The following is a 115,343-nucleotide window of genomic DNA, read 5'->3' as shown; positions in this document are numbered from 1 at the left end:
TCGTTAAGTTCACTTCCTGCTTTAATTGTTTGATGACCCGGCTGATATCCTGGATCACGGACGGCTGTATCCCTTCGGTTGGTTCATCGAGGATAAGTAATTTGGGCTTAGACACTAGGGCCCGGGCAATAGCCAGTTGCTGCTGCTGCCCTCCGCTTAAGTCTCCCCCTTTTCTTTTAAGCATGGCCTTCAAAACCGGAAACAATTCATAGATCTTTTCATCGATACTTCCATTACCTCCGAATACCTCAAGGCCAAGTAAAAGGTTTTCATGGACGGTTAATTGAGGGAAGATATCCCTACCTTGCGGAACATAACTAATCCCTTGCCTAGCCCTAAAATAGGTGGGCTTCGTAATGATTTCCTTGCCGTTAAACGTAATACTTCCTTTAGGGGTACGAACCAATCCCATAATACTTTTTAAGAAAGTTGTCTTTCCTACCCCGTTTCGGCCGAGAATGCAGACAACTTGCCCTTCGGGTACACGCAAATTGATATTGTTTAGAATAATACTTTCTCCATAGTAGGCCTTAAGGTTTGTTACATCAAGCATCGCGTTCCCCACCCCGTCCAAGGTACACATCGATTACCTTTTGATTATTCTGAACGTCATATACACTGCCTTCATCCAATATTGCCCCTTCATGGAGGACCGTAACCTTACTTGCATAATCCCTTACAAATTCCATATCATGTTCGACAACGATAATGGTACAATTTTGAGCTATCTTCTTCAAAAGTTCCCCGGTCTTATCAGTTTCAGACCGGCCCATTCCGGCAACAGGTTCATCCAACAGCATGAGTTTAGGCTCTTGGGCGAGCAGCATACCGATTTCAAGCCATTGCTTTTCACCATGAGATAATGCTGTCGGAGTGTTAAAACGTTTATCATACAGACCAATCGTGACTAAGATATCTTCAATTCTCTCGTTCTGTTCCTTTTTCAGTTTATGAAACATGGAAGTATACAACGAACGATCCTTCACGACAGCAAGTTCCATGTTTTCGTAAACGGTCATGTTAGTAAATACGGAGGGTACCTGAAACTTCCTTCCTATTCCTATATTTACAATCTCATGCTCTGAATACCGGGTAACGTCTACAGTGCCAGAAAAGATAATTTGTCCTGACCGAGGCTTAACCCGCCCGCAAATAGCATCAAGCAAAGTTGTTTTTCCAGCACCGTTCGGTCCGATAAAAAAATGAATTTCGCCTTTCTCAATCCCGGTATTCACATTATTAACTGCCTTAAATCCATTAAAACTTACAGTTAGATTATCAATCTGCAATATCGAATCCATACCCCCACCGCCTTTCAAATTATCGACTAAAAAATAGCCTTTGTGCTGGTTTAATTTGTTGATTAAGCCGCTTTATCAGTACTCTTCCGCTGATTGTCGTTCAGTACTTGATTGCTAAATTTCGCTGCTATTTTCTTGACCAGTCCGACAATACCGTTGGGCATAAACAATACTACAAAAATAAAGGCTAACCCAATAAAGTAAGACCATATATCGGGGAAACTTTCACTGATGCCGCTTTTCAAGGCATTCACAAGTATCGCCCCAATCACAGCGCCTATCAATGTTCCGCGCCCACCAATTGCCACCCAAATAATCATTTCAATCGATGGCACTATACCCATTGCAGCCGGGGAAATAATACCGACCTGGGGCACAAAGATTGCTCCGGCAAGCCCTGCTAAGGCTGCAGATAGACAATAAACAAAAATCTTATAAGTTGTAGGATTATAACCCGAGAACCTGACTCGATTTTCTCCGTCCCGGATGGCGACAAGAATCCTACCTATTCTTCGTTTAACCAAAACGTTGCAAAAGGCATAGGTCAAAACGAGAAGGCCGATCGAGATATAATATAAAACGAGCTTTGTTGAGTCATTCGATAATGAAAAGCCCATGATGCTTTTATAGTTTGTCAGGCCGTTTGTTCCACCGGTATAGGCCTGTTGCCCTACAAACAGAACAACAAAAATCATGGATAGGGCTTGGGATAAGATGGAGAAATAGACTCCCCGGATACGATTCTTAAAGGTGAAAAACCCAATTAAGAACGCCAATACGGTTGGAATCAGGATTGCCATTGCGATTGCAAAAGCACTGTTGATAAAGGGTTTCCAAAACCACGGAAGGACTTCCCGCCCGCTCCAAGACATAAAATCCGGTAGTTTTCCGTGGGCAGCTTCTAACTTAAGGTACATTGCCATACAGTATGCTCCAAGTCCGAAAAACACACCGTGCCCAAGACTTAAAATCCCTGTAAATCCCCATATCAAATCTAATCCAATTGCCAAAATAGCATAGGCAATAAATTTTCCAAGTAAATTCACTCTAAATATGGATAGAAATAATGGAGCGAGTACTAAAATTAAGATGATTATTGAGAACACGAATTCTTCTTTTGATTTCTTACCTTTAAAAATAGTCAATATCATATCCCCCTTTCCGTAATAATTTATTTTATTCGTCTAAAGAACGGCTACTGATATTAAACAGTCCTTTGGGCCTCCATTGTAAGAATGAAATAATTAAGATAAAGACAAGGACCTTACCCAGCGATGTATTCGTGAAAAATTCAAGCGTAGTGTTCGCTGTCCCAATTAATAGTCCACCGGCAGCAGTTCCCATGAGCGTTCCTACTCCGCCAAGAACGACAACCATAAACGTATCGACAATATAATTAGTCCCTAAGGTGGACCCGATCGAACCGAGTAAGGTTAAAGCACACCCGGCAATTCCAGCAAACCCTGAGCCTATAGCAAAAGTATAAGCATCCACCCTTCGGGTATTTATCCCCATACTCTCTGCCATTTCCCGATTCTGCATGACCGCTCGAATTCGTCGTCCAGTTTTACTTTTATAAAGCAGTACAAACATACCAACGAGACAAGCAATAACTAAAGCGATAATAAACAGTCGCTTATAGGGTAATTGTAGCCCTTGGCGTATAACAAGTCCGCCCTCCAACCAACTTGGGCTTTTCACATCGACATTAGGCGCTCCAAATATATTTCTTGCAAGTTGCTGTAGCACTAAACTAACACCCCAAGTTGCCAGGATGCTATCCAATGGTCTATTGTAAAGGTGGCGTATCACTGTACCTTCTAGAATAAATCCTATAAGACCGGAAACAATAAACGAAGCTGGAATAGCAAAAATGAAGTATAGTCCAAAAAGGCTCTTATCCAAATGCGCCATGAATTGATTTTGAATGAGATAAGTTACATAGGCACCGATCATGATGAACTCACCGTGAGCCATATTGATGACTTTCATCAAACCAAAAGTAATAGCAAGTCCTAGAGCGGCTAATATAAGAATCGAGCTAACACTGATTCCATTAAATATTTGAAGGATATAGGTATTCATTCTTCCACTACCTTTTAAATAAAGTATTGGTTTAACGGTGCAGGTCAATAAACCTACACCGTTAAACCACAGTCCACTGAGTTTATCTACTAATTGCTGAGTCCCTTGGCCCAATCGTATGATTTTAGGTACGGATCCGGTTTTACTGCCTTGTCAGTGCTCCAGATCTCTTTAATCAAGCCATCTTCGGTTACCTCGCCAATTCTTACAGGTTTCCAAAGATGTTGATTTTCACCCTCAATTTTAACCAGACCTTCAGGTGCTTTAAATTCAATTCCTTTAGCAGCTTCCTTAACCTTGTTCACATCCGTTGTACCTGCTTTTTTAACAGCTGCTGCCCATAAGTACACTGCATCATAAGCCGCTTCGATCGGATCATCGGTTACACGGTCAGCACCATATTTTGCTTTGTATTTCTTAACGAATTCTTTATTCTCAGGTGTATCGGTGGTTTGATAGTAGTTCCATGATACCAGATGACCCTTCATGTTTTCGGCGCCAATACCGCGAACTTCTTCCTCAGCGACACTTACTGAAAGGGTTATCAGATCTTTGGAAGTTATTCCTGCATCCTTAAGCTGCTTGAAGAAGGCAACGTTACTGTCACCATTCAACGTGTTGAACACGACATCAGGCTTGGAGGCTTTGATCTTATTGATAATGGTACTATAGTCGGTATGTCCAAGGGGTGTGTACTCTTCGGCAATCACTTCGCCGCCTAGCGCTTTGACTTGAGCTTTAATAATCTTATTAGCGGTTCTTGGGAACACATAATCAGATCCTAGCAGGAAGAATTTCTTTCCTTTATTCTTAAATAACCACTCTACCGCCGGAACGATCTGCTGATTAGGAGCAGCCCCAGTGTAGAAAATATTGGGTGATGCTTCCATGCCTTCATATTGAACGGGGTACCAGAGTAAACCGTTGTTCTCTTCGAATACAGGCAGCATTGCCTTACGGCTAGCTGAAGTCCAGCCGCCAAATACGGTTGCTACCTTATCTTGTTGTAACAGTTTCTTGGCCTTTTCTGCAAAGGTAGGCCAGTCTGAAGCACCATCTTCGATAATTGGCTCGATTTTTTTCCCTAATACACCGCCAGATGCGTTGATCTCTTCAATGGCCATCATTTCTGCATCCTTGACCGATACTTCACTGATTGCCATCGTTCCACTTAATGAATGTAAGATACCGACTTTAATTGTATCTCCTGAACTCGTGGTTTCTGTTGGTTTGCCTGTCTGACTGGATGCACATCCGGTCACCAGTAATCCTGCAATAAGCGTTAATGAGATTGCTCCCGTTATTTGTTTTTTCATTTTTGATGTAAAAAAGTTTCTCATAAACTGCCACCCTCCTTGCTTTCATTTAGCAACAACCTAAGTGATTCTGCGATGGATTGTCCCATTTATTGAGGAATTAGCAAAACTATCTTAGAATCCTTGGTTATTAATCCGAAAATTTATGAATGAATTTCTAGGCCTTTCCGCAGGACATCACCTTCTTTAATTTGGATTTTCTCATAATTGCTTTTTTATAAAAAAAAGAGAGAAACACCTATCCTTTCAGATAAGGGCTCTCTCTATCACTATTACGCTCCAAACCCAGGTTTGGTGCCCACTCATATGAAGTGGCCTTGGCCACAAATTGCACTCGACTTTGAACTCTAAATCTCTAAAAAACTCTAAATCTCTTAATCTCTCAGTAAAAAATAAGCGCCATATAATTATCCAGGTAGACCCAGATAACTATATGGCGCCATTGCCATACTATAGTATCCCAACACATCAATATCTCTTCGTTGTTTGATGAAGTCATTATAGCGCAAACTTGAGAATCTGGCTAGTCGTTTTAGTGAATAACATTGTATACTTGACACCCCGTCAGTTCCTTATAGAGATTTCCTCACCTCTTGAGTAATCCTACACTATTTCCGCCAGTCATGTAACTGTTCTAATTGGATATCCCCTATTATAATGAGGCTTTCAGCTTCTGCAAGAGGAAAAAGCCAAATCGTCTAAAGTCTAAATATTATACAAAAAAGTAGGGACATCCCTACTTTTTGTTCATGTTAAATTTGAACTTAAAAGCTCTGATAGACAGCTTTACGCTGCTGATTCCGTGCAAAAACAGATAAGGCATAGTTTAAGACAAAATACGTTAAAGCAATCATTCCGAACAGGGTAAACACCTGCGCTGTTGATCCGAACTGCCCCATGATGATTAAACCTTTACCTGTCAATTCTTCCACTCCTACAGCCCAGACAAAAGAAGTATCCTTCAACACCGTAATAAACTGGGAAACGAGTGGGGGGATCATTTTACGTAATGCTTGAGGCAAGATAATATGAACCAGAGTCTGTACATACGAAAAACCTTGTGACTTAGCCGCTTCCCACTGCCCTCTATCGACAGATTTCAATCCGCCCCGCACGATTTCAGCAATAATAGCTGAGGTAAAAATTGTCATCGCAAGAATCCCTGAATTAATCGGCTTTAACGTCGTCGCAAAGCGCATCACTAAGATAAACAAAAGTAAGGGAATGTTACGCACGATCTCAATATAGACAGCGGGAATCTGAGAAAGGATTGTTTTTTGAGAATAACGAGCAATCCCCAGGATTGTTCCAAAAACATAACTCAGTATAATCGTCATGATAGCTAAGTAGAGAGTCGTAACTAGCCCTTGACCCAAAAAGCGGAAGACATACGGCTGAAATACCTCCTGCATTACATCGACACCTCCGTCTTACGCTCCAGATATCGAGCGAATTGGGCTAAGGGGAAGCATAACGCAAGATAAAGCAATCCCACCGTAACATAAGCTGGACCGTAATAAATGTTATCTGCAGACCAGGAATCTGCACGATACATGAGATCTCCACCAGCAACCATGGCTAAGACGGAGGTATTCTTGATCAAACTGACGGCTTGATTCGTCAGAGGGGGTAAAACGACCCGAGCCGCTTGAGGTAGAATGACATACCGCATCGCTTCCCAAAACGAGAACCCCTGAGATAAAGCGGCTTCCATCTGCCCACGATGAATTGACTGAATGCCAGCCCTCACCACTTCCGCAATATAGGCTCCGTGATAAATTCCTACACTTAATATCCCAACGGTTAAAACAGGAATCATGATTCCCAAATGGGGCAATCCGTTATAGATAAAGAACACCTGAATAACCAGAGGGGTATTTTGAATAAATTCGACGTAGACGCGGTTTACTGCCTTGAAAGGCTTATTATGCGTCGTTCCCAACACCCCAAACACGATGCCTAAAGCTAAAGCCAAGGCTAAGGCTAGCGCTAGGACGGATGCCAATATTGTATTTCCAAAACCCTCTGCAAAAACACGCCAATCTTGGAAGAGTGCTTGCCATTTAAACCAGGCAAATGGTCCAACCACTTTTACAGACCCCACTTCTTAATGAGTTTATCTAGCTCACCGGATTTTTTGAGTTCACCCACCGTATCATTCACTAATTTAGCGAGTCCGTCATTTCCTTTTTTGGTCGCAACACCATATTCTTGTGGGCTAAATATATCCGGTAACATGGCCGTTGAATCGTCTAAATAACCAAATAAAATCGAGCGGTCAACCGAGAAAGCATCTACCCGCCCGGAATCCAAAGCTGCCTTAATTTCCGGATAGGTCGCAAATTCTTGGAACGTAACTTTAATCCCTAATTTATCCGCTTCATCTTGGACCGCCTTTTTACTGGTTGCGCTCTGAGCTACCCCAATCTTCTTCCCGTTTAGATCTTTCAAACTTTGGTATCCGGGAGCTTTTTTAACGAGTAAACCTACACCGTCTGTATAGTAGGGATCGGTAAAATCATAGCTTTTTTTACGTTCTTCCGTAATCGTAAACGTCGAAATATCCATATCAACATTTCCATTGTCCAGTAGAGGGCCCCGGGTATAACTTTAACTACCAAACTTCCAACAAGCAGAGCGCTCACCATTAAAATCCCAAACTTTCTCATAAAAAATCCTCCTCCGTCTTTCTTTTTTTGCGTCGTTACGAACGCAGAATTCAACTCAGAAACTGTTTAGTCCGTTCATGGGTTGGGTTTGAAAAGAAATGTTCGGGGGTTCCTTGTTCTAAGATCTGTCCTTCATCCATAAACACCACGCGGTCAGCGACTTGCCGAGTAAATCCCATTTCATGAGTAACTACGACCATTGTGATTCCTTCATGAGCCAAGTCAACCATTACATCCAGAACTTCTTGAATCATTTCCGGATCCAAAGCAGAAGTTGGCTCATCAAAAAGCATAATTTTCGGGCGCATATTCAGCGCTCTGGCAATCGCGACCCGTTGTTGCTGCCCACCGGAAAGTTGAGCAGGATAGGCATTCGCTTTCTGCTTCAATACGACTCGATCCAAAAAGGCCAGCCCTGATTCCTCTGCCTCAGCCTTTGGAACTTTTTTAATTAAAATAGGAGCAAGGGTCAGATTTTCTAAAATCGTTTTATGAGGATAGAGATTAAATTGTTGAAAAACCATAGCCACGGATTGACGAACTTTAGCCACTTGAGCTTTGTGCGCCGTGATTTCTACGCCATCAACGGTTACTTTACCTGAACTCGGCTTTTCTAAGAGATTCATACAGCGGATAAGGGTACTCTTGCCTGAACCACTGGGGCCGATCACCACTAATTTTTCACACGATCCAACCTTAAGATTGATCCCCTTTAGAACATGCAACTCGAAGAAATGCTTATGCATTTCTTCGAGTTGTATCACTAGTCCATCCTCCTACTCTAGTTCGCTGGTGTAGCTTCTCACCTAAAATGACGGCATTACTGTCACCGCCAATGGCGGAACAATCATACTGACAATATGCCAAAGGCCGAAGAATTTCACCGTCAATCATTATCTCACGCGCCACATGCCAGCCAATGTTGAAAATGTGGATATGGATAGTCCCCACTATGCACATGCCAATCCATGTGTATAGTGGGGACAGTGTGGATATGCTAAATAACTATGCCTCGTTGCCGTTCGCTATCGGCTAAAACAGGGGTAGCAAGGTTTGCCTGACCCGAAGCTTATGGGATCTTCGTTCCACAGGCTGCGACGCTGGGGACACTTCCGGTGTCCTCGCCTTAACTGGTTTGGATTTAGACTTAACCCGTTCATGGATACTGCGACTCATGTCCAAGGGCCGGGCATCTGGCAGTCGGTTTTCTTCATGCCAAACTTGCATAACCTTGAGATCATAGGGGTCAAAGCGGATGGTAACCGCTTGACCATCCAGGGAATCCGCCACCTCGTAGGTATTGCCGAAGACGCTGACACAGCCGGTCTTATCTACTTTACGATCTTCTTCCCACAGAAATATTTCGTTTAGTTCAACCATCGGTACCTGGCGCATGGTCCGCTTCAGGCCCGCCGCCCTCTCCCGGGGAGACTGGCCGGTGCTGCCGTGTTTGCGTAAGTGGTAATACCCATCCAGCCAGGCAGTAAAGGCCTCATTCAACTGTTTTAACGTCGTGAGGCTGCCGTTTTCAATTTGCACATGGGCTTCAGGCCGAAAACTTGTGTCGACAAACCTAAATAACGTTCAATTTTGCCTCGGTTATGTGAAGTTTCACATAACCGAGGCCTTGTGGGCGGTATGGTCGGGAATGAGAGAGGCGAATTTTTAATCTTGCACAGATCCGAACGAGGTGATGGGAAGAAAAAACGCTGCCATTATCACAGTAAAACTGCTCGGGCACCCCGTGCCGTAATATGGCTTTCTTAAGCGCATCCTCTAAGCGCGGTAGCTTCTCATCCCAATAGAACTCGCCGTGCACAATCAGGCGGGAGTAATCGTCGATGATGGCAAACAGCATCGCTAGGCTGGCGGGCCGATGATGTTTCCTCTTTCTCATTTATCCTTTCTTCTTAATTGGCATGTGCTTATGTTAGTCCACATGTCAATCATTATCTACTATCACCGACATATTGGGCAAGAAAAAAGCGCTCCTTTCTCGCTGCCCCGAGTACGGTTGGCTTGCCCCGATGAAGCCACTCCACAATCATCCAGGACAAGGCGGCTGCCGCAGCCGAGGTGTTGGTTGTGACAAGCACTACACCCGCTAAGCCATTGGCACCTAATGCACTTCCCGCATTAAGGCCGAACCAACCGAACCACAGTAATCCTGCCCCTAATACCGTCATGGGGATCTGATGGGGGGCCATCGGTTCTTTCCCAAACCCTTTGCGTTTACCCAGCACCAGCGCGGCTACTAAGCCGGAAACCCCGGAACTAATATGCACGACCGTTCCGCCTGCAAAATCAAGCGCCCCCATGGTGCGTAAAAATCCGCCGACACCCCAAACCCAGTGAGCCAAGGGAGCATAGACAGCTGTCATCCACAATAAAACAAAGGCGAGAAAAGCAGGAAACCTCATGCGTTCGGCAATCGAGCCGGTAAGCAAGGCCGGTGTGATTATCGCAAACATCAATTGAAAAGCCATAAAGACTAAAGCCGGAATGGTTGCCGCGTAATCCGGATTGGGATCTATGCCAACCCCGGCAAGTCCAAGCCAGTTCAGGCCTCCGATCAGACCGGCATGATCCGGACCAAAGGCTAAGCTGTACCCGATCAATATCCACTGAATTGAAGCCACAGCCATGATGATGAAACTATGCATAATCGTACTGAGTACATTCTTTTTCCGTACCATTCCCCCATAGAAAAGTACTAATCCCGGAGTCATCAAAAACACTAAGGCTGCTGAAAAGATGATAAAACTGGTATCGCCGGTATCGATAGCCGGGGTATCTGCCGCCATTACCGTTGCGGGAAGGGCTAACATGCTTATAAGTGCAATAATTAAGAACCATAATCTCTTCATAGTTTTTTCCTCCTGTCTAATCAAATTTTCAAGTAAAGGTTAACAGACATAAATTTTTCTTTAATCCCCCCTCGTAGCATCGGCAACAAAAAATACCCGTCTATCAGCTACCTACCGGCATTGGGTTAAACGTATGGGCAAAAAGAAAGCATTAATTGCTCTAGGTCATCTAATTTTACGGATTGCCTATAAGATATTGCTCACTCGAAAACCCTATCAGGAATTTGGCCCAGAATACTTGGTCAACCGAGAGAAAGAACGGGAACAGCGTATAATTCGTTCACTTCAGTTGAAAGGATATCAAGTCTCAAAGATTTCTGAACTATAGTCAAATCGATATCACCTAGGGTAATAACATTACCGGGCATCCTATTGCCCATTTTTGAATAGGTACAATAGAACGCCCGGTAAATAGAGCTTACTTCAATACATTTTCGTAAGAAAAGAAGAGAGAACCCCTACGTTGCTTGAATAAGGGCTCTCTCTTTAACACTAATACACTCCAAATCCACCGGATTTGGCACCCGTAAAATATGTTATGGTCTTAGCCATAAGTTTGTACAAAACGACTAAATCCCTCTGTTACTCTCTAAAGGAATGCTTGACTTGTGCAAAGCCTCAGGCGCAAGCGCAAGCTTTAGCTACAAATGCATATACCCAAGACCTACCCGGCAATGTTCTGACAGTGCGTGCAAAGACGCGCGTCCAAACATAGCGATGGCAATCCACTTCCTGTCTGTGATCATCCCGATCTTGAGCGCAAAACTGGCATTGCTGTTGGTATGAATAAAGATACCATTGCTGGCTTCCAAAGCCGCATGAACCACCGCATGAATTTCTCTGGCATCTTTTTTGATCACACCTGTATTAATAGCTGCAGCTATGATGGAGTGAGTCAGTTTGCCTGTCGGTTGCAGCGTTGCCACCGTGCCTCCAATTTCCGTAACCGCACAATACAAGCTTTGAGAAATTAATAACTGTTTTAACTCTTCCTCTTTTTCCCTACTATCTGTTAAAGCTAAGGCAAGGGCAGTACGTTCCAATGAAGGTTTATCACCGTTACCTAGAATCTCTTGCATACAAGCCCTCCCCCCCCTCAAAAAAATAAAGTGCCGTCAATGACCTGAGAGTCCAGATCATTGCACGGCACCGTTGCCTCTTTTCGATAAAGTTATTATACTCCGCTCTACGGAGAAACGCCAGTAGTATTTGTCAAGAACATTGTATACTTCTAGTGCGATTAATTCAGGAAAACACTGTTTTAAGGATAACCGTAAGCATTTCTGCTAACGCCCAAAGATAATCAACGAGGTTCCGATGATCATTAACACTGTATCCATAACAAGAACTTTAGTGATCTTCCCTTCGACATCTAACAGCAGCGGGCTTATAGCAATCGCAAACCATACTCTCGTGTTGTAGAGAACGTTCACAATCACTATCGGGGACCGTGCTAAAGCTGAATTTAAGAAAATTATCGCCAATCCGCCAGTTAGACCGGAAGCACAAAAATTAAGCACCGTTCGTCGGTTAAACTTTCTGATCTCATGCTTCCCAACATCGATACAAGCGTGACGGTCTCCCCTAACAAGAGTACGCTAAATAGGAAAGCGACCAAAGTCTGACTTAAAGATAACGAAATCGACCTAGCTGCGCCTATCCTTCGCACAGCCTGGTAATTCAGAGTCCGGCCCAGCACGTTACCCATGAGGCCGCCACCGACCGCATACAACACACCTTCCAAATTCAAAGTATGAAGCCCCTCAAGCTGAGAGGTAAGCACCAGGAAAAACGCAAACAGCAAGTTGTTAAAGAACAAATTAATAGTAACCCCAGCGGAGGCTGAGGCTTTCCTCATTCCCCGCTGGGCTATCCCTGGCCTGTTTATCTTCGTTGCTTAGAGCCAGACGGGAAAGTCCCCCCTGCTCTGTTGCACCGAAACGCGCTAAAGAGTTAAAACGATCCTGCATTCTAGCTAGATTAATTTTCATGGTTGCTCCTCCTCACCTAATTGCTCAGGTAACAATTGCAAAATTCCAGGGAATTTATACTGAAGCAAACATTACTGCTTGGCTCTCACTGCTATCGCACTAGGTCCCACTTCCAATCCAGGAACTCCGCTTTTGCGTCCAGCATGGCTAAGCTGGATTCCCGCATTAGCTCCAAACTGATGAATCACATCCACAATTCTCTTAAGGCCTGGAATAAATTTGTCATCCCAAATTCCTAAACAAGCTTCAGTAATACGCCCATTGAATTGGACACCTGTAGCTTCCACTATTATCAGACCAACACCGCCTACAGCGCGGGTGGCATAGTGAACCCTGTAGCTACCTGAAGAAATATTAATAATTCTCCCGCCCTTAGACGTTTTGACCATCTCTTTGCCAGCTGCTTGGCACATTAAAAATGCTCCCTTTAGATTAACGTCAATTACACGGTCCCATTCCTCCTCGCTCATCTCTAATAGGAGAGAATTTGGATAGATGCCAGCATTGTTAACAATAATATCTAGGCTGTTAAACCTTTCTATAAATGAGTATATCATGGGATTCTACTTGAGTTTGGAGGTAATATCAGCTGAATAAATATTCGCACGCTCTTGTAAATCTCCAAGCTCTACCCAAACCTTTTCTAACTGAAGCTGGTCTAAATCATTAAGCATAACGCACGCATCATCTTGCAGAAAGCTTTTGGCAATCGCCAGTCCGATTCCCCTACTAGCTCCAGTTACCAAAACGATTTTTCCGGAAAACATAACTTCACCTCCGTGCTTTAATTAAGATTATGTTTAGATTATCGCCGATAACAACGGGAGAACTGTTTGGATTAATAAAGAAAGTACAAAAAGATTGGGCAAACCTATGTCCGAAATTATAGGTCGTAACGTTAGGGATTTAGAAGAGGAAAAGCTTTAGCACCCTTCCGGTATACGTATGGTTTTGGAAACGGTCCAACCAACTAGCGTTGTTCAATCTATAGACACTGGAAGTAAGTTTTTAGTTACGTCCAATATCCTGTATGATGCGCGTGGAGATACTTATGCGTAGGTTCATAAGATATGGAATCAGCCCCCAATCGTAGTAGGACTTTTGGTACAAAAAGTCCCACGCATTCACTCAGATTGGATATTCCGGTATCTCAGACCTAATATACGACTTTTCGCACCGATTTCTTTGACTAATATTCTGACAATTCGTACAATGTAAGGAAAGACACGGATTATGGAGGTTGGTAGGATGGTGCATAAGAAAACTATTATCGCTGCAGCCATTGCAGAGATCCGTGGTAACAAGACTGATAAAGAATTTGCCGAAGCCTTGGGGGAATTCACACAAGGAGAACTTCACCCAAGCCCCACAACTATTCAGAAATATCGTACCGGCCAGCGCCAGCCAAGTTATGCTGATTTTAGCCGCATTCTTGATTACGGGCGTAAAAACGATTTGATCTCCCCTATTACCGGACAAAGACTAGCTGACTTCTTTCATTTAACCGAATTACGTGGGGATTTTGTAAAACTGCAGCAAGAGCTGTTTGTTCTACAGGCCCAATTAGCTGAAAGTCAGGAACAAGCCGTTAGTAGCGAGGATAAATATCTTGAAGACAGCCTGCCAAAGAATAATATCTCTGGCAACAGCGCAACCCTAGGCAAAGACAATCCTTCCGCGCATGCTCCTGCGTCCAAATCCAAGCTATGTAAGCAGTTGGGAGACGTTTTGAATATCCCGATTTTGGTTGAGATCCCCTTTACCTATCCACATAAAATTGATGAAAACTGTGAAGGGTATGTCACAATGCCCCGGAGCATGCTCTCAGGCTCTGATTATTTCTTCCTCAAGATTTTTGGGGATGCCATGAACAATGCGGGGATTAATGATGGTGACTTAGTCTTGGTTCGCAGAACTGAAAGCGCAGAAGACGGTCAAACAGTAATCGCCCGTCTTAACGGTGTAGAACTATGCAAAAAATACTTCCGCACCGGCGTTGGGATTATTCTTCTACCTGCTGATCACAACTTTGAGCCTGTCCAGTCCGGCAATTTTCAGCTGATAGGGGTTGTGGAGAAAGTAACGCGAAACCTATAAGCCAAGCATAACCCATCACGCTCCTGTCTCCCTCATCGCGCCCTCTAGCTCCCCCCTCCCGTAGTTTCCCCCTCGCCAGCACTCCTGTTGCACCTCCTCCCGTACTTTTCATCCTTGGGAACATGGCTAACCCATATTGTCTGGTTCTCGCCTTGCTGCTATAATTATTATAATTATAGGACAAGCTCAGCGGTAAAATCTGAAAGGAGATTATAAGATGCTTGAGTACTTCAAACAATTGGTCCCTTTGCTCGATCAAGCCACCTTTGGCAAGGGCTCCATTGGCCTGTATGACCGCGAACAATACCTGGTCGTGACACAAGGCAGCAAACTTCAGATACCCCTAAAAGCAGGCGACCCGATAGCCCCTGGCACCAGCTCTTATAATGTAATTCGTTCGGGCAAACCTTATGTGGCAGAAGTCAGTGCGGAAGCCTTAGGAATTCCTTATTTTGCTGCTGCTTATCCGATTGTGGTTGACGGCGAGATAATTGGCGGCTTGGTTGCCGCCGTGCCTACGGAAATGAAACATATAAGCGAAGAACTCCTAAATACCGCCACTTCCCTATCCGCTGCCATGCAGCAAATCTCAGCTTCGGTAGAAGAAATCGCCTCCTCATCTCAGTTCCTAGCCGGAGCCGGGCAAACACTCTCTGCTTCTTCCCAGAATGTTAAGCAAAAGGCTGAGGAAACAGAAAAAGTTGTACATTACATAGATTCCGTTGCTACCAACACCAAGTTGTTAGGGCTCAACGCTTCCATCGAAGCAGCCCGGGCCGGCGAAGTAGGACGCGGCTTTGGTGTTGTCGCCAATGAGATTCAGAAAATGGCCGTCTCCAGTGCGGATTCTGCTAAGGAAATACGCACTATCGTTCAGGGAATTCGCGACTTAATTGGGGGCATGGTAACTAATCTCGATCAGTTAAGCAGTAATACCAGCGATGTGTCGGCAGCAATTCAGGAAATCGGCTCTTCCCTTTCATCTTTGATAGAAACAACCGAACACCTTAAAGAGCTTGCCACTAAGCTTTAATACTCGTTTCTCCTAGAGTAGCACCTTATAGATAACGCTCATGCCGGGCGCACCATTCAAACGGACCGTCTTAGAAGATGGCCCGTTTTTTTACTCATCTTTCGACCTTGCCCATCTCTCACTTTAGAATATATCCCCCTGATTGCGCTCCCTACCCTATCCAAGTTATCCTGCAAATGTCGGAGCACTGGGTATACTCCGGTAGGAATACTTCCTTGACACGCCAAATCCAGGACATCGTTCGAACCTATGGTAATCGCTTTTCAACTTAAATCCAGGCCCATCTACTATCACATAGTAAAACCCTGGTAGTATTCAGCCGCTCTTAAAATGGCATAATATAGCAAGCTGCAAAATTCAACATAAAGGAAGAGTTTAATGGCTGTACCATCAATAAACATTGAAGTTTCCCCCGGTAAGTCCCTGGTCGAAGTGGTTGACATAACCCTGGTAGAACGAAAACTCGAAGAAATTGCGAACAATGCCCAGGGAGTAATCCAAGACTCCTGCGTCAACTTAATCAGCGCAGGGGGTAAGAGAGTGCGGCCGATGCTGACCCTCTTAAGTGCAATGTGTTTCAGCACAATTAAAAGTGAAACAATCCTGGCGGCAGTTGCAGCTGAATTGATCCACATGGCTTCCCTTATTCATGATGATATTATCGACAACTCAGCCAGCCGCAGGGGTAAACCCACAGTACATGCCCTCCATGGCAATAAAATCGCTGTGCTCACAGGAGATTACCTGTTTGCGGAGGCTTTCCGGATCTTATCATCCGCGCAGTTGCAAGCAAGTATGGGCTATTTGGTCACAGCTATTAAAGAGATGTGTGATGGGGAAGTAAATCAAGCTGCCGATTTATTTGTTTATACATTGGACCAGGATCAATATTTTAGCCGCATTGCCCAAAAAACCGGAATCCTACTCTCGGCCTGCTGCCAATCCGGTGCCGCCGTGGCAGGCGCTAACAAGGAACAAATCGATCTCCTCGGGGCCTATGGCCTTTACCTGGGTCAGGCTTATCAAATTATGGACGATATTATGGACTTTTACGGAAATCCCGCTGACCTGGGTAAACCGGTCGGACAGGACTTCCTTAGCGGTAATATCACCCTGCCTGCCATCTTCTTGCTCCAGAACCCTCTGTACCAAGAATGGGTACAAGAGTTAATTACTAAGAAAAAGATTAATAAAACTACCCTTAAAACCTTGCGCGAAGCACTTATAAAATCAGGCAGTATTGATGCGGCTTATGCTGTAGCGGCCGAGTCAATCATCAAGGCGCAGGAATCATTAGCCGAACTCCCGGACGGGCAAGCAAAAAAAGCCCTGCTGTGGTTGGCAGAGCGGGTAATTCAGACTAATAAGCTAAAATAGGATAGGATCTGCGAGAGCAATCTTAAAGAATATCACGTCGGCGCAGTTCCAGACACATTCTGTGCAGCAAGCGCACTCCTGTGCCACTGGCTGCTAACACCTGCTTACTGACATGCTTGATTTCAGATTCCGAAGTTTTAGGGTCTGACAGATACATGCCTAATAGACCTTGGATCACAGCGCGATGGAACCTCGGATAATTTAGCTGGTCAGCTTCGTCCAGAGAGTTGAGCAAAAAAGACTGAAGCCTCTCCCCCATCTCGTGTGAGCTTTGATAATAGGCGACAAAATTAAGCTGATTGCTTTCCTTGTCTTCTGTTAGATCTATAAAATAGTCGAGCAAGATATGTAAGCCACTAATCCAGGGAAAATATGCCTCTTTAATTTTTCTAACCTGGGGTACTGTTATACTCTCATCACAAGCGACCGCTGCCAGGCAGTAGACTCCGAGCGTGGAACCGGTGGCAGCCGCAAATTCCCAGGCAGAGATTTCCGGGTAGCGGGTCAAATGCGGCTCAATCCATTCCAACATTTTCTGTTCCCGCACTGCCAGAGCGAGATGTTTATAAGTCTGAAGCTTGGCATAAAGGCTAGCTAACCACACGATCTCGGACTTTATATTATCATAAGAAGGTAAAGATGCTACATACCCCTGACAGGTCTTAATTAAGGAATTTAAGTAGCCCCCATCCTCCCGATAAGGGTAATACAAATAATAGTCCGACAAGTCAGCATGCGGGTCCAATGCCTCTGTCATCGCCAGATGAAGCTGGGCAAAAGCTTGCTCATCCTCGACATCCACACTGTCCACCAAATTATCAAGATAGTCGCTGATCGTCTGGTACGCCACGATAAACTCGACAGTCTTCGCGGTGTTAACTCCAGGGTAGAGAGCATATATACTTCCGCCCTGGCAGTGAAACGCTTTAGTCTTGATGCTCGCCAATGCCTGCTCACGCAGACCCTGTTCGGGTATGCTCTCTGCTGCCAGTTGCCAGCGGGCAAGCTCTTTTTTTACCAGGGGAAAGACCTTTTTTACGAAACGATAGATTAACACGGGATTGCTGGTTTGTTTAACCACACATTCCTCACTAACGGACATTTGAAGGCTCCTTTAACTTATGTACTTATTTGCTAAATAATATTCTTACCAGGTTTCCCATTATTAGTATTGTAACAGAAAACCGCTCTGGCAACATGCCTCTGTGGATAAAAATGTGCGTGCTGCAATGCTCGCTCACCAGCACGCACGAGCCGTATAGGTAGCGTTTTCAGGATGGATCCCGATAAAAATTTGAACGCAAGCCAAGAGAATGTTTACCGGACACTACTTAAAACCAGAGTGTAAAGTATGAAAGCTGCGACACGAGCACAGAAGTCCCAAACATGGCTGCAAAGGGTCTGACGGCGCGCGCCTTTCCTTCATCTTTCCCCTTGCGCCGCATCCAAAAGGACAGTAAAATGCTCAAAGGGACTAACAGGTTTTGTTCTCCTCCTTATTGACTTACTTAATCAGGGAAACTAATATGTCAGGGTGTCAGGGGGACGGTTCGGGTGACAGCGGGGTATCTTTGTCAAGCGAACGGTTCCGAATGGAATAACTTTATGATTGACGGAGGAAAAAGATGATCGTTGAATCTCTGAGAGTATTTGTGACCGTCGTAGATAAAAAAAGTTTCTCGCGGGCCGCAGATGAATTATTCATCTCCCAGCCCAGCGTAAGCCTGCACATTAGAAACCTGGAAAACGAGTTCAATGTCAAACTTCTTAACCGTTCGCCCAAGCAAGTTGAGCCCACCGAATCCGGGCGCATTCTTTATGAACAAGCCAGGCAAATCCTACTTCTTTATAATCAAGCCAAAGAGAACATCGATGAACTGCGCAACGTCGTTAAAGGAAACTTGAAAATCGGTGCTAGTTTTACCATTGGAGAATATGTTCTCCCCCGCCTCATGGCAGAGTACGCAACCCAGTACCCTTATGTTGAAATCGAGGTCATGATCGCCAATACGGAGGAAGTTATTCAGGCGCTCAGAGCCAATCAATTGCATATTGGGTTGGTCGAAGGAAAAGTAACACATACGGACATTCTGAGCGAGCCGTTCATGGAAGACGAGATGATTCTAGTGGTGCCGCCCAAGCATCCCCTGGCAGGGCATCAAGAAGTTATGGCAGAGCGTTTGCACGATCAGGTATGGATCCTGAGGGAGCACGGCTCAGGGACGCGGATGTTCAGCGATTATTTAATCGAGGAGTATAAACTGAGCGTGAAGCGTTCTTTTGTGTTCAGCAGCAGCCAGGGAGTAAAGGAAGCGGTGGCGGCAGGTTTGGGCATAGCTCTCGTTTCACGCCTGATTGTCCAGCGCGAGTTAACTTCCGGAGAATTAATCGGGTTAAGAATCAAAGGCAAACGAATCACCCGCCGCTTTGTGATCATTGTCCTGCCAACTTCCGCCAGCTCCAAAGCCCTTGAAGTCTTCATGGACAAGGTAACCTCATACCAGTGGGAAACTCAGTAAGAAAAATGTATCATAACCGTTATTTTTACACACCCTAAAACCGTGCACGTTTAATTTAGAATGCTAAAGGAGGATTGTCCGTGAAAACACAACAACCGCCCCAGTTAACCACCAAAAATCTCATGATCTTGAGTGATCAACTCGGGGCTGAAGCCTTGCTTGTACACAAATACACGCAAGCTTCCCAGGGAGTTTCTGATCCGGCCGTGAAAACCCAGCTTAGCTCTATGGCTGACCAACACCGTCAGCATTATCAAACCTTACTGACTTACCTCAACTCACATCAATAATCTTGGAAAGGGTGAATTAGATGTCGGCACAACAAGCCCAGCCTTGGCAAGCATCTCAGCAGCAGAATCTTTCCGAACAAGAAATCCTGACTGATCTTTTGGCGACGGAAAAACATATAACCTCTGCCTATAACACCTTTATTACGGAAACAACCTGCGCCAACTTGCGCCAGCAGCTGAAAAACATCCTGGCGGATGAACAAGTGATTCACGAGAACATCTATAACGTCATGAACCAAAAGGGCTGGTACACTCCCAGCGATGCTCCGAGTCAGGAAGTGCAACAGCTCAAAGATAAATATAATCAAATGCAGGTGTAAAGCAGATATTAATTCGTTTCGATCAAAGTGGGAGTCTTAGGTGGCAGTTAGCCATCGGATAAACGAGGGCTATTCCAAGCAAATTGCTCATAGGAACAGCCCTTAAAATGCCTATAAAAGGACGATTACCGGCTTGCCAGCTTTTCTAACTAATTGAAATGACTTTCTCAGCTTCGTTCATCGTTTCAACGATCTCCAGCATATTGGAAACTTCCCCAACTGCGATCTGCTCCCGAATGCCATAATAATCGAGGCATGTCTGACAGGCCAAGAGCCGAACCCCTTGAGCCTCAAGATTCTGCAAAGCCACCAAAGCCGGATAATCCGGCAGAAGCAGTTTAACGCCGCGCTCTACAAACAGAATGTGCGTAGGTTTTTTATAAGCCTGGACCAACTTAAGCAGAAAATTCTTCATTAAAGTTTGGCCCAGCTCTTCATCCTGGCTCCCGATTTTATTTGAGGAAATAAAGTAAATAAAGTCCGCCATGTTTTAAGCCCCTTTCTTGACCACTTATTTGTTTATCACAAGACGCCAACCTCTTAAGTTCTTTTATTTCCTTGCGGAACTTCCACGACTTTTTTATAAAATCCAAATACATATTCAGGTTTTTCATCTCTTCTCCTACCATTGATATATTATCATCTATACATTATTGTGTAAATAACAATTTGATTATAAGTAATTAATATTGCCTTTCTCTTCGAACAGGCGGGCGATTTCCTGGGCACTATGGGGACAATAACGGTAGGTCGTTGCCAGGTAAATCGAAAGGACTACGAGAACACTCGTAGTCCTTTCCCATTTCCGGCCTCCGATTTCTGTTACGACCGATAAATTAAGAGACCATCTGAATCAAGATCGCTGCTTTGAGTTATCAACTAGGGTCCGACGGCAAAATAATGTTTACTAGATCGGTCTTCAGTGTAAAGCACACCACTTAGACTTTGAGTATACATGCTAGCCCCTAGTTGGCCAACGTAAACCATGACATTATTTGTTTGCTATATGGTAAATCCCCCTTTCTCTATCAGGATATTGCACACAGTAGAGGACGGTTCCATAAATGTCAACGTTTGCAACTCTCAGCATTCAGACAGTAGTAGCGTTGAGCACGCTATATATTCAAGGAATAAGTTTTAAGGAAATCGGGGCAAAGAAACTAATGGCTTCCGCCTCATACTTCTCTTGGCCTACCCGGATCTTCCGCCGGTATGCATAGTACTTAATTGGAGGTTCTTCCCCTTCTTTGACGCTTTCTTCATAAATAACGTGGGTAAAGAGCTCAGGAGGGATGGGCTGGTCCCACTTGCGCTAGGTGATATAGAGGACTCCCATCCGGTCCAGTTTTTGAAAGAGCTTGGAGTCATAACCTCCCCGATCAAAGACGACGATGAGGGGGGATTGGGTTCCGGTTTCCGCCATCAATTCCTGTGCATCTTTAACCATGTCGGGAATGATGTCGGTGAATTTGACCGCGGCGGAGGTAAGGCGGAAAAAGATCGGTCTCCCTTTGGGTTCATTAGCAAAATAAGGGTGGTTTCCTTTCAGAGCCAGACGCCGGGTGGTGAAATATCCTTTAGCAATATGGGACTTACCGTAGTTAGGGACAAAGTTCCCATCCAGGTACAGGCTGCCGAGTTGGACAATATGTCCAGCTTCAAGTACTGCCGGGCTAGCTTCATGGCTACAGCGCCAGATGTCTCCAGGGCGGCAACCCCCTCCAAGAAGCGCCGCAGGGTCTTTACGACCGGTACCTTCAAAGCCCCGAGCAACGGGCCAAAGGCCTTCCGGTCCGCTAACTTGAAGGCTTCTATCGAGGGAAACCGGAATACAATCCAGATAGACCAGTGTCAAAAACATCTGGGCCAGGTTATACAACCGCTCGGGGTTTAACAGTTCCTGTAGGTTATCGGCCACTGTTCTGGCTTTATCTGCGCACGCATCCTTTTGGGCTAACACGGACTGGGCCAGGATGGGGATTAGCTCCAGTTTCTGCAGGAAAGGGGTTAAAATCAGGGCGGCACCGTAACGGCTATCCATTCCTTGGCTCAATCGGCTGATTAAAGCATCCTCTGTCTGAGAAGATGAGCTCACCGGCAGCTCATCTTCTTTGTTAGGAAGGTCGGTTACCGGGAGTTCAGTCTCCTCGGGCTCCATGGGTAAAGCGGTAGCATCATCTTTTTCCGCAACCACAGTGTCAAGGCTATCCTCTTCAATACTTAGCTGCACGGGCTCTGGCTGATTTTGCCTCTGCTGCTGCCGGTATGCCGATAATACCCGGCCAACACCGGCCCGGTGAATGGTCACCTGAAACTTTTCTTCTATGCCTTTTGGCAATCGCTTGCTGGGTCAGTCCAGGTTCCTCGGCAGCCAGTTCCCCGATGAATTCCCAGATGGGGGGAGTGACCTTCCAGGGGGTGGTAGTGCCCTTAGGACCCGGTGTTTTCCGAACAAGCCCCTCCAAACGATTTTCATCGTAGGCTTGTATATACCGATTGACGGTATTGTAATGACATTCAAAGGCTTGGGCTAATTTCCGTTGAGATACCAACTGTGACCCAGCCAGGTTCACAATGGCATATCGTTCAGTAATCTCATCGCTCACCGGATATTGAGTAAACAACGCATAGTTAACATAGATACTGCGAATTTCGTTAAAAGTTTCTATCCAAACGGCTCGGCTAATCTTAATAACCTCCGGACGTTCCGTGATATCGAATAAAACATCTGCCATGGCGCAGCCCCCCTTGACAATATTATTCCATCAAGAGGAACCCTTGTCATCACATTAAAGGAAAATATCACCAATGATTATTGCGCACATACCCGGTATCACTGGGTTTCCGGTTTACGCCAGTGGCGGGGGTTCCGAGGTTCTAGGGAGGAATTGGTAAACCCGTAATGTCATATCATGTCCAGAGTTCTGAACTTGACTATTCCACTTTTCGGGCTTCCTCATATCTTGCAGAGTTACCCGTCAAGCCAGCCAGCCTCGGTTTGCTTTCGCTCCGTTCCACAGTTTGCCTTCAGGCCCTTCGGACCCCTCCTCACGGACGACGCCCTGTCTGTCAGCTAGTGCTTCCGAGTGGAATCGGCGCACAGAGGAACTTTAATCCTCCAATGCAGATAGAACTGCCCGGCGCACAAGAAAAGTGAGGCCTTGCCTCACTTTTTTTAACACCAACTTCTTAATGTTCATGCCATCATTTTAGCGGCAGCCAGACTCCTGCCATAACGATTGAGTACCTTAAGGTTATCCCACCAACGAACAATGCTAACCCGCATAAAGTGAGGAGAGCTTTCTTGTCATGCAGAGCAAAGATTTCGATCGCAAGCGGAATAACTAACCCTGTGATAACAAACAAGCCCCAAAATGGCAGTGCGAAAAAACCTCGGAACAGGATGTCTACACTGGCCACGGCTGCAGGGTTTCCTTTAGCCGAAAGATAAAATAAGTCTGTCAACAGAATGATTTCACCAAGAATTAACCAGAGATCACACTTGAGAAGCGAAGACAAATCCACTATTTTCTCGCTCGAGTTCTTTTTCTTCATCATGGAGATAAGCATTAGAAATCCAGCACCTGACGATAAGGCAGAAATCAGGAATAAAACCGGTAAAATCACAGGATGGTTCCAAAACGGAATCGCTTTCACGACTCCGAGCAAAAGCCCTGTATAGGTTGCCGTTCCGATGGCAAGTAAACACCCCACATAATCAAGGATTCGCGGACTTACCCTTTTCTGGATTACGTTCAGATAGATCTGCCCTAAGCCATTCAGGATAAAGAGGACTAATATGATTGTTCCTACGGAAATCATCGATGAATATGGACGCAGTACGGCTAAAAATGCCCAAAGAGGTCTGCCTAAATCCGCGAGGAGGAATAAGGTGCCCAATCCAACCAAGGCTGGTCCAAAGATATAGCCTGATCGTTTCCACGTCCCATCCTTACGTAGAATCTCGTTTCCTATCCCCAATAAATAAACACCCGCTCCCGTTCCTGCCAAAAAAAGATACCAAATTACAAGGCTACCCCAAACCTGTTGAACTGCCATTCCCATCCCCCCTAATCCTTTAAACTCTTCGGGTCCGGAATGTAAAAAACGGATGGACCGGTTCCGGCCTTCACTAGAAGCTGAAAGATCGGATTATCCTTGATTAGTCTAGCGATTTCACTCTTTGGATCGCTTAAATCCCCAAAGATCCGGGCATGAGCAGGACAGCTCACGACACAAGCTGGGTCTTTCCCTTGCTCGACGCGATCATAACAAAAAACACATTTAGAGGGGGTACCTGAAATATGTTGGGAATAACCCTGTTTCTCTAAAGGGGTAAGCCCCCATTCAGGAAAATACCCTGCTGTCTTTTCATTAAAGCTGCGTGCCTGATAAGGACAGGCGACCATACAGTATTTGCAACCAATACATTGATGTTGGTCCACTGCAACAATCCCATCCGGTCGTTTATAGGTGGCTCCTGTCGGGCAAACCTCCTGGCAGGGGGGATTGGCGCAGTGATTGCAAAGCATGGGAGTAAAGGTCATTCGAGCCTTCGGATACTCACCCTTTTCTTCTACAACAACCCGATTCCAGGATACTCCCTTAGGAGTGGCGTGTTCAGCCTTACAGGCCATCACGCAAGCAAAACATCCCACGCAGCGGCGCAGATCTATCAACATTCCATATCTCGGCATCACGTAAACCCTCCCGTTCCTAAGCTTAAATCTTCCGGATCTTTACTTTGAGATCTCGATCTAAAGATACTTTGAGTGGATTGAATACGTCCTCCGAAAGTTTAAGCAAATCGCCAAACGAAGGGCCTTTTTTGGCCTCCGCAATGATATTCTCTGAGTGCAGTCCATAAGCCCCAGCGATTCCCAAGACATTCTCATGAATCAACTGAGTTAACTTAATGTTTCCTTGAATCTTCCCCCCAGTAAACCCTTCGATTTCGATCCGGTCCCCATCCTGTAAACCTCGTTTGAGTGCCGTTGATCGGTTCATCATAATCTTTAACGCATATGGATCCTGGTCCTCAGTCAGTTCCATTAACCAAGCATTCGTGATGTTATTGGCAAAATGATGCTGCATATTCTTATAGTTAATGCAGTAAAGATCATATTCCTTCGACGCTCGATGCTCAGGATGCGCTTCCCAGTAAGGTAAAGCTGAAAGTTGTTTCAAGACATATTCATTACTGGGCTTACGCTTTACCCCTTTCTCCTCTAGCTCCTTTTGGAAGCGAAGGCGATGGGATACAAACTCTTCAAGATAAAGGGGGACTCGCGCTTTCGGGTAACGAGTCGCTGCATAATACTTTTCAACATCATAGACTTTGTAGGTCACCAAGCCGTTCTTCTTAAACCAATTGAGGTCATTTTGTCCCCCCGTTTTGGATAAGCAGAGCAAGTTCATAATTTGCTCCCAAGAATATTTCTGATTCGGATCAAGGAGAAAGGGGGTTTTTAAACCAAGGCTCTGATTAAGCCGTGACAATAATCCCTGTTCCTCATTGAGCATCCCCATCTTCTCGCACAGATCGAGGATAATTTGATTTCCCTCTTTCGAATTATACAAAGGCTGAGTGAGAACCGGCTGCTGTAAGGCCCAACCATAATCCCCTTTTTCTTTAAAAACATCCGTGAAAGAGGTCTTCGGGGTAAAGGGAGTTAAGCCATAGCGTTCCAACCAACTACTTTCGGGTAAAACAATATCGGCAAACTCTGTCGGTTCATCAAATTCATAGGAAATCGCAAACGTAAAAGGGAATTTACGGAAAACAGAGTCAATGCGTTCAGAATCCCCAAGAAGAACTTGCGGATTACCTCCCCATATCCCTAAAACTTCCGGAACATAGTCAAATCCGTAAGCCTGAGGATCGTTAAGGGTTAACCAGGCTAAACCCGAAGAAGAGCCGGTTATTGGGGATTGTTCTTGAAGACTGATTTTGTCAGGTTTTTGTTTAATCGATTGGTAGACCAACTCTTCAGAAGTATTTAAGCCATCAACCGGGTTAATATTCATCGTCGGGATGCCTGCCGCTTTCGCTGAACCGGGGACATCCGTGGCCCCCACAATTTCTGTTAGAATTTTGGTCGCATGAACCACCCTATAATTATCGACGTGACATTTCGATCCTTGTTCTGCAATAATCGCAACAGGTCGATAAGGAAAACTTTTACCATCAATCATTATCGTTTTGCCAATCTGAGCATTTTCCACCCATTCCTTAGCGAGTCGACGAATCGTTTCCGGAGAAATTCCGGTGATTTCCTTACCCTTTTCCGGGGTATATTCTTGAACATGCTCTTTTAAAACCTGAAATGCCGGGCGATAGAGTTTTCCCTCAATTGTAAAATGACCTTCAAGTGCTGGATCTTTAAGGCTGATATCGTCAAATGCCTTGGCTCGTTGATCAGCACGATCCCAAACCAGGGGTTTTCCCAGAAGGAGTCCTCTCACAAAATCTTTTTGCTGATTCTGATTACGAAGGTACAAACCCTCCTCCCCAATCAGATAGGGAGCATTGGTCCGTCCCTTTAAATACTCCTCGTCGTACACTTGAAGCTCGTTCAAGATAACATGGATCATCGAAAGGAGAAAAAAGCCACTGGTTCCAGGAATGATCGGAATCCAATCATCCGTTTTAGCCAAGGATGGACTTAAGATCGGGCTCACATTCACGACTTTTAGTCCGCGAGCACGAGCATTAATGAACCCTTCAATTTCTTCACTATTTCCCTTCCCGCCTTGTTGAGAGTTAGCTCCAAGGTTTAGGAAGTATTGACAGTAATTCATATCGGCACGCGCTTGGTAGCCGCCATTGACAATTTTATTTAAGGGGCTGCTCGATCCGCCACAACCGACGGAAGTCGCTCCAACGATGACATTCGGAGATCCAAATGTCTCAGCAAAATCGAGGTCCGTGTTAATATTAAGGCTAGCCGCGTGCCCTGTCATGAATACGAATTTACGGGGATTCTCGAACCGCACTTTTTTCAGGCGTTCAGAAATCGTGGTTAACGCTTCCTCCCATGAAATTTCCATCCATTGGGGATCAATTCCCCGACCCTTTTCGGGATTAGTTCGCTTGACTGGATATCTAACCCGGTAGGGATTGTATAGCGTAAGTAAGGCTGCGGCCGATTTGGCACAGTTTCGGCCTTGGTTCGTCGGAGATGCGGGGTTCCCTTCGACCTTTACGGCAACTCCATTGACCCGATGAACGAGTAAGTGACAGCGATTATCTGCCGCACACGCCTTACAATGGGTCGGAATCCAGACATCCTCATTTCCTGTTGTGGTCGAGGCTTTCATAATCTTTCCCGGTAAACCGGAAGAAACTAAGGCAAACGCACCCACAGCACTCGATAATCCAATAAATTTTCGCCGATTCAGTTTCATGCTTTTCCCCCCTGGTTCACCGAATTAACACTTACAGTTCTCCTCTTCAACAGCAGGGGCCGTCCCTGGAGTGCTGCTTGGAGCTGTACTACCCGGAGATTTATTGCTGCTATTACTTCCGGCTGGGTTTTGTTTAGGAGTCTCTGTGGAATTACTTTTGGGTGCTTCAGCAGGGGTTGTTTTTTGTGAATCACTTGGTGTTGTACCGGAGGGGCTAGTTTGGTTTGTTTTCGCCGGTTCTGAAGAGGCTGGAGCACTCGATTGTTGGCCGCACCCTGACAAGATAAAGATAAAGATTAAGCTTGCCGATAGCAAAGTGATCAAACTTCTTCTCAGCCATAATTTAGTCATGTCAAAATCCTCCTTACGCCTTTTTATGAATAGGTATGGAAACCGCACCCCCAAAGAGAGCTGCGGTTTCCAAAGATCGATGCAACTTCGGTCATTCATGCTGACATATCATTGAACGGACGCATTTCTTAAGGGTTAGTTATGAACTTTTGTTTCGTTTGGCTTGATAGGCTATGATCGCAATCGCGATGACCGCAATGACAATGGGCACAGCGATCGGTACACCCGTGTTCGCCGTAGGCGCTGGATCTGGGGATTTCTTCTCCTCTGTAGCACTTTTAGCCGTTTGACTACTCAATTGGGTAATTTTTGCTTGTTGTTCTGTGAGAAGACTGCCGGAAATTCGATTGACAAAATGCGATACTGTACGGCAGTTCACATTCAGCATCAAATCAATGTTTTTCCCTTTCGCACGATCTGCAAGATTTTGTGTCTTATTCCCTTTTGCATCTTCCACATGCCAGGCACTTACCGTTTGACCATCAAACTTATCGATGACGAGTTTAAAATATTGGTCTGGTCCAACAAACACGTTGTTGGTGCTATCGAGTACGATCTCTTCCTTATTTTCGAGCATCAACTCGATAAGCAATGAACAGGTGCTTCATGTGTCGGGCCGGACAATAAACCGATTGTCGCTCGGCCAGGTGCCCGGATTCTTTAACTTGAGCAGGTTGGTATAGCCAACTAGGGCGACTTTTCCATCATGGAAAGGCTTTCTGAAGGCATCGAGTTGAACCTGAACATCTTCCTTCTCAGAACGGACGGACAAGGTATTGCGAACAATCGGATCAGCAGGAAGATATTTGAAAGATTCATTCGTCAGGGGTCCCAATGACTTCTTCGTGACTTTCCCGTCTTTAGAAGTCAATTCAACGGTTGCCGAGTTCGAGGTCAGATCCATTACGGTTACGGTATAGTCACCTAGAGTTGCTTTTTCGCCCTTAGCCAAAAGCATTTCAACGGCAGGTTTATCACTTAACAACATCCAATCAATTGCACCCGTTGCAAATTCTTTGACATGAGCCCCTTCTGCCGTGACGTTATCCGCCACTAAGTAAGATTGGCCACTGGTTGCAACCGAGCTCCCATAATACTCGATTTGCCAGTTCTCGCCCTTTTCTCCGGGTTGATATGAGCCTTGTACTTTCTTAGTTCCTTGGTTCAGAGTTCCCTTAGTGATGTCGCTAAGTTTAGCATCATCCTCCACCGGAAAGTCTTCCCCATAGTAGTTCCCCGATGGTTTTAAGATCTGGAACGTTGCCTTCGGTGCATCAAATCCGTTCCCATCCACACTAATCGAGGAGAGTTCTAACCGTTTCGTCCCATCACCGATCGGCGTCGATTCTCCATTTTTAACATAGACGTCTTTTACGACATCAATGCGAGTCCCATTTTCTACAAGCGTATATTCCTTGCCCAAAATAAGCACTTTGTCACCTTGTAAAACTTTGGCCAGCGGTGTCCTCGTTGTGTAGTAAAGACCAGAAGGCGGAATAATGATTTTTCCGTTTTCGATTTTACTTTGGCGAATGATGAGCCCCTCATTTAAAGAAAGACTTCTGCCTGTCAGAGAATTCACTTTCGCATCTTTAAACCCCTCAAAACTCGCTACGAAGGCAGCATCCTTAGCCGGGGCTTTGAGAAGCACTCGATCAGAGGCCCCTAAAGCGGGTGTTACGGTGAAAGCTGTAAGTAAGGTTAGGGCCATAAAGATTACGAATAGCTTATTAGGGATTTTCTTCACAAAATCACTTCCTTCTTTTTGCTCTAGATAGTAATCGAAAACCCAATTTAAGATTTCACCTCCTTGGCCTATGGGAAAACCCATATCATATTTGGAATAAAAAGGGGCTGGCTCGTTATTTACTCGTTATTTACTCGTTATTTACTCGTTATTTACTCGTTATTTAATTGAAGCCAACCCCTCCACTCCCTACTTAATTACTTCACTATATTCCAATAGCCACCCAAAACGAGAACCGACAGGATATAACCTAGCGGGATGTTGACAATAACACCGGTTGTAAAGGCAGCCAGCGGCTTCCAACCCACAGAGGTTAATTCCTTGAAACGGGTCGTCATACCAATGTACAGGAAAGTGAAAACGAACGCCCAAGTCCTGAGTTCTTTGACTGGAGCAATAACGGTCGTGTTGATTGCTTTAGCAGTGTTGGCATCCACTGAAGCAATCAGGAGGGTTGTGATAATGGAAGCAACAAAGAACCCTAAGACGAATTTCGGGAAATGAACCCAGATCTCACTGGCGCTCGGTTTGGTCCCATCTTCACTTTTTTCCCACTTCGTGACGGCGATCAGGGCCATAATGAAGCACCAAATCCCGATAAACATATCCCGTCCCACGACTTTCATGAGGGTAAAGGTCTTAATGGCTTGCTCGTTAATCTGAGCTGCCGCGGCCATACCTGCAGCATCAGCAAACTCAGACGTCCCGATCCAGGCTCCAGCGGGTCCGGCTGGAATCCCGAAGGTTTTAATGAAGATTGGCAGGCAGATAACCATGATGATCGCCCAGACCACGACCAGGGAAATCGCGACAGAGACGTGTTGTTTTTCCGCTTTGACGGAACCACCAATAGCGATAGATGCCGAAACTCCGCAGATCGATCCGGCTGCTGCCAGAGTCGTGGCAAAACGCTTATCGAGTCCAAAGATACGGGTTCCCGCCTAGTAAATCGTGAGGAAGGTCGAAACCGCAACGATGGTTGCTTGCAGGAAGGCCATCGGTCCGGATTGGATGATTAAAGTGAAGGGCAAAGTTGCACTGAGTAAGACAATACCCGTTTTAACATATCTCCAACTCAAGCAATTCCCGGTATAAGTGTTTCTGTCGTTCGGCCAAAAAGAATCGCTCTTTCATGGATGAAGACTGCGGCTGTCGGAGGCGATTAAGGCGTGCGGAGGGAAGTTCAACGGTCAGCATCCCGGGCGTACCCGAGGCGGCCTCGGCGAGCAAGTCTGCTTTTGGGCCCAACACCAAAGCCCCACCACTGAATTGTTGCCCATATCCATTGCTCCCGCAGAGGTTGCATGCCCCGAGGTAAACCGAATTATCATAGGCCCTAGCACCCAAGTAACGGAGCCACAGTTCCTTGCGGTCTCCCGCAATGGCAGGGGAAGCATGAGGCGCAAAAAGAACCTCAGCACCCTTCAGAGAATAGATCCCGGCCACCTCGGGGAAATGCCAATCCCAACAAATGCCGACAGCAAACCTCACCCCGTGGCTCATGAATATTGGGAACTCATCACCTGCAGAGAAATACTCGACCTCATTGTGACCAAGATGCGTCTTACGATAACTTCTGACCTGTCCGTCGGGCAAGGCGATCAAATGCGACAAATAGGGTTTGCTCGGTTGTCGGTCATTGTATTCAGCCATCCCCACCAGCAATGTCATGTTCAACCTTTGAGCGCAGGTTGCAATTTCCCTCACCCTTGGGCTGTGCAACGGTTCTGCCAAAAGCCTGGCTTCCCCCAGAGCATAGCCGTGCAAGGCCATTTCCGGGAAGCAAAGATGCGTCACTTGTTCTTTTACCGCTGCCGCTGCACTGTCTAAGATCTTATTTAAATTGTCTTCTACCGCATTGACCTTGCTTTCCATCTGAACTAAGCCGATCCGGATATTCTGCTGCATAGCTTCCCTGGTCCTTCCCGCTATCGCGTCATTGAATCTCTGATACTCGAGGTACCCTTTACATGGCAGCATGACTTTCCAAACTGCAGTAATCCGTGTTCAAAACTTCGCAAAGACTTTCCCGATCATGCAGGAAATTAATAAAGAATCTTTCTTCCTTCGTTTCATTGGTTTGCGCCAAGGTCAAGATATTCAGAGGCCGGTAAATCGGAGCATCCTGAATTTGCAGGGTTTTAAAAATACGCTGATCACACTCCCGGCGTACCGTTAGGGAAGAGATAATCGTCATGCCCAATCCGGCAGACACGACCTGCTTAATGGCCTGCGTACTCCCGAGTTCCATCGTGATATCGAGTTTCTTCGGATCAAGCCCACGCTCTTGGAGGGCCAGTTCCAAGACTTTTCGAGTTCCAGATCCGACCTCGCGGGCAATCATGCGCTCACCTGCCAGTTCGTTCAAAGTGATACTCGTACGCTCCGCCCAGGGATGAAAATAGGGTACAACCACGACCAACTCATCTTGCCAAAACTGTTCAATGACCAAATCCTTATGATGAACCACTGGACCCTCAATTAAGCCGATATGGATATTCTTCTCCAGGACGTCCTGACTAATGACTTCCGTATTGGCAATCTTTACTTTAAAATCAATGTCCGGACGGATGTTGTAAAGATAGGCCAAAATATGTGGCAATACATATTCCCCGATGGTGAGCGTCGCCCCTAAGCAGACGACTCCTCGCCGATCCTCGACTAAGACACTTAATTTTTCCTGAACATCATGGAGAATATCCAGAATTTCGCACACGTGGTTATAAAAAACCTTGCCGCTCTGAGTCAAGGTCACTCCTTTGTTCGTCCGATCGAAGAAACGGGCTCCAAAATGACTTTCCAGATTTTGAATTTGAAGGCTAATGCTTGATTGACTCAGGTGTAATTTCTTGGCAGCCAGCGTAATGTTCCGGGTGTCAGCAACCGTCTTAAAAACAAAAAACTCTTGTTCGCTCATCAGACTTCCCCCTATACACTTGACTGAATCCCACCACCATTCACAGGACCCCCCATTTCCGGGAGTATTCTACGGTCAAGACAAATTCATCGTCACGAAATCCGTGCTGTCTCAAAACCTGCAACGCCTGATTGAAATCCAGCGTCTCCGTTTCCATGACAACTTGATCCTTGCGACTGGCCAGGCCCCATTCTCCATGAGCAGCCAACAGGAGTTCCATCATCGTCGCGATCCGCTCCAACCGCCAGGTAAGAAAGTCTTTGCTTGCCCTTAATACTTCGGGGCTGACCCCTTTATTTTGGCTCAGCCGCTGCCAGGGAGACTCCCTTTCCTTCCATCCGCCCTTGCCAAACAATGCGAAGGAAAACCGTACTTTTTGGACGCAGGTTTCATTCCCAGCGCGCATCAGCGCACCTCCTTAACTGCTTTGAGCCTGACCAGGAGCCTCCGTTCAAAGGAAGGCCCCTGGTCACTTCTGCTGCGAACTTCTGCCTCAAACGCACCCACTTTGTTTTAAACACACAGACCTATTTTACCATTGCCCAATAGTCACCCAGGACGATAACGGACAAGATGTAGCCTAGCGGCACATTGACCAATACCCCTGTTGTAAAGGCTGCGAAAGGCCGCCAGCCAACCGCCGCCAGATCTTTAAAACGCGTCGTCAGGCCAATACAAAGGAAGGTAAAGATGAACGCCCACAACCGGATCATGGAAATCGGAGCGATGATACTAGCTTTGACGCTCTTGGCCGTCGGTGCATCCACGAAGGCCAAGAGTAGGGTAATAATGATCGAAGCGGCAAAGAAGCCCAGGACAAATTTTGGGAAACGAATCCAGATTTCCTTACCGCTCGGTTTCGTTCCGTCATCCCGCTTTTCCCACTTCGTCACGGAAATCATGGCCATAATAAAGCACCAGATGCCCACGAACATATCACGTCCGACAACCTTCATAAGGGTAAAGGTCTTAATCGCCTGTTCGTTAATCGAAGCCGCAGCCGCAATACCGGCCGCATCGGCGAATTCGGAGGTTCCAATCCAGGCACCGCCCGGTCCGGGAGCAATATGCAAGACTTTAATCAGGAGCGGTAGGAGAAAGACCATGATCACCGCCCAGACAACGACGAGTGAGATAGCTACGGAAACATGGTTTTTTTCTGCTTTCACAGAGCCTCCGATGGCAATCGCAGCCGAGACCCCACAGATGGAACCCCCTGCAGCCAGCGCAGTCGAAAAACGTTTGTCCAAACCAAAGATCCGTGTTCCTGCCCAATAAATTGTCAAGAAAGTGGACACCGCCACGATCGTCGCCTGCAAAAACGCCATGGGACCGGATTGCAGGATCAGTGTAAAAGGAAGGGTCGCTCCCATCAAGACAATCCCGGTCTTCACATAAAACTCGGTGCGAAACGCCGTATCCAACCATTTCGGAATAGGAACAAAGTTGCCGATAATCAGCCCCACCAGCAGAGCCATCAACGGAGCCTCCAAACTCCACTTCTTAGCTGTTGTCGAAGCGCCAAGAATCGAGACCAGCACCCCCAAAATAAACAGAATCGTAAACCCGGGAACAAACGCTTTTAAGTCGTGTCCCAGAATCTTAACGGCAACTGAGAAAACGACCAAAAAGCAAAACCAGAGGCCGATAATCCCGCCTAAGTGTGTCCCGAAATAAGCAGCGACTTTGTCAAACTTATCCCAAGCCGGAAAACTGATCGCCAACGAGGGCATGACTTTACTACCTGCCGCCCAAAGAATGATGGCCAAAATCACGGTGCCAAGCCCAATCCATACCGCCCAGTAATCTTCCTTCTTAAACAGACCGGATCCGCCCCCTAGGGTAGGGGTCGTTTTAACGGTGGAGATATTGCTCATATTAGCTATCCTCCTCGTAATGGTCTCAACGATCCATTACATATTCATATATTCCGTCGCACAACTTATTAAAACTATGCTTTTAAGAAAAATAGTTCTTTCACAATATTACCTAGATCTTGCTTTTCCTTCCCCCTTTCTTAAACTCACCTCTCCTTCAGCCCCCATCTGCTCAATCGTTCTTTCCCCCTTCCGTTAAATTCTTTATGGCGTATAACCGTTTCGTTATTGCCTCCCCCCTTTCCCCAAAACCCATTTATTCTCCAGCAGCCCGTTTCTTGTTCCCCCACCTTACTTGATGATACGCTCCAGCCAGATTCACGAATGATGATGCCCAAGTGGGACAACTAAACACATGAATGTGATTGTAGGCCGCATAGATTCCCCGATACAAGATCCCGTCATGCTCCCCGTCGATGCCAAAACCCCGCTCCACACGCAGCCCAAACCTGACTTCGGGGTCAAGGTTCACAATCCGGGAATGATGAAATTCGTGCCCCCGCAGGCTTGGCGCGCCGCTAAACCAGGGATTATCCTCTAAAACCTCCATGCTGGTGTAACCATGCCCCTGCGGCTTCGCCTCCATCACGGTATCCAGCGGCAGAGCGCCGACCATTGTGAAGGTTCGTCCATTCACCCGGAGGCTCCGGCCCAAGTACATCAACCCTCCGCATTCCGCATAAACCGGAAGCCCCGCTTCGGTGGCGGCGTGAATAGCTTCACGCAAGCGTCTGTTGCTTTCCAGTTCCGCCGCAAACACTTCCGGAAATCCTCCACCAATATATAAACCATCCAAATCCTCAGGCAAGCAAACATCTGTTAGACTGTTGATCACGAGCACCTCAGCGCCAGAATGCCTCAAGGCCTGCAAATTTTCGGGATAGTAGAAGTTGAACACCCGATCTCGCAAGACCCCGATCCGCACCGGAAAACCTTGCCGGGGCGTCATACTCCCTAAATCACTTAAAGACCATCGACCGTGGTTCCCGACAACACCCCTTTCCCCGAACACAGCACCATATGCTGTCATCTCATCGTTATCTGGGATACTCTTGAGTGCGGCGACTTTGTGTGCGGCGGTGGTCTCTGCAGCGACGGTCTGTGCGGTTGCAGGCAATTCCGGCGCTGTTTCCGCCAGGGCGCGCACCGCGGCGAGATCCACATGTTTCTCGATAAGATCGGCCAATCGATCCAGGAGCGACACGGCTTCCACCATTTCCTCCCGTGTGACGAGACCCAGGTGGCGATCCGGTATGCTCACGGAAGCCTCTTTGGGCAGTGCCCCCAGCACCGGGAGACCGCAAAACATTTCGATGGCCTCGCGCATCAACTTCTCCTGACGCGCCCTTGCCACCTTGTTCAAGATTATCCCGACCACGCTGATTTCCGGATCGAAGGTTTGATACCCGTTGACCAAGGCCGCCACACTCCGGGTCATGCGGGTGGCATCGACGACCAGGATCACCGGGGACATCGTGATTTTCGCGATTTCCGCCGTCGAAGTACTGCCTGCCAGATCGATCCCGTCAAATAATCCCATGGCACCCTCGATGACCGTTAAAGCGCTGCCCTGGGACGCCTTGAGCAGAGAAGAGCGGATTTGCTCCGGGCTCATAAAGTAGGAGTCCAAGTTCCGGCAATCCCGCCCTGCCGCAGCCCGATGCCAACTTGGATCGATATAGTCAGGACCCTTCTTAAAGGGTTGCACGGCGACGCCCAGCCGGTTCAAGGCCCGCAAGAGCCCGAGCGTTACGGTCGTCTTTCCACTGCGCCCCTGGGGGGCTCCTATGATGATCCGGGGAACATGCCCTGACCCTTCGCCCTGGAAGCTCTGCAGTCGATCCTTCTCCCCAGTCCCCAGCATCGACCCCACACCCCTTCCCTACTCAGTGCTTTCCGTCGACTCCCTGTAAAAGGGGGGAGCCCCCCCGTGGGCTTAGACGCACCCTGTCGGTTTGGGCAGCCCGGCGATTTTGCAGGCTCCTTTCCCAGGGCCGCTCGGAAATAGCGCATAGATCTCTTGCAGACTCTTGCCGCTGTCCTTGACTAATTTGCGAACCATGGGCGCCACATTGTATTCTGCATAATAATTGCGCAGATAATTGATAAGCTCCCAGTGTTCCTCCGTAAGGACGACCTCCTCAGTGGCTGCCAACGCCAAAGCCACCTCTTCATTCCATTCGTCCGCATTCTCAAGAAAACCATCTTCATCCAGAGCCAGAGTGAGCGTCCCAACCACAATTTCTGCCATACGGATCTCCTCCTTTGTTCAGATAATCTATTTGAACCATAGCGGTTCAACAGCATCACTCGATCAATAACCCAATTCCCTCAGTTTCCTCAGTTTCCTCAGTTTCCTCAGTTTCCTCAGTTTCCTCAGTTTCCTCAGTTTCCTCAGTTTCCTCAGTTTCCTCAGTTTCCTCAACTTCCTCAACTTCCTCAACTTCCTCGGCAACTTCTTCAGCTTCCGTGGCTAGCTTTTACAGCTGACTCTTACTGCCGGCGCCGGATTATCCGGCTCCTACAGCAACCGACTTCGGCTTATTCGGGATTATCCGTGCGCTGCCAGAGATTCCTCCTCCCGCACGGCAATCGCGACCTTATAGAGAACGGTTAAAACCAACAATCCGATACTGTAAACGCCGAGCGTGATCCATATTTCCGGAAAAGTCGGCGCATACTCAGTGATTCGACCCATCGGATTAGGAATAAATCCGCCAACGATAAGCCCCAGACCCTTGTCGATCCAGGCCGCGATAAACACCGCCGCCAAAGCGAAAGGCAATACCCTCTCATTCTTGCGCGTGGACGGGTTAATCAGAAGCCCAATACCCACAAAGGCGAGAATGGCGGCGCTCCACATAAACCCAACCAGCCCCTGATGTCCGTCCAGCCCGAAGAACAGATAGCGAATGGGAGCCATGTGCTCAGGTATATGGCTGTAAAAGGCAGTGAACACCTCCAGCAGGAAGAAAAATACATTCGCACTCATGGCATAGGCCACGATTTTTGCCAAAGCCTGGATGCTTTCGCTCCCCGCGTCAAAGGTACTCAAGCGTCTCAGCAACAGGCAGAGGATGACGAGGAGTGCAGGACCGGCAGCAAAAGCCGAAGCCAGAAAGCGTGCCGCCATGATCGCCGTAAGCCAATGGCTTCTCCCAGGCAATCCGGCATACAAAAACGCTGTCACCGTATGAATGCTGACCGCCCACGGTATGGCGATATAGATCAGCGGTTTAACCCATGACGGAGGAGGAAATCCCTTGCGTTCCGCCCCCAGGGAAGTCCAGCCGATGATGAGGTTGAGCAGAAGATATCCGCTCAGCACGATCATGTCCCAAAACATCACGGAATGGGGCGTCGGATGGAGCAACACGTTCAGCACGCGCACCGGTTGACCCAAATCCACGAAGATGAACAAGACACACATGACCACAGAGGCGACCGCCAGAAACTCCCCTAAAATCACAATCTTACCGAACTTCTTGTAGTTGTGCAGATAGTAGGGAATGGCAACCATCACGGCCGAGGCCGCAACCCCCACCAGAAAGGTGAACTGAGCGATATATAACCCCCAGGACACATCCCGGCTCATGCCCGTGATCCCTAGCCCCTCATGATATTGCTTCAAGTAGGTACTGAACCCGACAGCAATCAATGCCAATAGAACCGCGACCCAGGCCCAATACCTTCGGCTTCCGCTTAGAGCTTTCTCAAGCATGCTCTTCCCCCCCACCGATGAGATAGTAAACGCTGGGTTCTGTACCCAATTCCGGTTTACGCCGGATGCTGTAATGCGTAGCTAAAACTTGGCGCACTTCCGAATTGGGATCATCCAGATCCCCAAAGATTAAGGCCCCGTTGCTTGCCTCAACACAGGCGGGTGGAAGCCCCTTCTCCAGCCTCTCCACGCAGAAATTGCACTTCTCCACAACCCCTTTGGTGCGAGTGGGAAAATCCGGATTCACCTGCTTGATAAAGGGCCGGGGATCCCGGAAATTAAAGCTTCTGGCTCCGAACGCGCAAGCTGCCATGCAAAAGCGACAGCCGATGCAGCGGTGGTAATCCATGGCTACGATCCCATCCGGGCGCTTAAACGTAGCCTGGGTCGGACAAACCCGCACACAAGCCGGATTCTCACAATGATTACACAGCACCGGGAAAAGTTTCTCTTTGATGCCCTCATTGAGATAACCATTCTCCTGCCCTGGGAAAGCATGTTCATACGTCTCAGTCCCCATCCACTTGATCTCATCTTTGCTGTTGCCAAAGTCGGGCACATTGTGGGTCCGATGGCAAGCATCGATCATCCGCTGAACATTCTCCGCCGATTTTAAGCGGTCTGAATCGATCACCATGGCCCAGTGCTTGGCTTTCAAGGCCTTTTGGTCCGTTAAAACATCGGAGGCCTCCGCACTTCCTCTCCAGAACCCATCCAGGGCCATAACGCCGCCGATCCCCGCCAAGGTCGTAAGGCCCAGCTTTAAAAATCTCCTGCGCGTCACACTCATTGGCTGGTCCCTCCCTGATTATGGCAGTCCCAACAGTAGGGCTTTACAGCGGCATACGTATGACAGGTGTTGCAAAACTGCTGTGGGTTGGAGTGACATTTAAGGCAGCTGTTTTCCAGGCTAATCGGGAACGACTGTCCCTGACTGTTGACATACACCGTTTTACCGTCGCGTAGCGCCGCGTCCCGCCATTGATTTAAGAGTTGCATATGCTCTGTTTTCATAAACGCAGCCGACTCCACACAGGTCTGAGTTGTTAGCTGTTGAATGAAGGGTGTATTCACTTGCGGGCTCGGCTTGGCCGCTGCCTTCCCAATGTTAATAAGAAATGGCATTAGCGCCAGGCAGGCAAAAAGTAGGAGCCCAGCGATGATCCTTCCTCCCTTATACATCAGGCCTCACCGTCCTTTCCAAGTAAAGGCATCCCGCGCAGATCCGTCGTCCGCTCCTTTTCCCCTTTCATGACCAAAGCATTGGCCACAAGCTCGTGTACCCCAGTCACACCGACGCCCGGAACCCAATAATCCATGAGCGTCGGCATGGCGGCCCGGTCCACCGCACAGATGTTAGCCAGCATGTTCACTCCGTATTTTTCCCGGACATAGCGCACAGCGTTAGCCCGTGGGAACCCACCCCGCAAACGGAGTTCCAGGTTCTCTCCGGCGTTAAGCCCTGATCCGCTCCCACAGCAGAGCGTCTTCTCCCGGATTGTCTCTTCCGGCATCTCATAAAAATGATTACAGACGTTCCGAATGATATAGCGCGGCTCTTCCAAAATCCCCATGCCCCGTGCCGTATTACAGGAATCGTGGAAGGTGACCCTCAAGTGATCATTGCGGCTTTTATCCAATTTCAGCTTATTATGCTGGATCAAATCCGCCGTAAACTCCGCAATGTGCACCATCTTGGCGGACTTAGCATTTTCAAATTTGGTTCCCGTGATAGGCGATACCGGCTCTTCCAAGAAATCCGCCGGACCGTTCCAGGTGTCCATATACTGATGAACCACCCGCCACATGTGCCCGCATTCCCCGCCGAGAATCCACTTCACCCCGAGGCGTTTAGCCTCAGCATAGATCTTGCTGTTCAGCCGCTTTGCTATCTCATTAGAAGTAAAAAAGCCAAAATTCCCGCCCTCGGAAGCATACGTGCTTAGGGTATAGTCCAACCCTAATTCCTCAAAAAGCATCAAATAGCCCATAAACGTGTACGTACCCGGTTCGGCGAAGAAGTCCCCCGATGGTGCCACAAACAGGATTTCTGCCCCTTTGCGGTTAAAGCTGGGCTCGATTTGAATACCCGTAACCGTCTCGATGTCTTCCACCATGAATTCGATGTTGCTGGTGATCGTCTGCGGCTCGAGCCCCACATGGTTTCCCTTCATGTAACAGTTAGCTACGGGGCCGGCGATCCAATCCGTATTGAGTCCCAGCAAATTGAGGAGTTCGCGGCCCATCATGGTCATCTCGGCCTGGTCGATCCCGTAAGGACAGAAGACCGAACAGCGGCGGCACTCCGTGCACTGGAAGAAGTAGTACCACCACTCTTTGAGCACGTCTGGCGTGAGTTCCCTAGCCCCAGCCCATCGGCCCAAGAGTTTTCCCGGTGTGGTAAAATAGCGGCGGTAAACCGAACGGAGAAGTTCTGCCCGCAATACCGGCATATTCTTCGGATCCCCTGAGCCCATGTAGAAGTGACACTTATCCGCGCAAGCCCCGCAGCGCACACAGACATCCAAAAACAGGCGAAAAGAACGATATTTTTTCAGTCGATCCGCGATCCCCTCCAGGATCGTTTCCTGCCAGTCCTCCGGTAGTTTCCAGTCCTCCTCGGTGGGCGACCAGTCACGGGCATTGGGGAACCCCACGGTCTGCAGATTTTTCCCCTTCGCACCCCAACAAAATGTGCCCGGCTTTAACTCCACTGGAGTGTCCACCCATTCCTGCCTTGGCGGCTTAAAGTCATACTGCAGTAATTCTTCCGGCTTCACCTTTTTAGCCATACCCCGTCACTCCGTTTCCAGCGGTAGCCCGGCCTTCTTCATCTTCGCCCGGAACTCCGCTTCGTACGCCTCATAAGCGTGTACCTGCACCGGATAATTCCAGGGATTGATATGCCGAACGCTACGGCTGTTGTTGATCATGTTGCGCGTCGGGCTCAGGAACACCCCTCCCATATGCATCAGCTTGCTGAGCGGAAAGTAGGCGAACAGAGCACTCACCAGGAAGAGATGAATGTAAAAGATGGCTCCGATCGCGAGTGGTACTTCCGGCCTCAGCGTGACCAAACTCATGGTTAACGCCTTCACCTCCACAATATCCACTTTCCACACATAGCGCATCAGCACGCCGCTGGCGGCGATCCCTAGGAGCAAAAACAGGGGAAAATAGTCTGCCGGCAGGGAAATGTAGCGAATCTGCGGCACGAGCACCCGGCGGAAAAAGAGGTAGGTTAAGGCCGCCAAAATGAGTCCATCTGTGATATACAAGAGAGGAACTCCGATTTGGAGAAAGCTATCTAAGTCACCCAACTGCGTGATCAACACCGGCACCGGCTCCATGAATAGCCTGAGATGCCGCAACACGATGATGAGGAAAGACCAGTGAAAGACCAGCCCTCCCAGCCACAACCACTTGGCGGAACCATAAGCTAAGCGATCTCCCCGCTTCTCTGTCTTCAGATTGCGAAAAAGGGAGCGAAACAGAAGGACTTCCAAAGCCATCCGACCGACAACGCCCAGAGCAGAGGACGGATTCTCAAGCCGATTCTGTTTAATCCAAGGCAAGGATTTCTGTTGCCCGCAGGTCGTCAGGATCCGAAAGGGAACAGGAGACCGGCCCCACGTGATCACCCTAACCATGAATCCGACCAGAAACAGCAAAAACGCCAGATAGGGAACAACCACCCCAAAAAGAACATTCAGATGCGCACCCGCAACTCCCGCGTACGCGAGTAAAACGAGGGCTAATACACCCAACAAAGGGTATAGAATCTTCAACTCCCTCACCTCTCTCCAAGCCCACATGCTTCCCACATCTTCCAGATTGGCTATCGACGTGCCTTTTAGTCTTTAGCCTGATGCGTCAGGCGCAGTTCTCTGACCCGAAGTTCGAAAATCTGCTCCCGACAACGAACGTACCCATCAAAGGCCAGCAAGGCCAGAGCGTCAATCCGCTCCTCCAGAGAAAAGAGTGCCGCAGCCTCTGGAGCCGATTGGCCTACAGTGGACATTTCCTCTTGCAGGATCCCCTTTAACTTGAGAATAAATCCTACGGCCTGGCTGGGACTCAGTTCCTGCGTCGCTCTCAGGCGCATCAGGGGATCCAGTGCTTGGGCGAGCTCCTGGGGTGTTTTCCCCTCCAAGAGCCCGTTCCAAACCTCATGAATGCCTGCTTCTAAGGCGTAGGCCACTGGGTTTGTAAAACGGGCGTCCTTGTTTTGAAAGAATCTCGCTGCACTCTCTGGATAACTCCCTAAGAGGACACTCTGCCACCTAGCCAAGATTCGCTCTTCTTTTTCCTTGAGAAGGCTTCCCATTTCCTTGAGAGGGCTTCCTACTTGTGCCATCTTCTCAGCTCCTCCAACTCATGCCCGACACTGCCTGACACATGCCCAACTTATCTAAGTTCCCCAGCTCCGGCACCGACGGCGTGAGCCAACGCCGTTGACCCACGCTCTTCGGCACGCTGAGTTCGTCAGTATTCACTTCGGTTCCCCGACCTTGCCCTTCAAGGCGACAAAGGTTGTCGTGATGTAGAGATACTCCACTTTATCTTCCAGGGCCAGTTCCTTGACGCCCAGGTCGACATCCGCCTTCTTTTCCCCGATAGCCTGAGCGATCTCTTTGCTCTTGGCCTTCTCAACGGTTTCCAGGTAAGCCAGGATCTTGGCTTTGATTTCAGGGTTGGCTGTCCCTTGCATCGGCATGGCACCCCCTTATTTAATCTTATCCCATCTTAGTACTTAAAGGCTGCCGTCGTCCTAAACGTCTCCTTGGAGAAGATAAAGTCGTCGATCAGCTTGTCGCTGAAAGGTAGCCCGGTCAGGCCAAAGAATTTCTCCCAGCCAATGCGCTCAATCCACTCGCCGACGCGCTCTCCGCGCCGAGCATACTTCATCCAGACATCCACGATATGATGCACCGCCTCGGTCACTTCCGGCCAGCGCGGCGGATTATTGGGCATAAACGGGATGACCAAACGGGAAAAGCTCGGAGCTGTCCGGGCGTTGGACACCTTGCCGCCCACGAGGATCGCCACACCATCATTCTTCTCATCCAATATTTGCATACCCGGAGACATCGTGTAGCAGTTCCCGCAATACATACAGCGGTCTTCGTTGACGACCACACTCTTGGTCTTGGGATTCGGACGAATCGCCCCCGTCGGACAGGCACCGACCAAGGTCGGGATCTCAGTTCCTTTCTGGATGATCTCATCGTTGACCCGCGGAGGCGTCCTATGCACGCCGAGAATCGCAATGTCACTGCAGTGCACCGCTCCGCACATGTTGAGGCAGCAGGCCATGGCAATCTTCAGCTTGGCGGGTAAGTCCATGTGGCCAAAATGCTCGAACAAGTCATCCATGACCGCCTTGACAATGCCGGAGGCATCGGTAGCCGGCGTATGGCAGTGCACCCAGCCTTGCGTATGCACAATATTGCTGAGGGCGTTGCCTGTTCCCCCGACCGGCAGCCCTTTGTCTTCCAGGGCTTGGAGCAGGGGGGCAACTTTGGCCGGATCCCCGACCAGGAACTCAATATTGTTCCGGCTGGTAAAGCGCAAATAGCCGTCACAGTAGGTATCGGCCAAATCACAGATCTCGCGGATGAAATCAATACTCACCAGACGCGGCGAGCCCACGCGCACACTGTAGAGTTCCGAGCCGTTTTCGCTGACGTGTTTTAAAACACCGGGCTGAGGAAGTTCATGATATTGCCATTTTCCGTAATTTTGCAAAATAATCGGCGGGAGCATCTCACGATAGTTAGGAGGACCGGCATCAATTCTGGACATTATGGACTCCACCTTTCCTACAATCTGATCTATTTATCTTATCTATTTCTCGATTTCATCCTGTGGCCAGAAAACATAAGGATTGGCCCGCGGCCTGAAGACCATTTGCGGTACCGGCGGGAGTCCGACTTCCCGCAGGAATCGGCCCATACCGACCCGGTAAATCAGTTCGCCCACCCGTTCGCGCGTCTTGCCATTCTCATCCCACCATTCCCAAATGCGCCGCATCAAATCCTTAAACTCCGTATAGGGAGCTTCCATCTTCATAAAGGGCACGATCACCCAGGAGAGAAAGGCAGATTGCACGATCGTGGATTTCCCACCCAGGAGGATAGTGGCACCCTTTTCCTGACCCGGTTGTACCGCTTTGGGCAACACGTTGATGCAGTGCATACAGCGCGAGCAATCTTCCGGTATGACATGTAGTTCCTGTTTTGCGGCATCATACTTGAGAGCCCGCGTCGGGCACTTGTCACAGACCATGCCTTGAATGTCAAGCCCTTCTGCGGCATAGGCCTTGATCGCATCCTGATCAATCGACAAGGTGTCTCTCCAGGTGCCAATGACCGAACAGTCAGCCCGGGCGATCGCGGCGACACAATCATTCGCACAGCCCGACATCTTGATTTTGAACTTATAAGGCCACATCGGACGGTGCAACTCATCCTGAAATTCGTTGGTGATGTCATAACACATATCCAAGGTGTCATAACAGGCGTGTTCACAGCGGCCTGGCCCCACACAGCAGCTTGGGGTGCGCAAATCCGAGCCGGAGCCTCCCAGGTCAAACCCGGCATCGCTGTACTCGTCAAAAGCCGGCTGCAAGTGCTCTGTCTTCGTTCCCAGCAAAATAATGTCTCCGGTAGAACCATGGAAGTTCGTCAAGCCACTCCCATGTTTCTCCCAAATGTCACAAATTTGGCGCAATTTATCCGTGGTATAAAACCAGCCGCTGGGTTGATTCAAGCGCATCGTATGAAATTCCGCGACATGGGGGAATTCCCCCGGCAAATCCGTATAGCGACCGATGACTCCCCCGCCATATCCTTTGACCCCGACGATTCCCCCATGTTTCCAGTGCCCTTTCTTGTCTTCGTACGAGCGTTCCAGCAGATTCAGCAGATCTTTCGCGGCCTCGCTTTTGACAGCGGCCTTCTTGATTTCGCTGACAAAGCTGGGCCAGGGTCCCTTTTCCAGCTCATCCAGCTGTGGCGTTTTTTTCTCCGTCATGGCACACCCTCCATTTTCGCTTATTTTTTATCCTACCGGATCTCAGCTAGAGTTCCTGGATCGTTACCGCTCCCGTCGGACAGACCGTGATACAGCTCTCACAACCCATACATTCCGTCGCCTCACCCGCAACTTCGGTCTTCTCCCCGTTGAATTTGAGTAGCCGTGCCGGACATCCTGACGTGCACGCGTTGCACCCGGAACAGAGTTCTTCATCGATGCTGACAATGTACATCCACAACACCCCCATTCATGTTCTTGCACTTTCTTTCTCAATCTACCTCTATTTAACACCCTATCGCTCAACCTGTAAAATATAGAATCCCGATTGCACAATCTGAAAACCTCATGGTTCGTTTATTCCTGATAGGCAGCCCATACCGCCATTCCGCCTTCAAGATAAGCTGGCTCCGAAAAACCTTGGCCTTGGAGAAAGCAAGCGGCTTCATACCCACGAATTCCCCGTTCACAGACCGCGACCACTTCAGCATCCGCCGGAATCTCCCGCCAACGTTGGCGTAGTTCCCCCAGAGGAATCCAGAGAACGCCCTGGATTTTGATCGGAAGATTTTCAACTTCCTCCCGCTCCCGAACATCCAAAAGACAGATCCCTTTTTCAGCTCCGAGCCGCTGCCGAAGCTCCTGAGCCTGGATTCCCGACACCCGCTTGCGCCGCTTGTTTTCCAACGTGTTAGCCGCATGGATGACGACATCCATTGCTGTGGCAAAAGGAGGAGCATACCCGAGATCCAGACCCATGACATCTTCCAGGGATCCGCCAAACTGAATCAGTGTCGTCAAAACATCTAAACGCTTGATGCCTTCACCCGGTCCGAGGACTTGAGCACCCAACAGTCGCCCCGAACGATCAGCCACCAGTTTCAACGTTAGGCTGGCATGAAATGGATGGTAATGGGTCGCATCATGGCCATTGATCAAGCCTGTGATGATCTCGAAACCTGAGTCTTTTGCCTCCTCCTCCCCCAAACCCGTTCGACCCATATTCCATTCAAAGGCCTGCAACACAGATGTTCCCAGAACGCCCTGAAAAACCGCCTCCAGGCCAGCAATTTGGTCAGCAATAATCCGCCCCTGTTTGTTTCCGGTCGAAGCCAGAGGGACATAGACGGGTTTACCAGACAGAAGATGCTTCTGTTCGGCACAGTCTCCTCCGGCGTAGATCCAGGGATCGCTAGTCCTCTGCCGGCTATCCACTTGAATGGCACCGGTCACACCGAGGCTTAGTCCAGCCTCCCGTGCCAATTCTACACGCGGCATAACGCCAGTCGCCAGAATGACAAGCTCCGTTTCGATCCGCCCCTGATCCGTCAATACGGCGCAGACCTTCCCGTGCTCATCCCCCTCCAGGGCCTGAACCCGACAATTTAGACGCAAATCAATCCCTCGGCGCACCATATGGGACTCCAAAAGCTTGGCCATGTCGCGATCAAAAACCTTCGCCAACACTTGTCCTTGTAACTCGCAAACACTTACCTGGATCCGCTGCGCAGCCAAGGCATCCGCCGCCTCCAGCCCGATGAGTCCGGCCCCAATGACGGTGGCCCGCCGCACGTTTCTCTGCCGCAACCCGTCTTTCAGCTGCCTGGCGTCTTCTGGGTGGTGCAGGACAGACACCCCCCGCAAATCCCGGCCAGGCAGCGGCGGCAGCACGGGTTGGGCTCCCGTCGCCAAAACCAAAACGTCGTAAGGCAAGCGTCTTTCCTGTCCTGTCACAAGATCTCTGACTAACACCTCTTTTTTCTCCCGCTCGATAGCTAGAACTCTGGTATGGTTCAAAATCTCGATATCCTTGTGTTCGCGAAAATACAAGGGATCGCGCACCAAACCAAAAGCCGTTGTACGCAAATCATCCAACTGCGGCACGAGGTTGCTCAGATACAGCGGAAGCCCACACCCACCGTAAGAGATGAGTTCCCCTTCCTCGACCACCGTGATCTCCGCCTCAGGTTGGAGTCGACGCAGACGGGCCGCGGTTTTAGGCCCTGTCGCCACACCCCCAATAATCACGACTTTCATCGCGAATTACCCTTCTTTCTCCTTTTCTTTCTCCTTTTCTAAGGTACTACGTTGGAACTTTACCACTCGTCCTTCACGCTTGCAGAAACTCCAAATAAGGCTTTTCCAAATCGGGCAAAGCATTCACCATAAGTTCCACCAACCCGCCGTAATGGACATTGAATTTTTCCGTCGTCTTGTAAAACTCCAAGAGTTCCCGGATCGTGCCTTTGCAATTGGAACAGGGGGCACAGACGTACTTCGGAATGCTGGGATCCGCGATGGTATCTTGAAAAGCACCTAAGATCTGATTGAACTTCAGGCGTCCGCTCACTTTGTCCCGAAACTGACCAAAATTTAAAGAGTTCATGATGGCAAAACCGCTGCCGCCGCCACAACAGTAATTATCAACCCCATGCGGCGTCATCTCCCAAAACTGCGGGCAGATCTGCTTGAGAATATGGCGCTGCGGTTGGACGATGCCCATCTGGCGCACCACATTGCAGGGATCGTGCAGGGTTACGGGAAAGTTGTTTTTCTGCGGATCAAACTTTAGCCTGCCCGTGCGCACCAAATCCCACAGAAGTGGTAGGAAGCTCTCCACGGGGATCTTGTCTTCCCCGACCGCCATGCGGTCAGCTGTTACAGCAGCCGCTTTATGCGCATGCCCGCATTCACCCATGACGATACGGCGGACGCCCAGATGCTTAGCCGTTTGGAATTGCTGCAAGGCAATCTTCTTTGCTTGCGTATCGTCATACCAAATCCCGTAGTTCACACTGTCATAACCCATGAGTTCCGTACTCAGCGTCCAATTCAACCCTGCCTCTTCAAAGAGAATCGCAAAAGCAGCCGGATTCTCCGGCCAGGCCACAAACTCCCCGGCATTATGAATGAGGAGGATATCCGCCCCTTTCTTGTCCAGGGGAAACTTGATTTTCTTGCCTGTTTTCTCTTCGATATCCTCTTCCAGGAATTCCAGCATGTCCAGAAAGGCTGGTCTAGTAATCCCTGTGGAAGACCCTGTTTTCAATTGAATCATGGAACCCTTGGCATGCAGGGGACTGGGGGCGATCCCCAGCTCCTGGCTGAAAATCTTACGGATCTCCTTGGCAAAGATTGAATTGTCCAGACCCAAGGGACAGGTCTGCGCGCACCGCCGACACAGATTGCAGCGGTAAGCCAATTCCCCCAGGCGAGCGATGCTCTCCCAGTTAACCTCGATGTCTGCCCCGACAAAGCGACCCAAAAGCCGCCCGCTGGGGGTAAAATACTTCTTGATCATTTTCCTCAGAGCCTCTGAACGAAAAATCGGTCGGTAAAGTTCGTTCCCGCCGGAGGCCTGAAAAACATGGCAGGCTTCAGAACACGTGTTGCATTTAGCACAATACTCTAACGACAACAAGAGTGGCTGCAGCATCCCATTGTTGGCATCCGATAGAATCTTTTCCAGCCCGTTTAAAAATTTCTGCACAAACTCCTTTTCTTCTTCCTTTGTCTTAGGCCGCTGCAACGTATCGATCCCGACAAACCCATCCAGGGACGTGCAGTATTTTTCTCGCCAGGCTCCTTTAACTTCGCCAAACGAACGCTCCATCCCCGGCTGATCATACGGTGGCAACAAAGGCATCAAAGTATCGACAACGATCAATTGTTCCTCCTGCCGTCCTAGATCGCTTGGTTTTAAGGTTTTCGCATCGTGCATGGTCAACCCCCCCTTTCCCTCATCACCTATCCTGATTTTGTGGACGAACCGTCTGCACATGCGGCGCCGACCACGCGTGGCCCGGTTTGTACCCGAGCGCAGCTTGTACTTTTTTCTCGATCTCGCTACCCGGCAGATTGGGATCATTTTCCCAGAGAACTTTGTGGAAGGTAAAGTATTTCCCTACATAATGACTCATTTTGCTGAGCGGAATATAAATGAACATAAAGCCCACCAGGATGACATGCAGGGTCAAGGCTCCTGTCGCTTGGGGTGGCGTAAGACTCAAGAAATCCGCCATCACCGTCCGTGCCTCCTGATAAAAAAGATCAGGAAGCCAAACAATCAGGCCGCTGACCAGAGCCGCCAAAAGCAGCAGGAGATTAAAATATTCCTGCGGTGTCGTATACTTGCGTAAAACAGGGTCAAAGGCCCGCCGCCAAAGCAAGGCCGCGGCGCCGAAGGTTGCACAGGCAAAACCCAGATTGCCGCATAGCGCCGTTAAATAATAAAGAAAAGCAGGCCACGCTCCAGGAAGGAGTCTGCCCCCGGCGCTAATCGGCATACCGGCCAAGCCGCTGAGCGCCCCGATGATGAGCAGAACCGTCCAGGCTGCCAAAAAATAAATCCCCAGATGCAGGGCATATGACACCCACCACAGAGACCGTTGATTCTGGAAGAGCTTCTTGATAAAGAGCATCTCTTTTAACATATCTTTCAATTCGCCAGTGCCAGATAACTCCCGGGGTTTGCGCCACCATTCCACTTCTTCAAAATAGGAGCCGCCGTATTCACTTTTCCCCTTTTCCTTCGGAACCGGGTAAAGCTCCATTCTTCCATGCAGCGGCATTTTGGCAAACACATAGGCCTTGTATCCGGATAACACCAAAAACAACAAGGCCGAACCATAGAAAATCCATAACATCGATACCGCCTCCTTGGCATTGAGATTCTTTGCCTGCACTCAGGATTAATGCACTTGTATTCATTAGCACTAAGTTCACCCCTATTAAACACCCATGCACAACTCCTGTAAAATATAGATTCCCGATTATGCAATACGGAAATTCGATGGTTCCGAGGAACTGTTACATGTGAGTTAAAAATTAAGGACTGCCCTGACCAAAGTCAGAACAGTCCTTTTCATAAAGGTCTATCACTCCATAAACTTCCCTGTGTCGCGCACATCATACCCGCCCAAGGCCAGGACATCCTCCTGAAACTCCCTACTCCTGATCACTGCGAGCATGTTCTGGATGCGTTCATCCTCCAGGTACGCAGCTGGGATGGCCAAGTCATAGCGTTCTTCCCCGATCGGGATGAAATCCAGGCCCAAAGTAGCAGCAGCGCTCTGAATCCCAAGCCCTGCGTCCGCAGCGCCGGAGGCCACTGCTACCGCAACCCCTAAATGCGTGAACTCCTCCCATTCGTACCCGTTAATCTGTTCTTTATCAATGCCCTGTTTCTCTAACAGGTAATCCAGCAAAACCCGGGTACCCGATCCTCCCTGGCGGTTGACAAACCGGATCCCTTCACGGGCCAGATCAGCGAGCTCCTTGAGGCTGCGCGGATTCCCTGTGGGAACAATCAGGCCTTGAGTACGGTAAACCAGGTTCAGGAGCCTGACATCCTGTCCGGGAAGAAACCGTGCCAGGTAAGAGCGGTTATATTCCCCGGTAGCGGGATCTAGCAAATGCACGCCCGCAAAATGAGCTTCCTGCTTGCGCAATGCCAGCAAACCTGCCAAACTCCCTACGTGGGCGGAAGCTACTGCCCCGCCCCCTCTGTGTAATCGCAAATGGCTGGTGAGCAAATCCAGGGTTAAATCATGGGATCCAATCCCGACCAAAGTATGTTCAAGCTCTGAGAGTGGTCGCAAGAGCTCGACTTTAACTGCCTCTCCATCGTGGAACCCTTCCTCAAGGCGCGGGATGCGGATAAACCCATCAGCCCGCACTAAGCTCATGGTAACCCCCGCACCGCGGCTGATCGGAGCAGCCACCCAGCGCTGTCCCACTTTCCCGATTTTCACGCGCACAAACTCTTCCAAACCTAAGCTGGAATAGAGCTTCTTCGTAAGTACTGCTTCCACCGTAAGCGCCGAGTCTGTGCTGAGCCCCAGCAAATACTTGACCCACGGTTCGAGAAACAGACGCGCTGTGACATAAGCTGAGACAGGATAACCCGGAATTCCGATCGCCGGTTTTCCCTTTATTTCTCCCAGAATAACAGGCTTACCGGGCTTAATTGCTACTCCATGAATCAAAAGCTTCCCGTACTTTTCGATAATGCGGGCGGTATAATCATCCCGTCCCTGGGACGAACCCGCAATAAATACCAGGATATCCTGAGATGATGCCATCTCTAACAAGACTTCTTCCAATTCATCCTGCTTATCCGGGGTAATGGGCCAAACCTTGCTTGTCCCACCCCATTCCTCTACCAATGAAGCCAAAACAGTAGAATTACTATCTGCGATATCACCGGGGCCCAAATCACTCTCCGGCGAACGTATTTCATCTCCGGTGGGTAATATCCCTACTTGCGGCTTCTTACGCACTTCCACCTTTAGTACCCCAGAGGCGAGCAAGGCACCCTGGTCTTGCGGGCGGATGCGGTGATTAACCGGAAGAATTACTTCTCCGGCCACAATATCTTCCCCAACCGGGCGCACATTCTCGCCCGGGGCAACTGGGCTCTGCACCAATATTCCTTCCCCGTTTTCTTCCAGCACTTCTTCGAGCATTATAACCGCGTCCATCCCGGCTGGCATCGCATCTCCGGTGTCAACCTGGACCGTTTCTCCGCCGAACTTGAGCCAATGCGGCTGTCGTTCCGAGATCCCGAAAGTATTTTTAGCCCGGATAGCATACCCGTCCATGGCAGCGGCCGGGTAGTGGGGAGAACTGCGGCGGGCATGCACCGTCTGCCCGGTGACCCGCCCTAGAGCCTGACGCACATCCACCCTTTCATTGACCGGTCCGCATTTATCCTGAAGGCTATTAAACATCATATCCAAAGCTTCTTGCCAAGCTTTATTATTTAAGTAAATTCCTTTCTCCATCGCACCCACCTCTAGCAATTCTAGCGCAAAAGCTGAATCTTAACCTTTTCCCCTGCCTGCAACCCTTCTGCTTCCAGGGGCACATGAACGAGAGCATCTGCCAAAACCATCGTACGGATTAAACCGGACTTGCCGCGCACCGGCTCAGCTATCCATTGTCCTTCCCGCTCTGCCAGTCGCACCCGTACAAACTCTTCCCTCCCGCTTCCGGAATAGAGATTTTGCGACAGTGCTGCCTCAGGCAAAGGCCGTTGCTCCTGGCGCAGCCAACTCCCATTCAGCCAGGGTTCAATTATCTCTGCAAAAACCACCATCGCTGATGCCGGATGGCCGGGAAGCCCAAAAATAAGCTTGTCCTTAACCACTCCGCCAATAGTCGGTTTTCCCGGGCGTAAAGCCAGCCCGTGAAATAAAAGGCCCGGCCGCCCCAGTTCGTCGATTAGTTGGGCCGTGAGATCGCGCGCCCCGACAGAACTGCCGCCCGAGAGCAAGACCATGTCATTTTCCGCAAGCATCTGGTCTAAGCGCGCTTTCATCTCAGAGGGGTCATCCCCGACAATTCCGTAATACTTGACGATAGCCCCGGCAGCCTGGGCTTGCCCGTAGAGAGTATATCCATTTATATCCCTGGTCTGGGCAGACATTGGCTTACGCTCCGGAGGGACAATCTCATCCCCTGTGGAAAGAATTCCGACCTTGAGGCGTTTTATCACCGGCACCTCAGATATTCCCTGCGCTGCTAAGAGCCCCATTTCCTGCGGTCGAATCTTGGTATAGCGCTCAAGGATCACCTCCCCGGTCTCGAGGTCTTCCCCGATATCGATAATGTTCTCACCCGGTGCTACCGGCTTGGTTACCCCGTAGAGCCCACCGTCAAAGTCATCAAGATGTTCGACCATGACCACAGCATCTGTACCCGCAGGAAGCATCCCGCCGGTCGGAATAAGCATTCCTTGTCCGCGCCCCACTTCTTGGGCAGGAGCCTGACCCATATGAACTTCACCCTCCGCTTGCACCAGTGACGGTAGGCTCTCACTCGCCCCAAACGTATCTGCTGCCCTCACAGCCAGTCCATCGACCGTGGATTTGCGGAAATGGGGCAAGGGGGAGGATGCAGGAATGTCCGCACTCACCAAGCGGCCCAAGCTCTTAAGCAAAGACACTGTTTCAGTGCGGGCAAAGAAAGGTTCAGCATACGGTTTAAGCATGCCGAAAGCCTCCTCCAGCGTTCTAACGGCAAACAATTCGTCCTTCTGTCCCATTTTGTGTAACCCCTCTTATTTAGTACAACTTATTCTCAAGTTTTTTATTAAAACTTTTATTTACTCAATAGTAAATTTCTCAAACTCCATTGCGAGCAGATCTATTTGGAGCCAGGCTTTTCTTAATACAGACTCTTTTCCGGTCAGAACCTTGACTGCTTCAGCAACGGCCAAGCTTGCCACTACTGCCGGTGTAAAAGGAGGATTCCCCAGAACTGTTTCTACTCCCCGTTCACCCTGACCGAACAAGTGAGCCATACTTCGATCTCCGGGGAAACTTACCCCTACCAGCCCGTACCAACCTGCAATTCCGGCAAAAACCAAGGGCAGATTCAGGGTGTGGCAGCTCCGCTCCAACTCCAGGCGCGCAGAAATGGAGTCCAAAGCATCACACACTAAGTCCGCGCCCGCTAAAAGGGTCTGTGCTTTCTCTTCCTTGAACCAATCCTGAAAAAGATCCAGCTTGACCTCAGAATTCACTTCCTGCAAGCGGGCACGCGCTGCTTCAACCTTAGGCGTTCCCACTGCCTTCTCCGTAGCGAAGAGCTGGCGGTTAAGATTACTGGCTTCGACCTTATCCCCGTCAATCAAGATGAGGTGCCCGACCCCAAGCCTGGCCAGTTCTTCGGCGATATAGCCCCCCAAACCCCCACAGCCAATAACCGCGACCGTAGAAGCTTTAAGCTTATCCTGGCTTGCGGGCGAGATTGTTTGGGCATTACGGCGGTAACGCTCCGGAAAGCTGCTCATCCTTATCCCCCTCCTACCGGAGGAAAAAGAGCAATGACGTCTCCATCCTCAAGAATTTGTCCGGCGGCAGCATCCCGCCCGTTAACGAGCTGGATCGAAACCTCCTCCGGCTTTACATTAAGCTTGACTAAGACCTCCGTGACCGTGGTTCCCGGTGGGAGTTCCCATTCTTCGGATTTAAAACGTCCCTCCCGGAACGTGGCAAACAGCTTAATTAAAACGCGCATTTTATTCCTCCATCTCATTTGGGAAAACTCTGAACTTATATCCAGTATAGCAAACATAGGAAAGAAAACCAAACCTCTTAAAACAGAAACCCACTGCCACAAAACAAAAAAGACCCCTCTTTAACTTTTGCCAGAAGGGCCTTATCTTATCGAATCAATAATTGTATTGAGGGCAAAATTACTCTTTGTTATCGTCTTTCGCAGTTTTTATCTCTTCCCTAGTAGTACTTTCTCCATCAGTAGCTGATTTGAACTCTTTGATTCCTTTACCTAAAGCTTTACCCAGATCAGGCAATTTACCCGGTCCGAAAATAACTAAGGCAATCACCAATAGAATAACCGCAACTGTAGGGCTTACAAATCCAAAAGTCGTAAGCATTTTCGTCCACCTCCACTGTCATCAATATAACATATCTTTTCCTCTACTGTCCAATGCAAGAAAACCTATTTTCTAAAGAAATAAGCTAGTTAGATATTTCACTATGTTTATCCTATCCTAACTTGGACCAACTTGCAACATCTTTTTCTAAAACTGCTCTGGAAATTAATGCTTGACGGGATACAAGCACTAACTGACTGCATCCCGTCCATTACCTCTTGCACATTCTATTTGTCGAACAGTTCCTCATACCCCAGATAAAGCTGCCAAATCACACTCCACAATTCATCGTCGGCTTCGATGACATTAAGGCCCAATTCCTGGGCTTCTCTTCTTCCGATCGGATAGCCATGAGAAAAATAGCCCTCCGTTAAAGCTTCCGTTACAACCGGAACCTTTTCCGGAGAGTCTTTTAGCATATAGCGGGAAAGCAAAGCTTCTGCATACTGTCGGGAAGCTTTTAATGTCTTTTCATAGTCTCCGATAAGCCAAGGATCAAGCTTGTCGAGAATAGGCGTGCTTATTGAAGTCGCGACTTCCGAGTCAGGGCTGTTGCTAATCGAGCGCTGCAAATACTCCAGACAATACCTTACCGCCTGAACTGGAACCCACAGATCTTTATAAACCGGGTGTTTCACTAAAGGGTCGATGGGGCCAAGCTCAGACAATGGACCCATTACAACCTCATCTGCGCCGAGCACCAGCATGGAAGCGGCAGATTTGGCTACAAAAGGAACAATTACGGCGAATTCCTGGCAGAATTCGCGGACGAGAGATACCACCTTAAACGGGGTGTCTACTGCCCCGCCAAAGCTATGCAAGACTAAGTCTATTTTGCGCGTAGGGCCGATCTCCTTAAGCTGTTGGTAGAGGGGAACCAAAATCCGGTCATCAAGCGGAGTATAAGAAAAGTAGACTAAAACCTTGGAGTCGCGCAATTGCTCTAACCGTTCCAGTAAAGTAAACCTGTCCTCGGCATTCACCCGATTCCCTCCCAGTAAAACGTATATTCCATTTTATTCCATCTACTGGTTGGGAGTGCGAGTAAAATTACTTTTCAAACCTCGAAGTTTTACGAGCTTTAAGCGTTAGGCAACTCAATCTTGAAGCCGGATTTAGTATGGCAATCGGTACAGTAACTCTCGCCACCCAAACCCTGTTTTTCATGACACGGATAACATTGTTTTGCAGGCTGCTGATTATTCTTTACAGCAAAGCCATGCCCATTCGAACCAGTAAGCCATTCTTCACGCGGGATAGAACTATGTGGGTTGCCAGGGTCATGCTGTTGCGAAAATATGATGACGGCCGCTAGGGCAGCCAGCAATCCAAGGGTAATTACGCTTCGTAGAACTCGTTTCCGGTCCAAACACAAGACCTCCTCGCACTCAGCAGAATCACCTTAGCGTCTTAATTACCGCTCGCGCCTGCTCCAGAGTATACTCAATGTCATCTCCGGAATGAGCGGTAGAGAGGAAAACAGCCTCATATTGGCTCGCAGCCAGATACACTCCGCGCTCAAGCATGGCGCGGAAATACCTGCCAAAACGCTCCGTATCCGAAGTGCACGCACTCTGATAATCTTTTACCGGAACTTCCGTGAAGAACGCTGAAAACATGGCCCCTACAGCATTGACCCAGAGCGGAATCCCGGCTTCAGCAGCTGCGTCTTTAAGACCCTGAGCCAACCGTGAAGTCTTCTGCTCCAGTTCCTCATAAGTCCTTGGCTGCTGCAAGAGCTTTATGGTGGCTAGCCCTGCTGCCATAGCCAAGGGATTCCCAGACAATGTTCCAGCCTGGTATACTGGGCCGCTCGGCGCAATCTGCTCCATATAACGGAGTTTCCCGCCATAAGCTGCCACCGGCAGCCCTCCGCCGATCACTTTGCCCAGACAGGTTAAGTCCGGGTCTATGCCGAAACGGCCCTGTGCCCCTCCATAACTCACCCGGAATCCGGTCATAACCTCATCAAAGATTAAGAGAGCGCCATATTCCAAAGTCAGGGCGCGCACCCCTTCCAGAAAACCCGGCTCAGGCAGTACCACACCCATATTTCCGGTTACAGGTTCCAGAATGACCGCCGCAATTTCTTCCCCATCCTTCTGGAAAAGTTCTCTTAGCCCTTCCAGATCGTTAAACGAAGCAGATATTGTCGTAGCCGCTGTCTGGGCAGGCACCCCGGGCGAATTTGGAACTCCCATGGTTAAAGCCCCGCTACCCGCCTTTATCAGCAACGCATCAGAGTGTCCGTGATAACACCCTTCAAACTTGACGATTTTCGTTCTCCCGGTAGCTGCGCGAGCCAGGCGCAAAGCGCTCATTGTGGCTTCTGTACCTGAGTTTACCATCCGTATCATTTCCATAGACGGATAGGCCTTCAAGACCTCTGCGGCCAGTTCTGTCTCAATTTCAGTGGGCGCTCCATAACTCGTTCCGCGCTCGGCAGCTTTCTGAATCTCTGCCACTACTTCCGGATGGGCGTGTCCTACGATAAGTGGCCCCCACGAACCTACATAATCTATGTAACTGTTCCCGTCAATATCCCACAAACGTGAGCCTGCCCCCCGTTCGATAAAGACAGGGTCGCGTCCTACGGATTGAAAGGCACGCACCGGAGAATTGACCCCGCCAGGAATAACTCGCTTAGCCCGCGCAAAGGCCTGACGGCTTTTTTCATCGTTAAAGGACATATATGCTTCCTCCCTCGCATTAAGGTTAGAACATCATCACTCACACAAAATACTTCATACTGCTCTTTTTAAGTTCTAGCAAGCTATAGAGCGCGTCATATTTAGTGATTCCAGTTGTGTGGGCGATCTTGGCAATCACTTGGCGGCATTCTTGTTCCGAGTGCCCATGCACCATTGTAAACAGATTATACGGCCAATCCGGCAGGGTCGGGCGTTCGTAGCAGTGGCTGACTTCTCGGAAAGACGCCATAAGCGGCCCCACTTCAACTGCCCTTTCAGACTCAACTTGCCAAACTCCCATGGCATTGGCCACAAAACCGGCTTTTTGATGGCGCAGAACCGCCCCCAAACGGCGAATAACTCCTTCCTCAAGCAACCTGTGAGTGTACTCAAGCACCATATTTTCTTCCCACTCCAGCTCCGTTGCCAGAGTTCTAAACGGATTAAGACCGTCCGGGAGATCCTCTTGCAGAAGCCTAATCAACGCTATCTCTTCTTCCGAGACAGCATAGGGCTGCTTGAGCAGAGAATCAGCACCTCGTTGTTTCATGTTTTGGTGCCGAGAGTTTAGGTTATCGCTCGTGTGATCCTCATTATCTGGTGTTTTATTATTGGTATTGAAATCAAAGTCAACATTTATTTTATATAATCTTAGAGCAGGAAGGCTGTATATCTCCTCAACCCCGCTTTGTGTTTTAACTCTGTTCAAAATTTCTGCTACCTCTGGGTACGAGGGGGCGATCAAGGTAAACCACATATTGTACGTGTGCGCGCGCAAGTAATTGTGCGTAACACCCGTAATTCCGGCCAAAATCTCTGTCAGGACCGGTATTTTCTCTTCCGGGACTTTGGCCGCACACAGGGTACTATAGTAGCCCAAGCGATGAGAGTCTAAAATTCCCCCTAATCTTCTGATATATCCTTGGGCACGCATTTCCTGAAGGCGTTGATAAGCCTCATTTTCCGTAATCCCAACTTCTTCCCCTAAGTTGAGGTAAGGACGGGATTCGACCGGAAACCGACTTTGAACAATGTTGAGCAACTCCCTGTTAACAGTGTCCAAGCTCATACCCCCTTCCGGCCGTGGAATAAACACCAGGGCTCTTCAGCCATGTAATCGCCGTCATTATAATAAGCAGCTCGGGCCCGGCAGCCGCCGCAGATTTTTTTATACTGACAAGTTCCGCATCCTCCTTTGTACTCCAGAGTGCGCAGAGTCTGGAACACTTCGTGGTTTTGCCAGATTTCATCAAAAGGAGTTTCGCGCACATCCCCCAGCGGAATATTGAGGTACGCACAAGGCTGAACCTGACCTTTAGGTCCGATAATGCAATAGTGAGTTCCCGCGAGGCAGCCCCGGCCAAAACGGACATCAACCCCCACTTCTTTTGCTATGCGCATAAACTGGGGCGCACAGGTGGGTTTAAGCTCGATCGATACAGTTTGCTGTTTCAGCATGATTCTTCTTAAAATATCTTCATACTCTTGAGCCCGTAAGGACTCTTCTTCGATCGTTACCGCCCTCCCGGTCGGCACCAGAAAAAAGAAATGGTGCGCCACCGCCCCTTCGGCCACGGCAAAATCCGTGATACTCTCGACCTCATGGGCATTCCAGTCCATCACTGTCGTATGAATCTGAAACGGCAACCCAACCTCACGGCAATTGCGCATCCCCTGTACCGCTTCATCCCATGCTCTCGGATATTTGCGAAAAGCGTCATGTTTGGCTTTGTCGAGGGAATCAAGGGAAATTCCCATGCCCATAGCCCCGGCTTCTTTCAAGCGCCTGGCCAGATCAAGTGTAAGCAGAGTTCCATTGGTGCCAAATACCGGACGCAAGCCCAGTGACTTGGCATAAGCTACCAAATCTACAATATCCGAACGCAGGAGAGGCTCCCCCCCGCTGAAAATCATGATTTTAAATCCCGCTTTAGCAATTTGCTCCAGCAAAGTCTTGGCTTCCGCCGTACTTAACTCTTCGTTTGCCTTGACCCCCGCATCCCGGTAACAATGGTCACAATACATATTACAGGCATTGGTAGTATTCCAGGAAACAATCATATCTAACTTCCCCCATTAACTTTCCACCCTAATATTCGAACTACGAACATCGAAAATCGAACTACGATCTAAGCCACCGCGCCACATCTAAGGCGAAATAAGTTATAATCAGGTCAGCTCCGGCCCGCTTCATGCCGACTAAAGCTTCCATCACAATCCTTTGTTCATCAATCCAGCCCTGCTTGGCGGCAGCCTTGATCATCGCATACTCCCCGCTGACATTATAAGCAGCGACCGGCAAGCCAAAACGCTCTTTCGTGCGGTAGATAATATCGCCGTAAGAAAGAGCAGGTTTTACAATAATCAAATCTGCCCCTTCTTCAACATCAAGCGCAGTTTCCAGCATCGCCTCGTTCGCGTTCGGAGGGTCCATTTGGTAAGTGCGGCGGTCTCCAAATTGAGGGGCAGAGCCGGCAGCTTCTCGGAAAGGCCCATAAAAACCGGAGGCAAATTTAGCTGAATAAGCCATGACCGGAATATCTTCAAACCCTTCGCGATCAAGCGCCCGGCGAATAGCCGCCACCCTGCCGTCCATCATATCTGAGGGGGCGACCATATCCGCACCCGCTTGGGCATGAGACACCGCCGTGCGCGCCAGCAGCTCAAGTGAGGGGTCATTAAGAACTTTCCCCTCGTGCACCAGTCCACAATGACCATGATCTGTGTACTCGCACAAACAAACATCTGTAATCACATAAAGCTGGGGATAGTTTTGCTTAACTAAGCGCACCGCTTTCTGCACGATGCCGTTATCATGATAGGCACCACTGCCAACCGGGTCTTTGCTTTCAGGGATACCAAAGAGGAGAATTGCGGGAATGCCCAAATGTACCAATTCATGCAGAGCTTCCACGAATTCATCGAGTGAGTATTGATACACGCCAGGCATGGAAGACACTTCCACGCGCAGATTTTCTCCCGGCATCACAAACATCGGATATATTAAGTCCTTGGTATGCACATGATTTTCCCGCACCATGCTGCGGATGGCCTCATTCGCGCGCAAACGCCGGGGACGCCTGATTAAATCCATCTCTCAAACCCCCTTGTATCTAACGATCTAACTTACTCGTGTTCTAGCAATTCTTACTAAAAAAGTATACACCCCTCAAGCTCATGCTAGTCCTATTTCCTCATCCGTAAGATAACAGGCCGGGTCAGACGCCCAGAAATCCCCGGCTGCAGCCTCGGCCCTGGTGCGGAAATTTCCGTTGCAAATATCAAGATAACGGCAGGAAGCACAGCGTCCTTTAAGGAGCGGCTTGCGGTTTTTTAGCCCCGCTAAAATGGGGTGACTCGAATCAGTCCAGATATCTCCGAACTTGCGCTCCCGTACATTGCCAAATGTTATGTGCTGGCTAAACTGATCCGGATGAACATTACCAAACGGGTCGACCTCGGCAAAGGCAATACCGGAACGGTTGCCCCCGTTAAGGGAGATCAGCCCTTTGATACGTTCAGCTCTTTCCGGATCCTCGTTTAAGGCTTTCAAATACAAGTACACCCCGTCACAGTGATTGTCTACCGTTAGAATTTCCTTCTTTAATCCCCGTTGTTCGTAATCAAGGGTGCGCCGGATGATAATATCCATTGCTTGCCGTGATTCTTGCGGAGTAACATCCTGGTCCATCATTTGATTGCCACGACCGGAATAGACAAGGTGATAAAAACACACCCGATCAATGTTTTCTTCTTCAATAAAATCAAAAATCTTGTCCATTTCCTCAAAATTATGGCGGTTGATGGTAAACCTAAGCCCCACACGCTGCCCTACTTTAACACAGTTCTGAATCCCAGCCATCGCAGCCTTAAAAGCCCCCTCTTTGCCCCGGAATTTATCGTTTACTTCCATCAGGCCGTCGAGGGAAATGCCAACATAGCCAACACCTATATTCTTAATCCTTTGAGCCACTTCAGGGCTGATCAAGGTTCCGTTGGTCGAGAGCGTAACTCTGATCCCCTTGTTCCCAGTGTATTCGGCCAATTCGAAGAAGTCGGGCCGGATTAAAGGCTCCCCTCCGGAAAACAGAAGCACAGGCACTCTGAATTCCGCTAGGTCATCAATAAACCTCTTGGCTTCTTCGGTCGTGAGTTCTCCCTGATACTTTTGCGCATCCGAATCCATATAGCAATGCGCACACTTGAGATTGCAGGTGCGGGTGGAATTCCACACCACCACCGGCCCCGAATTGACAGTGGTACCGTGTAAAGCTCCACGCGAGCCCTGGCTGTAGCGTAGGGAGTCCCCAAAATACTCCGTGTCAAAAAGAAGCTTCGTTACGCTTATCATTCTTTTACCCCCTTGACCAAGGCTTCCACAAGCCCCTCGATTGTGTAGCGCTCAGCTTCCCGGTGCACTTCAAGACCAAGTTGCCGCGCCGTCTCACTCGTAATCGGACCAATAGAGAAAACCTTTACCCCTTCTAATAAGGAAAGATTCCCTTCCAACAGCTGCACGAAATTGCGCACCGTGGATGAACTTGTAAATGTAATGACATTTACCCTGCCTTCGGTAAGCAGAGCCAGCAGTTCCTCCCGGTTGCTCTGTCCCAGGACGGTTTTGTACACAGGTACATCCCATACATCTGTACCCAAAGCTTTAAGGGATTCAGGCAGTACATCACGCGCTTCCTCTGCCCGGGCCAAGAGCACACTTTGTCCTGGCAATATCCGGCTAGCAAGCCCTTCGATAATCTTCTCGGCCCGGTACTCGTCTGGCATAAAGGCCACGCGCAGGCTTCTCTGCTCTAAGGCAGCTTTAGTGGCAGGTCCGATCGCCACGATTTCCACGCCGGCCAAATCCCTGATATCTTTACCCCGTCGCATCAGTTCAGTAAAAAAAGCCTCGACACCGTTGACACTGGTAAACACCAGCCACTCAAAGCGTTTGAGATCAGCAAGAGCCTTGGCAAGGGGCTTCGGATCACTTGGCTCCACTATCTCAATTGCCGGAAACTCCCAGGGCTCACCGCCCAAGTCTTCGATAGCCTGGGACAAGGCACTAGCCTGATGGCGGGCGCGCGTGACAATGACCCTTTGCCCGAATAAAGGTCTGTGCTCGAACCACTTGAGATTCTCCCTGAGGGATACGACTTCCCCCACGATAATAATTGCCGGCGAAGAAAATCCCTGTTCCTTGACAAGGGTTGAGATATTATGAAGCTCCCCCACCAGGGTCCGCTGTTCCGGACGTGTTCCCCATTGAATGATACCGACCGGAGTCTCGGGGTTTTTCCCGTTCTGGATAAGCTTTTCCGCAATCAAATTCAGGTTTTCCATGCCCATCAAAAAGACTAACGTCCCGTGCGCTGCGACTAAATCGTGCCAGGCAATAGCAGTCTCATTTTTTGTAGGATCTTCGTGCCCGGTAATAACGGCAAACGAAGATGTCAAGTCACGGTGGGTAACCGGAATCCCGGCATAGGCCGGAACTGCCACGGCTGAGGTAACTCCAGGCACAACCTCATATGGCAGCCCCACCTCTTTCAGGGCTTCGGCTTCTTCCCCGCCGCGCCCGAAGACAAAAGGATCTCCTCCCTTAAGCCTAGTAACGATTTTCCCTTCTTTGGCCTTCTTGACTAATACTTCATTAATCTCTTCCTGGCGCAATGTATGTCGTTCCGGCGATTTCCCGACATAAATCAGTTCACACTCGTCTTTAGCATGCTTAAGCAAACGGCGGGATGCTAAGCGGTCATATACTAAGACATCTGCCTTGGCAATACATTCAGCCCCTTTAATCGTTAAAAGCTTGGGGTCCCCTGGGCCGGCCCCCACAAGATAGACAAATCCCTGGTTCAAACGTAACACTCCTCAACAGTTTATAGCTTCCGCATAAGCCTCCCGTATCTGCAGCCGCCATGCACGCACCTGCAAATACACTTTACCGGATCTCAGCCAGAATTTCCCCTGCTCCCTCTTCCACAAGTGTAAGCGCTGCTCTCTCCCCCACACCCTCTGGGTTTTCCCCCTTAGTGCGGACGCGCAGCAAGCGCGATCCATCCACGCTTGCCACCATCCCCTGAAGTTCTATCTCCTGGCCCCGAACTTGAGCCAAAGCTCCAATGGGTACTTGGCAACCGCCCTCAAGCATGCGCATGAGAGCACGTTCAGCCCGTACCGCGAGTTCCGTCACCGTATGATTAAGAGGTGCGAGCAAATCGTACATATCCTCGCGCTCTTGGGCAATTTCCACCGCGATCGAACCCTGGCCAACCGCCGACAATACGATATCCTCCGTCAGAATTTGCGTTATTCTATCTTCCCATCCTAAACGCTTAACTCCGGCAGCTGCCAGCACGATTCCATCCATGGTTGAGTTTTGCAGTTTGTGCCAGCGCGTTTGCAGATTGCCGCGTACATCCACAAATTCAAGATCAGGGCGGTAGTACCTAAGCTGAGCCTTGCGGCGCAGGCTGCTAGTTCCGATAACGGCACCAGGAGGAAGCTGTTCAAGCAAAATCCCGTCCTTGCTTATAAACACATCCCGCGGTTCTTCGCGCTCGCAGAAAGCAGCGATATCCAAACCCGCAGGTAAATTTGTCGGCATATCCTTCAAGCTGTGCACAGCCAGATCAATCTCTGAGCGCAGAAGAAAGCTTTCCAGCTCTTTTGTAAAAAGTCCCTTGTCCCCTATCTTAGCTAAAGGTACGTCTAAGATTTTGTCCCCTTTGGTCTTCACAGGAATTAGAGTGAATTCAAAGTCCGGGTAAAACTTCAGAAGCTGGGACCGCACCCATTCTGCCTGCCATAAAGCCAGTAAGCTGTCACGGGTCCCAATGCGAATATTTTTCATTCCGCCCTCCCCCGTAAGGCCTGCCCGGGCTGTTGCCCAACCATCCACAGGGATTTTGTCTCTTCTTCCACACTTAAGTCAAAAAGGTTTTGCAAGATCTCCGTGTACAGATGCCCTTGGCGGGTATCGGCAACTTCCTTCAAATTAGTGATAGGAGTATGGAGAAGCTGGTTCACAATCGAATTAGCCAGAGAACGTATCAACTTCTCCTGTTTTGGTGTTAAAGTTCCTAAACGTTCCAAAGCCCGATTAAGCTGAGCTTCTTTAATCTCTTCCCCTTTTTGCTTAAGGGCTACAATGGTCGGAACTACGAACAAAGAATTATGCCATTTGAGGAATTGTTTCATTTCCTCTTCGATAATTTTCTTTCCTTGCTGAGCTGCCAGTTCCCGGGCTTGATGATTCCGGTCCACCACTCCCTGTAAATCGTCAATATCGTGTAAGGTCACTCCGGGAATTGTACCGACATCAGGATGCACATCGCGCGGAACTGCAATATCAATGACTAATAACGGACGCCCGGCGCGCGTGTTCATGATCTTCTCCACCCGCTCAGGCAACAGTACAAAATGAACTGAGGCTGTTGCCGAGATAACAATGTCAACCTCGGCCAAATATTCGTCCATTTTCTGAAAATGGACAGCACGCCCATTAAACTCGGCGGCTAAAGCTAAGGCCCGTTCGTACGAACGGTTGGAAACCAAAACAGTTGAGGCTCCGGCTGCAACCAAATGCTTAGCCGTCAGGGCACTCATTTCCCCAGCGCCCAAGATCATGATCGTCTTGCCTTCAATGTTAGGAAACTTTTGCATTGCCAGTTCAACGGCAGTATAGCTTATTGACACCGGATGCTGGTCAATTTTTGTTTCTGTGCGCACTCTTTTCCCCACCGTAAGCGCATGTTGAAAGAATACATTGATTACTTTGTTTGTGACTCCAGCCTCATACGCATCCTCATAGGCCTGGGCCACCTGGCCCAGGATTTGCGTTTCCCCCAGCACCATGGAATCGAAGCCGGAAACGACATTAAAAAGATGGCGCACCGCTTCATAAAGTGTGCGGGTATAAAGGTGGCGGTTTAATATTTCGTTATCAAGCCCGCTCTTTCCGGCTAAAAACTTTTTGATAGACTCCTGGCCAATCTCAACATCAGTTGTTGCTGCATAGATTTCCAAACGGTTACAGGTACTGAGAATGACAATCCCCTCGAGTGCAGGGTAAGTAATTAACTCGTGTAAAGCATTATTCATCTGGGATGCAGGAAAAGCAAGCTTTTCCCTAATCTCCAGGGGAGCACTGTGATGACTTAGTCCAACAGTGACCGGAAACACTCCTCGATCACTCCTTTCGCTTCGGCAAGACGTTTGGATTTGATTATACTCCGGACTTGCCCATCTGTCACCCGTTCCCAAAAAAGACGCTTTTTTTCCGGAGCTAGCTTCTCTTTAACCCGTGGCCGCCAACTTCTGAGAAGGGCAAGATACTCTGCCATTTCTTCTCCATAAAGATTTTCTAACTCCTCCCGGATTTGACGGGCAACAATGGGACTGCTGCCTCCGGTGGAGACCGCAATCGAGAGATCTCCTCGTTCCAGAATTGACGGCACAATGAAACTGCACTTTTCCGGATCATCAACTACATTAACCGGACGGCAGGCCTTCGCCGAATCGCGAGCTACTTGAGCATTCACTTCTTCGTGATCAGTACAGGAAAAAATGAGGACAGCATCCTTGATGTCTTGTCTGTCATACTCTTTGCACGACCACGCACACTGCTTGCTGTCAATAAGTTTCTTAAGTTCCGGGCTTAGCTCTGGAGCAACAAGGTGCACTATCGCTTGGTGAGAGAGCAGTGTCTGAACCTTGCGCAGGGCAACGCTGCCTCCGCCTACTACCAGCACCGGTCGGTTTTTTAAATCCACGAAAACAGGATAGAATTGACTCAATATATTGTCACCTCTTTGAAAGCTCTCTCTTTTACATTTCGCTTTTTCGCCAAATTTTCCTCCCTTTCTGCATTATTTGAAGATACTTTTTAACTATAATAAATGTCCCTATTCAAGTCCCTTATATTTGCGCTCTAATTTTACGCATATGAATGTAGTCCCGGTAAGAAATAATTTACCCCAAAAAATGTAAACAAGACTGCTGCAAATCCGAAGACTGCCATCCAGGCCGCTCGTTTTCCTTTCCAACCGTACATCAAGCGGGCGTGCAAATACCCGGCATAAATAATCCAAGTAATGAGGGACCACGTTTCTTTAGGATCCCAGGACCAATATGTTCCCCAGGCGTAATTCGCCCAGATTGCTCCGGTGATAATGCAGAGGGACAAAAGCGGAAAAGCGAATCCCACCACGCGGTAAGCCAGTTCATCCAAGGTATCCAAAGGGGGAAAACGCGAAATAAAACCTGCAGTTTCCTCACTTGCTTTGTTTTCTTTATTCTCTTTATTTGCTTTATCTAAATTATGTGCTTTATCCGCGTTTACCGGAGCAAGCCGGTATTTGAGTAGATACATGACTCCCAGCCCAAAGGCTACCGCAAACGCCCCATAGGCCAGAATCGCCGTAATGACATGAAAAGTGAGCCATTGACTTTTTAATGCGGGTGGAATCGCCTGCGCCACTCTCTCTTCCGGCCCCATTTTCATGGCGATATAAGCCAGCAGGAGGAAAGCGAGCGGCAGGACAAAAGCCCCTAAAGCTTTAAGGTGGTACCTGAACTCTGCAAAAAGGTAAACGGCCAAAATCCCCCAGCAAAAGGTTACAAGAAATTCATAACCGTTGCTAAGGGGAGGCCGTTGGACCATCAACATGCGTACGACAATGACCGCTGTATTAGCCCCAAATCCAATGATAGCCAGAGCGGTAGCCAGTCTTCCCATAAGTTCAGTTTTAAACGCCGCCCAGATCCAGTAACAGAACATGCTCAGCAAATAGGCGGCGAACATTAAATAAAACATCGAGCTTTCAAGATTTTCCAAGCCTGAATTCATCGTACTCCCCCTTGCAATCGATAATTGAATGGTGGAAACGTTTTAGTCAGCGTCTGTTGAAGTTTTCAGCTTCTCTGTGATCAGACTGAACTCTTCATGCACCAAACTCTTTGACTTGCCTGTTGCCCCTAAAACAAGCTTACCCCCGTTTTCCCCTTCGCTAAAAACACCGCAGATGACGACCGGGCGCCAATAGAACGACAGCATAAGCCCAAACAAAAGTAACACACTGCCCACCCAAATCAAGCTCACTCCCGGATCTTCCTTAACCTGTAATCCTGTAAATCCGGCATACCCGTCAAGCGTAATCTGGTATGCATCCTTAACCTTCGCAGTTTCCCCTTTTTGGAGTTGCCCCGACTGTACAGGTTCCGGATTGTTTCCCTGATAGACCTGATACAGAATGACTGGGTTTTGCATATCTTTTTTCATCGCGGCCACGATCAGGTAAAGATCTGTGCCCGGAGCCTGAAAATAATTGCCACCGCGCTCCTGCAGCACCACCGGAACCTTTTGTCCTTTCATCTCCGCGGTAAGGTTGACTCCATGGGCAAAACTAGCCTGATAAAAGGTAACTCCCTGGTAAGCGAAGGGATGATTCACCGACAAGGTTTGACGGGCTACTTCCTTCCCTCCTTCGACAATGCTTAAATCAGTGTACCAGTTGTCGCGCTCACCCGTAGGGAGAATACGATCCTCTGCCGAATTGACCCTGACACTGAATGTCTGGCTCACCCTGCCCCGGCTCAGCTCAATTTGCTGCAGGGGAACAGTGCTCCCGGATCCGGCCCAAAAGTACCCTTTGAACCCGAACAAAGCCCCTGCAAGCGCACCCACCAAGAGCACCACAAAGGAGAGATGCGTAATCAACGACCCCCAATAACCCCAGCGGTGTTTAATAGCCGTAAAGCCCCAACCCTTTTCCCACTCATCCTTAATCAAATAATAACGCTTGTGCGCCAAAATTTCTGCCAAGTTACGAGCGAGCCACCCGCTTTCCCCGTTAAGTTCGATTTGCATCAGCCCAGGCACTTCCCCTACCGTTCGTACGGCTTTTACACCAAAAGTTTTGGCATACAGGCCCGGAAAACGCTGAACACTGCAGATAAATAAATTAATCCCTAAAAGCCCTAGAAGCAAGCGAAACCACCAGGTGGAGTAGAGGTCGGTAAATCCCAAGGTCCGCCACAACGTCCCAACCGTTTGCGCTTTTTCCGGCTCTGTGCTTATTTGGGGAAAAAAGGTGCCGATAGCCGACACTAAGGCAATGACCCCAAGCAGAGCCAACCCCAGCTTCATCGAGCTAAATGCTTCCCAAATTTTATCAGTTAAGTTTTTGTCCCCGTTATCCATGACAACCCCCTCTGATGCGTATGTGATCACGAGCGCATTAAATTCCAGACAGGCACCACAACAAGAACAAACAGACACTCAACCAGCTAAGCTCGAACGCATGGATGCCCACGCTTCCTTACTCAATCTTTAGCCGCTGAGCATATTGTGCACCTCCATTTGACATTTAAGGCTCCTTGCCGCTGCGATTAGCCTAGGACACCTCGTATGTTACCAGGAGGTGCACTGCTTTTGCAAGACTTTACGTATTAATAGTCTCCTTAAAAATCCCTTGGTTTAGTGAACCAGGGTGGCAAGACCCGCACAATGACTGCTAATAAAACCAGAGGAAGAATAAGAAGCGCAATCACCGTACTCAAGCCTTCCTTGCCGAAGATAATTGGTTGGAAATAAGTATATCCCATTAAGCTCTTGGATACCAGCTGTCCGCCGATAACAACATTATAACGCATCGCAAAAACGCCAATGAGAATAAAAGCTGCCGAAGCTAGCGTCAAGGAATTTTGCAGCTTGGCCGATAATTTTCGTGAACGGGCAACAAGCAGCAAAATAAGGGGTACTACGGCACCTAAAAATAATTGAATCCCAAAAAAGGAAATACTAATGTGTTGCGTCAAGAGACCGGAGATTGCATTCCATTCCTCGCGTGCTTCATAGCCTTTGTGTAACACTTCGAGAAATTCAAGGGTTACATCAATGACCAGAAAAGACCACAAATACCGGTTAAGTGCCATCAAGCACGAGGAATCGATCCCTTCATGCCGCAACTTACTGCTCGCAGCATAGATTAGTATAAGCAAGGCCGTCCCCGAGACAATCGCCGACATTAAGAAAATAACCGGCATCAGAACAGTTGACCACCAAGGATTCGCTTTGACCGCTCCAAAGATAAACCCTACATAGCCATGTAAAAAGGCGGCTGCCGGAATCCCCACCGTAGCGAGAATTGTCGCGATACGCTTATCTGTGGCAACTGTCGCTTCAGATATATCATCCGCTCCCAATGTCAAAAGGCGATAACCCCAACGGGCGAAGCCGCGGCTGGATTGGGCATAGGTTACAATGTCTTTGCGAAAAACAAACCATATTTCCAAGAGTACAATAATGAAATAAAAAGAGTAAATATAGCCAAACCCTGCCATGGCTGAAGTCGGATGCGGAGTCAACATGATGTTCAGGGCGCGTAAAGGCTGCCCAAGGTGCAATAATAAAGGGAGGGGGGCGACAAGGAGCAAAGCCAAGGCTGTCAATAAAGCGAGTTTACTGACGGGTTTGAGTTCTGTCTTTTGAAAAACATGGTAAAGTGCGGAAACGATAAAGGCACCGGCTACCAATCCGGTGATATAAGGGTATAACACAATCAGTATACTCCACCAAACTTCCGCTTCATTAGGATAAACAAAACCTGTCATTTAGTTCACCGCCTTATCCAAACCAAGATAGAATACTTGGGGCTCGTTACCCATACTCGGTTTTAAGACATTGACCGTTTCTTGGGCCAGCTTTTGAACTAGCGGTTCCTGGGGTTTTTTCCTATCGCCAAACAACCGCGCCCCGGTAGGACAAACATGAACACAAGCCGGTTGCGAGCCTTTGCTAATTCGGTGATAACACCAGGTGCATTTGTCTGCTACTTTTAACTGAGGATGTATGAAACGCGCACCATAGGGACAAGCTTGGACACAATACCCACAACCGATGCAGCGTTCGCGATCCACCAGTACAACCCCATCAACCGTTCTATAGGTAGCCCCAACCGGACAAACAGTTACACAAGAAGGCTTGGCACATTGATTACATAACTTCGGTACAAAAAAATTCTTGCCGTTTTCCTCTTGTTTTGTCTCTTGATTTGTCTCTTTGGGAAATCCCTTGATCCCTCCCTCAGGCGAATCGACCCGAACCTCGGAACTTACCTGATAGCGTTCGATCCAAGTCCGATAAACCGGTTCGTTGAGCGGAACTTCATTCTCTACTTTACACGCCTTGACACATTTTCCGCAACCAATGCACTTTTTCGTGTCCACCACAAAAGTCCACTCGTGATTCTGCCACTGGCTCGTCCAAGGTGTTGCTTGCGTCGCTCCTTGAACCTGGCGCGGGACACCATGCACTAAACGTTCTGCTCCAAAACCAAGTCCTACACCTAAAGCCAACGTTCGCCAGCTCAGTCTTAAAAACTTGCGCCGTGTTACTGATTTTACCATGGTTTCTTCCCTCCCATTTTCGCCCAAGGGGAATGTGGACCATGACACGTAATGCACTGCGCATCCCCATTATGTTTGGTTCCGTCGACCTGGCGGATAACTTGTTCCGGGCGAGCACTTAACTGTTCATGACAAATGAGACAGGAAGCCCGTGAATTATCTTTCGAAGGTTTCACATCCTGAGCGAAAGGAGTCTGGGCATGCTGGCCAGCGGCGCTGTGGCATGATTCACAATTAACCGTCTGATGCACACCTGTACTCTTGATCGTACCTTTATCCGAATGACATTGAACACAGGTTGCTGAGTCTAAACCCTGACTATGCTTAACCGAGAAATTTGTCCACTCGGCCACGTTATCCCCCCGGTAAAAACCATAAACCCCAAAAGACTTCGGGACAAAGGCTGTACGAAAAATAATAAAAGCCACCACGATGAGCAACAACACAAATCCTACTCGGAATACCGGCTGACGAAGCAGATTCGATTCTTTCTTCATTGCATTCTCACCTCACTATATATAGACACAGAACTTCCCTTGAACCAACAAGGTTCACCCTGGTTAACTGTGGTGAACCTTGTCATGCTTTATTATGTTATAGCAGTTTCCCTGAAAAACCATGAACCCTTATCTTACTTAAATTCTGTAGGTTCGGTTTTCAAGTTGTAATCAGCATGGAAATCCGCGCCGGTTTCCTTCTTGACGATCTTAATGTATTTGTAACCCATGGAAGCATGGCAACCGTTACAAGAATCAATAACACCTGTGTAAGCTTTATCAAAGGCTGCGAAGTCCTTGGCATCAATCGCTTTATTGACCGGATCAAATGCACCTTTATAGAAAGATTCCCAAGCCGGATACTCATTCGGTTTAGTCACTTTAGCTGCACCCATGGATTTAAACATATAGCTGGACATATACTTGGCTAAAGCCCAGTTGCCCCCTTTAGCTGCCACATACATATTGTCGAAACGGTCTCCGACTTCCCGCATCGGAATGGCAAATTTCGGCAAAGCACCTTTTACTTCATCAATTTGTTTTTTCAGATCATCCGTGGCAGCCGTTGCGGCCGGTGCCGGAGCAGCAGGTTGAGACGTAGCTGATTGTGTACCACAGCCGGTCAGGACAAAGGCTCCGAGAACTAAAAAAATTGCGAGCTTGTAAATCTTTTTCAACCTAATTACCTCCATATTATGTAAATTTTTAGTTAGTTCGGACCAACTAAGAACACATCCCCCTTTCCTGTGTTTTCATCCAAACTACTTCATAATTATTTTCACATATTATGTATAAAAAAACAGGAAATATATATCCTGTTTTTCCAGTACAAATGTCATGGGTAATTTGTTCTAAGCGTCTTAATCTCAAGAACTCAAATGTTTTTCATGCACATAATTTGCTAATTGCACGCGGCTGGAGAGATTAAGCTTCTGCAAGATGCTGCTGACGTGATTGCGGACGGTGTGTTCACTCAAATAGAGTTCCTGAGCAATTTGCCGGTTACTCTTACCTTGCGCAACTTTAAGCATAACCTCCTTCTCCTTCTTGGTTAAGAGTTCTTCCTGAGTCATATTTTGCGAGAGTTTACGCACCCTGCTCAGTACACTCATCGCCAGAGCCGGATCCAGAAAGGCTTCGCCGCGGAGCACTTTCCCAACGGCTTCCCGCAATCCTTCCCGGCTGATCTGTTTAAGCAGATAACCGGAGGCACCGGCCTCGATCGCCTCGATCACAGCCTGTTCATCTTCATAAGATGTAAACATGAGAATCCGCACTTCAGGAAACTCTTGTTTGATCAGCCGACAGGCATCGATGCCGCTGCCATCAGCCAAGCGCACATCCAGCAAAACAATATCCGGTACCCTCTGCCTGACTAAACGCAAAGCCTCAGTCACCCCGTCGGCTTCGTGAATCACCTCATACTCAGAATCATCTAATAAGACCCTCAAGCCCATCCGCACGACGTCATGGTCGTCAATAATCATTACTTTATGCTTGGTCACAAAGATCCACCACCCTATTCAAATGTAACTTGACCCACGTCCCCTTGGCCGTACCCTCAATCAGAAACTGAGCGGACAACTGTTGAGCGCGATGTTGCATACTACGGATGCCATACCCGGAAAGCATGCTTGCGTTCGCATGATCCCCTGCTTTCAGGTCAAGATTCCCATGGCCATTATCCCTGATCTGAAGATCAAATTCACGCTCATCCCCCAAAACCTCAACCTCAATTTGCGAACAGTCCGCGTGGCGGGTGGCATTTGCCAAACCTTCCTGCACAATGAACAAGACATGCTCTTGTCCTCCTGGCAATAAGGCAAACCAAACCGGGACTTTAATCTTGTGGGTGATCGTGATCTGCGGGCACGCTTCGCGAAAACCATCGATAACTTCAAGCAACTTTTCCTTAAATTCTTCCTGCCCGAAGTTTTCCGATTTTAACCCGTGAATATAACGGCGTAACGAATCAATGGTTTCATTAAGCCGTGCATTTACTCTCTCAATTAACTCTTTGCTCCGCAGCGGCTGTATACTCACCAATTCAGCAGCCCGTTCCAACAGCATCCCTGAACCATAAATCGCTTGAATCGCTCCGTCATGAATATCGTTGGCGATCCGCTGACGTTCGCTGCATACCCATTGCAAAGCTTCAATTTTCTCGATATTACGGGTATATTCCATCCGGAAAACCACAAGAATTCTGACAACAAACCAGCTTAAGATTAAACTCAAGAGTGCCCGCACAACTTGGACAGGGATATGAAATATCAGCAAAAAAGTTTGGCTGTTTAAGATATTGCTGGGGAAAAAATCTCCCGGAGGTACCATTAAGCCTGAAACAACACTATACATAAGCAAGACAATCCCGGCATCCCTGAAATTTTTGTTTATTTTTAGTCCCCAATTAGCAACTTCTGCCTGTCTGCGCCAAATTCCCAAGCCGGAAATTAATGCTCCGGGAAAACATAAAAGATAACGCTCCCAAATTTCACTGTCAACATACCAAACAGCGAGCGACCGTTTATATAAAAAATAAATAAAATAAGCAAACCAAACCAATAAAATTACGATCGGCACTCCTGCGTATATTTGCCCTTTGTTCGTATACTGTCTTATGCCAAAAGCTAGGAGAAAGGCAAAAGAACTGGCCTTAAGGGTTAAATGTAAAACCGATAAAATGACCAGGAGTTCCTCATGCCCCGCAGCTTGCAAAGGTACAAAAATATAACCCCATTCGGAAAACGCATGCAGGATGCCGAAAAAGGCCAATAACCACAGCGTCTTGGCAAAACTCAATTGGCTAGGCTGCAGGATCTGAACGATAATCGCTACTCCCATGGTAAAGAAGCCCAAGCCGTAAACTAAATATAGAGCGTTGATATCAAAAATAAGGATCCCCCCAAGAGTCTGCTGCCAGCATCGACCATTCTGCAACAAACATATATCTTATCAATGTCTACGATAAGTATTCGCGATAGATCAGACAAATCCTTCTACTGCCTGATCAGCGCACTGAACAACTCGGAGGGTTATCGGTAAGACTTATACATGTGAACGTCCTATGAATAAAATGTGAATTTCCTGTGAACCAGACCGGAACCCAGATTATTCTGCTTTAAATTTGATATCTAAACTTGTACAATAGGTTTGAAACATATTTCTCTAATACCCATGTTAAAGGCTACTATGAGGGAGGACATGTCATGGACAAAGAGCGAGCGGACAAAAAGCAAAAGTTCACCCAGCAGAAAAAAAGCACCGCATCTGTTTATCTTGCTTTTGCTGTTATGACTCTTGCTGTTGCGGTAGGCGGGTATTTCTTCTTAAACAGCAAGAACCCGCTTGACGCGAAGAGCGTCGCCAGTGTCAACCAAAAGATAAACTATAGCACCAGTGAACAGCTTCAGCAAACAAAAGTCCCGAGTAAGATTGAAAACGGAAGGGTCATTGTCACTTCACTAAGCACGCTTAAGAACGATAAGTTTATCTGGACCGAGTATAAGGCGGGTGGCAAGCGGGTTCCCCTTACCGCAGTTATTCAGCCTAATGGAAAAGTATTAGTGGCTGTGAGCGTCTGTGAGCCTTGTAACAGTGAGACGTTCCATATCACAGGTAATAAGTTGATTTGTAATGCCTGTGGTACGGTTTGGGATCTGCAAACCTTAAAAGGTGATAGCGGAGGCTGCCAGCAGTATCCACCGGACGCGCTAACATATTCGGTTAACGGAGATAACCTGGAAGTCCCACAATCCACCTTGGATAACTGGAAACCACGCGTATAGATATTATTTGTTGAACCTATGGTTTAACAAATATACCTTTTGAGAGGCTAAATCAAACTTAACGCACTCGTTCTTACGAGTGCGTTAAGTACATAGGAGAACGTATGAACTCTTGTACCAGGAGGTATGACACTTACATGAGCTTTATTCAAGTCTCAAACGTCACCAAAACCTATCAAAGCGGGGATACTGCCGTTGAGGCTCTTAAGAATGGCAATCTTCAGATTGAGGAGGGTGAATTCCTAGCTTTAATGGGGCCTTCCGGATCAGGCAAAAGTACGCTTCTTAGTATCCTTGGAGGACTAAATCAACCGTCCTCCGGAGAGGTCTTGATCGATGACATCTCCGTCTACAATCTAGGTTCCGAACGTCTGGCTGATTTTCGTCATGAGTATGTGGGTTTCGTATTTCAACAATTCCAACTCGTCCCTTATCTTACGGCTTTGGAAAATGTCATGTTACCGCTGGCAATAACCTCTCGTTCGGATCGGGAACAACGGAAAATGGCTCAGGCAGTACTAGACAAGGTAGGCTTGGGGGGAAAAGCACTGCGCTTACCCAACCAGTTGTCAGGGGGTGAGCAGAACCGCGTAGCCATTGCGCGCGCGATTGTAAACCGTCCTGCGATCATGTTTGCCGATGAACCGACGGGAAGCCTCGATAGTAAAACAGCCGTTGAGATCATGCACTTATTCCAAGCGCTAAATCGGGACGGCTTAACCATTATCATGGTGACCCATAACAAAGAGAACCTTGACTGGGTCACCCGCACGATCTATATCCGAGATGGTTTTTTAAGCTCTATGCCAGAGCAAGGCTAAGGAGGGACAGACCGTGCGCCTAACTAACATTTCATTTCAAAACATGCGTAGACGTAAGACCCGCTCGGCCTTGCTCGTATTAAGCCTGATTATTGGGGTTGCTTCCATCGTTTTTCTTTATACAACAAACGAAGCGATGAAAGAGGATGTGGCCAATAAACTGGACCAATACGGGTCTAACATTCTGATCTTGCCGGAAACCGGAGAAGCTATGTCTTTCGGTGGAATTACTGTTGAAGCTCCAACACAGGTACCAGATCTTGGTATGTCCGTTATTCCGCTGATGAAGACGATTAAAAACAAAGAAACATTGGCAACCATTGCTCCTAAACTCTTACAAAACGCCCAGATTAACGGCAAGGAGGTTTTAATCCTTGGAGTCGATTTTCAGCAGGAACTGAAACTCAAGAAATGGTGGAAGATCGATGGCTTAGCCAAAAGTCAGACCCTAGGGTCGAATGATATTTTGTTAGGCAGTGATATTGCCAGCTCGCTTGGACTTACAGAAAATCAAGCGCTGACAATCAAGGGACAATCCTTCAATGTGGCAGGGATCATTCAGCCCACCGGATCATCCGAAAACGATCAATCAGTATTTATGGATCTTTCGACCACGCAACAGTTGTGGAATCGGCCGGGAGCACTCAGCCTCATCGAAACGGCTGCGCTTTGTTACACCTGCCCCATTGATCAGGTGACTCAGCAACTCCAAGAGAAGCTTCCAGGAACGAAAGTTACCGCCTTAAAATCCTCCCTGCAGTCTAGAAATGATACCGTCGGAAAGTTTAAGGCCTTTGCCTTAACCGTATCCCTGATCATACTGCTCGCAAGCGTTTTAGTTGTTACCATGACCATGATGGCTTCTGTCAAGGAACGCACACGGGAAATTGGAATACTTCGGTCCATCGGGTTTCGCAAATCCCATATCATCCAGGTTATCCTGACTGAGGTAGGAGGGCTCAGCATCCTGGGAGGCCTTTTGGGCTTTCTACTTGGTATGGGTGCAGCCGTTCGGTACGGTCCGGCTCTCTCCAAAACTCAAATTCATATGACGTGGCAGCCAGTGTTGTCTCTTTATGCTGTTGGAGGCGCTCTGTTCGTTGGGCTTATAGCTACCGTTTACCCGGCTTGGAAAGCGGCCAAGCTTGACCCCGTTGACGCCCTGCGCTATTTATGAAGGTAATGGAGGGATGACATGACGTTGACACATATTGCCATGCAAAACCTGCGTCGAAGAAAGGGAAGAACATGCTTCTTACTCTTTACGTATTTGCTAATCGTGGGTACCATTATTTGCTTGAGCGTAATTTCTTCGGCCATGAAAGAAGACCTGCAAAAAAGCCTCACACAATACGGTGCAAATATTGTGATCACGCCCCGTTCCGAACACTTTACCATGAGTTACGGGGGGTTATCCGTCCCTGGCATGAATTACGAGGTCAAAAAACTGGATGAAGGCGTCTTAAGCACCATTCAAGGCACCAACACCAAAATTGACGTCATTGCACCTAAAGTAATCGGTTCCGTCCAGAGCCCAACCAAGCGTTATTTGGTGATCGGGGTAGACTTTCCCAGTGAATTCAAAATAAAGCCTTGGTGGAGTGTTGACGGCAATCTCCCTCAGCCTCGCGAAGTGGTTGTTGGTTCAGCTATTGCTACGAAGGATAAACTAAACGTCGGAAGTACGATCGAACTTGCACATCAAAACTACCGTGTAGCCGGAATCATGAAAGAAACGGGCAGTTCAGAGGACAATGGAATATTTACAACCATTACAACGGCTCGAACGCTTACCGGCATAACGAATGCTTGGTCCATGATTGAGCTCAATACCATAGAACCTGAAAAGACAGCCGCTGGTTTGAACAAACGCTTACCCGAGGCTAAAGTCGTAGAAGTAGCTCAACTTGTACAAGGCACTCAAGACAGCGTAGCCCGATTTGCCCATTTCTCCCTCACGACCTCCGTCATACTTGGAATATTTGGCCTGCTGATCTTAATAGTAACCATGGCGGGAAATATTCGTGAACGGGTTACGGAACTGGGTGTTCTTAGAGCCATCGGCTTTCGGCAACACCATATTTTGTGGGTGCTCACTTGGGAAACATTATTAGTCAGTTTTGTTGGAGGAGTGCTTGGGTACGTCTTGGGTATACTGGCTCCCTTACTCATGGAACCCTTACTGTCTCAGAAGACTTTCGCGGTTACCCTTCATCCTTGGATGGGGTTATTAGTTATCATCGGGGCGGTTTTTGCGGGCCTTATCTCTATGAGCTATCCAGCCTGGCGCGCTGCGAAATTAGATCCTGCTGAGGCGTTACGTCTCATTTAGCGAATCAAATAAACTACCCAATACGACTCCTTCAACTTAAGACCCGACACACACTTTCCTCTTTATAGCCTGTAACAACTCTCATGTATCCGGACAGTTCCTGATCAAGTGCTTGATCTCCTGTATCTACGAAAAGTGTGTGTGCCGGAAGTGACAGCACTTTGCTCATGGTAGCTATCACAATAAGGTTTTCCTTCCCTACCTGCCGCAGCACGTGCGGGCTAAACTGCTGGTTCCCCCGGCCCAGAATATACCCCTGGCCGCCTATGGGGGTAAGCACGATCTTTCCATCCCTTTGCTGCAGTAATACCAACAAGGCTTGCTCGTTTACATCACTGGCCACAAGCTGTCGGTGCGCAATAACGTCCACTCCGAGCAAAGTATTAGGCAAGGACAGCCTGTCCATGATCGCCCGGGTCGTAGTACCAGGGCCAATAATGTACAATAAGTCATCTCGCATACTGTCTACAATGTAATCTGCTATAGCACGAAGTGTCGATTCTTCACTAACGCTGCCCCCGGATTTGACGTTTTGAACTAAATTCTGTTCATAAGGTACAGTTAAATACCCGTACAATCTGGCGCTTACAACCCCGGCACGAAATCTTTCCTCATCGATGTCCATGACTTCCGCTTCCCGTACCCGTGTGGCTTCTCCCTTTAGCACCAAAGAAACAAGTTGCCCAGCACTCTTAGGATTCTTAGCGAAAACTGCGGAATGCATTTTAACCCCCGAAGGGATGCCCAAGACCGGCACTCTGCCCCCAATAGCCACATAAATATCACGGGCTGTACCATCTCCCCCGGCAAAGAGCAAGAGCTCAATACCCATGTCAGCCAAGGCCGCCGCTGCTCGCATCGTGTCTTCAGATGTTGTCCTGCCGTTAGTGATACTGCCCATAACCACTGTGTTAAACCCAACTGCCAAGGCTGCACGTTCACCCATTTCCGCCGGATATGTCACCACTTCTATAGGGAGATGGTGTTCAGCCAGCACTTGAAGGGCTTCCACCGCACGCTGGGCTGACCGGGATACCGCTCCCAGGTCTAAAGCCTTCTGCTGAACTTCTGCTCCATCGCTTCCTTTTAGGCCCACCCTGCCGCCAATACCGGCGACAGGGTTTATGATAAGGCCGAGCCTTTTAGGCAACCTCACTCATCCTCTCTTAATGCAAGGCAAATTAAGAATCGGCTCCGCCTTTCTTAATTCCTCGACCTAAGTAGGCTTGGATCACCTCAGGATTGTTGGCAACTTCTTCAGGGATTCCCTCTGCTATTTTCCTACCTGAATTCATGACAATAATTCTGTCCGAGAGAGCCATAATCGCCTGCATTACATGTTCAACCATCACAATCGTAATCTTTTTCTCCTTACATATTCTCCTAATTATTTCAATAACTCCGTTTACTTCAGACGGGTTTAATCCGGCCACAACTTCATCGAGCAGCAATAATTCGGGCTCGGTAGCCAGAGCCCTGGCGAGTTCGATTCTCTTCTTTCCCCCCAGAGTCATAGACTCAGCTAAATTATCTTTTGCACCCAAGAGCCCTACAAAATCAAGAACTTCTAATGCTTTTTCTTTGGCAATTTTCTTATTGTCCGTTTGCGCAAAGGCACCTACCATAACATTATCTAAAACACTCATCTTGCCAAAAGGCTTAACAATCTGGAAAGTTCGAGCTATCCCCAAGTAGCTGGTTTCAAATACTTTTAACTTGGAAATATCTTTGCCCTTAAAATACACTTCTCCTGACGTAGGTTTATAATAGCCTGAAAGCATGTTGAAAAGGGTAGTTTTACCAGCACCGTTCGGTCCGATTAAACCTACAAGTTCCCCCGAGTTAACTTTGACACTAACATCAGCAACAGCCATAAGGCCGCCAAAACTCTTAGTCAGATCTTTAGCTTCAAGAATTACCATTGTTCCAGCCCCCCACCCTACAGCATCATAAGGTCTTGCTTTCCACTCCGGTCTTAGCTGTGACGACCGGGTCACCTAGTTTTCGCAAAATCCGCGTGTACAATCTGCCGAGTGTCCCAATCACACCATGAGGTAAATAAGTCACTACAACCATGAGGATGAGACCATACGCCAGGAGATGAACGCCGGCAAATCTACCCCCAAGATAAATTCTGGTAAGTTCGGACAAAGGTGTAAGAATGAGGCTGCCAAGCACCGGGCCTAAGACCGTACCTTCCCCACCGATAATTCCAATAACCGCAATTTCCGTAGAGAAATCCCCACTTAATATCCCCTGTGGATTAATGTAGAGGAGATATTGGGCGTAAAAAGTGCCGCCTAAAGCCATAACAAACGCACTTATCGCTGACGCAGTCAGCTTCAGTTTCGAAGTGTTGACGCCCAATGATTCGGCAGCATCCTGGTCATTTCCGATAGCAGAAAGATAGTACCCCATTTTAGAATTTTTAATTTTATAGCTAAGAAGTATCACGAACAAAAACAGTATAAAGATTACATAATAATAAGCTGCTTTAGTTTCAAACTGATAAATGCCAGGGGAATTTCCTTTGAAAGGGATAAGTATACCTTCGGCACCTTTAAGCTCGATGCCACCAATGGATTTAGTATTCTGAATAAATATCCGAATGATTTCCCCATAGGCAATTGTAGCTAAAGCATAGTAAGGCCCGCGTAGTTTGAAAACAGGGTAACCTATAAGCCAACCTAATACGCCTGCTATTACCCCACCGATTATCATCCCAATCCAAGGAGAAATCCCCACTTGTACAAATAATATCGTCGATGTGTATGCTCCAATTCCCACAAAGGCTGCATGCCCTAGAGACAATTGACCGGCAAATCCGGAAATTATATTCCAGCCTGAGGCGAGGTAGGCATTAAACAAAAACATAATGAAAATTTGTAAGATGTACTCATTGTTTATGAGAAAGGGAAGCGCCACTAAAATCAGTAAGAATAACAAAGGCAAATAATAACTAGGGTATGTCAGCTTCCGCAACATAATTGTCCCTCACCTCGCTTATTTCCCAAGTAATCCAGACGGCTTATATAACAAGACCCCTATAAACACCACGAAAATCAGCATTTCAGCGGCTGTCGCCGACCAGAGTTGAGCAGTTACTGACTCAATCAGACCAACGATTAACCCACCATAAAACGCTCCACTCAAACTTCCGATCCCGCCTAGAACAGCAATTACAAAGGAGCGCATTTCAAAAATTTTACCTGCTTCCGGCTGTACATAGTACATTGGAAGCATCAGAGCCGCTGCTATCCCTAAAATAGCTAGGCAAATACCAAAGGCAATATTGTAAATCTTATAGTCGTTAATTCCCATTAGGCCCGCAGCCTCCCGGTCCTGACCGGTAGCCCTGATGGCCTTTCCCAAGTCAGTCTTGCTTAGCATCAGTTGTAATCCCAAGATGACAATTGCTCCGACTATCCCGGCAATAAGACGGGGAACAGAGATCACCACGCCACCCATATCCAAGGTCATACCCGAAACAAATGTCTTCGCCGCCTTGTAATAGGCACCAAAGAAAAGAAGGGCGGCATTCTGAAGTACGAGTGTCAGACCAACGGTTAGAAGGATAACCGCATGTCCGTTGCGTCCAAATTCCCTTTTTAAGACCGGATTAATGACTCTACCTTGAAGAAAGTAACCAAAGAAAAAGAGCGCAGGTACCACTACCAGCAATGAAAGGTAGGGGTCAAGTCCTACTAGGCTCCACATATAGAAGACTGCATACATGCCAACCATCACGAGGGCTCCATGGGCAAAGTTAATTATTTTCATAACACCAAAAACCAAACTTAAGCCCACCGCTATCAAACCATAAAGACTTCCCATAAAAAGCCCGTTCAAGGTAGCTGCGATTAAGATTTGCATCCCCTTTTACCTCCGTTAATCTGTGAGAAATGTGGGGCTAAAGATTGTGAGTCTCCGCCCCACATTAATACTGTTACTTTCTGTCAGCCCATTTAGGTGCAGGCCATAGCACTTTGTAATCGGGATTTTTGGCACTGAAAGGCCATACAGTAGATCTTTGACCATCATGAACCTGAACCATAATTAAGCTTGCATGGGTGTTTTGTCCGGACTCATCAAATTCAATTGCGTCATATGGCAAGATCATGCCGGGTCCGGAAGTGATTTTAGTCTTGGCCAGCGCCTCTCTGATTTTCTCCGGCTCGGCCGATCCAGACCTCTCCAGTGCATCAGCAATCACATACATTGAAGCATAAGACTCAGCGGCTTCTCCGTTCATGTCTACGCCATATTTTTGTTTGAATTTAGCATTTGTCTCTTTGACCCCGGGTTTGCCTAAGTCCGGAGACCATTCTGTGAGGTCAAAGCCATATTCCGCATTCTTGCCCACGTTCTTGAGATATTCCGGATCAGCGTGGCCGCCCCCCTGACCGATCATGCCCATAGCATTAATTTTTTGCTCGGCAATGCCATTGGACAGTAAGATCGCGTCAGAAGTATAGGATGTAAACAAAATCAAATCCGGATTCGCTTGTTTGATTTTAAGAATAACGGGGGTAAGATCAGATGATGAGCTCGGGTAGGGAGCATCAAGAACGATCTGCATACCGGCTTCCGGCACAGATTTATTCCAGCCTTTAGCGGAGGACTGACCCCAATCTGAGTTTTCATATACTAAGGCAACCTTTTTCGGAACAATGCCGGTCTGCTCGCCCATTTCTTTAGAGAATTTCACCTGATCACGGGAATACCAGGAAGCCTTGGGAGCGAGACGGAAAGTGTACTTGAAACCGCGCTCGGTAATGTCATCCATTACTGAGACAGGCACTACATAAGGAATCTTGTATTTTTCAGCCACCTGAGTGCTTGGATAAGTTACACTGCTTTGATAAGCACCGGTCATAACAGCAACTTTGTCTTTCATAATCAGCCGCTCCGCTTCAGACATCCCAACTTTGGGATCACCCTTGGAATCAGCGAAATCCAGCACCAGTTTGGCACCACCAAGTGACTTGATGCCGCCGGCTGCGTTGATCTCTTCTGCAGCTAATTCCTGCCCCCGCTTACACGTCTCGCCGATCGGTGCGACTGCACCCGACAAGGGCAATAAGGCACCAATCTTAACTTCTTTGGCACCCTGACTACTTCCACCTTGGTTATTCGAACCACTCGTTTGACTGCCGCATCCGGTTAAGGTAAGTAACCCAATCAAGGCCACAGCGCCAACTTTTTTTAACATCTGTTCCCAAGCCTCCTTTGGAATTTTCTCTTTTCGCAAATTTGTCTCTAGTAAAACTTTTCTGATAAGTACTTAGACTGTTTCACCTTCTTTCCCTCTGCTCGTAAGGATTTTATAATCTCATCACTCCTCTCCTGGAACCGCGAACATCTCGCTCTAGCGCACGTCTGGCTCAAGAACAACCTTCAAAGCCTCTTTAGTGCTTAACATCTCCAAGGCCTTGCCGATCTCGCTTAGTGGCAGTTGATGGGAGACAACTTTGTCAATTCTAACCTTACCCAAAGCGATAAGATTGAGGCAAGTTCCAAACTCCAGCCACGTGTAACAAAAACTCCCTCGCACGGTAATTTCCTTTTTCACAATCTGGCTTAACAATACTTCTGTGGGCCGATGAAAAACTCCGGTTAAGCCAAGCCTTCCGCTTTTGCGCACAGCCTTAAGGCAAGCAGGAAAAACTTCCGGTACCCCGGTGGCTTCTATAACTACATCTGCCATCTTACCCCAGGTTAGATCCGAAATCTTTTTTAGCAACTCTTCCTCATTATTAAAAAGCAAAGCTGCATCTGCTCCTAACTCAGATGCTATCTGCAAGCGGCTTTCATCCCCTTGGGCTCCAATGATTATTACCTTGTACGCCCCTTCCAGCTTTGCCAGTTGTAAAGCGTATAAGCCAATCGGCCCAGGGCCAAAGATGACCACTGTGTCCGCAGGATTAATACTTGCCCTGCGCACAGAATGATAAGCTGAAGCGACAGGATCTACGGAAGCTCCTTCCATGAAATTCACATTGTCCGGGAGCCTATGCAAAACTTTAGCAGGAGCTTTAACATATTCGGCAAAGCCGCCGTCAATATCGATCCCTATTTCAGTTAAGGATTCGCACATTGATTCGAGCCCCAGCTTACAATAATCACAGCTGCCACAGCTTATCACCAAGCTTGGGGCAACCCTGTCCCCTAGTTTAAAGCCGTTCACACCTTCCCCGACTTCCACAATCTCCCCGGCAAACTCATGTCCTGGGATTAATGGGAAAGGCACAGCCCGCACACCGTTAAAAATCGGAATATCTGAACCGCAGATTCCTACAGCTTTAACTTTAATCAGAACTTCTCCGGACCCGGGCTTAGGCATGTCTACATCCTTAAGCGCAAATCCAGAGCCTGCCTTCTCTTTCACCACAGCCAACAATTCTTTCCCTCCCATACTGCCAGGCAGTTTTACTCTTACCCAACAAGACGGTCCTTATTAGACTCGGGACTGTCGTCTTTTTTCTTAAGGTAAGCGCGCCACGACGGAGCCCATTTATTCGGATCGTCGAAGGCAGTATCACACTTATGAATGGTGCTGTTGTACGGCGCATTTCTGACTAAATCCGGATTCTCATAGGCTTCCTGCGCGACCTGGCGGATGATTGCCACATACTCGTCCATGTCGGCTTTGGAATAGGACTCGCAAGGCTCAAGAGTAAACGGTTCCGGAATCACCCAGGGATGGTGGCTGGTAAAGTAACTCTGAATCCCGTAGTCCACGATTCTCCTGGCTATATCCTCGGTACCCACTCCGGTTTCTTCCTTTAGCTTTTCCCAACTGTAGCGAACCTGCTCCAGCCTGCGTTTGTCAGGATGTCGGACTGTAACCCCAGGGATTCCCATTATTTTTTTCTGCAAATAGTTATTGTTGAGTACCGAAATCTCGGCACACGCGCGCAAACCTTCAGCCCCCAAACTCATGACCCAGGCATAAGCCCTTAACACCACAGGAGCCACGCCGTAAAACCCTCTGACTTTGCCAATGCTTTCCGGTCGGTCAAAATTCAGGAAATATTTTGTGCCGTCAAATTCGGCTGTGGGAACAGGTAAGAACTTGGCTAGCTCCTTTTTTACCCCGACCGCTCCGGCTCCAGGCCCGAAAGAGCCGTGCGGAGAGGAGAATGTCTTATGCAGATTAAAGTGGCAGAGGTCAAACCCTGCTTCCCTAGCCCGGGCTATACCCAAAACTCCATTGGCATTTGCCTGATCATAGGCGCATAGCCCTCCGGCTTCATGAACTATGCGCACAAATTCATCGATCTTAGGATTATAAATCCCTGTATCTTCAGGATTCGTAATCATCAAACCGGCTGTACGTTCGGATACAACCGCTTTTAAGGCCTCAATATCAGGATATCCGTTCTCATCCGGCATCAAAGTAATTATTTTGAAACCAGCTGTCGCAGGGCTGGCTCCGTCCGTAGGATGTGAAAAAATCGTCGTAATAATTTCAGTGCGCTTGTCCAGTTCCCCGTTTTGTTCGTGGTATTTACGAATAATGCTGGCATTGGTGTAAATGCTTTGCGCTCCACTGGAAGGCTGAAAGCTAAATTGATCCATACCGGAAATTTCCTTTAGGATCTGTTCCATCCTATAGTAAACTTCCAACATGCCCTGAATAGTTTCTTCTTCCTGCAAGGGATGAAGCTCAGCTATCTCAGGCAGGCGTGTCAACTGTTCATTTACTTTCGGACTGTATTTCATTGTGCTTGTGCCGAGGCTGATGTCAATGCCCAGGTCAGCTCCCAGTGTCTCCTGGGATAAATGCAGATAGTGCTTGAGTACTAGCATTTGTGAAAGTTCAGGTAGACGCGGCAATTCCCGGCGCCTCATATTACTCGGAATCTCAGCCATCACATCTCCGACAGAATTTTCTATATCTTTTTCGACTTCGGGGACAAGAATTCCTCTTTCTCCAGAACTTGACATCTCAAAAATTATTGGCTCATCCCAACGGGCTTGGTGGAATTTCCTTGGCAGCATGCTCTCATCTCCTTCAAATAATTCACAGAAGGCAATTATCTCGTTCACGCATGGGCTCGCATCCGCAAAAATGGCTATTCTTAACTGAATCTATGAAGCCTACTCTATGATATCGGCTAAAGCCTGGGCTAACTTATCGAGATCCTCTTTGGTATGGATCTCTGTTACACAGTACAGCGCGCTTTGCCCTAATTCCGGGAATTCCTGGGACAGATCCTTACCGCCAAAGATTTTATAGTCTAACAACTTCCTATTGATCGCGGCCACATTTTTCCCTGTTTGGTCAAAGTTAAGGACGAATTCCTTAAAGGTAAGAGAAGGGAAACTCAATTCAACTCCTTTTAACTGAGACAACACTTTCTTGGCATATGCACATTTTTGTATGATAGCTTCTCCAACCTCCTGCATCCCCTGTGGCCCCATGAGATTGAGATACACGCCTGCCGTTATCCCCCATAAGCCAGCCGAAGTTCCAGTGAACTCCTTGCCTTTTTCCCTGGTGGCATATGCCGTCCTTTCCCAAAACACTTGCCCAAACCCGTACTCCCCGTGTTCCTCGTTACGGGTAATGCCGTAAATTAAGTTCGGGAATTCGGCTACGTATTTCGGGTCGTCATGTGTGGCAATAAACCCGGCGAGCCCGCCGCTAAAAGACATATGCATCCCAAGAGGCTGAAGATCCCCGCATACAATATCCGCTCCGTAATGAGCTGGGGGAGAGAAAATTCCTAAAGAAATCGGATCAACCCCGACAATCAGTAAAGCTCCATAAGTATGGACAATCCGTGCCACCTCATCCCCTGCTGTCTCTACTAAGCCGAGATAAGACGGGTTTTCAAAGTAAACAGCCGCCGTTCGCGTCGAAATCTTTTTTTTAAGATCAGCAAGATCAAGCCTGCCCGTGTCTTTTTCATACCCAATAAACTCAACCTTGATTTCAGGTCGGAGATAATTGTTGAGTTGAAGCACCCTTTCCTTGCTAACTGTACGGGCTACCAGAACTTCCGTGCGTCCGGTGATGCGGGCAGACATTCTGAGGGCGGTCGCAGCGGCCTGACCCCAATCATACGTTGGCATGCCGGTAATATCCATATCCACTAGCTCACAGAGCGCGCTTTGGTATTCGAAAAGGGCCTGCCACTTGCCATGGTCCGCATAAGCCTTGCCGGTGTAGGCTGTCAAAAACTCCGCTCTGCCATTAATTTCGTCACAGATAGCGGGAACATAATGCTGCCAGGTGCCTGCTCCCAGGAAATTAAGATATTCCTTACAGCTTTTATTCCGGTTCAAAATCCCTTCCACATGCCGTCTAAGGGAATATTCCGATAACAGCGGCTCCGGCAAATTCATTTCCTGCGGCAAACGCAAATGCGCAGGAATATCGCCATAGATTTCTTCTACGCTGCTTAAGCCGCACTCTTGCAATAACTGATCTTTAAGCCCGGGAACAGAATTAGGAATGTAAGGGTATACTGGTTTAGCCATAGTCGTTTTCCTCCAATCTTAGAGAGATCAATACAGTAATCTGCCACCGTCAATATAAACTGTGTGGCCTGTAACATAAGCGGAAGCTTCTGATGAGAGAAAGATAATCGTTCCGACTAATTCATCCGGTTGGCCAAACCTTTTCATAGGAATCTTGCTCAGCAAAGTATCGCTAACAGCTGGGTCTGATAAATACTTCCTGGTGAGTTCCGTCTCGAAATACCCCGGCCCAATAGCATTGACATTCACCCCGTATGGAGCCCACTCTTCAGCTAACACCTTGGTGAGCTGGACTATCCCGCCTTTGCTTGAGGCATAAACCGCTTGCAGCGGCTGGCTTACAGAGGCCAGAGTTGAAGCGGTATTAACAATGCGTCCTTTCCCTTGCTTGAGCATCACTTTGCCGACGGCCTGAGCACAGTGAAACATTCCGGTTAAGTTAACCGTTAGCACTTTCCCCCACTCTTCCGGCGTGTATTCTGTCGCCGGTTTGCGAATGTTTATCCCAGCATGGTTAAGCAGGATATCTATTTTTCCAAACTCGTTTAGAACAGAATCAACCATAGAATTAACTGAGGACGGATCAGTAACATCAACTTGTACCGGCAAAACCCTTGTTCCATGGGCCGAGATTAAGTTACAGGTTTTTTGTGCACTTTCCAAATTTACATCCGCAACAACCATGTTTACACCTACTGCTGCTAGCCCATTTGCAATGGTTGTTCCTAAAGTGCCCCCTCCCCCTGTAATTAGAGCAACTTTGCCGGAGATATCGAAAAGCTTGGTAAAATCCATTCCTTCCACTCCTTTTTAATATATAATTTTTAAGTTAAAAGTTATATTGATAAAACATTTTTATAGTCTAAATATCTAACAAAAAATATATAATCCTTATAAACCAAGGTACGCTTTTTTTAAGTGGGCATCATTAAGAAGGTCTGTCCCTATTCCTTCCATAGTGATCATTCCATTCTCAAGCACATAAGCCCTATCCACGAATTGGAGGCAGATATTCACATTTTGTTCAACCATTAAAATCGCGATATTTTGTTTACGAATTTGCTCTATAATTTCTAATATCGCTTCGACTAATACTGGTGCAAGTCCGAGCGAAGTCTCATCCAACATTAAGAGCTTAGGCTTAGACATTAAGCCGCGCCCAATGGCAAGCATCTGTTGTTCACCACCGCTCAGGGTGCCTGCTAGCTGCTTACGCCGCTCTTTTAAGCGCGGGAGCATCGAAAATACCATTTCCATACTCTCGTTCCTTAATTGTTTGGGGGCAGGCAAATATGACCCCACTTCCAGATTCTCCTGCACGGTCATTAACGAGAAAAGACGCCTGCCTTCCGGAACGTGTGCTACTCCTAGGTCTACTATTTTATGGGCAGGAAGGTTACTGATAGTCTTTCCTTGAAATAGAATAGTTCCTGCGGACGGTTTCATCATACCGGAGATAACTTTTAACATAGTGCTTTTGCCTGCTCCGTTCGATCCGACCAGGCCGACCATTTCCGCCTCTTTCACTTTGATGCTTACTTTGTGTAGTGCCTGCATTTCGCCATAGTATGCATCAATCCCTTTAACTTCGAGCATCTTAATCCTCCCACCCCATTAAATTATTACAGCAGTTTGAGCAAAAACTTTGCCAGGCAAAACTTTTAGATGATCAAAATAAAAATTAAACACTATGCAAATTCCCTAACTTACAATTAGAGTATAGCAAAAAAAATACAATCAGTCTACGGAAACTTGTGAAGTTTCTGAAAACTATATCAGGCCACTAAATCTCGAAACCCGGACCTCCGACTTCTGGTTTCACTCCGCCGGTATAACCTTATGCAGCAGTTCCGCTAAAGTTGCTTTCTCCTCCGGAGACAAAGGCGTAAGCAAATTTGTGAGGGCACGGCGCTGTTTCTTGGTCCACTCCTCCATAATGTGCTTGCCTGCAGGAGTCACTTCGACCTCGACCACACGCTCATCCCCTTTAAGCCGCCGTCGTTCCACCATCCCTGCCTTCTCCAAGCGTTTGGTGGCAATCGTCACGGAACTGGGGGTAATATCAAGGCCTGCTGCCAGTTCGCCGACGGTCAGCGGTCCGCGATGATTTAAACGCTTGAGCAGCCAGTATTGTTCGAGCGTGATCTCTCCTTGTCGAACAGGGTTGGAGAGCCTGCGCCAAATGCGCCACAGTTTCCACAGGGACTCGACTAAGTCATCCGTTTCCGCAGCTGCAGAAGCACTGAACTTAGAAACTTCTTCACCAAAAGATTTCACTTATACATAACCTCTTCCTTAGACATCATTGCCCAACCCAAACCAAATTAAAATTTCCGTTCGCGGATGAACTCAGCCAGTTCATTCAGCACTTTGCGCGTAGGAACATCCGGCAATTCGGCCAGATGCCTCTTAGCCTTCTTCACATATAGATCCACCCAGCGCATGGATTCATCAATAGCACCCGAGGATTTTATTATCCGGATGGTCTCCTGTATTTCCTCCTCGCTCTTGTCACTCTGAGCCAAGAGGTTCTCTAAGCGTGTGCGTTCGGGTGAAAGTCGCAAGGCCTCGATCATCGGTAGGGTCATGATCCCCTGCCTGATGTCCCCTCCTATGGGCTTGCCAAACTCTTTAGGCTTAGCCGTAATGTCCAAAACATCATCTACAATTTGAAAAGCCATTCCCAAAGCATGGCCATATGCGCCCAAGGCCCAAACCGACCGCATCGGAGCCTTCGTCACCATGGCCCCCAAACGGCAACTGGCCGCAATCAGCAACGCAGTCTTGCGTCTAATTCTGTAGTAATACTGTTTTAAGTCTTGACTGACATCGAAGGACGCTTTAATCTGCTGGATTTCTCCCTGGCACATCTCGATGCTAACTTCGGCCAAAATACGCGACACTTCCGGGTTATCGATACTGGCTATTAATTCGAGGGATTTAGCAAGAAGGTAATTCCCTGTCTGGACAGAGGCAATATTGCCCCATTGAGCTTTAACAGTGGTCCTTCCCCTTCTGGTCATAGAGGCATCCACTACATCATCGTGAACCAGAGTCGCCATATGTATTAGTTCAAGAGACATGGCCACGGGCAGCAGTTTATCAAGCGAGTAACCGTAAAACTTACCCGCCAGCAGGGTAAAAGCCGGACGCAGGCGTTTACCCCCGGCAGCCAGCAAATGGACGGAGGATTCATGGAGCACAGGATAATCCGTTTCCACGAATTTCATGAGTTCTTTCTCCACGCGTTGGAGATCATTTGTTATTTGGTTAAACAGCCATAGTTGTTTCAAAGTTATTTCACCTGCTTGAGCCCTTTTCATCCTTTTCTTCTTCATAGGATACCATATCAGAGGGCAATTGTGCCAGCGGATCGTCTGCACCCCGAGTTAGGCCATCCTTAGCGGCAATCTCATCATCATAGGTTAGAAGCTCATCAGCTGGTCCTATTTCGTCGCCACTGGCTTCCCCGCCCCCGGATTCTTTGCTGCCTAATTTTTCACTGCCAGGTTCCTCTGGGACATGTCCAGCCGCCTTTGGCGCTCCGGAAGAAGAGCGCCCAGGTTTAGTTATGTCATCTAAAGCCTTATTCATCGTAGCAACAGGCTCTTTGACCACATCCTCGAACTCACTGGTCAGATCATTAACTGCCTTGCGGATTTCATACACTATTTTCCCGATCATTCTGGCGATATCGGGCAAATCTTCCGGCCCAAACAGGATGAGCGCGATAACCATAATTATAATTATTTCATTCAAACTCATCTTTGGCTCCTCCTAGCTTCCGGCTAAAGCCTTTTCCCGGCTGCGGGCAACTAAATAACCAAGCCAAATACTAATTTCATATAACATATACATCGGCACTACCATCAAAACTTGCGTGAACAATTCAGGGGTAGGAGAAACTACGGCAACCAATACGATAATCCCAAAGAGAGCCCAACGCCGTTTCTTCGCTAACGTCTTCGGGGACAACAGCCCTATCCGGATTAAAATGAGCAAAACCACAGGAAGCTGGAACATCAGCCCAAACGTCACAATAAAGGTAAGCAAAAATCCCAGATAAGAACTTTTAGTAACAAAGGCAGTCGACGGGACTGAATTACCTCCGGCTAAAAGCAGAAACTTTATGCCCATAGGCAAGACTAAATAGAAACTAAAAGCCACTCCTCCCACAAACAACAGGACTGAGCTGGGCACTACAATATAGAGGTATTTTCTCTCTTTCTGTTTAAGGGCAGGCAAAAGAAAACTCCATATCTGCCACATGATCACGGGAAGGGCAAACGCCACCCCAATAATCAAAGATACTTTCAATTTTACCATCACCGGTTCCATTGGGGTAGTCGTTATGAACATGCCCTTATCCAGTTCCATTACCGGCTTGGCCAAATAGGCAAATGCGGGATCGGCCAGCACCCAGCCTAATATTGTCCCTGCAGCTACTGCATAAGCCGTGATAATCAAAACCTTGCGCAAATCTTTAACATGTTCCAAAAACGGCATGCTTACATCTGTGCGCTTGCGCCGCCGCATCCGCTACACTTCCTTCCCGTATTCCTTCAGCCTTTCATAATGTGTGTTGCGTTGAACAGCCCGATACCCGGCATCCTGAATCGAGCGCACAATCTCACGCAAAGGCACGCGGGTTTGCACCCCGGCGGCCCTGACCACATTCTCCTCTAACATTGTGCTGCCAAAATCATTGGCCCCAAAACACAAGGCAACCTGAGCCATCTTAGCACCCTGAGTTACCCAGGAAGCTTGTATGTTCGGCACGTTATCAAGCATCAGCCTGCTCACAGCCAACGTTCGAAGATAATCGATCCCGGTGCTTCCTTCCCCTCCTAGTTCTGTGTTCTTAGGCGCAAAACTCCAGGGGATAAAGGCTGTAAAACCGCCCGTCTTGTCCTGAGCCTCCCGTACCCTTACCATATGTAAAATACGCTCTGCCGAACTTTCAACATGACCAAACATCATGGTGGCCGTGGTCTTCATCCCTAACATATGAGCGGTTGTCATGACCTCCATCCACTGCTCCCACGAAACTTTGTTCGGCGAAATGAGCCCCCGTACCCGGTTGTCAAGAATTTCCGCCCCTCCCCCCGGTATCGAGTCCAAACCCGCCTCTTTCAATCTCGAAATTACTCTCTCAATGCTTAAGCCCGATTTAGTAGCCAGATCCCAGATCTCCGGCGGGCTAAAGGAATGGATATGAATCGAATAGTGGCTTTTAATATCCTTAAGCATCTCTTCAAAATACTCGAGTCCCAGATCAGGGTGGAGACCCCCTTGGATTAAAAGCTGAGTCCCGCCAAGGTCAAGGGTTTCCTTAATTTTAGCATGTAGTTCCTCTGTGGACAAAACATATCCTTCCGGATCTCCTTTTTCCTTATAAAAAGCGCAAAACTTGCACTTACAAGCACAAATATTGGTGTAGTTAATGTTGCGGTCTATCACAAAACTCACGACATTATCAGGGTGCATTAGGCGGCGCACCTTATCCGCTGCCTGACCCAGTACGATTAAATCCGCCCTTTCTAAGAGGTGGACTCCTTCCTCCACACTTAAATGATTCCCTGCCAGGCGTTTTTCAATGATCTGCATCACACGATTCATGGTCTTCTCCTTGTATCATCACTGCATTTGCGCGCACCTTTACGCTCCGAATTATTGCATAACGCGGTAGAGAGTATCCCTTTCCACCGGTTCCCGTCCTGCTTTCCTAATCATTTTAATCAAGGCGTCCTTCGTCATCACTTGCTCGGTTTCCGCCCCGGCAGCGTGAATAATTTTCTCTTCCACCACCGTGCCATCCAAATCATCGACGCCAAAAGCCAGCGATACCTGGGCTAGTTTTGGCCCCAGCATCATCCAAAAAGATTTAATATGATCAAAATTATCCAGAAGAATGCGCGCCACTGCCAGCATGCGTAAATCCTCAAACCCGGTCGTGCTCTCTACCCCCATACTGCCTTCAAGCTTAGTGTTTTTCGGATAAAACGGGAAGGGCACGAAGGCTAAAAAACCCCCGGTCTTATCTTGAAGGGCGCGCAGACGCAAAAGGTGATCCACTCTTTCCTCAGGCGTCTCAATATGCGCATACAGAATCGTGCCATTCGTTTTCATACCTAAGCTATGGGCTGCTTCGTGAATTTCAAGCCAGCGTTCCCCGGAAATCTTGTTTTCACAGATCTTAGCGCGTACCCGGGAAGAAAAAACTTCTGCTCCCCCGCCCGGCAAAGAATCCAACCCCGCTTGCATCAGTTCTTGTAAGACTTGCGTCGTCGATAGCCCGGTAATCCGAGTGAAATAATCAATCTCCACTGCCGTAAACGCCTGGATGCGAGCTTCCGGCAAAATCTGCTTCACCCGTTGCAGCATTTCGAGGTAATACTCAAAAGGGAGCTCCGAATTCAGCCCTCCCACGATATGAATCTCAGAGATCCTTTCCCCGGCGACCTCACGCGCTGCCTCCTCAACTTCCTGCAGTGATAAGGTAAAAGCTCTGGGATCTTCATTTTTCACTCCATAAGCACAGAACTTGCACAGGTTAACACACACATTTGTGTGGTTAATATGGCGGTTCACGATAAAATAAGTTTTATCCCCGTTTTTTCGTTCGCGCACGATATTGGCCATATACCCCAGAGCCAGAATGTCGTTGCTTGTCATTAAGCGGATCCCGGCTTCGAAATCCAGCCGTTCCCCTTTTTCTACTTTTAGAATGATATCAGCAAGTTCGCTCTCGCTAAAAATCGGCAGCATACCAACACTCCTTAGGCTTATATGAAAACATTTCATCTGAAGCAGCTAATCCGAAACAACTAATCTTAAACAGCCAATCTGAAAAAGCTTACCTGAAAGAAGTTCACCTAAAAATAATCAGATCTAACAACGAAAATACAAAAAGCATCACGCTTAAGTATCCGTTGAGATTGAAGAAAGCGATTCCCACCTTGGACAAATCACTCGCCGACACCAGGCGGTGCTGACGATAGAGCAGGACAATAGCAATTAAAACTCCCAAGAAATAGAGGAAGCCCAGCTTAATTAAGACACCGACCGCGATAAAGCAAAGGGGTGCAAGTACATGGACCAGGGCCGAAATCTCAAGCCCCCTGGTAAGACCGAAGACGGCCGGAATCGAATACAATCCTTCCCGCCGGTCAAACTCAACATCCTGACAAGCATACACCACATCAAACCCAGCAACCCAGACGGTTACCCCTAGGCCCAAGAGCACAGGGGGCCAGGCCCAAGCCCCGGTGATCCCGATCCAGGCACCTACGGGAGCCAAGCCTAACGCAATCCCTAGGACAAAATGGCAAGCCCAGGTATACCTTTTCGTATAGGAGTAAAACACCAACACAAACACAGCAATCGGCATCAACTTTAGGGCCAGCATATTCAGCTGATAAGCAGCAAATGCGAGCAAGGCGAAGGACAACAGCACATACACATAAACTTCACTCGCACCCAAAAGCCCCGCCGGAATCGCCCTTTGCGCCGTGCGGGGATTGCGGGCATCAATATGGCGGTCGATCAAACGGTTAAGGGACATCGCAGCCGTGCGCGCCCCTACCATAGCCAGAGTGATCCACACTAGCTGCAGCGCGCTGGGAAACCCGCCATGCTGAGCGCGGGCAGCTAAAAAAGCCCCCAGATAAGCAAACGGGAGCGCGAACAGCGTGTGTTCAAATTTAATCATTTCTAAGAAGACCTTTACTTTACTCATATTCCTCACCCAACTTCAAGCTGAACTTTCATGTAGGTATAAAGCTCGTTCAGCGGCTTGAGTTCTAAAGTATCCGGAAGCTCCTGCAAAAATGCCCCGGCATTGTGCATGATCCTGGCCACTACTTTTTGTTCCAGTTTTTCATGATGAGCTGCCCAGGCCAGCCCTAACTGGCTTCCAAAAGACTCGCACTTCTCTGCTATGTACGTTGGCATTCCTGCCAGCTCAGCCCCGATACGAGCCGCTAAGCCTGTCAAGGAAGCTCTTTCCCTTGCCAAAATTTCGAGCCATTCCTCAGGTGTAAGTTCACTTTCACGGCCCAACCAACGGTAAATTGTCCCGATACTCATATTTTCAATGACCTTAGCAATTGGGGCCAAGAAGTGCAACAGCTTCTCGCGGCTAAGCCCAAGAAAGAATTTGCCAAAAAGATAATCCCCTACTAAAACGGTAAATTGCCTAAGCTCCTCCGTTATCTCTTCATCTTCTTGCATGAGGCTGTGAACTTTATCTGCCATAAACACAAACTGCATAACCACGCCCATAGAGATGGCCTGGCGGCCGCTGTAGCCGCAAGCACGGCTTACAGTCAATACAATAGCCGGACAAGCGTTGTGTTCCAGCTCGTCAAAATTGATTGGGATTAGTTCCGCAAATTTAGCACTCTTAAAAGTGATTTCTTGTTCGAGCCGGTCATGGATCGCTTTAAGTTCCTCCTGGATAGACGGTAAGGAAACCAATTAAACCTCTCCTCATAAACTTTTAAGAGATTAACCAAACTATTTGGCAATCTAACAAACAACAATTTTATATGAGACTAACCCATAGTATATTCGAGATTGCATCTTAAAATCCTCCCCCAAAACAAAAAAAACCGGAAAGCCGGTCCTCTAAGCTCGCTTTCAGTAACACTTTTAACACTTTTCCGGATCTATTTTACAAAAATTTACATCGAACTATTACCGAATTCCGGCAGAGGTGAGCGCGTGCTCTGTCGGAACAAAGTGTTTATTTAAGCCCAAAGCAGAGGGATCTATGCCCAGTGCCAGCCCTATGAGCTGGGTAAAGTGAAAAACCGGAATTAAAGGTGCACTTTGATCACGCCAGAGTTGAAACTGACGCATATCTAAATTTGCATGGCAAAGCGGACAGGCAGTGACAATCGCCTCCGCTCCACTCTCCCTGGCCATGTCAATGATCCGACCAACCACAGTCTTGGCAATCTGATCATCCCCACCGGCAAGCCTGCCGCCACAGCACTCAGTCTTATACGGCCAGTTCAGCGCTTCCCCGCCCAGTGCTAAAAGGAGTCGGTCCAGGCTTTGTGGATTTTGACGGCAGCCATAATAGGATACTACTTTCAATCCGCTTAAGCTTTTACGCGCATAAAGCTGAATTTTCTCAAGCACACTTTCCGTCGTAAATATTTGCAATGCACTTAAAGCATGGGGCAAATCACCGATACTTTTCTGTAAAGCAGAAGATAATTCCTCTGCCAAAGCACTGTTGTGATTCAGCTCCTGTTTGCTCGCTGAGAGGTTTTCATAACAGATTGGACAGGGAAGAACCACTTCCGTGCTTAGCGTCTGAGCTTGCAGTAAATTCCGCACAGCCAAACCGTGAGCTAAGCCTTCATCTAAAGTAGAAGCTGAATTCCCTCCACAGCAATTCCAATCAGGCACCTCTTTTAAAATTATATCCAGTTTGTCAGCCACTAAGCGCAGGGACTCGTCATATTCGCGAGCAGCAGTATGAGTCAGGCATCCTGGATAATAAGCAAACTCAGTCACCCATATCCCCCCTTTTAGCCCTGGCAAAAAGCCGCTTAATAGACACTTTGTCGTGAACACGCCCACGAAAGACCTTAATCTTCCCGCGTTTGAGCATAGGCCAGCGGATTTCTTTTCTGGAGCCATTACTTATTCCGAGCGCTAACGCAGGAGAAGTACGGCCATAGCGCTCAACTGAGTCCAAAAAATCCTCGTGATAGTCCTGCACTTTGCCGGTACTGAGGGCACGGGCCTCACGTCTTAATTCCTTAATTATATTAGGAAGGTCTACTTTGTGCGGGCAACGGCTTGCGCAAATTTTACACCCGGTACAAAGCCAGAGTGACTGAGACTGCAAGGCAGTATCTTTCAGATCAAGCTGGAGCAAGCGTACGATTTGGTGTGGCAGATAATCCATGGCAAAACTGACAGGACAACTGCCAGAACATTTCGCACACTGGTTACATTGCCAGACTTCCATGCTAACCCCCCCGTACCTATAACGCTAGATCCTGATTGAAAAAGTTCTACAGCGTTGGATATTTCCAAGCGAATCCCTACTATGTATAGTTCTAGCCAAGCAGAGCAAATTCCTTCGCATTCAGCGCAAATTTACCAACTTAAAAAGTAATAGACCCTGCAACAATCTCTTGCTACAAGGTCTATCAGCCTTTCATCTTAGTCCGGAATAAAATAAATATCCCTCCTAAAGATTTACCGCTTCCTTTGGGGTCTCAAAGATGCCGCGTTTCATTTCCGTAGCTGTCATATGACCTGCCTGAAACTTTTCCGTCAGAAAGTTGCAGGCATCCCAGGGATTGACGCGATCCCCGCACGTGAAGACGTCAACGGCTGCATAACCGAGTTCGGGCCAAGTATGGATGGCGAGATGGGACTCAGAAATTACAACTACACCACTCACACCTTGAGGACTAAACTTATGAAATACAACCTCCCGCACTTCAGCTCCTGCTTCCAGGGCTGCGTTGACCATAATGGCTTCGACCTTTTCACGATCGTTCAAAGTATCGAAACTACAACCATACATTTCAGCCAACACATGACGTCCCAGAGAATTGCTCATCTTATAATCGTTGCCCCCTTTTGCTTGCCAAAATATGAAGGAATCCGAGCCGGACACTTGCATGCCGGTGACCCAAATTCCCATCGAGATAAATTGTAGCATAAAGTTCCTTATTGTCAACAAAAAATTTAATTAACACGCTTATGCCATAACTATTTACAGGTTTTCTCAGAATAGGTTGTTCTCATGTGGTTTTTCTCAGTATTCCTTGGTATTTAATGTATGAGTTTAATTAAACATTGGTTCCTCAACCGCACTCTGTTATTGTGTTTTCGGGATCGAATCCCCGTATGCTTCGATTTTACGATAAAGATTGCGTACACTTATCCCAAGAAGTTTTGCAGCCTGGGTACGATTTCCATTAACTTGCGCCAAGGTTGCTAAGATATGCCCTCGTTCAACTTCCTCTAAGGTCGGATAATGACCTGCTTCTGATCTCGCCTCATCGTTAACCGACTTTTTTAACGAAGCAAATGGTTCTAAGAGCTGAGTTTTCTGCCTTAGTGCACCTTTTTCCGACCAGATGTCTGTGGGTAAGATCACACCATCTGAAGCCAATAGGCGGCCACGTTCAATTAGATGAGCCAGTTCCCGGACATTGCCCGGAAAATCATAGTTTAACAGTTCCTGTTTTGTTTCTTCCGCTAAAATAAATTGTTTTTTCGCCATGTCGGCTTTCTCGAAGCGGCCAAGAAAGTATTCGGAGAGCGGGAGAATGTCCTCCCGCCGTTCGCGCAAAGGAGGAACCATCAGGGACAAGCCTGTTAATCGATAGTACAGGTCTTGGCGGAAACGCCCTGCTTCAATTTCTTGGCGCAAATCCCGATTGCTCGCGGTAACAATGCGCACATCCACACGCCTGAGCCTGGTATCCCCGACGCGGCGAAATTCTCCGGTTTCCAGGAATCTCAGAATTTTAACCTGAAGCTGCAGGGGCATATCTCCGATTTCATCCAGGAAAAGCGTACCGCGGTCGGCCATCTCTACCAGTCCGAGCTTTTGCCCCCCTGCTCCGGTGAAAGCTCCCTTCTCATGTCCAAACAGTTCGCTTTCAATTAGGGCTTCCGGAATAGCCCCCGCGTTTACCGGAACATAGGCTTGAGCCGCCCGCAGGCTCCAGAGATGCAAAGCCCGGGCAATCAGCTCTTTCCCAACTCCGCTTTCCCCTTGGATTAAGACCGCTGTGTCACTGGGGGCGACCTTGCGCGTTAGTTTCAAAAGAGCTTTTAACTTGGCGCTCTCCCCCACAATTCTCAGTTCCGGAATTTGCCGGTACATGACCTGGCGCAGACCCGTATTTTCTACGAGCAGCTTCCGCTGTTCCAGCGCTTTTTCTAGCGTAATTTCCAATTCGGACAAATTGCAGGGCTTGGTGAGATAGTCAAAGGCCCCGGCTTTCATTGCTTCAATCGCAGACTCCATGGTTCCGTGCCCTGTAAGCATCACCACTTGCAGATCCGGTTGCAGCTGTTTTAGGGTGTGAAGTACGTCAAGCCCGTCCCCGTCCGGTAAACGCAAGTCCAGGAGTACAAGCTCCACCAAGTTATGATTTAGAAATGATACCCCTTCTCTAGCCGTCCCGGCTTCCGCAACCTGATAGCCTTTGCGCTCCAAGCGCTTGGCTATGATTTCGCGCAAAGCCTCTTCGTCATCAAGAATTAATACCCGTTGCTGCTGTTTCATTGATATACCTCAGGGGAAGGCAAAGTGATTTTTACCTTCGTACCCATACCTTCCTCACTTTCCAAGGTTATCGAGCCTTTCATTTTCCGGACGATTCCGTAACTTACAAATAATCCAAGCCCTGTCCCCTGTCCGACAGGTTTGGTGGTAAAGAAGGGCTCAAACGCCTTTTTCACCTGGGCAGCCGGAATTCCCTGTCCATGGTCTTCAACTTCAATCGAGGCCGATGTTCCCTTACTTGAGCCACGAACCTCAATAATTCCTCCTTCCGGAGAGGCATCGAGGGCGTTGCCCATAATGTTTAACACGACTTGCTGCCATTCATTTTCATTTCCCGCAACGATCAGCCCTTCCGGCAAGGTGCTCTCAATTCTGATTTTCTTTTGTTTAGCCTGATGCTTGATGAGGGAAATCGCCTGCACGGTGGCGGTGCCAATATCAATAAAGTCCTGCCCTTCTTTCCCTTTGCGGGCAAAATGCAGAAGCTGGCCCGTGATCTGCTTGCAGCGTGCAACTTGGCCTGAAATGATGCTTAATATATCTCGCATCTCCGCAGGGGGCGGCGGGTTCTCACTTAGACGGTCATACAGATCCTCGCTGTGGGCCGAGATAATCGCCAACGGATTGTTTATCTCATGGGCCACTCCGGAAGCAAGCAAGCCCACAGCCGCCATTTTGTCCGTCTCAATCATACGCGCTTCCATCTCCACCTCCTGGGTAACATCCTCAAGCAGGACCAAATACGCTGCATCTTCCTGGTTCTCAGGGGTGAGCCCATAATACATCTGCCGCACGTAGCGTTGTGCTCCGTTAACTTCCAGCGGGACAATTCTGCCGCTGTCAAGCGGCAGGCAATCGATGCCGTCCCCTGCCAGAACCCGTGCGCACGGAACTTGGCTCAGCCTCTGAGACCCAAACCAAGCGCCAAAAATAGAATTCCACCAGATAATTCGTTTTTCACGATCTAAAAGAGCCATACCGGCACCTATCCCGTTGACAACGGTTGTTAATAATTCTTTCTCTGCTTTCAGCTTTTTCCCTTTCTCATCCAGCATATTCAGCAACTGGTTAAATGACCGCACTAAACTTCCGATCTCATCCTGTGTCTGCTGGGGAATACTGGCTTCCAGGTTGCCGCTTGCGATAATCCCTCTGACCTCTCCTTCAAGATGCTCCAGCGGGCGGGTAAGTTTGAGCCCGAAGATAACACTCAGGAGCGTGACCAAAAACCCGGTAACAAGTGTAATCCCTAATAATTTGAAAGCAAATTGAGAAATAGGACCATAGGCCTCCCGAATTGGCTGCTCAATAACCACCGCCCAATTCGGCTTGCCCACCGGGGCATATAACCCAATAACCTTCACACCTTCAGCGTTTAGATATTCACTGCCCCGCGGGGAAGGAGTTTTTCCGGCTAAGAAATCTTCAACTGCAGGGTACTTCTGTACTTGCTCCCGGCGTAGGACATAGCTAAAATCCGTGTGTCCGATCAAATTTCCCATGTCATCCGTAAGATATACATGCCCAGCCTGCCCAATGCGCAAATTCGTGAACTTGGTGACCATTCCCTTAAGGTCCGTTTCAGCCTGCAAATACCCTATTACCTGTCGAGTGTACGGATTCTGAATCGCCACGGTCAAATAGAATTCCGGACGGCCATCAGCTGCAAAGAACACTGGGCTGACGGCGAAAGTGCTATTATCACTAAGTTCGGACTTTTCCAGGCTCGCTGGCCTCTGCTGCGGGAAGATGACTTCCCGGCGTGAAACCTGGCTTATGATCCTAAGATCCCTGCCTGCTACGGTTAGTTTTTCAAGGTATGGCTCTTTGCGTAGCAAGGTTCCTAAAACGGATGCCCGGGCCACTTCATCTTGACCCACAAGGAGAGACGCATTCGTTGAAGTGACATGGGTCAGGCTGTCAGCCATATTTTGCACAAATTCCTGGAGCTCATCAGCCAAAGAGTGGGCCCGTTCAAAATTCTGTTGCTGAATACTTCCCTCCAGGTGAAGACGGGCCGCATTAAAACTCGTCAGACCCAGAAAAAGTATGGGTAAAATAGACATCGCTGCCCCAAAGAGAAGTACCCGGGATTTAATTCGTATCCACCAGGGAACCGCACGAGCTTTCAAATTCCTCCCTCCCTATGGGTTAATGACCTGATCAGCCAGAGTTAGTACATCAGGTGCAGGATGAATACTGAGCTCGTTGGCTGTGCGAAGGTTAACCGTTAACACGATCTTGTCCGGAGTCTCGACCGGAATATCCGCTGTCGCCTGTCCGCGCAAGATTTTGTGTACGAGCTGAGCGGATTGAAGCCCTTGGTCTCGATAAGATGTTCCGTAAGCAGCGAGGCATCCGTACTCAATGTCACCGGGATAAACCCCAAAGACCGGCAGCTTAAACTTAAGAGCGAGTTCGACGATCTGCTTGGTGCTGGTCTCAAGAAAAAAACCGGGCAGAAGCAGGATGGCTTGGATCTTGGACGTCTCCATCTCCGCAAACACCGAATCAATATCTGTTGGTTCAGCCACCGTAAACGTACTGAGAGAGATCGAAAATTCGCGGGCGACTTCCTGGATACTGACTTGGGCTTGGGTAAAAGAAGGCACCCGCTGATCTCCCAAAACCGCAACACGCTTTACCTCCGGAAGTAGACGGTGAAGAAGTTCAAGGCGTTTGGGAGTTAATTCGAGGTGATAGTTATTGAGTCCGGTCAAGTTTCCTTCCGGACGGGATGGGTTAGTCACCAGCCCGGTTGCTGCCGGGGAAAGGGTGCCCATGAAGATAACCGGCACCTTCTTTTTCAGGGAAGCAGTGACATCCTTAAGGGCTTGGGCCTCGACAGCTCCTGCTGCCACCACGGCATCGGGCTGGTCCCGCATTAGACGTTGAGCAAGCTCAGGCAGTTGAGAGATGTCATCATGGGCATTAAAAATCTGGTAGACCACATCTTGTGCATCCAGATACCCTAAGCGCCTTAACCCTTGTTGCAGCCCTTCCACTTTGGCCAGACGGGTATCGTTCGCAAGCAGGATTCCTAAGTGTTGCGGACGCGGCTTCACCACAGGCATGCTAAACAAATAGGCTCCTACCAGAAAAACCAGAATGGCCGCACTCCCATAGAGCCTTGTTTTCCTATCCAATTCCCCCTACCTCCTCAAGTGCGCACGCATTTACTCCGTTAGCATCAGTGTACCATGCAAAGAAAGAAAATCCAAAATCAGACAACAAAAGCAGGGAAACACCCCGCTATGACTCGGGATGTTCCCCTAACCTATCGTGACATAGCAGCGCTTCAATAAACACTCGCTAGGGCAGCGAGAGTCCATGTACGGCATGCGGATTATTTCGCGCTAACTTCCGCGTGGTAAACGCTCGGCGCGGGTTCAGCCTTAGGCAGACCGTATACCGGTAGGATGCGAAATGCAAGATAGAGTATCCCCAGTTCTATCAGCGCAAACAGGGCAATAAACATTACATGCCGGGGATCGACCGTATACGGATTTAGCGTGTCCCCGCTCAAAGGAAGCTGTTGCCCGCCGACAACGAAATTAATCCTCATGGCAATCACCCCAACTAAAGTTAAGATTGAAGCCAAAGAGATCCAGCTTAATGATTGCTTAGCCTTAGGAATTAAGAGAATCAGGAAAGGAACAAATAAGCCTAGCCCTGCTTCCACACCCAGAAACATCAAGCGGTGGCTCCCAAAAAGGAAGAGTTCGGCAGCCGCATGTCCTGCAGCATTTGTATAGTAGAGCACGATAAAATCTATCACCATTAAAGTAGCATCCACTACGATGAACCAGAGCATGAGCTGGGCGATGGTAAGAATTAGGCTCTTTCTCTCCGGCGTAATCCTGCGTTCAGGAGAGAGAAAGCGCTGGGTAAATAACAGGACCAGGATTAGGAGGCCGGTCCCGGAAACCATCGCCGACATTAGAAAGATCAAGGGCATGAGACCGGTGTGCCAGAGGGTGCGGGCCTGAATATTCGCCAGAATAAATCCGGTATACCCGTGAACAAGCAATGCCAACGGCACCCCTAACGTTCCCAGCCGTTTGGCCCATTTCCCGTCTGCGGCCGACGCTTCTGCCGAAAGGTCTTTATGCCCAAAGGTTAAGAAACGGTAAAGCTTTTGTTTAATACCGGTTGATTCCATGGCTCCGGCAGCTAAATCTTTGCGCATTAAAAACCAGAGATAGATCATGCTGTTAAGCGGATACAGGGTGAGTAGAAAAGTACCGTAGGAAATCGCAGACCTCGGATTCAACCTGAAAAACAAAGTGTAAAAACGTCCTGGCTGTTCAAGATCAGCAATCAGGTGCAGCGGAGCAATCGCAAGCAAAGCGACTGCCATAATCACCCCAGCCTTGGCAATCGGCTTATATTTCTGAATGCCAAAAACCGTTCCCAAGCTCGAAAGCACAAATGAACCGGCACTCAGCCCGGTGTAAAAGAAGTAAATCGCGATCAGGATTCCAAGCTGAACGGGATGCGTGACATTGGCAAGGTAAGTAACATTATCCATGCTTACTCCTCTCCTTTCTCCAGGCTGCCGTAACGAGCGCCCATAATGTCCTGGTCAGCCCCGATATAGAAGACCATCGGTTTGGTATTCATATCGGGCTTAAGAACTTGCACCGGGTTATTGGCGATGAGTTTGGATATCAGGCTTTGCGGATCGTTTAAGTCCCCGAAAATCCTCGCCCCGCCTACACAAGTGGTTACACAGGCGGGAAGCAGCCCTTCCCCAACCCGGTGATAGCAGAACGTACACTTTTCAGCTGTCTTTCGTATCGGATTAATAAAGCGTGCGTCATAAGGACAGGCTGCCATACAATACTTGCACCCGATGCAGTGGTCATAATCAATTAGAATCGTGCCGTCCTCCGCCCGGTAGGTGGCCTGAACTGGGCACGCAGCTAAACAAGGCGCATTGTCACAATGATTGCACAAGCGCGGCAGACGAAAACGATTCACCTGCGGGTAAGTCCCTTTCTCTATCTCTTTGACCCAAGTGCGAAATACCCCTTCAGGCACCTGGTTTTCAATCTTGCACGAGACGGTACAGGCATTGCATCCAACACATTTGCGCAGGTCAATGACCATTCCGTAACGCTTCGTTAGCGCGGGCATTTTCCCCACTCCTCTCTTCAACAGGCTATATATACTCACCATCAGTAACTTCGACATGTTTTAGACTAATCAGCAAGATAATGCATTTTTACGTGATTACCCCGGCTTCTTCCCGGCAAAAATCACGAGCCAGCTGCGCGAAGTACGGATAATACCCGGACTGCGGCACTGCCCGCAGATCTTCGACTAAAAGTGGAAGCCACACCCTTAGGTGTTCATTCAAAAACTGTACCTCAAGCTTTTTGATCATCTTTACGGATAAACCGTTTGCACCCTGTTTTCCTTCAAGGCGGATTAGATAAGCCATGTAGGCGAGCTCAAACCCAATATGATCGGGCAGATTCAATCCGCGCAGCGGTTCAAACACCTCAAGCTCACCTGGGTGGAACCGGGTCTGTTCATATAAGGAAGCCAGTTTGATTGTCTGCTCCCCCCAATAAGCGCCAAACTTCGTTTGGCGGCCCTCCTGACGCATCGCCCCCACGATCGCCGCTTCAAAAGGAGGCACGAATCGTCCGGAAACCGGCACAAAGAAGAGGTCGTAGTACTCTTGAGTCAACTCGGTTAACCCTGGGTCTTGATTATTAATTTCCTGCAAAAGGGAAAGAATCTCCGGGTCTTTCCCTTCTGCGGCCCATATTCTTACTTCGTTAAAAGCCGCCATGCTCGGTTCTTTCAGGAAAATCCCGGCCAGAAACTCAAACGCTCTGGCCCGGTCCCCTGCCGTCTCTTCCCGTTCTATCATTTAGCAACCCTTCTTTAGCCAGAAGATTTTTCCAAGCGCGCCTTGGTCGTGTTGCGGTCAGTTGAACCACCGACCAGATCATACAAAGGATGCCCTGTTTTCAGACTCGGATCACGCAGAGCGATTAGGTTCAAGGGCACGCCGGCCCCGTGTCTAGGATCCCCTTTGACTTCCTTATTGCCCACCCTGTAGCTTTGCGCACCGGCTCCCCAGTGACCGAACCCGTATTCGAGCGCGATCGTCCCCTGGCGCACTCCGCGGCGAATTTTGACCGTCCCTGCGGCTTCGCCTGTTGGCGTAACAAGCTTTACTTTCTCTCCATCCTTAAACCCGAGTTTTTCAGCATCCATACTATTTAGCTCAATAAAATTCGTCTTCGCCATATCCTGCAGAAGCGGAACATTGGATAAATATCCGCCTGTGCGGTAACGCGGCTTATACGAAACAATCTGGAACGGCCATTCACTGTCCGGATACACCTGGTCAATGGTGCGTCCGTCCGCCAGAGTCGGCGGAACCCAAACCGCGGTACCTGGGAGATATTCTCCGTTTACACTGCTGCGGGTGGTACCCAGTTTCTCATTGTAAATATTAATGACCTTGGGGAACTTATTGTGCAGAACCTCGCCATCATAATTCTTATCATAGTCCTCAAAGCGTCCTCCTCTGGCTAAGACGTAATTGACCTTGTTCCACTCCTCTGGCGTTAGGCAGGCCGCAGTATACTTAAGCTCCTGCTCCAAGCCGGTGATCTGCAGTTCCTCATGGGTGATGTCCGGAACCGGAGTCTCATCAAACGCAATATTCGCCAGAGCTTTAAGGAAAAAGTCTTCGCGTGAATTAAGAGGAGTAAGTTCACCATTCGCGTTAGGAATAGCTTTCTCTCCCACACCGGGCAGATTAAGGCGCTTGCCGACTTCAATCAGGTAAGCCTCAAAAGACAGGGACTGCCCGCTCTGGGATTTTGGGGTTAAAGGCTCAATCACCGGATGGCGTGCACCGCTGACCTTGGTCAGGATTAAATTCCAGACCGTGGGTACACCCCAGCTTTCATAGAAAGTCGTATCCGGAATGATATAATCCGCATACATGCTCGAATCACCCATCATGACATCAATTGCGATGATGAGGGGAATGTTCTTAGGATCCTTAACATAGTTTTCGACATCTTTTTGGAAAAGGCCGGGGGTCGTGTAGAAAGGATTCGTCATCCACATCATCAATATTTTGGCGGAATAGGGGTACCCTGCCATCATGGACGGGAGGACATTCCCGACCATAGAATCGGCCAGGGGGCTCCACGGAAGAGTTGCCGGATATGGATTTTCTCCTTTAGCTTTTCTACTTTTGAATTCCGGCGTGTCTTCATACTCCCGGCCCTCGCGGCTGATTTTGAAACCTGCCGGTTTAACCATGCCGGGAAATGCAAGTAAATCATAGCGGGGATCTTTGTCAACTCCGCGGTACCCTCCCCCGCTCTTGGTCGAACCCCCTTTGCGGTTGATATTTCCGACCAGGGCATTAAGTGTTATGACCGCCAACGAACTGTAAAAACCATTACTGTGCATGGCAACGCCCCCGTGGTGATCGGTCGCAGCCTTCGTACCATGACTGAAGAACTCCTTGGCCAAGGAAAAAATCTTTTCTTGTGGTATACCGGTCGCTTTACTATACTCTTCAAACGTATAGCGCTCCGCTTCCTCGGCCAGAATCTGGAGTGAAGTTTTGACCAAGACCTCGGAACCATTGATATTCACTGTGCCCGTGTACAGGATAACCCCTTCTTCGCTCTCAGTGTAAACTGTGGGTTTGCCGCTGGCTTTGTCAATAATCACGTAGTTAGGCTCAGGGGCCGCCTTCAGCCCAATCTGTTCCGCCCGCAGGAATTTGCCGAAGTCAGGGTGTCCCGGTTCTTGAATAACAAGGTAGGTAGCATTGCTCCAGGAAGGACTTTTCTTCTTGCCAGCCGCTGTTTTGTTCGGAAGCGCAAGATAGTTCTCATTGATTTTTTTCTTTTCAAAAGCCCAACGGGTCATAGCCATAGCCAAAGCGCCGTCAGCTCCCGGGCGAATGGGAACCCAGGCGGTCTCGGCCGCTGCCGGGGAATTAAATACCCCATTCTGCAAGACCGGATCGACCAAGATAGCTTTCATCCCGTTATCTGCCTGGGCTAGAGCAGACTTGCGGGCCATGGGCTGGAAAGGCGCTCCGGCTTGTCCGGGGGCGTTGCCAAAGAACATCACCAATTCTGCTCCCATATAATCTGCTTTCATATGGGGTTTTTTGTCCCAGGTGTCTAAAAAAGAAAGGAAAGCAACACGGCGGCTCAAACCACAAGTTCCGCCATGGCCGTAAAAATTCGGCGAACCGAAAGACTTGGTGATAAAGCGGTTCGCAAACTCCGTACGCCCGTCATCCCGTCCGCCGATAAAGACCAATTGATTGACCTTCGGACCCCATTCCGGCTGTTCCGGATTGAGCGGGGTTTTAAGGTCGCGCACCTGACGCAAGCCTTCAACACGCATGTTCTCGTCAATCTCTTGGAATAGTTCTCCGCCTTCCACGGTCTCCTGCACAGCCTGCTCCCACGTGATAGGCTTCCACTTGCCTTCCCCGCGCTTGCCTGCCCTTTTCAAGGGGGTGAGAATTCTGTTAGGATCATAGACCATTTGGTAAGCGGCGTTGCCACGCTGGCAGACTGTAGCGCGCCCGGTATGCCCGATTTCCTGATACTGCCCCAGAGATTTGTACGATTCCATGAGCGGCGTGGCAAATGGCAGATGGGGCTCAGCATTACTCGGATGATAGGGATTCCCTAAAACCCGCAGAATTTTCCCTGTTTTTTTGTCCACTTTAACCCGATTGCCACAGTTGCTCCAACACCCTAAACACACGCTGTTGCGCAAGGCAACGTCGGGATTTAGCTCCACTTTCCCGGTTTTAGGATCAATGCGCATTTCCACAGGCAAGGCCTCATGGTCGTAAGGCGTGGGGTTAGAGATTATTTCATCTGCCACGACATTGGGAACAAGTTTGTCGATGCCTAAGCCGAGCGCAGAGATTGATCCGACGGCAGCGACTGATTTTAGGAAACCGCGCCTATTCATGATGAGAACTCCTTTCTCGCTTTCATGTAATATTTCTTCATTATCCTTTGCAAAAAAGATACCAATTCTCATGCTCAATGCCAATGATGGCTGAAACCCGTGAATAATAAAGGTTCGAACAAAAGTTTGCTCACCCGGTATCGTTCGGGGAGAGATAAGTTTTGTCAAAATGTCACTATGACGGAAGTGACAAAAAGGCACACCCTGACTTTTTGTCAGAGTGTGCCTTTTGTGATAGACGATTCACTCGTTTCTCTGGTGCATTCACTTTCAGGTTCACTCATTTATGCTCACATTATTCCCAATTCTTGCAGTTTAGCAGCGGTAGGTATGCCGTCTTGATCCCAGCCGCGCAAATCATAATACTCTCCCAGCATTTGCGCAAATTCTTCCTCGGGAAGAACTTTGCCCGCCGTCGCCCCAGATTTTAATGTTTCTTTGAATATCCGGGCTGGCAGGTTATCATTATCTTTACTGAATCCTTCCCTCACATTGAACTGTCTTGCGAGGTTTACCACCCTCTCCCCGGCCTTTTCCAGCACTTGCACTGTTACAGGTCGACCGGTTAAGGCTTCCATAAGTTCTGCCATGGTCTCGAGGGACAGTGCCCAAAAATCACACAGAATGAGAGAGAATTTTACAGCGTTATAATGCTGCATGTCAAGCACGAGCTGAGCTTTGCCCTCAATGGTAAAGGGATCCCGCTCTCCATAGGCTTCTTCCGCGGCAGGCCAGGCCCGCATATGGCAGGCACCCCGGTCAGAGGTCGCAAAAGCCAGTCCCATACCCCAGGAACCGCGCGGTTCGTACCCGGGAAACTCCAAGCCTTTTACCTGCATGGCAAAATCGCGGCCGCCGTATTTTTCGGATAACTTTTTAACCCCCAGCCCTAAATCAACGCCTATTCCGTCCCGGTGAGCGATCAAAGCGGGAACTAGAAGATATCCTTCCTTATCCCCAAACCGCAGGCCGAAATCCTTGATTCCTTTCTCAGTTAATTCCATGGCAAAAGCGGCAACATTCCCAACGGATATCGTATCCAAACCCAGGTCATCACACAGGTTATTGAACTTGATGATTGCTTCTAAATCATCGATTCCACAATTTGACCCGCCGATCGCGAGGGTTTCGTACTCCGGTCCCTCAACTGCAGCCCGACCGTTTCTGGAATAATTGCCGCACCCAAGAGCGCAGCTTAAGCATCCTTTTTTCCCTGCCCGTACAGACTTAACTGCATCGGAATTGATATTCCGGAAACCTTCAAAAGTTCCGTCTTGAAAATTCCTAGTCGGCAAAATTCCAGAGCTCTGGGACATCTCGACAAGCATCGGAGTGCCATCGGTATAAGCCCAAAGATTGGTGTCGGTAAGGGTATCTTTGTGCATAATCTCTTTAACGGTAACCATAAATTCTTTGATATTGGGTACAGAGACGCTGCCGTTCCCGCGAACAACCACAGCTTTGAGGTTTTTACTTCCCATTACCGCCCCGATTCCGCCCCGCCCTGCCTGTCGATACAACTCGGACGTAATACAGGACATCGTGACCAGATTTTCCCCTGCTGGCCCGATCGCCAACACCTTGACTTCCTCATCGATCATGCTGCGGAGTGATAGCTCCGTCTCCTGAGCCCCCATACCCCAGAGTGAGGAAGCTTCCTGGATTTCCACCTTACTATCTTCGATATATACATAGACCGGTTTAGCGGCTTTCCCTTCAAATATTACCGCATCATACCCCGCGAATTTTAGTTCACCGGCAAAATGCCCGCCGATGGAACAGTCGAGGATAGTACCTGTAGCCGGAGATTTTGAAACAACAGCCAGCTTGCCCGAAACGGGAATAGTCGTACCTGTAAAAGGCCCTGTCATGAGAATAAGCTTATTTGCCGGAGACAGCGGATCAATTCCGGGAGCTATTTCTTCATATAGGTATTTTATCCCCAGGCCTTTGCCCCCAAAATACTCACTTGCCCATTGGCGGTTTAATTCTTCGACCTGACACGTGCCAGCGCTGAGGTCCACTCTCAGGATCTTTCCGGTATAGCTCAATTAGATCACCTCCACATTCGTCAGAGCCTGATGTGGACACCACTTCACACAGGTTGGAGAACCCTGACAAAGATCACATACCGCTACCCCGTTGTCTTGCGCTCGAATGACTTGTTCCGGACATGCTGCTACACAGAGGCCACAATTTGTACATTGATCCTGATCATAAGCCAAATGTCCATTCTCAAATGTGATTGCCTCAGTCGGACAGACGTCGACACAAGCAAGACATAGCGTGCAGATTGCGCTCTTAATTTCGAGCCCCGTTTTGTCATACATAGACACTATTTTCAGTCTGGATATATCAGGATTAAATACTCCTTCCTTTTGCGCCGAGCAGGCCAACTGGCACAGGCGGCAACCAATACAGTGATCAGAATTAAGTTTTAGAGTCATAATAAACCCTCCAACATAGGTATTAAAAATATACTGGGGGCAATTTTCTCATGCAGTGCTTCTTTCTGATATCGAAATTGAGTCGGCAATTAATTCTCCGATATCACACACGGTTTTATTTACACCTTTTACTTTGAGAGCGTCCTCAAACATACCGAGGCAGAATGGACATGCAACAACCAGTTTGTCCGGATCGGCCTCTAAAAGCTGATCTAGCCTCAAATGACTGATTTTCGTGCTTTCCGGGACACTGTACCAATTATTGCCCCCTCCTGCACCACAGCAGAAAGTCTGAGTCCCGGATTTCTTCACCTCCAGTAAATCCGTAGTTGTATGTTTAAGAAGATATCTCGGCTCTTCACGAATGTTATTCAAACGGCTAAGATTACACGGATCATGAAAAACGATTTTCTCATTGTTCATGTCTAATTCAACCTGATGGAGCTGCACCATGTGGGCGAGAAACTGACTATGGTGCATGACTTCAAAGTCACCACCAAATTCCGGATATTCATGTTTCAAAGTATTGTAACAATGGGGGCAATGTGTAATGATTTTTTTTACACCATAAGATTGCATTAACTCAATATTTTCCTGGGCAATCATTTGAAAACGCCCTTCTTCCCCGAGACGTTTCGCGGTTTCACCGCAACATTTTTCTTCAGTACCCAAAACTGCAATATTTACACCCACATGTTTGAATAATTTAATCATGGAACGTCCAATGTTGCTCGCACGCTGATCGTAAGCCGCTAGACAGCCCATCCAATATAAATATTCAAAATCATCTGTTTCTGCAGCAAGTGGCACTTCATAATCTTCTAACCACTCACTTCTTTTGTAAGAAGCCAGACCATAAGGATTTCCGTTGTTATCTAAAGCCGTAAGCAGTTGAGTTTTCTTCGCATCAACTTGGTTATTGCTTAAAAGGTGCCTACGAAAATTCAGCACAAAATCAACATGGTTGATAGCAGAAGGACATTCATAGGTGCACGAAGCACAGTTGGTGCATGACCAAACAGTGTTGGGATCACTTTCCGCATTTAGGACAGGAAGTGGCTGATCTCCTTGCCCACTCAATTGATTCTTTATCCCTTGAATCAGCTGTTGGGGCGACAGTTCCCGCCCTGCTGCTACTGCTGGGCAGGCCTTGGCACACCGCCCGCAATTTACACATGAATCTGTTTCTAGTCTCTGCTTCCAATCAAGGTCATCTGCCTTAGATATGCCAATAGTAATTTCCGTCTCTTCTTCTTGTTCGGCAAGTTCTATTAGCTTAAAAGGAGTACTTAATTTGGCCTGCGGATAACTGTTTTCTTTCACAGCCAGGTTTAGGGGCACAAGAATTAAATGCGCAAAATTTGTATAGGGTAAGAGAGCTATAAATGACATCGCAGCCAGCGTATGAGACCACCACAAAATCGGGTAAGCGCTTAGGATCACTTCCCTAGAGAAGAGCCCGCTTTCAGACAGCGAACTAAACATCAATGCCGGTAATAACCCCACAAATGAACTAGAACCAGCCGCTGAAATTGAACCACCCGCACCTGTCTGTAAAAACAACCTGGCTCCTTCCAAAGTAAAGCCGGACAATCCTATAAAACCTAGGAAGATTAAAATTAGATACGGTTGAGCTCCCACACTCAAATACGGGGTTTTTAGATACAGCCGCCTGAACAGAGCTAAAATAATCCCAATGATTAGAGCTAACCCTGCCAGATCCAGAACGAATTCCGTGCTTATATACAAGCCACCGCTGAGAATATGGAACCGCTTAAAAATCAAAACCAGGTATTCGTCAACAGCGACTAAAATGGTTCCGAGCACCAGGATGGACATACCCCAAAACAACATTACATGCATTAGACCAGCATAGGAATCTTGGGTTATTTTCCGCTGTTTTAAGACTTGAGTCCAGACAACTTCTTTTATTCGGCTTAGCTTGAATGACTCTATTAATTGTTTGAAAAAATCGCCAGGTTTTGGGAGGTATAGTTTTATTTTTTTATACCAGCCGATCAACATGACGACTACAGCTATTAGAAAAATCAGATACATGTAAACTTTTGTATTAGGCGGCATAAACGGCATAAACTGCCTAGTCAGATCATTCATTCCCCAACCTCCCTGCTTAACGGGCTAATGATTAAAACCTCGCAATTCTTTCCACTAATTTGGGAACTACTTCGTATAAATCTCCCACAACACCGTAATCTGCAATTTCGAAAATCGGTGCCTGAGGATTATTATTAATGGCAATAATCAGCTTGGAATTTTTCATCCCTACTTGATGCTGAATTTGTCCCGATATACCGATAGCTAAATATAGTTTTGGTTTGACTACCGTGCCGGTTAGCCCAACCAATCTTTCCACCGGTAACCACCGAAAATCTTCAGCGATAGGCCTGGAGCATCCTAGTTCCGCATTCAGATGTTCCAACAAGGGCCTAATCAATTCAATGTCTTTTTCACTATTGAAACCCCGTCCAACTGAAACTATATTTTCGGCACTGGCCAGATCAATGGATTTTTCTATTTTCGCTTTCCCTGTAATCCGCTTAGAAACTTTACTTTCCGCGTACTCACGTTTAATGATTTCGGGTTTGCTCTTCTCCTCTAAAGTGATGCTTGCATCTGTGTCAAAAGTCACTGTGAAAACCTGGGGTGCTTTAGTAATTACCAACCGGGAAGCTGCAATTCCCCCGAATACTAAACGTTCGGCAACAAGCTGGCCATTTTCATTTATTGCTACATTGCTGCATTCGGTAATACATCCGGTTTTTAACTTAGTTGCCAGCCTGGGCGCAATTTCCCGGCCCAGAAAAGTAGAAGACAAAAATATGGCATCAGGTTTTTCCTCGTTGTAAATACGCAAAAGGTTTTCTACAATAGTTTCCGCAAAGTAAGCATTTTCGGGCACATCTATCACTACGACTACATCAGATCCAAAACTTACTACTTGTTTTGCCATTTGCTCAGCATAAGGCCTTACCACTGCCGTCACCAAAGAAGCCCCCGTTTCTTCGGCTAAACGTCTACCGTAAACAGTTAAGTTTCTTAGTCTAGTTAAATCGTCTCCGTAAAGAAGTATTTTGTTCACCTAGATTACCCCCTTTTCACCGAGTATCCCGACGAGTTGTGAAACCAAGTCATCAGCTTTGCCTTGTAGTATTACGGTTTGTTTACTCTGAGAAAATGGTTCATAGCCTAAGACCTTGACATAGGAATTCTCGGCAGCTACATCACTTTCGGTGATTCCGATATCCGCTAACGATAGGTTACTGATTTTACTTAGAGAAACCTTCATTACTTGCAAGGCCGTGGGTAATCTAGGAGTGTTTATTTTGCGGTCAACCGTAATAACAACGGGAAAATCAGCTTCGACCGTTTCTGATTCGTTTTCTAAAAGACGTTCAGCCACGATTTCCCTATCCTTTACCTCAAGGTGCGTAGCATAGGAAATATGGGAAATCCCTAACCATTCTGCCAAGCTTGGCCCAACTTGGAAATTATAGCCATCTTCTGAAACCGCTCCACAAAAAATAAGGTCAGGCAGGCCAATTTTTCCGATACTCTTCGCTAATAGTTGTGCTACTATGACCGGGTCCGCAACCTCTCCCGGTTCGCTAACTAAATATGCGCGATCCGCTCCCATAGCAAGAGCTTCTTTCAATGTCTTAGAAGCGGCCTTGGGCCCTACGCAAAGTAACGTTATATCTACATCTTTCTGCTTCTCTTTGAGACGAACCGCCTCTTCAATAGCATGCTTATCATAGTCGTTAATTTTAGTAGGGATATTTCTTAGAACAAGTTCACCGCTCTTTTTATCAACCCTTACCTCAGTGGTATCAACCACATGTTTCACACATACAATAATTTTCAAAACATAACACCCCCAAAAAGTTCAAAATCAGGGGTAGGATTACCCTACCCCTAACACGGAAATTATTCTTCGACGGGAGGCGGTGAGACTTTATCTGCGAAATGCCGGTGCATCCACTCAAGATACATATTTCTGCTCTTCACAATGCGCTCACGTTCCGCTTCATTTAACTCTTGTTGTTGGACGTATTCAGTCATCCGGCTTGGGTCAACTTCGTATTTGCCATATTTAATAATGACGTTTTCGGCCATACCTGACCCTCCTTCCTTACTTTTCGATTCCTAACGACTCGGCCATAATTTCTAAAAGATGTTTCGGTTCCACATTAATTCCGGATTTCGTTTTTACTTCTGTCAGTTGGTCTTTACAATGGGGACAGGCTACAATTAAAGATT

111 protein-coding genes and 4 pseudogenes (2 of these 115 cut by a window edge) are annotated in these 115,343 nt (G+C 48.1%); 11 read left to right on the top strand and 104 right to left on the bottom strand.

What is annotated here, in order from left to right:
* The 16 genes and pseudogenes from urtE to ACYQ2N_RS19205 form a co-directional block, all read right to left on the bottom strand.
* Positions 1–553, bottom strand: partial view of an urea ABC transporter ATP-binding subunit UrtE gene (gene urtE / locus ACYQ2N_RS19280; RefSeq protein ID WP_460001041.1) — the 5' portion only. The gene continues 140 nt to the left of window position 1, outside the view; only the first 553 of its 693 coding nucleotides appear in the window; its start codon is at positions 551–553; the stop codon falls past the left edge of the window.
* Positions 546–1,301, bottom strand: a complete 756-nt coding sequence (gene urtD / locus ACYQ2N_RS19275) for an urea ABC transporter ATP-binding protein UrtD (protein ID WP_460001040.1) — start codon at positions 1,299–1,301, stop codon at positions 546–548. The genes urtE and urtD overlap by 8 nt, the downstream gene beginning before the upstream one ends.
* A gap of 62 nt (positions 1,302–1,363) precedes the next feature.
* Entirely contained in the window at positions 1,364–2,446 is a 1,083-nt protein-coding gene (gene urtC / locus ACYQ2N_RS19270; RefSeq protein WP_460001039.1) for an urea ABC transporter permease subunit UrtC, read from the bottom strand.
* A 31-nt stretch (positions 2,447–2,477) separates the two neighbouring features.
* Entirely contained in the window at positions 2,478–3,386 is a 909-nt protein-coding gene (gene urtB / locus ACYQ2N_RS19265) for an urea ABC transporter permease subunit UrtB (protein WP_460001038.1), read from the bottom strand.
* Positions 3,387–3,475: 89 nt separating this feature from the next.
* Complete coding sequence (urtA, locus tag ACYQ2N_RS19260) at positions 3,476–4,702, bottom strand: urea ABC transporter substrate-binding protein (protein WP_460001759.1); 1,227 nt, start codon at positions 4,700–4,702, stop codon at positions 3,476–3,478.
* A 764-nt stretch (positions 4,703–5,466) separates the two neighbouring features.
* Positions 5,467–6,114, bottom strand: a complete 648-nt coding sequence (locus ACYQ2N_RS19255; protein WP_460001036.1) for an amino acid ABC transporter permease — start codon at positions 6,112–6,114, stop codon at positions 5,467–5,469.
* The gene (locus ACYQ2N_RS19250) at positions 6,114–6,791 is read right to left on the bottom strand and encodes an amino acid ABC transporter permease (RefSeq protein WP_460001035.1); all 678 of its coding nucleotides are present in this window, start codon (positions 6,789–6,791) and stop codon (positions 6,114–6,116) included. Before ACYQ2N_RS19250 ends, ACYQ2N_RS19255 begins: the two co-directional genes overlap by 1 nt.
* A gap of 2 nt (positions 6,792–6,793) precedes the next feature.
* Positions 6,794–7,306: pseudogene (locus ACYQ2N_RS19245) on the bottom strand (transporter substrate-binding domain-containing protein); the annotation flags it as partial.
* A 115-nt stretch (positions 7,307–7,421) separates the two neighbouring features.
* A complete protein-coding gene (locus ACYQ2N_RS19240) occupies positions 7,422–8,135 on the bottom strand; it encodes an amino acid ABC transporter ATP-binding protein (RefSeq protein WP_460001034.1) in 714 nt (237 codons plus the stop codon).
* 268 nt (positions 8,136–8,403) lie between these two features.
* Complete coding sequence (locus ACYQ2N_RS19235) at positions 8,404–8,910, bottom strand: Mu transposase C-terminal domain-containing protein (protein WP_460001033.1); 507 nt, start codon at positions 8,908–8,910, stop codon at positions 8,404–8,406.
* A gap of 34 nt (positions 8,911–8,944) precedes the next feature.
* The gene (locus ACYQ2N_RS19230) at positions 8,945–9,268 is read right to left on the bottom strand and encodes a DDE-type integrase/transposase/recombinase (RefSeq protein ID WP_460001032.1); all 324 of its coding nucleotides are present in this window, start codon (positions 9,266–9,268) and stop codon (positions 8,945–8,947) included.
* A gap of 100 nt (positions 9,269–9,368) precedes the next feature.
* Positions 9,369–10,238 (bottom strand): annotated as a pseudogene (locus tag ACYQ2N_RS19225) (ammonium transporter); the annotation flags it as partial.
* A 641-nt stretch (positions 10,239–10,879) separates the two neighbouring features.
* The gene (locus ACYQ2N_RS19220) at positions 10,880–11,317 is read right to left on the bottom strand and encodes a HutP family protein (RefSeq protein ID WP_460001031.1); all 438 of its coding nucleotides are present in this window, start codon (positions 11,315–11,317) and stop codon (positions 10,880–10,882) included.
* A 413-nt stretch (positions 11,318–11,730) separates the two neighbouring features.
* Positions 11,731–12,096, bottom strand: a complete 366-nt coding sequence (locus ACYQ2N_RS19215; RefSeq protein WP_460001030.1) for an EamA family transporter — start codon at positions 12,094–12,096, stop codon at positions 11,731–11,733.
* Positions 12,059–12,229: a hypothetical protein gene (locus ACYQ2N_RS19210; protein WP_460001029.1), complete on the bottom strand. Its 171-nt coding sequence runs from the start codon at positions 12,227–12,229 to the stop codon at positions 12,059–12,061. The genes ACYQ2N_RS19215 and ACYQ2N_RS19210 overlap by 38 nt, the downstream gene beginning before the upstream one ends.
* A 71-nt stretch (positions 12,230–12,300) precedes the next feature.
* Positions 12,301–12,996 (bottom strand): annotated as a pseudogene (locus tag ACYQ2N_RS19205) (SDR family NAD(P)-dependent oxidoreductase).
* A 481-nt stretch (positions 12,997–13,477) separates the two neighbouring features.
* Between ACYQ2N_RS19205 and ACYQ2N_RS19200 the strand changes: the two are divergent.
* The 3 genes from ACYQ2N_RS19200 (at position 13,478) to ACYQ2N_RS19190 (ending at position 16,736) form a co-directional block, all read left to right on the top strand.
* Positions 13,478–14,326 (top strand): LexA family protein, encoded by an 849-nt coding sequence (locus tag ACYQ2N_RS19200; protein ID WP_460001028.1) that lies wholly within the window; start codon positions 13,478–13,480, stop codon positions 14,324–14,326.
* A 217-nt stretch (positions 14,327–14,543) separates the two neighbouring features.
* A complete protein-coding gene (locus ACYQ2N_RS19195) occupies positions 14,544–15,359 on the top strand; it encodes a methyl-accepting chemotaxis protein (protein WP_460001027.1) in 816 nt (271 codons plus the stop codon).
* A gap of 378 nt (positions 15,360–15,737) precedes the next feature.
* Positions 15,738–16,736, top strand: coding sequence for a polyprenyl synthetase family protein (locus ACYQ2N_RS19190; RefSeq protein WP_460001026.1), 999 nt, complete (start codon positions 15,738–15,740; stop codon positions 16,734–16,736).
* A gap of 22 nt (positions 16,737–16,758) precedes the next feature.
* Here ACYQ2N_RS19190 and ACYQ2N_RS19185 read toward each other — a convergent pair whose 3' ends face one another.
* On the bottom strand, positions 16,759–17,838 hold the full coding sequence (locus tag ACYQ2N_RS19185; protein ID WP_460001025.1) for a tetraprenyl-beta-curcumene synthase family protein: 1,080 nt from the start codon (positions 17,836–17,838) through the stop codon (positions 16,759–16,761).
* Positions 17,839–18,361: 523 nt separating this feature from the next.
* Here ACYQ2N_RS19185 and ACYQ2N_RS19180 point away from each other — a divergent pair.
* The 3 genes from ACYQ2N_RS19180 to ACYQ2N_RS19170 all read left to right on the top strand — a co-directional run bounded on the left by ACYQ2N_RS19180 (position 18,362) and on the right by ACYQ2N_RS19170 (position 19,865).
* Entirely contained in the window at positions 18,362–19,255 is an 894-nt protein-coding gene (locus tag ACYQ2N_RS19180) for a LysR family transcriptional regulator (RefSeq protein ID WP_460001024.1), read from the top strand.
* Between the two features lie 80 nt (positions 19,256–19,335).
* Positions 19,336–19,545: a hypothetical protein gene (locus ACYQ2N_RS19175; protein WP_460001023.1), complete on the top strand. Its 210-nt coding sequence runs from the start codon at positions 19,336–19,338 to the stop codon at positions 19,543–19,545.
* 20 nt (positions 19,546–19,565) lie between these two features.
* Positions 19,566–19,865, top strand: coding sequence for a spore coat protein (locus ACYQ2N_RS19170; protein WP_460001022.1), 300 nt, complete (start codon positions 19,566–19,568; stop codon positions 19,863–19,865).
* A 145-nt stretch (positions 19,866–20,010) separates the two neighbouring features.
* Here ACYQ2N_RS19170 and yedF read toward each other — a convergent pair whose 3' ends face one another.
* From yedF to ACYQ2N_RS19140, 6 genes are all read right to left on the bottom strand, one after another.
* Positions 20,011–20,352 (bottom strand): sulfurtransferase-like selenium metabolism protein YedF, encoded by a 342-nt coding sequence (gene yedF, locus ACYQ2N_RS19165; RefSeq protein ID WP_460001021.1) that lies wholly within the window; start codon positions 20,350–20,352, stop codon positions 20,011–20,013.
* An 825-nt stretch (positions 20,353–21,177) separates the two neighbouring features.
* A complete protein-coding gene (locus ACYQ2N_RS19160; protein ID WP_460001020.1) occupies positions 21,178–22,173 on the bottom strand; it encodes a hypothetical protein in 996 nt (331 codons plus the stop codon).
* The gene (locus tag ACYQ2N_RS19155; RefSeq protein WP_460001019.1) at positions 22,079–22,600 is read right to left on the bottom strand and encodes a hypothetical protein; all 522 of its coding nucleotides are present in this window, start codon (positions 22,598–22,600) and stop codon (positions 22,079–22,081) included. Before ACYQ2N_RS19155 ends, ACYQ2N_RS19160 begins: the two co-directional genes overlap by 95 nt.
* A gap of 469 nt (positions 22,601–23,069) precedes the next feature.
* Complete coding sequence (gene nrfD, locus ACYQ2N_RS19150) at positions 23,070–23,924, bottom strand: NrfD/PsrC family molybdoenzyme membrane anchor subunit (protein ID WP_460001018.1); 855 nt, start codon at positions 23,922–23,924, stop codon at positions 23,070–23,072.
* Positions 23,925–23,935: 11 nt separating this feature from the next.
* Complete coding sequence (gene dsrO / locus ACYQ2N_RS19145) at positions 23,936–24,562, bottom strand: sulfate reduction electron transfer complex DsrMKJOP subunit DsrO (protein WP_460001016.1); 627 nt, start codon at positions 24,560–24,562, stop codon at positions 23,936–23,938.
* 25 nt (positions 24,563–24,587) lie between these two features.
* Positions 24,588–27,272: a molybdopterin-dependent oxidoreductase gene (locus ACYQ2N_RS19140; protein WP_460001015.1), complete on the bottom strand. Its 2,685-nt coding sequence runs from the start codon at positions 27,270–27,272 to the stop codon at positions 24,588–24,590.
* Between the two features lie 70 nt (positions 27,273–27,342).
* Between ACYQ2N_RS19140 and ACYQ2N_RS19135 the strand changes: the two genes are divergently transcribed.
* Entirely contained in the window at positions 27,343–27,738 is a 396-nt protein-coding gene (locus tag ACYQ2N_RS19135) for a hypothetical protein (RefSeq protein ID WP_460001014.1), read from the top strand.
* 24 nt (positions 27,739–27,762) lie between these two features.
* Here ACYQ2N_RS19135 and ACYQ2N_RS19130 read toward each other — a convergent pair whose 3' ends face one another.
* The 46 genes and pseudogenes from ACYQ2N_RS19130 to ACYQ2N_RS18905 all read right to left on the bottom strand — a co-directional run bounded on the left by ACYQ2N_RS19130 (position 27,763) and on the right by ACYQ2N_RS18905 (position 73,863).
* The gene (locus ACYQ2N_RS19130) at positions 27,763–28,215 is read right to left on the bottom strand and encodes a hypothetical protein (RefSeq protein ID WP_460001012.1); all 453 of its coding nucleotides are present in this window, start codon (positions 28,213–28,215) and stop codon (positions 27,763–27,765) included.
* A 12-nt stretch (positions 28,216–28,227) separates the two neighbouring features.
* A complete protein-coding gene (locus ACYQ2N_RS19125; protein WP_460001011.1) occupies positions 28,228–29,370 on the bottom strand; it encodes a hypothetical protein in 1,143 nt (380 codons plus the stop codon).
* Positions 29,371–29,567: 197 nt separating this feature from the next.
* Positions 29,568–30,437, bottom strand: a pseudogene (locus ACYQ2N_RS19120) (YeiH family protein); the annotation flags it as partial.
* Positions 30,430–31,278, bottom strand: coding sequence for a nitrilase-related carbon-nitrogen hydrolase (locus tag ACYQ2N_RS19115; protein ID WP_460001010.1), 849 nt, complete (start codon positions 31,276–31,278; stop codon positions 30,430–30,432). The gene ACYQ2N_RS19115 and the pseudogene ACYQ2N_RS19120, both read right to left, overlap by 8 nt.
* Positions 31,279–31,336: 58 nt before the next feature.
* Positions 31,337–32,287, bottom strand: coding sequence for a LysR family transcriptional regulator (locus tag ACYQ2N_RS19110; RefSeq protein ID WP_460001009.1), 951 nt, complete (start codon positions 32,285–32,287; stop codon positions 31,337–31,339).
* 40 nt (positions 32,288–32,327) lie between these two features.
* Positions 32,328–32,693 (bottom strand): hypothetical protein, encoded by a 366-nt coding sequence (locus ACYQ2N_RS19105; RefSeq protein ID WP_460001008.1) that lies wholly within the window; start codon positions 32,691–32,693, stop codon positions 32,328–32,330.
* Positions 32,694–32,814: 121 nt separating this feature from the next.
* On the bottom strand, positions 32,815–34,164 hold the full coding sequence (locus ACYQ2N_RS19100) for a YeiH family protein (protein WP_460001007.1): 1,350 nt from the start codon (positions 34,162–34,164) through the stop codon (positions 32,815–32,817).
* A gap of 256 nt (positions 34,165–34,420) precedes the next feature.
* Positions 34,421–36,028, bottom strand: coding sequence for a cobyrinic acid a,c-diamide synthase CobB (locus ACYQ2N_RS19095; protein ID WP_460001005.1), 1,608 nt, complete (start codon positions 36,026–36,028; stop codon positions 34,421–34,423).
* Positions 36,029–36,100: 72 nt separating this feature from the next.
* Positions 36,101–36,415, bottom strand: coding sequence for a TusE/DsrC/DsvC family sulfur relay protein (locus tag ACYQ2N_RS19090; protein ID WP_460001004.1), 315 nt, complete (start codon positions 36,413–36,415; stop codon positions 36,101–36,103).
* Positions 36,416–36,715: 300 nt separating this feature from the next.
* Entirely contained in the window at positions 36,716–37,885 is a 1,170-nt protein-coding gene (gene dsrP, locus ACYQ2N_RS19085; protein ID WP_460001003.1) for a sulfate reduction electron transfer complex DsrMKJOP subunit DsrP, read from the bottom strand.
* Positions 37,878–38,675 carry a sulfate reduction electron transfer complex DsrMKJOP subunit DsrO gene (gene dsrO, locus ACYQ2N_RS19080; RefSeq protein WP_460001002.1) on the bottom strand — a complete coding sequence of 266 codons (798 nt, stop codon included), beginning with the start codon at positions 38,673–38,675 and terminating at the stop codon, positions 37,878–37,880. The genes dsrP and dsrO (ACYQ2N_RS19080) overlap by 8 nt, the downstream gene beginning before the upstream one ends.
* Positions 38,672–39,067, bottom strand: coding sequence for a sulfate reduction electron transfer complex DsrMKJOP subunit DsrJ (dsrJ, locus tag ACYQ2N_RS19075; RefSeq protein ID WP_460001001.1), 396 nt, complete (start codon positions 39,065–39,067; stop codon positions 38,672–38,674). Before dsrJ ends, dsrO (ACYQ2N_RS19080) begins: the two co-directional genes overlap by 4 nt.
* Positions 39,067–40,677: a sulfate reduction electron transfer complex DsrMKJOP subunit DsrK gene (gene dsrK / locus ACYQ2N_RS19070; protein WP_460001000.1), complete on the bottom strand. Its 1,611-nt coding sequence runs from the start codon at positions 40,675–40,677 to the stop codon at positions 39,067–39,069. Before dsrK (ACYQ2N_RS19070) ends, dsrJ begins: the two co-directional genes overlap by 1 nt.
* Positions 40,678–40,683: 6 nt before the next feature.
* On the bottom strand, positions 40,684–41,673 hold the full coding sequence (gene dsrM, locus ACYQ2N_RS19065; protein WP_460000999.1) for a sulfate reduction electron transfer complex DsrMKJOP subunit DsrM: 990 nt from the start codon (positions 41,671–41,673) through the stop codon (positions 40,684–40,686).
* 65 nt (positions 41,674–41,738) lie between these two features.
* Positions 41,739–42,242 carry an RsbRD N-terminal domain-containing protein gene (locus ACYQ2N_RS19060; protein WP_460000998.1) on the bottom strand — a complete coding sequence of 168 codons (504 nt, stop codon included), beginning with the start codon at positions 42,240–42,242 and terminating at the stop codon, positions 41,739–41,741.
* Positions 42,243–42,377: 135 nt separating this feature from the next.
* Complete coding sequence (locus ACYQ2N_RS19055; RefSeq protein WP_460000997.1) at positions 42,378–42,602, bottom strand: hypothetical protein; 225 nt, start codon at positions 42,600–42,602, stop codon at positions 42,378–42,380.
* Positions 42,603–42,631: 29 nt separating this feature from the next.
* On the bottom strand, positions 42,632–43,690 hold the full coding sequence (gene dsrB / locus ACYQ2N_RS19050; RefSeq protein ID WP_460000996.1) for a dissimilatory-type sulfite reductase subunit beta: 1,059 nt from the start codon (positions 43,688–43,690) through the stop codon (positions 42,632–42,634).
* A 42-nt stretch (positions 43,691–43,732) separates the two neighbouring features.
* Positions 43,733–44,920 (bottom strand): dissimilatory-type sulfite reductase subunit alpha, encoded by a 1,188-nt coding sequence (gene dsrA, locus ACYQ2N_RS19045; RefSeq protein WP_460000995.1) that lies wholly within the window; start codon positions 44,918–44,920, stop codon positions 43,733–43,735.
* A gap of 46 nt (positions 44,921–44,966) precedes the next feature.
* A complete protein-coding gene (locus ACYQ2N_RS19040) occupies positions 44,967–45,155 on the bottom strand; it encodes a 4Fe-4S binding protein (protein ID WP_460000994.1) in 189 nt (62 codons plus the stop codon).
* Positions 45,156–45,277: 122 nt separating this feature from the next.
* Positions 45,278–46,957 carry an FAD-dependent oxidoreductase gene (locus tag ACYQ2N_RS19035; RefSeq protein WP_460000993.1) on the bottom strand — a complete coding sequence of 560 codons (1,680 nt, stop codon included), beginning with the start codon at positions 46,955–46,957 and terminating at the stop codon, positions 45,278–45,280.
* Positions 46,958–47,030: 73 nt separating this feature from the next.
* Positions 47,031–48,641, bottom strand: coding sequence for a sulfate reduction electron transfer complex DsrMKJOP subunit DsrK (dsrK, locus tag ACYQ2N_RS19030; RefSeq protein ID WP_460000992.1), 1,611 nt, complete (start codon positions 48,639–48,641; stop codon positions 47,031–47,033).
* Between the two features lie 22 nt (positions 48,642–48,663).
* Complete coding sequence (locus ACYQ2N_RS19025) at positions 48,664–49,566, bottom strand: respiratory nitrate reductase subunit gamma (protein ID WP_460000991.1); 903 nt, start codon at positions 49,564–49,566, stop codon at positions 48,664–48,666.
* Positions 49,567–49,797: 231 nt separating this feature from the next.
* Positions 49,798–51,705 (bottom strand): molybdopterin biosynthesis protein, encoded by a 1,908-nt coding sequence (locus ACYQ2N_RS19020; RefSeq protein ID WP_460000990.1) that lies wholly within the window; start codon positions 51,703–51,705, stop codon positions 49,798–49,800.
* A 20-nt stretch (positions 51,706–51,725) separates the two neighbouring features.
* Positions 51,726–52,967: a molybdopterin molybdotransferase MoeA gene (locus tag ACYQ2N_RS19015; protein WP_460000989.1), complete on the bottom strand. Its 1,242-nt coding sequence runs from the start codon at positions 52,965–52,967 to the stop codon at positions 51,726–51,728.
* Between the two features lie 60 nt (positions 52,968–53,027).
* Positions 53,028–53,717 (bottom strand): HesA/MoeB/ThiF family protein, encoded by a 690-nt coding sequence (locus tag ACYQ2N_RS19010; RefSeq protein WP_460000988.1) that lies wholly within the window; start codon positions 53,715–53,717, stop codon positions 53,028–53,030.
* A gap of 2 nt (positions 53,718–53,719) precedes the next feature.
* Positions 53,720–53,944 (bottom strand): MoaD/ThiS family protein, encoded by a 225-nt coding sequence (locus ACYQ2N_RS19005; RefSeq protein ID WP_460000987.1) that lies wholly within the window; start codon positions 53,942–53,944, stop codon positions 53,720–53,722.
* A gap of 178 nt (positions 53,945–54,122) precedes the next feature.
* Positions 54,123–54,323, bottom strand: coding sequence for a twin-arginine translocase TatA/TatE family subunit (tatA, locus tag ACYQ2N_RS19000; protein WP_460000986.1), 201 nt, complete (start codon positions 54,321–54,323; stop codon positions 54,123–54,125).
* Between the two features lie 227 nt (positions 54,324–54,550).
* On the bottom strand, positions 54,551–55,306 hold the full coding sequence (locus ACYQ2N_RS18995; RefSeq protein WP_460000985.1) for an SDH family Clp fold serine proteinase: 756 nt from the start codon (positions 55,304–55,306) through the stop codon (positions 54,551–54,553).
* A 98-nt stretch (positions 55,307–55,404) separates the two neighbouring features.
* Positions 55,405–55,692: a hypothetical protein gene (locus ACYQ2N_RS18990; RefSeq protein WP_460000984.1), complete on the bottom strand. Its 288-nt coding sequence runs from the start codon at positions 55,690–55,692 to the stop codon at positions 55,405–55,407.
* A gap of 28 nt (positions 55,693–55,720) precedes the next feature.
* Positions 55,721–57,013 carry a glutamate-1-semialdehyde 2,1-aminomutase gene (hemL, locus tag ACYQ2N_RS18985; RefSeq protein WP_460000983.1) on the bottom strand — a complete coding sequence of 431 codons (1,293 nt, stop codon included), beginning with the start codon at positions 57,011–57,013 and terminating at the stop codon, positions 55,721–55,723.
* 40 nt (positions 57,014–57,053) lie between these two features.
* Positions 57,054–58,076 carry a siroheme decarboxylase subunit beta gene (gene ahbB, locus ACYQ2N_RS18980; protein WP_460000982.1) on the bottom strand — a complete coding sequence of 341 codons (1,023 nt, stop codon included), beginning with the start codon at positions 58,074–58,076 and terminating at the stop codon, positions 57,054–57,056.
* Between the two features lie 2 nt (positions 58,077–58,078).
* Entirely contained in the window at positions 58,079–59,074 is a 996-nt protein-coding gene (gene nirJ2, locus ACYQ2N_RS18975) for a putative heme d1 biosynthesis radical SAM protein NirJ2 (protein WP_460000981.1), read from the bottom strand.
* Positions 59,075–59,135: 61 nt separating this feature from the next.
* Positions 59,136–60,107, bottom strand: a complete 972-nt coding sequence (gene hemB, locus ACYQ2N_RS18970; RefSeq protein WP_460000980.1) for a porphobilinogen synthase — start codon at positions 60,105–60,107, stop codon at positions 59,136–59,138.
* A gap of 81 nt (positions 60,108–60,188) precedes the next feature.
* Positions 60,189–61,364, bottom strand: a complete 1,176-nt coding sequence (nirJ1, locus tag ACYQ2N_RS18965; RefSeq protein WP_460000979.1) for a putative heme d1 biosynthesis radical SAM protein NirJ1 — start codon at positions 61,362–61,364, stop codon at positions 60,189–60,191.
* Complete coding sequence (cobA, locus tag ACYQ2N_RS18960) at positions 61,361–62,875, bottom strand: uroporphyrinogen-III C-methyltransferase (protein ID WP_460000978.1); 1,515 nt, start codon at positions 62,873–62,875, stop codon at positions 61,361–61,363. The genes nirJ1 and cobA overlap by 4 nt, the downstream gene beginning before the upstream one ends.
* 82 nt (positions 62,876–62,957) lie before the next feature.
* The gene (gene hemC, locus ACYQ2N_RS18955) at positions 62,958–63,869 is read right to left on the bottom strand and encodes a hydroxymethylbilane synthase (RefSeq protein ID WP_460000977.1); all 912 of its coding nucleotides are present in this window, start codon (positions 63,867–63,869) and stop codon (positions 62,958–62,960) included.
* A complete protein-coding gene (hemA, locus tag ACYQ2N_RS18950; RefSeq protein WP_460000976.1) occupies positions 63,866–65,200 on the bottom strand; it encodes a glutamyl-tRNA reductase in 1,335 nt (444 codons plus the stop codon). The genes hemC and hemA overlap by 4 nt, the downstream gene beginning before the upstream one ends.
* Complete coding sequence (locus ACYQ2N_RS18945; RefSeq protein WP_460000975.1) at positions 65,176–65,814, bottom strand: precorrin-2 dehydrogenase/sirohydrochlorin ferrochelatase family protein; 639 nt, start codon at positions 65,812–65,814, stop codon at positions 65,176–65,178. Before ACYQ2N_RS18945 ends, hemA begins: the two co-directional genes overlap by 25 nt.
* 140 nt (positions 65,815–65,954) lie before the next feature.
* A complete protein-coding gene (gene ccsB, locus ACYQ2N_RS18940; RefSeq protein ID WP_460000974.1) occupies positions 65,955–66,866 on the bottom strand; it encodes a c-type cytochrome biogenesis protein CcsB in 912 nt (303 codons plus the stop codon).
* A gap of 42 nt (positions 66,867–66,908) precedes the next feature.
* Positions 66,909–68,219: a cytochrome c biogenesis ResB family protein gene (locus ACYQ2N_RS18935; RefSeq protein WP_460000973.1), complete on the bottom strand. Its 1,311-nt coding sequence runs from the start codon at positions 68,217–68,219 to the stop codon at positions 66,909–66,911.
* Positions 68,220–68,479: 260 nt separating this feature from the next.
* On the bottom strand, positions 68,480–69,631 hold the full coding sequence (nrfD, locus tag ACYQ2N_RS18930; protein ID WP_460000972.1) for an NrfD/PsrC family molybdoenzyme membrane anchor subunit: 1,152 nt from the start codon (positions 69,629–69,631) through the stop codon (positions 68,480–68,482).
* Complete coding sequence (locus ACYQ2N_RS18925) at positions 69,632–70,426, bottom strand: 4Fe-4S dicluster domain-containing protein (RefSeq protein ID WP_460000971.1); 795 nt, start codon at positions 70,424–70,426, stop codon at positions 69,632–69,634. It lies immediately after the preceding gene.
* Positions 70,420–70,923 carry a multiheme c-type cytochrome gene (locus ACYQ2N_RS18920; RefSeq protein WP_460000970.1) on the bottom strand — a complete coding sequence of 168 codons (504 nt, stop codon included), beginning with the start codon at positions 70,921–70,923 and terminating at the stop codon, positions 70,420–70,422. The genes ACYQ2N_RS18925 and ACYQ2N_RS18920 overlap by 7 nt, the downstream gene beginning before the upstream one ends.
* 134 nt (positions 70,924–71,057) lie before the next feature.
* Positions 71,058–71,600, bottom strand: coding sequence for a hypothetical protein (locus ACYQ2N_RS18915; protein ID WP_460000969.1), 543 nt, complete (start codon positions 71,598–71,600; stop codon positions 71,058–71,060).
* Between the two features lie 189 nt (positions 71,601–71,789).
* Positions 71,790–72,428 (bottom strand): response regulator, encoded by a 639-nt coding sequence (locus ACYQ2N_RS18910; RefSeq protein WP_460000968.1) that lies wholly within the window; start codon positions 72,426–72,428, stop codon positions 71,790–71,792.
* Positions 72,415–73,863, bottom strand: coding sequence for a sensor histidine kinase (locus ACYQ2N_RS18905; protein WP_460000967.1), 1,449 nt, complete (start codon positions 73,861–73,863; stop codon positions 72,415–72,417). Before ACYQ2N_RS18905 ends, ACYQ2N_RS18910 begins: the two co-directional genes overlap by 14 nt.
* A gap of 269 nt (positions 73,864–74,132) precedes the next feature.
* Between ACYQ2N_RS18905 and ACYQ2N_RS18900 the strand changes: the two genes are divergently transcribed.
* From ACYQ2N_RS18900 to ACYQ2N_RS18885, 4 genes are all read left to right on the top strand, one after another.
* Entirely contained in the window at positions 74,133–74,711 is a 579-nt protein-coding gene (locus ACYQ2N_RS18900; protein ID WP_460000966.1) for a DUF2318 domain-containing protein, read from the top strand.
* Between the two features lie 137 nt (positions 74,712–74,848).
* On the top strand, positions 74,849–75,532 hold the full coding sequence (locus ACYQ2N_RS18895; protein WP_460000965.1) for an ABC transporter ATP-binding protein: 684 nt from the start codon (positions 74,849–74,851) through the stop codon (positions 75,530–75,532).
* 13 nt (positions 75,533–75,545) lie between these two features.
* Entirely contained in the window at positions 75,546–76,709 is a 1,164-nt protein-coding gene (locus ACYQ2N_RS18890; protein ID WP_460000964.1) for an ABC transporter permease, read from the top strand.
* Between the two features lie 18 nt (positions 76,710–76,727).
* Entirely contained in the window at positions 76,728–77,864 is a 1,137-nt protein-coding gene (locus ACYQ2N_RS18885; RefSeq protein WP_460000963.1) for an ABC transporter permease, read from the top strand.
* A 31-nt stretch (positions 77,865–77,895) separates the two neighbouring features.
* Here the strand turns inward: ACYQ2N_RS18885 and ACYQ2N_RS18880 are convergent, their stop codons facing one another.
* The 35 genes from ACYQ2N_RS18880 to ACYQ2N_RS18710 form a co-directional block, all read right to left on the bottom strand.
* Positions 77,896–79,014: an ATP-NAD kinase family protein gene (locus ACYQ2N_RS18880; protein ID WP_460000962.1), complete on the bottom strand. Its 1,119-nt coding sequence runs from the start codon at positions 79,012–79,014 to the stop codon at positions 77,896–77,898.
* A gap of 31 nt (positions 79,015–79,045) precedes the next feature.
* Positions 79,046–79,786 carry an ABC transporter ATP-binding protein gene (locus ACYQ2N_RS18875; RefSeq protein ID WP_460000961.1) on the bottom strand — a complete coding sequence of 247 codons (741 nt, stop codon included), beginning with the start codon at positions 79,784–79,786 and terminating at the stop codon, positions 79,046–79,048.
* Between the two features lie 25 nt (positions 79,787–79,811).
* Positions 79,812–80,849, bottom strand: coding sequence for a branched-chain amino acid ABC transporter permease (locus ACYQ2N_RS18870; RefSeq protein ID WP_460000960.1), 1,038 nt, complete (start codon positions 80,847–80,849; stop codon positions 79,812–79,814).
* A gap of 18 nt (positions 80,850–80,867) precedes the next feature.
* On the bottom strand, positions 80,868–81,737 hold the full coding sequence (locus ACYQ2N_RS18865; RefSeq protein WP_460000959.1) for a branched-chain amino acid ABC transporter permease: 870 nt from the start codon (positions 81,735–81,737) through the stop codon (positions 80,868–80,870).
* Between the two features lie 73 nt (positions 81,738–81,810).
* Positions 81,811–83,076: an ABC transporter substrate-binding protein gene (locus ACYQ2N_RS18860; RefSeq protein ID WP_460000958.1), complete on the bottom strand. Its 1,266-nt coding sequence runs from the start codon at positions 83,074–83,076 to the stop codon at positions 81,811–81,813.
* A gap of 156 nt (positions 83,077–83,232) precedes the next feature.
* Positions 83,233–84,255, bottom strand: coding sequence for a zinc-dependent alcohol dehydrogenase (locus ACYQ2N_RS18855; protein ID WP_460001758.1), 1,023 nt, complete (start codon positions 84,253–84,255; stop codon positions 83,233–83,235).
* A gap of 44 nt (positions 84,256–84,299) precedes the next feature.
* Positions 84,300–85,868 carry an aminomethyl-transferring glycine dehydrogenase subunit GcvPB gene (gene gcvPB, locus ACYQ2N_RS18850; protein WP_460000957.1) on the bottom strand — a complete coding sequence of 523 codons (1,569 nt, stop codon included), beginning with the start codon at positions 85,866–85,868 and terminating at the stop codon, positions 84,300–84,302.
* Positions 85,869–85,967: 99 nt separating this feature from the next.
* Positions 85,968–87,353, bottom strand: coding sequence for an aminomethyl-transferring glycine dehydrogenase subunit GcvPA (gene gcvPA / locus ACYQ2N_RS18845; RefSeq protein ID WP_460000956.1), 1,386 nt, complete (start codon positions 87,351–87,353; stop codon positions 85,968–85,970).
* 27 nt (positions 87,354–87,380) lie between these two features.
* Positions 87,381–88,148, bottom strand: a complete 768-nt coding sequence (locus tag ACYQ2N_RS18840) for an SDR family NAD(P)-dependent oxidoreductase (RefSeq protein WP_460000955.1) — start codon at positions 88,146–88,148, stop codon at positions 87,381–87,383.
* Between the two features lie 96 nt (positions 88,149–88,244).
* A complete protein-coding gene (locus ACYQ2N_RS18835) occupies positions 88,245–88,949 on the bottom strand; it encodes an ABC transporter ATP-binding protein (protein ID WP_460000954.1) in 705 nt (234 codons plus the stop codon).
* A gap of 222 nt (positions 88,950–89,171) precedes the next feature.
* A complete protein-coding gene (locus ACYQ2N_RS18830; RefSeq protein WP_460000953.1) occupies positions 89,172–89,630 on the bottom strand; it encodes a MarR family winged helix-turn-helix transcriptional regulator in 459 nt (152 codons plus the stop codon).
* A gap of 47 nt (positions 89,631–89,677) precedes the next feature.
* Entirely contained in the window at positions 89,678–90,646 is a 969-nt protein-coding gene (locus tag ACYQ2N_RS18825; protein ID WP_460000952.1) for a polyprenyl synthetase family protein, read from the bottom strand.
* 7 nt (positions 90,647–90,653) lie between these two features.
* Entirely contained in the window at positions 90,654–91,118 is a 465-nt protein-coding gene (locus ACYQ2N_RS18820) for a Sec-independent protein translocase subunit TatA/TatB (RefSeq protein WP_460000951.1), read from the bottom strand.
* 12 nt (positions 91,119–91,130) lie between these two features.
* Positions 91,131–91,889: a twin-arginine translocase subunit TatC gene (tatC, locus tag ACYQ2N_RS18815; protein WP_460000950.1), complete on the bottom strand. Its 759-nt coding sequence runs from the start codon at positions 91,887–91,889 to the stop codon at positions 91,131–91,133.
* 3 nt (positions 91,890–91,892) lie between these two features.
* Complete coding sequence (gene mqnC / locus ACYQ2N_RS18810) at positions 91,893–92,972, bottom strand: cyclic dehypoxanthinyl futalosine synthase (protein ID WP_460000949.1); 1,080 nt, start codon at positions 92,970–92,972, stop codon at positions 91,893–91,895.
* A gap of 51 nt (positions 92,973–93,023) precedes the next feature.
* Positions 93,024–94,121 carry an aminofutalosine synthase MqnE gene (gene mqnE / locus ACYQ2N_RS18805; protein WP_460000948.1) on the bottom strand — a complete coding sequence of 366 codons (1,098 nt, stop codon included), beginning with the start codon at positions 94,119–94,121 and terminating at the stop codon, positions 93,024–93,026.
* Positions 94,122–94,224: 103 nt separating this feature from the next.
* On the bottom strand, positions 94,225–95,091 hold the full coding sequence (locus ACYQ2N_RS18800) for a UbiA-like polyprenyltransferase (RefSeq protein WP_460000947.1): 867 nt from the start codon (positions 95,089–95,091) through the stop codon (positions 94,225–94,227).
* A gap of 5 nt (positions 95,092–95,096) precedes the next feature.
* Positions 95,097–95,831: a polyprenyl synthetase family protein gene (locus tag ACYQ2N_RS18795; protein WP_460000946.1), complete on the bottom strand. Its 735-nt coding sequence runs from the start codon at positions 95,829–95,831 to the stop codon at positions 95,097–95,099.
* A 219-nt stretch (positions 95,832–96,050) separates the two neighbouring features.
* Positions 96,051–96,881, bottom strand: coding sequence for a CoB--CoM heterodisulfide reductase iron-sulfur subunit B family protein (locus tag ACYQ2N_RS18790; protein ID WP_460000945.1), 831 nt, complete (start codon positions 96,879–96,881; stop codon positions 96,051–96,053).
* Positions 96,874–97,341, bottom strand: coding sequence for a 4Fe-4S dicluster domain-containing protein (locus tag ACYQ2N_RS18785; RefSeq protein ID WP_460000944.1), 468 nt, complete (start codon positions 97,339–97,341; stop codon positions 96,874–96,876). Before ACYQ2N_RS18785 ends, ACYQ2N_RS18790 begins: the two co-directional genes overlap by 8 nt.
* A 225-nt stretch (positions 97,342–97,566) precedes the next feature.
* A complete protein-coding gene (gene speD / locus ACYQ2N_RS18780; RefSeq protein WP_460000943.1) occupies positions 97,567–97,944 on the bottom strand; it encodes an adenosylmethionine decarboxylase in 378 nt (125 codons plus the stop codon).
* 261 nt (positions 97,945–98,205) lie between these two features.
* Complete coding sequence (locus ACYQ2N_RS18775; protein ID WP_460000942.1) at positions 98,206–99,627, bottom strand: sigma-54-dependent transcriptional regulator; 1,422 nt, start codon at positions 99,625–99,627, stop codon at positions 98,206–98,208.
* Positions 99,624–101,759 (bottom strand): ATP-binding protein, encoded by a 2,136-nt coding sequence (locus ACYQ2N_RS18770; protein WP_460000941.1) that lies wholly within the window; start codon positions 101,757–101,759, stop codon positions 99,624–99,626. The genes ACYQ2N_RS18775 and ACYQ2N_RS18770 overlap by 4 nt, the downstream gene beginning before the upstream one ends.
* Before the next feature lie 12 nt (positions 101,760–101,771).
* Complete coding sequence (locus tag ACYQ2N_RS18765) at positions 101,772–102,773, bottom strand: ABC transporter substrate-binding protein (RefSeq protein WP_460000940.1); 1,002 nt, start codon at positions 102,771–102,773, stop codon at positions 101,772–101,774.
* A 200-nt stretch (positions 102,774–102,973) separates the two neighbouring features.
* Entirely contained in the window at positions 102,974–104,158 is a 1,185-nt protein-coding gene (nrfD, locus tag ACYQ2N_RS18760) for an NrfD/PsrC family molybdoenzyme membrane anchor subunit (RefSeq protein ID WP_460000939.1), read from the bottom strand.
* Positions 104,159–104,160: 2 nt separating this feature from the next.
* Positions 104,161–104,766: a sulfate reduction electron transfer complex DsrMKJOP subunit DsrO gene (gene dsrO / locus ACYQ2N_RS18755; RefSeq protein ID WP_460000938.1), complete on the bottom strand. Its 606-nt coding sequence runs from the start codon at positions 104,764–104,766 to the stop codon at positions 104,161–104,163.
* A gap of 88 nt (positions 104,767–104,854) precedes the next feature.
* Positions 104,855–105,511, bottom strand: coding sequence for a TorD/DmsD family molecular chaperone (locus ACYQ2N_RS18750; RefSeq protein WP_460000937.1), 657 nt, complete (start codon positions 105,509–105,511; stop codon positions 104,855–104,857).
* Positions 105,512–105,525: 14 nt separating this feature from the next.
* Positions 105,526–108,618 (bottom strand): molybdopterin-dependent oxidoreductase, encoded by a 3,093-nt coding sequence (locus ACYQ2N_RS18745; protein WP_460000936.1) that lies wholly within the window; start codon positions 108,616–108,618, stop codon positions 105,526–105,528.
* Between the two features lie 290 nt (positions 108,619–108,908).
* Entirely contained in the window at positions 108,909–110,669 is a 1,761-nt protein-coding gene (locus tag ACYQ2N_RS18740) for an aldehyde ferredoxin oxidoreductase family protein (RefSeq protein ID WP_460000935.1), read from the bottom strand.
* Positions 110,670–111,065: a 4Fe-4S dicluster domain-containing protein gene (locus tag ACYQ2N_RS18735; protein WP_460000934.1), complete on the bottom strand. Its 396-nt coding sequence runs from the start codon at positions 111,063–111,065 to the stop codon at positions 110,670–110,672.
* A 48-nt stretch (positions 111,066–111,113) separates the two neighbouring features.
* Positions 111,114–113,180, bottom strand: coding sequence for a heterodisulfide reductase-related iron-sulfur binding cluster (locus ACYQ2N_RS18730; protein ID WP_460000933.1), 2,067 nt, complete (start codon positions 113,178–113,180; stop codon positions 111,114–111,116).
* Between the two features lie 31 nt (positions 113,181–113,211).
* A complete protein-coding gene (locus ACYQ2N_RS18725) occupies positions 113,212–114,165 on the bottom strand; it encodes an electron transfer flavoprotein subunit alpha/FixB family protein (RefSeq protein ID WP_460000932.1) in 954 nt (317 codons plus the stop codon).
* Complete coding sequence (locus ACYQ2N_RS18720; RefSeq protein ID WP_460000931.1) at positions 114,166–114,948, bottom strand: electron transfer flavoprotein subunit beta/FixA family protein; 783 nt, start codon at positions 114,946–114,948, stop codon at positions 114,166–114,168.
* 62 nt (positions 114,949–115,010) lie between these two features.
* Positions 115,011–115,199, bottom strand: coding sequence for a hypothetical protein (locus ACYQ2N_RS18715; RefSeq protein WP_460000930.1), 189 nt, complete (start codon positions 115,197–115,199; stop codon positions 115,011–115,013).
* Between the two features lie 16 nt (positions 115,200–115,215).
* Positions 115,216–115,343, bottom strand: partial view of a (Fe-S)-binding protein gene (locus tag ACYQ2N_RS18710; protein ID WP_460000929.1) — the end only. 1,090 nt of this gene lie beyond the right edge of the window; only the last 128 of its 1,218 coding nucleotides appear in the window; the start codon falls outside the window, past its right edge — the gene reads right to left on this strand; it ends in the stop codon at positions 115,216–115,218.

Source organism: Paradesulfitobacterium aromaticivorans, from assembly GCF_054657415.1.
The sequence above is the reverse complement of the archived record's forward strand: the minus strand, read 5'-3'. Positions and strand labels throughout refer to the sequence as shown.

What these genes read in the sequence shown, in the direction of transcription:
- urtD (WP_460001040.1), bottom strand. Translation starts at nt 1,301, where the DNA reads ATGGATTCGATATTGCAGATTGATAATCTAACTGTAAGTTTTAATGGA.
- urtB (WP_460001038.1), bottom strand. Translation starts at nt 3,386, where the DNA reads ATGAATACCTATATCCTTCAAATATTTAATGGAATCAGTGTTAGCTCG.
- urtA (WP_460001759.1), bottom strand. Translation starts at nt 4,702, where the DNA reads ATGAAAAAACAAATAACGGGAGCAATCTCATTAACGCTTATTGCAGGA.
- ACYQ2N_RS19255 (WP_460001036.1), bottom strand. Translation starts at nt 6,114, where the DNA reads ATGCAGGAGGTATTTCAGCCGTATGTCTTCCGCTTTTTGGGTCAAGGG.
- ACYQ2N_RS19230 (WP_460001032.1), bottom strand. Translation starts at nt 9,268, where the DNA reads ATGAGAAAGAGGAAACATCATCGGCCCGCCAGCCTAGCGATGCTGTTT.
- ACYQ2N_RS19220 (WP_460001031.1), bottom strand. Translation starts at nt 11,317, where the DNA reads ATGCAAGAGATTCTAGGTAACGGTGATAAACCTTCATTGGAACGTACT.
- ACYQ2N_RS19215 (WP_460001030.1), bottom strand. Translation starts at nt 12,096, where the DNA reads ATGAGGAAAGCCTCAGCCTCCGCTGGGGTTACTATTAATTTGTTCTTT.
- ACYQ2N_RS19210 (WP_460001029.1), bottom strand. Translation starts at nt 12,229, where the DNA reads ATGAAAATTAATCTAGCTAGAATGCAGGATCGTTTTAACTCTTTAGCG.
- ACYQ2N_RS19200 (WP_460001028.1), top strand. Translation starts at nt 13,478, where the DNA reads ATGGTGCATAAGAAAACTATTATCGCTGCAGCCATTGCAGAGATCCGT.
- ACYQ2N_RS19195 (WP_460001027.1), top strand. Translation starts at nt 14,544, where the DNA reads ATGCTTGAGTACTTCAAACAATTGGTCCCTTTGCTCGATCAAGCCACC.
- ACYQ2N_RS19190 (WP_460001026.1), top strand. Translation starts at nt 15,738, where the DNA reads ATGGCTGTACCATCAATAAACATTGAAGTTTCCCCCGGTAAGTCCCTG.
- ACYQ2N_RS19185 (WP_460001025.1), bottom strand. Translation starts at nt 17,838, where the DNA reads ATGTCCGTTAGTGAGGAATGTGTGGTTAAACAAACCAGCAATCCCGTG.
- ACYQ2N_RS19180 (WP_460001024.1), top strand. Translation starts at nt 18,362, where the DNA reads ATGATCGTTGAATCTCTGAGAGTATTTGTGACCGTCGTAGATAAAAAA.
- ACYQ2N_RS19170 (WP_460001022.1), top strand. Translation starts at nt 19,566, where the DNA reads ATGTCGGCACAACAAGCCCAGCCTTGGCAAGCATCTCAGCAGCAGAAT.
- yedF (WP_460001021.1), bottom strand. Translation starts at nt 20,352, where the DNA reads ATGGCGGACTTTATTTACTTTATTTCCTCAAATAAAATCGGGAGCCAG.
- ACYQ2N_RS19155 (WP_460001019.1), bottom strand. Translation starts at nt 22,600, where the DNA reads ATGGCAGATGTTTTATTCGATATCACGGAACGTCCGGAGGTTATTAAG.
- nrfD (WP_460001018.1), bottom strand. Translation starts at nt 23,924, where the DNA reads ATGGCAGTTCAACAGGTTTGGGGTAGCCTTGTAATTTGGTATCTTTTT.
- dsrO (WP_460001016.1), bottom strand. Translation starts at nt 24,562, where the DNA reads ATGCCGAGATATGGAATGTTGATAGATCTGCGCCGCTGCGTGGGATGT.
- ACYQ2N_RS19140 (WP_460001015.1), bottom strand. Translation starts at nt 27,272, where the DNA reads ATGAAACTGAATCGGCGAAAATTTATTGGATTATCGAGTGCTGTGGGT.
- ACYQ2N_RS19115 (WP_460001010.1), bottom strand. Translation starts at nt 31,278, where the DNA reads ATGCAGCAGAATATCCGGATCGGCTTAGTTCAGATGGAAAGCAAGGTC.
- ACYQ2N_RS19110 (WP_460001009.1), bottom strand. Translation starts at nt 32,287, where the DNA reads ATGAGCGAACAAGAGTTTTTTGTTTTTAAGACGGTTGCTGACACCCGG.
- ACYQ2N_RS19105 (WP_460001008.1), bottom strand. Translation starts at nt 32,693, where the DNA reads ATGCGCGCTGGGAATGAAACCTGCGTCCAAAAAGTACGGTTTTCCTTC.
- ACYQ2N_RS19100 (WP_460001007.1), bottom strand. Translation starts at nt 34,164, where the DNA reads ATGAGCAATATCTCCACCGTTAAAACGACCCCTACCCTAGGGGGCGGA.
- ACYQ2N_RS19095 (WP_460001005.1), bottom strand. Translation starts at nt 36,028, where the DNA reads ATGCTGGGGACTGGGGAGAAGGATCGACTGCAGAGCTTCCAGGGCGAA.
- ACYQ2N_RS19090 (WP_460001004.1), bottom strand. Translation starts at nt 36,415, where the DNA reads ATGGCAGAAATTGTGGTTGGGACGCTCACTCTGGCTCTGGATGAAGAT.
- dsrP (WP_460001003.1), bottom strand. Translation starts at nt 37,885, where the DNA reads ATGCTTGAGAAAGCTCTAAGCGGAAGCCGAAGGTATTGGGCCTGGGTC.
- dsrO (WP_460001002.1), bottom strand. Translation starts at nt 38,675, where the DNA reads ATGAGTGTGACGCGCAGGAGATTTTTAAAGCTGGGCCTTACGACCTTG.
- dsrJ (WP_460001001.1), bottom strand. Translation starts at nt 39,067, where the DNA reads ATGTATAAGGGAGGAAGGATCATCGCTGGGCTCCTACTTTTTGCCTGC.
- dsrK (WP_460001000.1), bottom strand. Translation starts at nt 40,677, where the DNA reads ATGGCTAAAAAGGTGAAGCCGGAAGAATTACTGCAGTATGACTTTAAG.
- ACYQ2N_RS19060 (WP_460000998.1), bottom strand. Translation starts at nt 42,242, where the DNA reads ATGGCACAAGTAGGAAGCCCTCTCAAGGAAATGGGAAGCCTTCTCAAG.
- ACYQ2N_RS19055 (WP_460000997.1), bottom strand. Translation starts at nt 42,602, where the DNA reads ATGCCGATGCAAGGGACAGCCAACCCTGAAATCAAAGCCAAGATCCTG.
- dsrB (WP_460000996.1), bottom strand. Translation starts at nt 43,690, where the DNA reads ATGTCCAGAATTGATGCCGGTCCTCCTAACTATCGTGAGATGCTCCCG.
- dsrA (WP_460000995.1), bottom strand. Translation starts at nt 44,920, where the DNA reads ATGACGGAGAAAAAAACGCCACAGCTGGATGAGCTGGAAAAGGGACCC.
- ACYQ2N_RS19040 (WP_460000994.1), bottom strand. Translation starts at nt 45,155, where the DNA reads ATGTACATTGTCAGCATCGATGAAGAACTCTGTTCCGGGTGCAACGCG.
- ACYQ2N_RS19035 (WP_460000993.1), bottom strand. Translation starts at nt 46,957, where the DNA reads ATGAAAGTCGTGATTATTGGGGGTGTGGCGACAGGGCCTAAAACCGCG.
- dsrK (WP_460000992.1), bottom strand. Translation starts at nt 48,641, where the DNA reads ATGCACGATGCGAAAACCTTAAAACCAAGCGATCTAGGACGGCAGGAG.
- ACYQ2N_RS19025 (WP_460000991.1), bottom strand. Translation starts at nt 49,566, where the DNA reads ATGTTATGGATTTTCTATGGTTCGGCCTTGTTGTTTTTGGTGTTATCC.
- ACYQ2N_RS19020 (WP_460000990.1), bottom strand. Translation starts at nt 51,705, where the DNA reads ATGGAGAAAGGAATTTACTTAAATAATAAAGCTTGGCAAGAAGCTTTG.
- ACYQ2N_RS19015 (WP_460000989.1), bottom strand. Translation starts at nt 52,967, where the DNA reads ATGGGACAGAAGGACGAATTGTTTGCCGTTAGAACGCTGGAGGAGGCT.
- ACYQ2N_RS19010 (WP_460000988.1), bottom strand. Translation starts at nt 53,717, where the DNA reads ATGAGCAGCTTTCCGGAGCGTTACCGCCGTAATGCCCAAACAATCTCG.
- ACYQ2N_RS19005 (WP_460000987.1), bottom strand. Translation starts at nt 53,944, where the DNA reads ATGCGCGTTTTAATTAAGCTGTTTGCCACGTTCCGGGAGGGACGTTTT.
- tatA (WP_460000986.1), bottom strand. Translation starts at nt 54,323, where the DNA reads ATGCTTACGACTTTTGGATTTGTAAGCCCTACAGTTGCGGTTATTCTA.
- hemL (WP_460000983.1), bottom strand. Translation starts at nt 57,013, where the DNA reads ATGTCCTTTAACGATGAAAAAAGCCGTCAGGCCTTTGCGCGGGCTAAG.
- nirJ2 (WP_460000981.1), bottom strand. Translation starts at nt 59,074, where the DNA reads ATGATTGTTTCCTGGAATACTACCAATGCCTGTAATATGTATTGTGAC.
- hemB (WP_460000980.1), bottom strand. Translation starts at nt 60,107, where the DNA reads ATGGATTTAATCAGGCGTCCCCGGCGTTTGCGCGCGAATGAGGCCATC.
- nirJ1 (WP_460000979.1), bottom strand. Translation starts at nt 61,364, where the DNA reads ATGATAAGCGTAACGAAGCTTCTTTTTGACACGGAGTATTTTGGGGAC.
- hemC (WP_460000977.1), bottom strand. Translation starts at nt 63,869, where the DNA reads ATGAAAAATATTCGCATTGGGACCCGTGACAGCTTACTGGCTTTATGG.
- ccsB (WP_460000974.1), bottom strand. Translation starts at nt 66,866, where the DNA reads ATGAATTCAGGCTTGGAAAATCTTGAAAGCTCGATGTTTTATTTAATG.
- ACYQ2N_RS18935 (WP_460000973.1), bottom strand. Translation starts at nt 68,219, where the DNA reads ATGGATAACGGGGACAAAAACTTAACTGATAAAATTTGGGAAGCATTT.
- nrfD (WP_460000972.1), bottom strand. Translation starts at nt 69,631, where the DNA reads ATGACAGGTTTTGTTTATCCTAATGAAGCGGAAGTTTGGTGGAGTATA.
- ACYQ2N_RS18925 (WP_460000971.1), bottom strand. Translation starts at nt 70,426, where the DNA reads ATGGTAAAATCAGTAACACGGCGCAAGTTTTTAAGACTGAGCTGGCGA.
- ACYQ2N_RS18920 (WP_460000970.1), bottom strand. Translation starts at nt 70,923, where the DNA reads ATGAAGAAAGAATCGAATCTGCTTCGTCAGCCGGTATTCCGAGTAGGA.
- ACYQ2N_RS18900 (WP_460000966.1), top strand. Translation starts at nt 74,133, where the DNA reads ATGGACAAAGAGCGAGCGGACAAAAAGCAAAAGTTCACCCAGCAGAAA.
- ACYQ2N_RS18895 (WP_460000965.1), top strand. Translation starts at nt 74,849, where the DNA reads ATGAGCTTTATTCAAGTCTCAAACGTCACCAAAACCTATCAAAGCGGG.
- ACYQ2N_RS18885 (WP_460000963.1), top strand. Translation starts at nt 76,728, where the DNA reads ATGACGTTGACACATATTGCCATGCAAAACCTGCGTCGAAGAAAGGGA.
- ACYQ2N_RS18875 (WP_460000961.1), bottom strand. Translation starts at nt 79,786, where the DNA reads ATGGTAATTCTTGAAGCTAAAGATCTGACTAAGAGTTTTGGCGGCCTT.
- ACYQ2N_RS18870 (WP_460000960.1), bottom strand. Translation starts at nt 80,849, where the DNA reads ATGTTGCGGAAGCTGACATACCCTAGTTATTATTTGCCTTTGTTATTC.
- ACYQ2N_RS18865 (WP_460000959.1), bottom strand. Translation starts at nt 81,737, where the DNA reads ATGCAAATCTTAATCGCAGCTACCTTGAACGGGCTTTTTATGGGAAGT.
- ACYQ2N_RS18860 (WP_460000958.1), bottom strand. Translation starts at nt 83,076, where the DNA reads ATGTTAAAAAAAGTTGGCGCTGTGGCCTTGATTGGGTTACTTACCTTA.
- gcvPB (WP_460000957.1), bottom strand. Translation starts at nt 85,868, where the DNA reads ATGCTGCCAAGGAAATTCCACCAAGCCCGTTGGGATGAGCCAATAATT.
- gcvPA (WP_460000956.1), bottom strand. Translation starts at nt 87,353, where the DNA reads ATGGCTAAACCAGTATACCCTTACATTCCTAATTCTGTTCCCGGGCTT.
- ACYQ2N_RS18840 (WP_460000955.1), bottom strand. Translation starts at nt 88,148, where the DNA reads ATGGATTTTACCAAGCTTTTCGATATCTCCGGCAAAGTTGCTCTAATT.
- ACYQ2N_RS18835 (WP_460000954.1), bottom strand. Translation starts at nt 88,949, where the DNA reads ATGCTCGAAGTTAAAGGGATTGATGCATACTATGGCGAAATGCAGGCA.
- ACYQ2N_RS18820 (WP_460000951.1), bottom strand. Translation starts at nt 91,118, where the DNA reads ATGAGTTTGAATGAAATAATTATAATTATGGTTATCGCGCTCATCCTG.
- tatC (WP_460000950.1), bottom strand. Translation starts at nt 91,889, where the DNA reads ATGCGGCGGCGCAAGCGCACAGATGTAAGCATGCCGTTTTTGGAACAT.
- mqnC (WP_460000949.1), bottom strand. Translation starts at nt 92,972, where the DNA reads ATGAATCGTGTGATGCAGATCATTGAAAAACGCCTGGCAGGGAATCAT.
- mqnE (WP_460000948.1), bottom strand. Translation starts at nt 94,121, where the DNA reads ATGCTGCCGATTTTTAGCGAGAGCGAACTTGCTGATATCATTCTAAAA.
- ACYQ2N_RS18800 (WP_460000947.1), bottom strand. Translation starts at nt 95,091, where the DNA reads ATGAGTAAAGTAAAGGTCTTCTTAGAAATGATTAAATTTGAACACACG.
- ACYQ2N_RS18785 (WP_460000944.1), bottom strand. Translation starts at nt 97,341, where the DNA reads ATGGAAGTCTGGCAATGTAACCAGTGTGCGAAATGTTCTGGCAGTTGT.
- speD (WP_460000943.1), bottom strand. Translation starts at nt 97,944, where the DNA reads ATGAGCAATTCTCTGGGACGTCATGTGTTGGCTGAAATGTATGGTTGT.
- ACYQ2N_RS18775 (WP_460000942.1), bottom strand. Translation starts at nt 99,627, where the DNA reads ATGAAACAGCAGCAACGGGTATTAATTCTTGATGACGAAGAGGCTTTG.
- nrfD (WP_460000939.1), bottom strand. Translation starts at nt 104,158, where the DNA reads ATGGATAATGTTACTTACCTTGCCAATGTCACGCATCCCGTTCAGCTT.
- dsrO (WP_460000938.1), bottom strand. Translation starts at nt 104,766, where the DNA reads ATGCCCGCGCTAACGAAGCGTTACGGAATGGTCATTGACCTGCGCAAA.
- ACYQ2N_RS18750 (WP_460000937.1), bottom strand. Translation starts at nt 105,511, where the DNA reads ATGATAGAACGGGAAGAGACGGCAGGGGACCGGGCCAGAGCGTTTGAG.
- ACYQ2N_RS18745 (WP_460000936.1), bottom strand. Translation starts at nt 108,618, where the DNA reads ATGAATAGGCGCGGTTTCCTAAAATCAGTCGCTGCCGTCGGATCAATC.
- ACYQ2N_RS18735 (WP_460000934.1), bottom strand. Translation starts at nt 111,065, where the DNA reads ATGACTCTAAAACTTAATTCTGATCACTGTATTGGTTGCCGCCTGTGC.
- ACYQ2N_RS18730 (WP_460000933.1), bottom strand. Translation starts at nt 113,180, where the DNA reads ATGAATGATCTGACTAGGCAGTTTATGCCGTTTATGCCGCCTAATACA.
- ACYQ2N_RS18715 (WP_460000930.1), bottom strand. Translation starts at nt 115,199, where the DNA reads ATGGCCGAAAACGTCATTATTAAATATGGCAAATACGAAGTTGACCCA.